Annotated in this window: 103 protein-coding genes and 1 tRNA gene (2 of these 104 running past the window's edge); 53 read left to right on the top strand and 51 right to left on the bottom strand. The window is 65.9% G+C overall.

The window, feature by feature from the left end; genetic code table 11:
- The 7 genes from AC1RQP_RS23100 to AC1RQP_RS23070 all read right to left on the bottom strand — a co-directional run.
- Positions 1-559, bottom strand: the 5' portion of a protein-coding gene (locus AC1RQP_RS23100; RefSeq protein WP_239621862.1) for a P-loop NTPase family protein. Its footprint begins 194 nt before the window's first position; only the first 559 of its 753 coding nucleotides appear in the window; the start codon lies at positions 557-559; the stop codon falls past the left edge of the window.
- A 196-nt stretch (positions 560-755) separates the two neighbouring features.
- Positions 756-1,961: a M48 family metallopeptidase gene (locus tag AC1RQP_RS23095; protein ID WP_492938626.1), complete on the bottom strand. Its 1,206-nt coding sequence runs from the start codon at positions 1,959-1,961 to the stop codon at positions 756-758.
- Positions 1,962-1,993: 32 nt separating this feature from the next.
- Positions 1,994-2,554, bottom strand: a complete 561-nt coding sequence (locus tag AC1RQP_RS23090; RefSeq protein WP_239621864.1) for a LemA family protein — start codon at positions 2,552-2,554, stop codon at positions 1,994-1,996.
- Between the two features lie 139 nt (positions 2,555-2,693).
- Positions 2,694-3,674, bottom strand: coding sequence for a small ribosomal subunit Rsm22 family protein (locus tag AC1RQP_RS23085; protein WP_239621865.1), 981 nt, complete (start codon positions 3,672-3,674; stop codon positions 2,694-2,696).
- A gap of 130 nt (positions 3,675-3,804) precedes the next feature.
- Positions 3,805-7,269, bottom strand: a complete 3,465-nt coding sequence (gene smc, locus AC1RQP_RS23080; RefSeq protein WP_492938625.1) for a chromosome segregation protein SMC — start codon at positions 7,267-7,269, stop codon at positions 3,805-3,807.
- Positions 7,270-7,486: 217 nt separating this feature from the next.
- Positions 7,487-8,158 carry a DsbA family protein gene (locus AC1RQP_RS23075; protein ID WP_239621867.1) on the bottom strand — a complete coding sequence of 224 codons (672 nt, stop codon included), beginning with the start codon at positions 8,156-8,158 and terminating at the stop codon, positions 7,487-7,489.
- Positions 8,159-8,285: 127 nt separating this feature from the next.
- The gene (locus AC1RQP_RS23070; protein WP_492938624.1) at positions 8,286-8,777 is read right to left on the bottom strand and encodes a DUF721 domain-containing protein; all 492 of its coding nucleotides are present in this window, start codon (positions 8,775-8,777) and stop codon (positions 8,286-8,288) included.
- Between the two features lie 158 nt (positions 8,778-8,935).
- On the opposite strand from AC1RQP_RS23070, the gene mutY reads away from it, so the two are divergent.
- Both mutY and AC1RQP_RS23060 read left to right on the top strand, forming a co-directional pair.
- Positions 8,936-10,057, top strand: a complete 1,122-nt coding sequence (gene mutY, locus AC1RQP_RS23065) for an A/G-specific adenine glycosylase (protein WP_492938623.1) — start codon at positions 8,936-8,938, stop codon at positions 10,055-10,057.
- A gap of 67 nt (positions 10,058-10,124) precedes the next feature.
- Entirely contained in the window at positions 10,125-10,547 is a 423-nt protein-coding gene (locus AC1RQP_RS23060; RefSeq protein ID WP_492938622.1) for a PaaI family thioesterase, read from the top strand.
- Positions 10,548-10,758: 211 nt separating this feature from the next.
- On the opposite strand, the gene AC1RQP_RS23055 is transcribed toward AC1RQP_RS23060, so the two are convergent.
- A complete protein-coding gene (locus tag AC1RQP_RS23055; RefSeq protein ID WP_492938621.1) occupies positions 10,759-12,036 on the bottom strand; it encodes a flavin-dependent oxidoreductase in 1,278 nt (425 codons plus the stop codon).
- Between the two features lie 128 nt (positions 12,037-12,164).
- Between AC1RQP_RS23055 and AC1RQP_RS23050 the strand changes: the two genes are divergently transcribed.
- Positions 12,165-12,785, top strand: coding sequence for a glutathione S-transferase family protein (locus AC1RQP_RS23050; RefSeq protein WP_239621872.1), 621 nt, complete (start codon positions 12,165-12,167; stop codon positions 12,783-12,785).
- Positions 12,786-12,993: 208 nt separating this feature from the next.
- On the opposite strand, the gene AC1RQP_RS23045 is transcribed toward AC1RQP_RS23050, so the two are convergent.
- Complete coding sequence (locus AC1RQP_RS23045; RefSeq protein ID WP_035695439.1) at positions 12,994-13,911, bottom strand: LysR family transcriptional regulator; 918 nt, start codon at positions 13,909-13,911, stop codon at positions 12,994-12,996.
- A gap of 91 nt (positions 13,912-14,002) precedes the next feature.
- On the opposite strand from AC1RQP_RS23045, the gene AC1RQP_RS23040 reads away from it, so the two are divergent.
- From AC1RQP_RS23040 to AC1RQP_RS23025, 4 genes are all read left to right on the top strand, one after another.
- Positions 14,003-14,446 (top strand): nuclear transport factor 2 family protein, encoded by a 444-nt coding sequence (locus AC1RQP_RS23040; RefSeq protein WP_197967995.1) that lies wholly within the window; start codon positions 14,003-14,005, stop codon positions 14,444-14,446.
- A 397-nt stretch (positions 14,447-14,843) separates the two neighbouring features.
- The gene (locus AC1RQP_RS23035; RefSeq protein WP_492938620.1) at positions 14,844-15,362 is read left to right on the top strand and encodes a biliverdin-producing heme oxygenase; all 519 of its coding nucleotides are present in this window, start codon (positions 14,844-14,846) and stop codon (positions 15,360-15,362) included.
- On the top strand, positions 15,359-17,905 hold the full coding sequence (locus AC1RQP_RS23030) for an HWE histidine kinase domain-containing protein (RefSeq protein WP_492938619.1): 2,547 nt from the start codon (positions 15,359-15,361) through the stop codon (positions 17,903-17,905). The genes AC1RQP_RS23035 and AC1RQP_RS23030 overlap by 4 nt, the downstream gene beginning before the upstream one ends.
- A 267-nt stretch (positions 17,906-18,172) precedes the next feature.
- Positions 18,173-20,182, top strand: a complete 2,010-nt coding sequence (locus AC1RQP_RS23025; RefSeq protein WP_492938618.1) for a HAMP domain-containing methyl-accepting chemotaxis protein — start codon at positions 18,173-18,175, stop codon at positions 20,180-20,182.
- A 54-nt stretch (positions 20,183-20,236) separates the two neighbouring features.
- Here the strand turns inward: AC1RQP_RS23025 and AC1RQP_RS23020 are convergent, their stop codons facing one another.
- The 3 genes from AC1RQP_RS23020 to AC1RQP_RS23010 form a co-directional block, all read right to left on the bottom strand.
- Entirely contained in the window at positions 20,237-20,917 is a 681-nt protein-coding gene (locus AC1RQP_RS23020) for a glutathione S-transferase family protein (protein WP_492938617.1), read from the bottom strand.
- A 126-nt stretch (positions 20,918-21,043) separates the two neighbouring features.
- Positions 21,044-21,370 carry a hypothetical protein gene (locus tag AC1RQP_RS23015; protein ID WP_239621879.1) on the bottom strand — a complete coding sequence of 109 codons (327 nt, stop codon included), beginning with the start codon at positions 21,368-21,370 and terminating at the stop codon, positions 21,044-21,046.
- A 168-nt stretch (positions 21,371-21,538) separates the two neighbouring features.
- Entirely contained in the window at positions 21,539-22,669 is a 1,131-nt protein-coding gene (locus tag AC1RQP_RS23010) for a site-specific DNA-methyltransferase (protein WP_492938616.1), read from the bottom strand.
- 418 nt (positions 22,670-23,087) lie between these two features.
- On the opposite strand from AC1RQP_RS23010, the gene ypfJ reads away from it, so the two are divergent.
- Together ypfJ and moaB are read left to right on the top strand one after the other, a co-directional pair.
- On the top strand, positions 23,088-24,029 hold the full coding sequence (ypfJ, locus tag AC1RQP_RS23005) for a KPN_02809 family neutral zinc metallopeptidase (RefSeq protein WP_239621881.1): 942 nt from the start codon (positions 23,088-23,090) through the stop codon (positions 24,027-24,029).
- Between the two features lie 157 nt (positions 24,030-24,186).
- A complete protein-coding gene (moaB, locus tag AC1RQP_RS23000) occupies positions 24,187-24,747 on the top strand; it encodes a molybdenum cofactor biosynthesis protein B (protein WP_492938615.1) in 561 nt (186 codons plus the stop codon).
- 242 nt (positions 24,748-24,989) lie between these two features.
- Here the strand turns inward: moaB and AC1RQP_RS22995 are convergent, their stop codons facing one another.
- Positions 24,990-25,949, bottom strand: coding sequence for a bifunctional helix-turn-helix transcriptional regulator/GNAT family N-acetyltransferase (locus tag AC1RQP_RS22995; protein WP_492938614.1), 960 nt, complete (start codon positions 25,947-25,949; stop codon positions 24,990-24,992).
- 64 nt (positions 25,950-26,013) lie between these two features.
- The gene (locus AC1RQP_RS22990; RefSeq protein ID WP_492938613.1) at positions 26,014-26,589 is read right to left on the bottom strand and encodes a glycosyltransferase family protein; all 576 of its coding nucleotides are present in this window, start codon (positions 26,587-26,589) and stop codon (positions 26,014-26,016) included.
- Between the two features lie 323 nt (positions 26,590-26,912).
- Between AC1RQP_RS22990 and AC1RQP_RS22985 the strand changes: the two genes are divergently transcribed.
- A complete protein-coding gene (locus AC1RQP_RS22985; RefSeq protein WP_492938612.1) occupies positions 26,913-27,752 on the top strand; it encodes an RMD1 family protein in 840 nt (279 codons plus the stop codon).
- 79 nt (positions 27,753-27,831) lie between these two features.
- Here AC1RQP_RS22985 and AC1RQP_RS22980 read toward each other — a convergent pair whose 3' ends face one another.
- The 4 genes from AC1RQP_RS22980 to AC1RQP_RS22965 form a co-directional block, all read right to left on the bottom strand.
- Entirely contained in the window at positions 27,832-29,439 is a 1,608-nt protein-coding gene (locus tag AC1RQP_RS22980) for a PEP/pyruvate-binding domain-containing protein (RefSeq protein WP_492938611.1), read from the bottom strand.
- 10 nt (positions 29,440-29,449) lie between these two features.
- Entirely contained in the window at positions 29,450-31,378 is a 1,929-nt protein-coding gene (locus AC1RQP_RS22975) for a hypothetical protein (RefSeq protein ID WP_492938610.1), read from the bottom strand.
- 83 nt (positions 31,379-31,461) lie between these two features.
- On the bottom strand, positions 31,462-32,652 hold the full coding sequence (locus AC1RQP_RS22970) for an acetate/propionate family kinase (protein ID WP_492938609.1): 1,191 nt from the start codon (positions 32,650-32,652) through the stop codon (positions 31,462-31,464).
- A gap of 2 nt (positions 32,653-32,654) precedes the next feature.
- A complete protein-coding gene (locus AC1RQP_RS22965) occupies positions 32,655-35,069 on the bottom strand; it encodes a phosphoketolase family protein (protein WP_492938608.1) in 2,415 nt (804 codons plus the stop codon).
- 208 nt (positions 35,070-35,277) lie between these two features.
- Here AC1RQP_RS22965 and AC1RQP_RS22960 point away from each other — a divergent pair, with 208 nt between their 5' ends.
- From AC1RQP_RS22960 to AC1RQP_RS22945, 4 genes are all read left to right on the top strand, one after another.
- Entirely contained in the window at positions 35,278-36,441 is a 1,164-nt protein-coding gene (locus AC1RQP_RS22960) for a PA0069 family radical SAM protein (protein ID WP_492938607.1), read from the top strand.
- Positions 36,442-36,464: 23 nt separating this feature from the next.
- The gene (locus AC1RQP_RS22955; RefSeq protein ID WP_492938606.1) at positions 36,465-36,920 is read left to right on the top strand and encodes a VOC family protein; all 456 of its coding nucleotides are present in this window, start codon (positions 36,465-36,467) and stop codon (positions 36,918-36,920) included.
- 72 nt (positions 36,921-36,992) lie between these two features.
- Complete coding sequence (rnhB, locus tag AC1RQP_RS22950) at positions 36,993-37,856, top strand: ribonuclease HII (protein WP_492938605.1); 864 nt, start codon at positions 36,993-36,995, stop codon at positions 37,854-37,856.
- A gap of 303 nt (positions 37,857-38,159) precedes the next feature.
- Positions 38,160-39,668, top strand: coding sequence for a glycosyltransferase family 39 protein (locus tag AC1RQP_RS22945; RefSeq protein ID WP_492938604.1), 1,509 nt, complete (start codon positions 38,160-38,162; stop codon positions 39,666-39,668).
- A gap of 143 nt (positions 39,669-39,811) precedes the next feature.
- Here the strand turns inward: AC1RQP_RS22945 and AC1RQP_RS22940 are convergent, their stop codons facing one another.
- The gene (locus AC1RQP_RS22940) at positions 39,812-40,615 is read right to left on the bottom strand and encodes a uracil-DNA glycosylase (protein ID WP_492938603.1); all 804 of its coding nucleotides are present in this window, start codon (positions 40,613-40,615) and stop codon (positions 39,812-39,814) included.
- Between the two features lie 135 nt (positions 40,616-40,750).
- Here AC1RQP_RS22940 and AC1RQP_RS22935 point away from each other — a divergent pair, with 135 nt between their 5' ends.
- From AC1RQP_RS22935 to AC1RQP_RS22925, 3 genes are all read left to right on the top strand, one after another.
- Positions 40,751-42,412, top strand: coding sequence for an electron transfer flavoprotein-ubiquinone oxidoreductase (locus AC1RQP_RS22935; RefSeq protein WP_492938602.1), 1,662 nt, complete (start codon positions 40,751-40,753; stop codon positions 42,410-42,412).
- Positions 42,413-42,701: 289 nt separating this feature from the next.
- Positions 42,702-44,498, top strand: a complete 1,797-nt coding sequence (locus tag AC1RQP_RS22930; RefSeq protein ID WP_492938601.1) for a tetratricopeptide repeat protein — start codon at positions 42,702-42,704, stop codon at positions 44,496-44,498.
- A gap of 25 nt (positions 44,499-44,523) precedes the next feature.
- Positions 44,524-45,408, top strand: coding sequence for a 4-(cytidine 5'-diphospho)-2-C-methyl-D-erythritol kinase (locus tag AC1RQP_RS22925; protein ID WP_492938600.1), 885 nt, complete (start codon positions 44,524-44,526; stop codon positions 45,406-45,408).
- A 14-nt stretch (positions 45,409-45,422) separates the two neighbouring features.
- Here the strand turns inward: AC1RQP_RS22925 and AC1RQP_RS22920 are convergent, their stop codons facing one another.
- The 5 genes from AC1RQP_RS22920 to AC1RQP_RS22900 form a co-directional block, all read right to left on the bottom strand.
- A complete protein-coding gene (locus tag AC1RQP_RS22920; protein ID WP_492938737.1) occupies positions 45,423-46,295 on the bottom strand; it encodes an alpha/beta fold hydrolase in 873 nt (290 codons plus the stop codon).
- A 7-nt stretch (positions 46,296-46,302) separates the two neighbouring features.
- Positions 46,303-46,935, bottom strand: a complete 633-nt coding sequence (locus AC1RQP_RS22915; protein WP_492938599.1) for a LysE family translocator — start codon at positions 46,933-46,935, stop codon at positions 46,303-46,305.
- 45 nt (positions 46,936-46,980) lie between these two features.
- Positions 46,981-48,243 carry a beta-ketoacyl-ACP synthase II gene (gene fabF, locus AC1RQP_RS22910; protein WP_492938598.1) on the bottom strand — a complete coding sequence of 421 codons (1,263 nt, stop codon included), beginning with the start codon at positions 48,241-48,243 and terminating at the stop codon, positions 46,981-46,983.
- A gap of 1 nt (position 48,244) precedes the next feature.
- Complete coding sequence (locus tag AC1RQP_RS22905; RefSeq protein ID WP_492938597.1) at positions 48,245-48,760, bottom strand: winged helix-turn-helix transcriptional regulator; 516 nt, start codon at positions 48,758-48,760, stop codon at positions 48,245-48,247.
- Between the two features lie 485 nt (positions 48,761-49,245).
- Entirely contained in the window at positions 49,246-50,253 is a 1,008-nt protein-coding gene (locus AC1RQP_RS22900) for a polyprenyl synthetase family protein (protein ID WP_131866317.1), read from the bottom strand.
- Between the two features lie 132 nt (positions 50,254-50,385).
- Here AC1RQP_RS22900 and AC1RQP_RS22895 point away from each other — a divergent pair, with 132 nt between their 5' ends.
- From AC1RQP_RS22895 to glyS, 6 genes are all read left to right on the top strand, one after another.
- Positions 50,386-50,613: a putative signal transducing protein gene (locus AC1RQP_RS22895; protein WP_028178667.1), complete on the top strand. Its 228-nt coding sequence runs from the start codon at positions 50,386-50,388 to the stop codon at positions 50,611-50,613.
- Entirely contained in the window at positions 50,606-51,370 is a 765-nt protein-coding gene (locus tag AC1RQP_RS22890) for a tRNA1(Val) (adenine(37)-N6)-methyltransferase (RefSeq protein ID WP_492938596.1), read from the top strand. Before AC1RQP_RS22895 ends, AC1RQP_RS22890 begins: the two co-directional genes overlap by 8 nt.
- A 214-nt stretch (positions 51,371-51,584) precedes the next feature.
- Positions 51,585-52,493: a S49 family peptidase gene (locus AC1RQP_RS22885; RefSeq protein WP_239621902.1), complete on the top strand. Its 909-nt coding sequence runs from the start codon at positions 51,585-51,587 to the stop codon at positions 52,491-52,493.
- 94 nt (positions 52,494-52,587) lie between these two features.
- Positions 52,588-52,779 (top strand): hypothetical protein, encoded by a 192-nt coding sequence (locus tag AC1RQP_RS22880; protein WP_074122886.1) that lies wholly within the window; start codon positions 52,588-52,590, stop codon positions 52,777-52,779.
- A gap of 198 nt (positions 52,780-52,977) precedes the next feature.
- Complete coding sequence (locus tag AC1RQP_RS22875) at positions 52,978-53,916, top strand: glycine--tRNA ligase subunit alpha (RefSeq protein WP_492938595.1); 939 nt, start codon at positions 52,978-52,980, stop codon at positions 53,914-53,916.
- On the top strand, positions 53,916-56,015 hold the full coding sequence (gene glyS, locus AC1RQP_RS22870) for a glycine--tRNA ligase subunit beta (RefSeq protein WP_492938594.1): 2,100 nt from the start codon (positions 53,916-53,918) through the stop codon (positions 56,013-56,015). Before AC1RQP_RS22875 ends, glyS begins: the two co-directional genes overlap by 1 nt.
- 298 nt (positions 56,016-56,313) lie before the next feature.
- On the opposite strand, the gene AC1RQP_RS22865 is transcribed toward glyS, so the two are convergent.
- A complete protein-coding gene (locus AC1RQP_RS22865) occupies positions 56,314-56,667 on the bottom strand; it encodes a DUF1236 domain-containing protein (RefSeq protein WP_492938593.1) in 354 nt (117 codons plus the stop codon).
- A 225-nt stretch (positions 56,668-56,892) separates the two neighbouring features.
- On the opposite strand from AC1RQP_RS22865, the gene AC1RQP_RS22860 reads away from it, so the two are divergent.
- The 3 genes from AC1RQP_RS22860 (at position 56,893) to AC1RQP_RS22850 (ending at position 62,136) form a co-directional block, all read left to right on the top strand.
- Positions 56,893-57,048, top strand: coding sequence for a DUF3096 domain-containing protein (locus AC1RQP_RS22860; protein ID WP_008562090.1), 156 nt, complete (start codon positions 56,893-56,895; stop codon positions 57,046-57,048).
- A gap of 95 nt (positions 57,049-57,143) precedes the next feature.
- The gene (gene ppdK / locus AC1RQP_RS22855; RefSeq protein ID WP_492938592.1) at positions 57,144-60,083 is read left to right on the top strand and encodes a pyruvate, phosphate dikinase; all 2,940 of its coding nucleotides are present in this window, start codon (positions 57,144-57,146) and stop codon (positions 60,081-60,083) included.
- Positions 60,084-60,681: 598 nt separating this feature from the next.
- Entirely contained in the window at positions 60,682-62,136 is a 1,455-nt protein-coding gene (locus AC1RQP_RS22850; protein WP_492938591.1) for a cell wall hydrolase, read from the top strand.
- A gap of 127 nt (positions 62,137-62,263) precedes the next feature.
- Here the strand turns inward: AC1RQP_RS22850 and nadC are convergent, their stop codons facing one another.
- The 3 genes from nadC to nadA are packed head-to-tail and all read right to left on the bottom strand — an operon-like array spanning position 62,264 to position 65,876.
- A complete protein-coding gene (gene nadC / locus AC1RQP_RS22845; protein WP_492938590.1) occupies positions 62,264-63,142 on the bottom strand; it encodes a carboxylating nicotinate-nucleotide diphosphorylase in 879 nt (292 codons plus the stop codon).
- Positions 63,143-63,152: 10 nt separating this feature from the next.
- Positions 63,153-64,760: an L-aspartate oxidase gene (locus AC1RQP_RS22840; RefSeq protein WP_492938589.1), complete on the bottom strand. Its 1,608-nt coding sequence runs from the start codon at positions 64,758-64,760 to the stop codon at positions 63,153-63,155.
- A 9-nt stretch (positions 64,761-64,769) separates the two neighbouring features.
- Positions 64,770-65,876, bottom strand: a complete 1,107-nt coding sequence (nadA, locus tag AC1RQP_RS22835; protein ID WP_492938588.1) for a quinolinate synthase NadA — start codon at positions 65,874-65,876, stop codon at positions 64,770-64,772.
- Between the two features lie 354 nt (positions 65,877-66,230).
- On the opposite strand from nadA, the gene AC1RQP_RS22830 reads away from it, so the two are divergent.
- The 6 genes from AC1RQP_RS22830 to AC1RQP_RS22805 all read left to right on the top strand — a co-directional run bounded on the left by AC1RQP_RS22830 (position 66,231) and on the right by AC1RQP_RS22805 (position 73,559).
- Positions 66,231-67,484, top strand: a complete 1,254-nt coding sequence (locus AC1RQP_RS22830) for an MFS transporter (RefSeq protein ID WP_194389171.1) — start codon at positions 66,231-66,233, stop codon at positions 67,482-67,484.
- A gap of 40 nt (positions 67,485-67,524) precedes the next feature.
- Positions 67,525-68,511: an acrylyl-CoA reductase (NADPH) gene (gene acuI / locus AC1RQP_RS22825; RefSeq protein WP_492938587.1), complete on the top strand. Its 987-nt coding sequence runs from the start codon at positions 67,525-67,527 to the stop codon at positions 68,509-68,511.
- Positions 68,512-68,626: 115 nt separating this feature from the next.
- Entirely contained in the window at positions 68,627-69,226 is a 600-nt protein-coding gene (locus AC1RQP_RS22820; protein ID WP_492938586.1) for a hypothetical protein, read from the top strand.
- Positions 69,227-69,387: 161 nt separating this feature from the next.
- Positions 69,388-69,633, top strand: coding sequence for a DUF6894 family protein (locus AC1RQP_RS22815; RefSeq protein ID WP_239621913.1), 246 nt, complete (start codon positions 69,388-69,390; stop codon positions 69,631-69,633).
- A 207-nt stretch (positions 69,634-69,840) separates the two neighbouring features.
- Positions 69,841-71,577, top strand: a complete 1,737-nt coding sequence (locus AC1RQP_RS22810; protein ID WP_492938585.1) for a methyl-accepting chemotaxis protein — start codon at positions 69,841-69,843, stop codon at positions 71,575-71,577.
- A 293-nt stretch (positions 71,578-71,870) separates the two neighbouring features.
- Positions 71,871-73,559, top strand: a complete 1,689-nt coding sequence (locus tag AC1RQP_RS22805; protein WP_492938584.1) for a methyl-accepting chemotaxis protein — start codon at positions 71,871-71,873, stop codon at positions 73,557-73,559.
- 3 nt (positions 73,560-73,562) lie between these two features.
- Here the strand turns inward: AC1RQP_RS22805 and AC1RQP_RS22800 are convergent, their stop codons facing one another.
- The 6 genes from AC1RQP_RS22800 to ygfZ all read right to left on the bottom strand — a co-directional run bounded on the left by AC1RQP_RS22800 (position 73,563) and on the right by ygfZ (position 80,296).
- Entirely contained in the window at positions 73,563-76,268 is a 2,706-nt protein-coding gene (locus AC1RQP_RS22800) for a DUF2339 domain-containing protein (protein WP_492938583.1), read from the bottom strand.
- 51 nt (positions 76,269-76,319) lie between these two features.
- A complete protein-coding gene (locus AC1RQP_RS22795) occupies positions 76,320-77,288 on the bottom strand; it encodes an NUDIX hydrolase (protein ID WP_194389164.1) in 969 nt (322 codons plus the stop codon).
- Positions 77,289-77,508: 220 nt separating this feature from the next.
- Entirely contained in the window at positions 77,509-78,015 is a 507-nt protein-coding gene (locus tag AC1RQP_RS22790; RefSeq protein ID WP_131866347.1) for a tyrosine phosphatase family protein, read from the bottom strand.
- A 165-nt stretch (positions 78,016-78,180) separates the two neighbouring features.
- On the bottom strand, positions 78,181-78,795 hold the full coding sequence (locus tag AC1RQP_RS22785) for a YfbR-like 5'-deoxynucleotidase (RefSeq protein ID WP_131866349.1): 615 nt from the start codon (positions 78,793-78,795) through the stop codon (positions 78,181-78,183).
- Entirely contained in the window at positions 78,792-79,418 is a 627-nt protein-coding gene (locus AC1RQP_RS22780; RefSeq protein ID WP_239621917.1) for a DNA-3-methyladenine glycosylase I, read from the bottom strand. Before AC1RQP_RS22780 ends, AC1RQP_RS22785 begins: the two co-directional genes overlap by 4 nt.
- Positions 79,415-80,296 carry a CAF17-like 4Fe-4S cluster assembly/insertion protein YgfZ gene (gene ygfZ / locus AC1RQP_RS22775; RefSeq protein WP_492938582.1) on the bottom strand — a complete coding sequence of 294 codons (882 nt, stop codon included), beginning with the start codon at positions 80,294-80,296 and terminating at the stop codon, positions 79,415-79,417. The genes AC1RQP_RS22780 and ygfZ overlap by 4 nt, the downstream gene beginning before the upstream one ends.
- 101 nt (positions 80,297-80,397) lie before the next feature.
- Here ygfZ and AC1RQP_RS22770 point away from each other — a divergent pair, with 101 nt between their 5' ends.
- Together AC1RQP_RS22770 and AC1RQP_RS22765 are read left to right on the top strand one after the other, a co-directional pair.
- Entirely contained in the window at positions 80,398-81,732 is a 1,335-nt protein-coding gene (locus AC1RQP_RS22770; protein WP_492938581.1) for a dihydroorotase, read from the top strand.
- 154 nt (positions 81,733-81,886) lie between these two features.
- Entirely contained in the window at positions 81,887-82,756 is an 870-nt protein-coding gene (locus AC1RQP_RS22765; RefSeq protein ID WP_492938580.1) for a sulfurtransferase, read from the top strand.
- 167 nt (positions 82,757-82,923) lie between these two features.
- Here the strand turns inward: AC1RQP_RS22765 and AC1RQP_RS22760 are convergent, their stop codons facing one another.
- From AC1RQP_RS22760 to AC1RQP_RS22745, 4 genes are all read right to left on the bottom strand, one after another.
- Positions 82,924-83,184: a hypothetical protein gene (locus AC1RQP_RS22760; protein ID WP_028176925.1), complete on the bottom strand. Its 261-nt coding sequence runs from the start codon at positions 83,182-83,184 to the stop codon at positions 82,924-82,926.
- 173 nt (positions 83,185-83,357) lie between these two features.
- Positions 83,358-83,735 (bottom strand): TIGR02301 family protein, encoded by a 378-nt coding sequence (locus tag AC1RQP_RS22755; protein ID WP_239621920.1) that lies wholly within the window; start codon positions 83,733-83,735, stop codon positions 83,358-83,360.
- Between the two features lie 48 nt (positions 83,736-83,783).
- Entirely contained in the window at positions 83,784-84,218 is a 435-nt protein-coding gene (locus tag AC1RQP_RS22750) for an NUDIX hydrolase (RefSeq protein ID WP_492938579.1), read from the bottom strand.
- 9 nt (positions 84,219-84,227) lie between these two features.
- Positions 84,228-84,737: a hypothetical protein gene (locus AC1RQP_RS22745; RefSeq protein ID WP_239621922.1), complete on the bottom strand. Its 510-nt coding sequence runs from the start codon at positions 84,735-84,737 to the stop codon at positions 84,228-84,230.
- Positions 84,738-84,800: 63 nt separating this feature from the next.
- On the opposite strand from AC1RQP_RS22745, the gene AC1RQP_RS22740 reads away from it, so the two are divergent.
- Positions 84,801-85,565: an SOS response-associated peptidase gene (locus tag AC1RQP_RS22740; RefSeq protein ID WP_492938578.1), complete on the top strand. Its 765-nt coding sequence runs from the start codon at positions 84,801-84,803 to the stop codon at positions 85,563-85,565.
- A gap of 25 nt (positions 85,566-85,590) precedes the next feature.
- Here the strand turns inward: AC1RQP_RS22740 and AC1RQP_RS22735 are convergent, their stop codons facing one another.
- From AC1RQP_RS22735 to AC1RQP_RS22710, 6 genes are all read right to left on the bottom strand, one after another.
- Positions 85,591-86,784 carry a CaiB/BaiF CoA transferase family protein gene (locus AC1RQP_RS22735; protein WP_492938577.1) on the bottom strand — a complete coding sequence of 398 codons (1,194 nt, stop codon included), beginning with the start codon at positions 86,782-86,784 and terminating at the stop codon, positions 85,591-85,593.
- Between the two features lie 37 nt (positions 86,785-86,821).
- A complete protein-coding gene (locus AC1RQP_RS22730; RefSeq protein ID WP_492938576.1) occupies positions 86,822-87,751 on the bottom strand; it encodes a glycine reductase in 930 nt (309 codons plus the stop codon).
- 297 nt (positions 87,752-88,048) lie between these two features.
- Positions 88,049-88,630, bottom strand: a complete 582-nt coding sequence (locus AC1RQP_RS22725) for a GDP-mannose pyrophosphatase (RefSeq protein WP_492938575.1) — start codon at positions 88,628-88,630, stop codon at positions 88,049-88,051.
- Positions 88,631-88,639: 9 nt separating this feature from the next.
- Entirely contained in the window at positions 88,640-89,089 is a 450-nt protein-coding gene (locus AC1RQP_RS22720) for a GNAT family acetyltransferase (RefSeq protein ID WP_492938736.1), read from the bottom strand.
- A 2-nt stretch (positions 89,090-89,091) separates the two neighbouring features.
- Positions 89,092-90,519 carry an FAD-binding oxidoreductase gene (locus tag AC1RQP_RS22715; protein ID WP_492938574.1) on the bottom strand — a complete coding sequence of 476 codons (1,428 nt, stop codon included), beginning with the start codon at positions 90,517-90,519 and terminating at the stop codon, positions 89,092-89,094.
- A gap of 23 nt (positions 90,520-90,542) precedes the next feature.
- Positions 90,543-91,532, bottom strand: coding sequence for an L-threonylcarbamoyladenylate synthase (locus AC1RQP_RS22710; protein WP_492938573.1), 990 nt, complete (start codon positions 91,530-91,532; stop codon positions 90,543-90,545).
- Positions 91,533-91,600: 68 nt separating this feature from the next.
- Here AC1RQP_RS22710 and AC1RQP_RS22705 point away from each other — a divergent pair.
- Both AC1RQP_RS22705 and AC1RQP_RS22700 read left to right on the top strand, forming a co-directional pair.
- Positions 91,601-91,677, top strand: a tRNA-Pro gene (locus AC1RQP_RS22705).
- 646 nt (positions 91,678-92,323) lie between these two features.
- Complete coding sequence (locus AC1RQP_RS22700) at positions 92,324-92,788, top strand: fasciclin domain-containing protein (protein WP_345946204.1); 465 nt, start codon at positions 92,324-92,326, stop codon at positions 92,786-92,788.
- Positions 92,789-92,884: 96 nt separating this feature from the next.
- Here AC1RQP_RS22700 and AC1RQP_RS22695 read toward each other — a convergent pair whose 3' ends face one another.
- The 3 genes from AC1RQP_RS22695 to AC1RQP_RS22685 all read right to left on the bottom strand — a co-directional run bounded on the left by AC1RQP_RS22695 (position 92,885) and on the right by AC1RQP_RS22685 (position 93,637).
- A complete protein-coding gene (locus AC1RQP_RS22695; RefSeq protein ID WP_492938572.1) occupies positions 92,885-93,211 on the bottom strand; it encodes a hypothetical protein in 327 nt (108 codons plus the stop codon).
- Positions 93,208-93,333 (bottom strand): hypothetical protein, encoded by a 126-nt coding sequence (locus AC1RQP_RS22690; protein ID WP_256456317.1) that lies wholly within the window; start codon positions 93,331-93,333, stop codon positions 93,208-93,210. Before AC1RQP_RS22690 ends, AC1RQP_RS22695 begins: the two co-directional genes overlap by 4 nt.
- A gap of 79 nt (positions 93,334-93,412) precedes the next feature.
- The gene (locus AC1RQP_RS22685; protein WP_492938571.1) at positions 93,413-93,637 is read right to left on the bottom strand and encodes a hypothetical protein; all 225 of its coding nucleotides are present in this window, start codon (positions 93,635-93,637) and stop codon (positions 93,413-93,415) included.
- A gap of 264 nt (positions 93,638-93,901) precedes the next feature.
- Here AC1RQP_RS22685 and AC1RQP_RS22680 point away from each other — a divergent pair, with 264 nt between their 5' ends.
- The 5 genes from AC1RQP_RS22680 to AC1RQP_RS22660 all read left to right on the top strand — a co-directional run bounded on the left by AC1RQP_RS22680 (position 93,902) and on the right by AC1RQP_RS22660 (position 98,802).
- Entirely contained in the window at positions 93,902-94,876 is a 975-nt protein-coding gene (locus AC1RQP_RS22680; protein WP_492938570.1) for an N-carbamoyl-D-amino-acid hydrolase, read from the top strand.
- Positions 94,877-96,012: 1,136 nt separating this feature from the next.
- A complete protein-coding gene (locus AC1RQP_RS22675; RefSeq protein ID WP_492938569.1) occupies positions 96,013-96,630 on the top strand; it encodes a TetR/AcrR family transcriptional regulator in 618 nt (205 codons plus the stop codon).
- A gap of 57 nt (positions 96,631-96,687) precedes the next feature.
- Positions 96,688-97,881, top strand: coding sequence for an MFS transporter (locus AC1RQP_RS22670; protein ID WP_239621934.1), 1,194 nt, complete (start codon positions 96,688-96,690; stop codon positions 97,879-97,881).
- A gap of 165 nt (positions 97,882-98,046) precedes the next feature.
- The gene (locus AC1RQP_RS22665) at positions 98,047-98,466 is read left to right on the top strand and encodes a DUF4118 domain-containing protein (RefSeq protein WP_492938568.1); all 420 of its coding nucleotides are present in this window, start codon (positions 98,047-98,049) and stop codon (positions 98,464-98,466) included.
- Between the two features lie 138 nt (positions 98,467-98,604).
- Positions 98,605-98,802 (top strand): hypothetical protein, encoded by a 198-nt coding sequence (locus tag AC1RQP_RS22660; RefSeq protein ID WP_239621936.1) that lies wholly within the window; start codon positions 98,605-98,607, stop codon positions 98,800-98,802.
- Between the two features lie 242 nt (positions 98,803-99,044).
- Here AC1RQP_RS22660 and AC1RQP_RS22655 read toward each other — a convergent pair whose 3' ends face one another.
- The gene (locus AC1RQP_RS22655; protein ID WP_492938567.1) at positions 99,045-100,022 is read right to left on the bottom strand and encodes a LysR family transcriptional regulator; all 978 of its coding nucleotides are present in this window, start codon (positions 100,020-100,022) and stop codon (positions 99,045-99,047) included.
- A 120-nt stretch (positions 100,023-100,142) separates the two neighbouring features.
- Between AC1RQP_RS22655 and AC1RQP_RS22650 the strand changes: the two genes are divergently transcribed.
- The 9 genes from AC1RQP_RS22650 (at position 100,143) to AC1RQP_RS22610 (ending at position 109,268) form a co-directional block, all read left to right on the top strand.
- A complete protein-coding gene (locus tag AC1RQP_RS22650) occupies positions 100,143-101,180 on the top strand; it encodes a class 1 fructose-bisphosphatase (protein ID WP_197968028.1) in 1,038 nt (345 codons plus the stop codon).
- A 12-nt stretch (positions 101,181-101,192) separates the two neighbouring features.
- On the top strand, positions 101,193-102,068 hold the full coding sequence (locus AC1RQP_RS22645; protein ID WP_492938566.1) for a phosphoribulokinase: 876 nt from the start codon (positions 101,193-101,195) through the stop codon (positions 102,066-102,068).
- A gap of 16 nt (positions 102,069-102,084) precedes the next feature.
- Positions 102,085-104,103 (top strand): transketolase, encoded by a 2,019-nt coding sequence (gene tkt / locus AC1RQP_RS22640; protein WP_492938565.1) that lies wholly within the window; start codon positions 102,085-102,087, stop codon positions 104,101-104,103.
- A gap of 12 nt (positions 104,104-104,115) precedes the next feature.
- Positions 104,116-105,201 carry a class II fructose-bisphosphate aldolase gene (gene fba / locus AC1RQP_RS22635; RefSeq protein WP_492938564.1) on the top strand — a complete coding sequence of 362 codons (1,086 nt, stop codon included), beginning with the start codon at positions 104,116-104,118 and terminating at the stop codon, positions 105,199-105,201.
- Positions 105,202-105,239: 38 nt separating this feature from the next.
- On the top strand, positions 105,240-106,700 hold the full coding sequence (locus AC1RQP_RS22630) for a form I ribulose bisphosphate carboxylase large subunit (RefSeq protein WP_126256725.1): 1,461 nt from the start codon (positions 105,240-105,242) through the stop codon (positions 106,698-106,700).
- Positions 106,701-106,711: 11 nt separating this feature from the next.
- Positions 106,712-107,119 carry a ribulose bisphosphate carboxylase small subunit gene (locus AC1RQP_RS22625; RefSeq protein ID WP_492938563.1) on the top strand — a complete coding sequence of 136 codons (408 nt, stop codon included), beginning with the start codon at positions 106,712-106,714 and terminating at the stop codon, positions 107,117-107,119.
- Positions 107,120-107,215: 96 nt separating this feature from the next.
- A complete protein-coding gene (cbbX, locus tag AC1RQP_RS22620) occupies positions 107,216-108,148 on the top strand; it encodes a CbbX protein (RefSeq protein ID WP_492938562.1) in 933 nt (310 codons plus the stop codon).
- Entirely contained in the window at positions 108,145-108,882 is a 738-nt protein-coding gene (rpe, locus tag AC1RQP_RS22615) for a ribulose-phosphate 3-epimerase (protein WP_492938561.1), read from the top strand. The genes cbbX and rpe overlap by 4 nt, the downstream gene beginning before the upstream one ends.
- A gap of 170 nt (positions 108,883-109,052) precedes the next feature.
- Positions 109,053-109,268 (top strand): hypothetical protein, encoded by a 216-nt coding sequence (locus AC1RQP_RS22610; protein ID WP_131866399.1) that lies wholly within the window; start codon positions 109,053-109,055, stop codon positions 109,266-109,268.
- Positions 109,269-109,288: 20 nt separating this feature from the next.
- Here AC1RQP_RS22610 and AC1RQP_RS22605 read toward each other — a convergent pair whose 3' ends face one another.
- Positions 109,289-110,125, bottom strand: coding sequence for a universal stress protein (locus AC1RQP_RS22605; RefSeq protein WP_492938560.1), 837 nt, complete (start codon positions 110,123-110,125; stop codon positions 109,289-109,291).
- A 206-nt stretch (positions 110,126-110,331) separates the two neighbouring features.
- Here AC1RQP_RS22605 and AC1RQP_RS22600 point away from each other — a divergent pair, with 206 nt between their 5' ends.
- Both AC1RQP_RS22600 and AC1RQP_RS22595 read left to right on the top strand, forming a co-directional pair.
- Complete coding sequence (locus AC1RQP_RS22600) at positions 110,332-111,879, top strand: Do family serine endopeptidase (protein WP_492938559.1); 1,548 nt, start codon at positions 110,332-110,334, stop codon at positions 111,877-111,879.
- A gap of 269 nt (positions 111,880-112,148) precedes the next feature.
- The gene (locus AC1RQP_RS22595) at positions 112,149-112,511 is read left to right on the top strand and encodes a hypothetical protein (RefSeq protein ID WP_492938735.1); all 363 of its coding nucleotides are present in this window, start codon (positions 112,149-112,151) and stop codon (positions 112,509-112,511) included.
- Between the two features lie 12 nt (positions 112,512-112,523).
- Here the strand turns inward: AC1RQP_RS22595 and AC1RQP_RS22590 are convergent, their stop codons facing one another.
- The gene (locus tag AC1RQP_RS22590) at positions 112,524-112,817 is read right to left on the bottom strand and encodes a DUF6496 domain-containing protein (RefSeq protein ID WP_028176955.1); all 294 of its coding nucleotides are present in this window, start codon (positions 112,815-112,817) and stop codon (positions 112,524-112,526) included.
- 84 nt (positions 112,818-112,901) lie between these two features.
- A protein-coding gene (locus AC1RQP_RS22585; protein ID WP_239621949.1) for a DUF3072 domain-containing protein crosses the window boundary here: on the bottom strand, positions 112,902-112,973 show its end. The gene runs 123 nt beyond the window's last position; the window shows 72 of its 195 coding nt (coding positions 124-195); its start codon lies beyond the right edge, outside the window; it ends in the stop codon at positions 112,902-112,904.

Genomic DNA, 112,973 nt, shown 5'->3' with positions numbered 1-112,973 from the left:
GCTCATAGGCCATTTCGTTGAGCTTGGGGATGGTCAGCTCGGTCGCGTCCTTGATGCGGTGGAAATAGGAATTGTAGGTCGCCTGGTCCCACTGGAAGAACTGGGTGTCGTTGATGAAGTTCTTCACCAGGAAATATTTCGCGCCGCTCATGAAGCCCGCGGTCTCGGCGATCTCCTCCAGCGAGGCGATCGAGGGGCCCAGGATGTGGAACACGGCAAAGGTGATCTGCCCGGCCTTGGCGGCATCGAGGAAGCCGATGTCGCGCAGCGAGGCGAGGGCGGGCGAGAGCAGGCCGGCGCGGACGTCGATCACGGTCACCGACGGGCTCACCGCATTGAGCGTGTCGAAGATCTTCATCTGGTCCGCCGTCGTCGTCATGTCGACGATCTCGGTGATATCAGGGTGGAAGCGCTTCAGGGTTCCGCGCGGGGACTCCGTGTCGAACGCCCGGGTCGGCACGTTGTTGGCTGAGAAATAATCGAGCAAGGTCCGCGACACCGTGGTCTTGCCGACCCCGCCCTTGTCCGCGCCCACCACAACCACTGCCGGCTTTGCCATTGCTGTCCCCTAACGCGCGCCCCCGATCGCGAGGTCGCAATCGGCCGGGCCCCAGATCGATGTCCCGAGTCTGCTGTTGGGCGCGAACATGGCAGAAACAAGGGAGAATTCAATTCCTTGGGCCGCAGTTGCGGCAATTCCAGTGGTTTTTCCGGATCACCCGGAAAACCGCCGCGTGTAGCGGTAAATCACGCGCTCAATGGCGGCCCCAAGGTCCGATCGCATTGCCCGCCGGAGCTCCTGAGGGGCCTGGGGCCGGCACGGGCGGCGGACCAGCCGGGTTGCTCGCGTCGTTCCACGGCCCATGCGGCAGCGGCGGCTGCGCATCCTGCGGGTTGGCTTGTGCCTCGGGTTGTTCCGTCTCGGGGTGATCCGTCTCTTCTGCGGGGTCTGGCAGCGGACCGGGGTCGTGGCCACCGGCGAACTTGACCAGCGCATCGACCCGGGACTGCACCGAGGGATGGGTCGCGAACAAATCGGCAAAGCCCTCGCGCGGATTGTCGACGCAGAGCTCCATCACCGCCGAGGTCGCGCCGGGCAGCTCGCCGCGGCCTTCGATCTTGCGCAACGCCGAGATCATCGCGTCAGGATCCTTCGTCAGCTCGACGGAGCCCGCGTCGGCGAGAAATTCGCGCGACCGCGACAGTGCGAGCTTCACCACCTGGGACAGCAGCCAGGCCACCACGATCAGCACGATCGCGATGATGATCACGATCACCGCGCCGCCGCCGGAGCTCTTGCTGTCGCTCGATGACGAGGACGACCGGGAGGAGGAGCCCGAGCCCCCGGAGCTCCAGTTGAAGTTCGTGAACAGGCGGAAGAACAACTCGCCGAAGAATCCGACCACGCCGGCAATGATGACGGCGACGACCATGAGCTGCACGTCGCCGTTCTTGATGTGGGTCAGCTCGTGGCCCAGCACCGCCTCGATCTCCTTGTCGTTCAGCGCGGCGAGAAGACCGGTGGTGACGGTGATGGAGTATTGCCGCGGATTGAGGCCGGTCGCGAACGCGTTCAGGGCTGGGCTCTCCATGATCTTCAGCTTCGGCATGGTGATGCCGCGCGAGATGCAGAGGTTTTCCAGCAGATTGTAGAGCCGCGGCTCCTCCTGCCGGGTCACGTCGTGGCCGCCGGTCACGGCATCGATCATCGACTGGTGGAAGAAATAGGCGATCACGGTCCAGAGCGCCGCCGCGATCGTCGCGAACGGTGCGGCCTTGAGCAGGTCGGTGAAGGCGCGGCTCAGATAGTAGGCGACCGTGCCATTGCCGTTGATGACGACCTCGGCGACCAGTGCGCCGGCATAGACCAGCACGTAGACCAGCATGAACAGGCCGGCGAGCAGCAGCATCGAACGAAACTTGTTCGAGGCGATGTGCGTGTAGAGACCATACGCGGCCATGACGCGATGTCCTGCTGGCCTATCGGCTCAGTTCAGAACTTCACCTGAGGTACGGTCTCGACCTCGGTACGGCTGGCGCCGAGATCGAAGAAGTCCTTCTTGGTGAAGCCGAACATGCCGGCGAACAGGGCGGCGGGCAGCTGCTGGATGCCGGTGTTGTATTCCTGGACCGCGCTGTTGAAGAAACGGCGGCTGGCCGCGATCTTGTTCTCGAGGTCGGAGAGCTCGCTGGCGAGCTGCTGGAAATTGGCGTTCGCCTTGAGGTCGGGATAGGCCTCCGACAGCGCGATCAGCCGGCCGAGCGCGCCGGACAGCTGGTTCTCGGCCGCGGACACCTGCGCCGGTCCCTGCGCCGACATCGCCGAATTGCGCGCCTTGATGACGTCATCGAGCGTGCCGCGCTCGTGCGAGGCGTAGCCCTTCACGGTCTCGACCAGGTTCGGGACCAGGTCGTGACGCTGCTTGAGCTGCACGTCGATATCGGCAAAGGCCTGGCCGACGCGCTGGCTCAGCGCCACCAGGCGGTTATAGGCGCTGAAGGCGAACAGCACGAGGACGACGATGACGCCGAGAACGATCCAGCCGGTCGACATGGAGAACTCCTGAAGAGGGAAGAAGACGAGCGCTTAGGGTAGACCAAATTGGCGCAGGATGAGAGCCCGACGCAGAGGGGAGGTTAGACTTGGTCGGATCGGGAGCCATCCGAGTTCAAGGTGAAAGCCCTTGACAGGGTTAACTTTCGGCAATGACGGCATCACCCCAGCGCCAGCGCCGGGCACGTGCATAGGCGGTCTTGTCGCGGCGGGGCACCTTCGCAAGTTCAACGCCGCCCTGGCTGCAGAGCTTTGCCGTGATCTCGGCCTTGCCGACATCCGGCGGGGCCAGCACGCGCGCCGCGCGCGTATTGGGCTGCGCGCGGGTCAAGGCGACGTAGATGAAGCGCTCGTCCTCGAACGGCACCTCGGCACCCTTGATCTGGCGGTGCGCCTGCGAGCGCGGCAGGCGCTGGCTGAAATGGCACCAATCGGGCGCAATGAGCGGGCACGACCTTTCGTGCGGGCAGGGCGCGGCGACGTAGGCGCCGGCCGCGATCAGCTGCTGGCGCAGTGCGAGAATGCGGGCGTAGCCGGCGGGCGTGCCGGGCTCGATCACGACCAGCGCGTGGCGCGCCTTGGCCCACATGGCCTCGGTGAGCGCGCGCTGCTCGGTCTCACCGAGTTCGCCGATGACGTAGCTGGCGATGACAAGATCGGCTTGCGAGACCTCTGCAAGGTTTCCGCCGGCATCGCCGGGCAAATAGCGGCACTCCGCCAATCGCGAGCTGCCGCGTGCCAGCTCGAGCGCGAGCCGGCTCAGCGTGGCATTGGCGTCGAGCAGCGTGAAATCCTGCAGCGACGGAAACGCCTCCGCGGCCGCCCAGCTCGCGGTGCCCGGGCCCGCGCCGACGTCGAGCAGCGTTTCCGGGGCGAAGTCGGGCGCGATCTCGGCGAGCGCATTCAGGCTCGCAGCCACCGCCGCATAGGTCGCCGGCATGCGCGCCAGCGCGTAGGCGAGGGCATCGGCCTCCGACTTGATCGCGCCGGAGCCGCCGCCGGCGCGATAGGTGGTCGAGATCTTCTGCGACCGCTGTGCCGCGTCGGTGCGGGAGAAGCCTTGCAGCTTGCCGTCGAGGGCGGCTTTGAGTTCAGCGGGGAGGGTGGGGGCGATCATCATCCGCGGTCATGCCCCGCGAAGGCGGGGCATCCAGTACTCCGAAACAGTGCCGTAAACCGAGATGTCACGGCGTACTGGATCATCCGCCTTCGCGGATGATGACGTCAATGGGTGGAGGACGAGAGCAGCCTCACGCCACATTCTGATCGAGAATGTCCACGGCCTCGGCGAGGCTGACCGACACCAGCTGCGAGACGCCGCGCTCGGCCATGGTGACGCCGAACAGGCGGTTCATCCGCGCCATCGTGATCGGGTTGTGCGTGATGATGATGAAGCGCGTGTCGGTCGAGCTGGTCATCTCGTGCAGCAGGTTGCAGTACCGTTCGACGTTGTGGTCGTCGAGCGGCGCGTCGACTTCGTCCAGCACGCAGATCGGCGAGGGGTTGGTGAGGAACACCGCGAAGATCAGCGCCATCGCGGTCAATGCCTGCTCGCCGCCCGAGAGCAGTGACAGCGTCTGCGGCTTCTTGCCCGGCGGCTTGGCGATGATTTCGAGACCGGCCTCCAGCGGGTCGTCGCTCTCGATCAGATGCAGCGCGGCCTCGCCGCCGCCGAACAGCTCGACGAACAGCCGCTTGAAGTGGTTGTTGACGACCTCGAACGAGGTCAGGAGCCGCTCGCGCGCCTCCTTGTTGAGGCTCTGGATGCCCTGGCGCAGCCGCTTGATGGCTTCGACGAGGTCGTCCCGCTCGGTGACGAGGCCGGTGTGCTGGGTTTCGACCTCGCGCAGCTCCTCCTCGGCGCGCAGGTTGACCGCGCCCAGCCGCTCGCGGTCACGCCGCATCTTTTCGAGGTCTTCCTCGATGTCGTGCAGCGGGGGCAGCTCGGCGCCTGGCTCGATCTCGGCAAGGCCGGCGACCGCCTGCGGCTCGACCTCGAGCATGTCGCGGATCTCGCGCTCGACATCCTCCAGCCGGCGCCGCGCACCCTCCATGCGCTCCTCGGCGCGGGCAGTGGCCTCGCGGGAGCTCGACAGTGCCTCGAGCGTCAGCTTGGCGACGCGATCGGTCTCTGCCATCGCGCTTTCGGCGGTAGCGAGCGCGTCGGCGGCCATGCGGCGGTCGTTCTCGGCGTACTCGATCTCGGTGATCAGCGCGCTGCGCTTCTCCGCGAACACGGCCGGCGCGTTTTCGAGCTCGCTGCGTTCGATCGTGAGCTCGGCGATGCGGGCCTGGATGGTGTCGATGTGGGAGGCCGCGCTCTCCTTGCGATTTTGCCACTCGGTGCGCTCGGCGAGGATCGCCTGCACGCGGCGGTCGGCGAGCTCGGCTTCGCGTGCCAGCGCCTGCGCCTCGGCGCGGACCTGGGCGGCCATGCGGCGATGGCCTTCGATGTCGCTGCGGACGGCGGCGAGACGCGTTTCGGTGTCCTCGCTCGACGGCAGCTCGGAGATGCCGGCTTCGGCGTATTCGTAGGCGGCCTCGGCTTCGGCGCGGTCGGCGGCGAGACGGCTGTGCGCTTCCGACAATGTCGCCTTGCGCGCGGCGTGGCGGCTGATCTCGCGCTCGGCGGTGGCATGGCGCTCGCGCGCGACATTGAGCTCGCGCTGCGCGGCGCGCCAGGCTTCGCGCGAAGCGCCTTCCGTGCTGGCCGCCATCTGCAGCTCGGACTCGGCGTTCTCCAGCGCCTGCCGCTTGATCTGGGCGTCGATGCGGGCCTGCTCCAGCTCGTTCTCGATATCGACGAGGCGGGCGCGCTCGGCAAGGCGGCGGGCGGCACCGGTCGGGGCGTGAGCCGCGGCGACAAAGCCGTCCCAGCGCCAGACGTCGCCCTCGGGCGAGACCAGCCGCTGGCCGGTCTTGAGCTGCGAGACCAGCTCCGCGCCGCGCTCGCGCGGCACCACGCCGATCTGCGCCAGGCGGCGCGCCAGCTCGGCCGGCGCCTGCACGTGATTGGCGAGCGGCACGACGCCTTCGGGCAGCGCCGGATCGCCTTCGGTGTGTCCGACATTGGTCCAGCGCATCGGCGCCGACGGGTCGATCGGCGCATCGAGATCGTCGCCGAGCGCGGCGCCGATCGCCTTTTCAAAGCCCTTGTCGACGTTGATGCCGTCGATGATCGGCGGCCATAGATTCTTGGTCTCGCCATTGACGATCTTGGAGATCGTGCGCGCCTCGGTCTCGAGCCGCTGCACGCGCTTGTCGGCCTCGACCAGCGGCGAGCGGGAGGATTCCAGCGTCTGGCGCGCAGCCACGTGCGCGGCCTCGCTCGCCTGGGCGGCGGCTTCCGAAGCGGCCAGCGTCTGCTCCGCGGTCTCGACCAGAGCGGTCAGCTCGTCGAGATCGCCGAAGCCGCCGGTCTCCTGCGCAAGCTTCTGCTCTTCGGCCGCCACATTCGCGATTTCCTGGTCGAGCCGGGCGAGCTTGTCGCGGTGCGTGCGGACGTTGGCCTCGAGCTGGTTGCGCTTGGCGGTGAGGTCGGCGAGCGCAGTGGTGAGCTCGGCGAATTTCTGCTCGGTTTCGGTCAGCACCGCCTCGGCTTCGGCGACGCGTTCGTCGACGCCGGAGCGCTTCTCGACGCGCGACTTGATCTCTTCCTTCAGCTCGGCGTCTTCTGCGTCGAGCCGCTGGAGGGCGACGTCGGCGTCCATGGTCTGCTGCTGGGCGCGGGAGATGTCGCCTTCGAACTGCGCGAGGCGCCGCTCGAGCTCGGCGACGCGCTCCTTGGCGCGCTCTTCCTCGCGGTCGAGCTGCTCGCGGGCATTGGTTAGGCGCTGGAGCCCGGCTGCGGCGCGTGCCTCGGCGTCGCGCAGCGCCGGCATTTCGGCGGCGCGGATCGCCTGGATGCGGGCGGCTTCGGCCTGGTGCTGGGTGCGCTCGGCCATCTCGCGCACCGCGAGATCGTGGGTCTGTCCGGACTCGTTGACGTCGGCATGCGCGCCGATCCAGCGCAGATGGTACAGCGTGGCTTCGGCCTTGCGGACCTTGGCGGCGACCTCGCGATAGCGCACCGCCTGGCGGGCCTGCTTCTTCAGGCCTTCCATCTGGCCGGAGAGCTGGCCGATCACGTCCTCGACGCGGGTGAGGTTGGTTTCGGCCGCCTTGAGCCGCAGCTCGGCCTCGTGACGGCGGGCGTGCAGGCCGGCGACGCCGGCGGCGTCTTCCAGCACGCGGCGGCGCTGTTCCGGCTTGGCCTGGATGATCTCGCCGATCTTGCCCTGGTGGACGAGCGCCGGCGAGCGCGCGCCGGTGGCGGCGTCCGCGAACAGGATCTGTACGTCGCGGGCGCGCACGTCGCGGCCGTTGATGCGGTAGACCGAGCCGGCCTCGCGCTCGATGCGGCGGGAGACTTCCAGAAGCTGGCTGTCGTTCATCGCCGCCGGCGCGGTACGATCGGCATTGTCGATCGTCATCGTCACTTCGGCGTGGTTGCGCGCGGGACGGTTGCCGGAGCCGGCGAAGATCACCGCGTCCATGTCGGCGGCGCGCAGCGATTTGTACGAGGTCTCGCCCATCGCCCAGCGCAGCGCTTCGACGAGATTCGACTTGCCGCAACCGTTGGGACCGACCACGCCGGTCAGGCCGGGCTCGATGACGAAGTCCGTGGGCTCAACGAAGGACTTGAAGCCGTGAAGGCGCAGGCGGGTGATTTTCATAAACACGCATCTCTGTTGGCAGGCGCGAATCTCCCTGCCGGGACAATACCATGGAAGGCAATGTCGCTGTCTGGGTGAGTCGCGCGAGGCGGCTCATGCGGCTGGACAATGGCCGCGGTGCGCCGCGAGGGCAACCAGCGAAAGCCGCTTTTCCCAAGGGATTTATGCCGGGAAGGATGCGGCTTGAGATGCGCGAATCAGGATTGTCGCGTGCGAATCAGCTCTTGAGCAGCGGATTGATCTTCTTGGCGAATTCCTCGAACGAGGCCTCGCCCTTGATCTTCTCGCCGTTGATGAAGAAGGTCGGCGTCGAATCGACCTTCAGCACGTCGCTGGCATATTTCTGGTCAGCGGCGATCTTGTCGAGCAGCGCCTGGTCCTTCAGGCAGGCCTCGACCTGCTGCTGGGTGAGACCGGCCTGCTTGCCGATCCGCGTCAAGGTCTCTGTGGTGTTCTTCAGCACCCAGTCGTTCTGCTGGCGGAACAGCATGTCGGTGACCGCGAAATATTTCTGCGCGTCGCCATTGGCGATGCAGCGCGACAGCATCGATCCGGCGGCGGCTTTGATGTCGAGCGGGAACTCGCGGAAGATGTAACGCACCTTGCCGGTGTCGATGTATTCCTTCTTGATCTTCGGGAACACCTGCTCGTTGAAGGCGGCGCAGTGCGGGCAGGTCATCGAGGCATATTCGGTGATGGTGACGGCGGCATCGTTCGGCCCGAGCGCCATGTCGGGCAGCGACACGGGCTTGGCGACATCGGCGGCGGACTGCGCCATGGCTTCAGGGATCATGGCCTCGGAGACGAACCGCAGCGGCGGGAGCCCGGTGAGCGCGGCAAGCCCGGTCAGCGACAGCATCGTGGTGAAGGCGCGGCGGGTGATGATCAAGGTCGGCTCCCGGGATTGGCAAGGTTCGTCCGAGGTTCCCGCCCGGACGGCCTGTCGCTAGCTTGAAACGTCGATTGAGGCAATGGCGAGCCGCACGGACGGGTCCAGTTTGGCGGCGGAATGAGGCTCAATTTCGCTTGATGGCGGCCCCGAGCCGGGCCAGTGCCGACTTGAGCTCGTCATCCTCAATGCCGCCCAGGCTCTCCGCCACCTTGGCGACGCTGTTGGGGTCCGGCGGGCCGGGCCGCACCCGGCGCTGGGCGCGCGACAGAGGAGCCTGGCGGAAGGCGAGCTTGCCGACCGCGTTCCAGCCGAAGAAGCGGTTGACCCGCTCCAAGATGACATCGGCGGAGTGCTGGATCTCCAGCGCCATCGGTCCCTCGACCCGCAGCACCAGGGTCGCCGGCTCCTGCGGCTGGCCCTCCACCGGGCGCGGCCATTGCATCTTGAGCGGCTCGGCATGGGCCGCGATCTCCGGCCCCGCGATCTGCGCCCACCGCGTCACCAGCTCGCGCGCGGCAAAACCCTGCTTGGCATAGGCCTCGGCAAACACGTCGTCGAGCAGGATGCCGAGCGGCTTGGCGCTGATGGGACCGGGCTTGGGAGGGAATTTGGACATGGGACCTTATAGCACTGTGCGCGACGCGTCAGGAACTGCCGCCGTCATGGCCGGGCTGTGCCGACCATCTGCGTCTTGCCGCGAATAAAGACGTGGATGCCCGCGACAAGCGCGGGCATGACGTGGAGAGATCGGCCCCACGTCGTTACAGTGCGAGTATGCCCCTCAAATCGGCCCGCAGGGCAAAATCGGAACCAGTTCAACCGGAACGTCTGGCTCGACCGCTGGCACTCCTCCAATGGTACGACCGCCACCGTCGCCGCCTGCCCTGGCGCGCGGCTCCCGGTGAGACATCGGACCCCTATCGCGTCTGGCTGTCCGAGATCATGCTCCAGCAGACCACGGTGAAGGCGGTCGGCCCCTATTTCGAAAAATTCGTCGCGCGCTGGCCGGATGTCACGGCGCTGGGGCGGGCTTCCCTGGACGACGTGCTGCGGATGTGGGCGGGGCTCGGCTATTACTCGCGCGCGCGAAACCTCCATGCTTGCGCGGTCGCGGTGATGCGCGAGCATGACGGCGTCTTTCCCGATACGGAGGAGGGCTTGCGCGCGCTGCCGGGGATCGGGCCCTACACGGCGGCGGCGATCGCCGCGATCGCCTTCGACCGCCGCACCATGCCGGTCGACGGCAATATCGAGCGGGTGGTGTCGCGCCTGTTCGCGGTCGAGGAGGAGCTGCCGCAGGCCAAGCCGCTGATCCAGCAACTGGCGGCGACGCTGCTGGCGGATTCTCGCGCCGGCGACGAGACGTCTCGCGCGGGGGACAGCGCGCAGGCGCTGATGGATCTCGGCGCCTCGATCTGCACGCCGAAGAAGCCGGCCTGTGCGCTGTGCCCGCTGAGCGAGGATTGCATCGCGCGTGCGCAGGGCACGCAGGAGACCTTTCCGCGCAAGGCGCCGAAGAAGAGCGGGACGCTGCGGCGGGGGGCGGCTTTCGTGGTCACGCGCGGCGACGAACTGCTGGTTCGCTCGAGGCCCGACAAGGGGCTGCTCGGCGGCATGACGGAGGTGCCGGGCTCGGACTGGCTCGCCGGCCAGGACGATGCGGCGGCGAAGCAGCAGGCGCCGGAGCTGAAGGGGCTGTCGCGCTGGCAGCGCAAGGTGGGCGTCGTCACCCACGTCTTCACGCATTTCCCGCTGGAGCTGGTGGTCTACACCGCGAAGGTGGAAGCCCGCACCCGCGCGCCCGAGGGCATGCGCTGGGTGCCGATCGCAACCCTGGCCGGCGAAGCGCTGCCCAACGTCATGCGCAAGGTCATCGCGCATGGATTGGGTTTCTAGGACCCCATCCTGCTGACAACAGGCTGTCAGCAGCCTTGCGGTACCAGCGGGCAACAGGAGATCTCGCATGGTCAAGACCGCGCTCGACAACTTCCGAAGGCCACCCTGCGCCGAGCTATTGGGCTGGCGCCTGCTCGATGCCCGCCCGCAGGAGGGCTGGATCAGGCTTGGTTTCGAGGGCAAGCCGGAGTTTTGCAACCCCGCGGGCTTCATCCAGGGCGGCATGCTCTCGGCCATGCTCGACGACACGATGGGCCCTGCGGTGCTGGTGATGAGCGAGGGCCGGCTCTACACCACCACCATCAGCATGACCGTGAACTTTCTGGCCCCAGCCAGGCCCGGGCCGATCATCGGCGAGGCGAGAGTGACGCAGCTCGGCAAGACGATAGCCTTCGTCGAAGCCAAGCTGATGGCAGAGGACGGCACCGTGCTGGCGACGGCCAGCGCGAGCGAGCGGCTGCTGGAGGCGGCGAGGGTGGTGGGGAAATAGTTTGGTGTTGCGCACTGCTCTTCCTTCTCCCCTTGTGGGAGAAGGTGGCGCGAAGCGCCGGATGAGGGGTTTCTCTCCGCGAGTCTAAACTGCGAGTTGGACTCGCGGAAAGATACCCCTCACCCGAGTGAGCCCCCGTCTACCGGCATCGCTGCCCTCTCCCGCAAGGGGCGAGGGCACATCAACGGGCATCTCGCCTCGTGCGAGAGCATCACGCCCTCGCGCGCGCACCCGCGCTCACGATCGGCGGCTTCGCATTCAGCGCGTCGACCTGAAATCCCGCGACGCGCTTGTAGTTCGCGGCGATGCCTTCCAGCTCCTGCTGGGACAAGACGTCGGTGACGACCTCAAAGCCGTCGGGCGCGCGCTCCTCGACGAGCTGCATCACCTGCTCGGGGCCGTTCTTGCGGTTGAGCAGGACGAGGTCGGTGGTCGCGGGCCTCCGCTCGGCCTCGTAGGCGAGCAGGGCGGCGCTCGTTGGCCCATGCGCGAGAATCTCGCGGGTGATGACGCGGGCATCGAGGATCGCCTGCGAGGCGCCGTTCGAGCCGATCGGATACATCGGATGCGCGGCATCGCCCATCAGCGTAACGCGGCCGAAGGTCCACTGCGACACCGGATCGCGGTCGACCAGCGGATATTCATAGGCATGCGGGCAGTTCTTGATCAGCCCGGGCACGTCGAGCCAGTCGAACTTCCAGTTTTCGAACCAGGGCAAAAACTCTTCCAGCCGCGCGGTGCGGTTATAGTCCTCGCGCCGCCACTGATAGGTCGGGGGCATGTGGCGCTCGGCGACCCAGTTGATCTGATGGTTGCCCGCCGCATCCGGCGCCTTGCTGATCGGATAGCAGACGAATTTCAGGATCTCATGCCCCGCCATGATCATGGTGCGGCCGCTGAGGAAGGCCTTCGCGGGCGTCACGCCGCGCCAGAGGATGCGGCCGTTCCAGATCGGGGGGCCTTCGCCCGGATAGAGCTTTTCGCGCACGGCGGAATGGATGCCGTCGGCGGCGATCAGAATCGCGCCATCGTAGGTCCCGGCGGCTTTGCCGGTCGCCTTGTCGATGAAATCGGCGCGCACGCCGTCCGCCGTCTCGGTCCAGCCGGTCAGATGGTGGCTGGTGAGGATGTTCTCGCGGCCGAGCCGCTCGATCGCGGCGTCGAGCAGGAGCTGCTGCAGCGTGCCGCGGTGGATCGAGAATTGCGGCCATTTGTACCCGGCCTCCAGTCCGCGGGGCTCGCTCCAGATCGGCTTACCGTGCTTGGAGAAATATGCGAGCTCGCGCGTCCGCACGCCGCTGGCGTCCAACTTGTCCATCAAGCCGAGCTCGATCAGCTCGCGTACCGCATGCGGCAGCACGTTGATGCCGACGCCGAGCGGCTTCAATTCCGCGACGCTCTCGAACACTTTTGCGGGAACGCCGATTCCGTGCAGGCTGAGCGCAAGCGTCAGCCCGCCGATGCCGCCACCGGCGATGAGTACCGTCATGAGAACCCCTCCCTATCGCAGGGCGTCTTGGCACAGCCGGATGGCGGTGGGCAACTGCGAATAGGATGTTGTGCTATGGACGTCGGGCCCGACAGTCGTTAATTTTCGGTTTTCTCATGAGGTCCGACATGCTCAAGCTCTACTACGCCACCGGCACCTGCGCGCTCGCCACCTACATCACCCTGGAAGAAGCCGGCGCCGACTACACGGCCGAGCGGCTGAGCTTCAAGGACAACCAGCAGAACAGCCCGGACTATCTCGCGATCAACCCGAAGGGCCGTGTGCCGGCGCTGGTCACCGACCGTGGCGTCCTGACCGAGACGCCGGCGATGCTGGCTTACATCGCGCAGACCTTCCCCAAGGCGAAGCTCGCACCGCTCGACGATCCCTTCGACTTCGCCGAGGTGCAGTCGTTCAACTCCTATCTCTGCTCGACCGTGCACATCAACCACGCTCACAAGATGCGCGGCGCGCGCTGGGCGACGCAGGAGAGCTCGTTCGCCGACATGAAGGCAATGGTCCCGAAGACCATGGCGGCCTGCTTCAAGCTCATCGAGCAGAAGATGTTTCGGGGACCCTGGGTCATGGGCGAGCAGTTCACGATCTGCGATCCCTATCTTTACACGCTCTCGACCTGGCTCGAAGGCGACAGCGTCGACATCAATGCGACGCCGAAGATCGCCGACCACTTCAAGCGCATGTCCGACCGCCCTGCGGTGAGCAAGGTGATGGCGGCGCAGAAGGCATAAGGCTCGGCGTCATATTCCGCCGTCGTCCCGGACAAGCGAGCGTCGCGAGCGCTGGTCCGGGATCCATACCGCGGAATCTGTCGATTGCGATCGGTTGAAGTCCCGAATGACCGGTCTTCGCCAAACATCTCTGTGTGGCTATCAGTCCCGGATCGGCGCGCGCTTTGACGCGCTTGTCCGGGACGACACCGTGTTTGGTGAGGGGCATCTAACCGGCGCGCCGCTTCTCCAGCTCCCGCCCGGTCTCCAGCATCAGCCTTCGCAGCCAGATCGAGCCGGGGTCCATCTGCGCGCGGGTCGGATGGAACATGAACTGCTCGTCGATCCCGGGGTCGAGCGGCGGCGTCACCGTGACGAGGCCGAGCTGCTTCGACAGCGCCGCGATCAGCCGGCGCGGCACGAAGGCGACGAGGTCGGTGCGGGCAGCGACGTGCAGCGCCTCGAGATAGCCTGACACCACCAGCGAGATATGCCGCTCGATGCCCTTGGCTCGCAGCCAGGGGTCGATCAGGTCCTCGGCACCGCCGCGGATGATCACGCCGACATGGCGCGCAGCCAGGAACGTCTCGCGCCGCTTCAGCTTCGCGCCTATCGGATGGCCGCGCCGCACCGCCAATGCGTCGCTGTCGGTATAGAGCAGCTGGCGGTGAAAACCCTTGAAGGCGTTTCCGATCGAGATCACGAGGTCGATGGTGCGGGCGAATTCGGCATGGAAGATCGCCGATCCCCGCCACGGCACGACGTCGATGCGGACGTTGGGCGCGGCCTGCGTCACCTTCTCCATGAAGCGCGGCATCAACAGCTCGACCGCGAGATCCGGCATCATCAGGCGGAATTGGCGCTCGCTGCGCGCGGCGTCGAAATCGTCGGGCACGAACAGCCCGCGCACCTGATCCAGCGCCTGCGCCAGCGGGGCGCGCAGCGCCAGGGCCCGTGGCGTCAGCTCCATCCGCGCGCCGGTGCGTACCAGCAGCGGATCGCCAAAAATGTCGCGCAGGCGCTGGAGCGCATGGCTCGCCGCCGGCTGCGACAGCCCGAGCCGCAGCGCGGCGCGGCTGACATTGGCCTCGCGCAGCAGCGCATCGAGCGCGGTCAGCAGATTGAGGTCAAGCGAATTCAAATTCATAAAGCGAATATATATCATATCGACTATCGATTTGAAGAATGCTGATCGGCCGGTGATGATCTTCGCGATGTCACACCACGGAGATGCCGCCATGAGCGCAGCCGCCAACAAGAAACTGATGCAGGATATCTTTGCCGCCGCCGCCAATCCCGATCCGGCCGTGCGCGACCGCGCCTTGTTCACCGCCAGTCTTGCCGACGACGCCAAATGGATCGTGACCGGGCAATATTCCTGGTCCCGCACCTTTTCAGGCAAGGAGGCGATCCTCAACGACCTGCACGGCTATGTGCGGACGCGCCTGCGCGACCGGACGCGGACAATCGCTCACCGCTTCATCGCCGACGGGGACATCGTCGTCGTGGAAGCCAAGGGCGACAACGTCACGCCCGAAGGCGTGCGCTACGACAACGACTATTGCCTGGTGTTTCGCCTCGCGGACGGCAAGATCAAGGAAATCCGCGAGTATTGCGACTCGATCCTGACCGAGAGGGCGCTCGGTCCGTTTCCACAAACGGTCGCGAGAGCCGCGGGCTAACGGTTTGAGCACCATCTGGTCTGCCGGCTGGCGCCCTTCGTTCCGGTCTGCGAGGGTCGTGTGGGTCTGGCGAAAGCTGGCGGAGATCATCCGGCTCCGGCGAGAGCGCACGCGGATACACGGCCAGCTTGCCGCCATGAGCGAGCGGGAACTTCTGGATTGCGGAATGACGCGGTCGGAGATTGCGTACGAGCTGAGAAAACCTGTCCGGCGGAAATAGAGCGGAGGCGCCTCTATTTCCTTCCGAGGCCGGCGGAACCTTCGGTTTTCGCCGGCGTTCCCCTCGCTCGGGAGCGATCGCGCCCCGGCAACCTGCATTTCCGGGAATTTCATGCTCGCTGGGGCTTCGCACGTTTCGACACAGGTGGGCTGCAGCTTCTCCGGACTCCGCGAACGATTGAGAGAAGCGACCTCGGCTGCGCACCGCGCGCTCGACACCCAGCTTTCCGCATTCGATCTCGGCGGGCTTGCCGGCTATCGCCGCTTTCTTCAGGCCAGCGCCGGAGCTCTTCTTCCGCTCGAAGCCGCGCTCGTCGAGGCCGGCGTGGAGCGCATGTTTCCGGACTGGTCCGAACGATCGCGCAGCGCTGCGATTGCGGTTGATCTCGGACGCCTCGGCACGAGCGCGGCGGCGACAGTGCCGGTGCCGCGGCTGACGCGCAGCGGGGTGCTGGGCACGATGTATGTGCTGGAGGGCTCGCGGCTCGGCGCGAAATTCCTGCTGAAGACGGTCACGGACGCGGGCGATTCGCGCATCAGTGAAGCCACCACCTATCTCCGCCATGGCGCGGGCAAGCGGCTCTGGCAGAGCTTTCTGATGAAGCTCGCAAGCGAAGAGCCGGGGGACGAGGACGAGATCATCGATTTCGCTCGCATTGCTTTCGACGCATTCGAGCGGGCGGCGGACCGGGCATGAACGAGGCGGTCAATCTCACCAATTGCGACCGCGAGCCGATTCACATTCCCGGCAGCGTGCAGCCGTTTGGCTTCCTGCTGGCTGTGCTGTCGGATTTCACGATCTGCATGGCATCGAACAACGTAGGGAGCTTCCTTGGAACGGATGTTGCCGACCTGCTCCAGCAGCCGCTGTCGAGCGTCGTCTCTGCGACGGCGGTCGAAACGATCCGCGGACGCGTTGATCATCTCGGTGGTCCGGACGCGACGGAACGCCTGTTCGGCGTGGAGCTGCAGCCAGGCAGGCCGCCCTTCGATCTCTCGATTCATCTTTCCGGCGTTTATCTGATCATCGAGGCGGAGCAGAGCGCGCACGAGCCCGGCGTCAATTCGGGCGAACTCGTGCGCTTGATGCTCGAGAGGATCCGCAAGACGCGCGGCATGGCCGATCTGGCGCGGGAGGCGGCGCGCCAGCTCAAGGTGCTGACCGGTTTCGACCGGGTCATGGTCTATCAGTTTCATCCGGACGGATCAGGCGAGGTGATCGCCGAGACCGTGGAGGCGGGGCTCGAAACCTTCCTCGGCCTGCGCTATCCGGCATCGGACATTCCAAGGCAGGCGCGGGCCCTCTACCAGCGCAACTGGCTGCGCATCATCGCCGACGTCAATGCCGGGCCGGCCGCGCTGGTGTCGACGGCTACGCACAACGCAGGACTGCTCGATCTTTCGATGAGCGTGCTGCGCTCGGTCTCGCCGATCCACATCGAATATCTGCGCAACATGGGCGTTGCCGCCTCCATGTCGGTGTCGATCCTGCGCGACGGCAAGCTGTGGGGTCTGTTTGCCTGCCATCACTATTCGCCGCGCTATATTTCGTTCGACAAGCGTACGGCCTCCGAACTGTTCGGGCAGATGTTTTCCTGGATCGTGGAGGGCCGCGAGCGCGAGGGCGACGTCGCCTATGAGGCCCGCGCTCATCAGGTCCAGGAGCGACTGATCGAGATCGCGGCTTCCCACGAGCACAGCCGCCGTGCGATCGTCGATTTCCTTGGTGACTACCGCAAGATGATCGAGTGCGACGGCGTCGCGGTCTGGTCCGACAACAAGATCGCGCTTGAGGGCGAGACGCCGACCGAAGACGAGGTGAAGGATCTCGTCGCCTTCATCAACCGGACTTCGCCGGGGCGGATTTTCGCGACCGCCGAGATCGCCAAGGTCTATGCCGCCGGCCAGGCCTTCCGTGACCGCGCGGCTGGCTTTCTCGCCATCCCGATCTCGCGCACCCCGCGCGACTGCCTGATCTTCTTCCGGCGCGAGGTGACGCGCTCGGTCAAGTGGGCGGTCGATCCCAACAAGGTCTACGACGAAGGTCCGCACGGGCCGCGCCTGACGCCGCGCAAGAGCTTCGAGCTCTGGCAGGAAACGGTGGCAGGACAGTCGAAGCCGTGGTCCGCGGCCGACATCCGCATCGCCGAGAGCCTGCGCGTCACGCTGCTCGAGGTGATCCTGCAACTGTCCGACCTCGCCGCGCGCGAGCGCCGCGGGGCGCAGGAGCGGCAGGAGTTAATGATCGCCGAGCTCAATCACCGCGTCCGCAACATCCTGAGCCTCGTGCGCGCCCTGGTGGCGCAGAGCAAGGACACCGCGACCAGCGTCGAGGAGTTCGCCGGCGTGCTCGGCGGCCGCATCCAGGCGCTGGCGCGCGCCCACGACCAGATCACAAACCTGAACTGGGCCCCGGTCGCGCTCCGCACCTTGGTCGAGTCCGAGGCCGGCGCCTATCTTGGTGCGCGCGCGGAACGGGTGAAGATGGGCGGTCCGGACGTCGCGCTCGATCCAAAGGCGTTCGCCACGCTGGCGCTCGTCGTGCATGAGATGATGACCAATTCCGCCAAATACGGCGCACTTGCTGATTCCACCGGCAGTGTCGAAGTGGTCTGGCGCCTTGATCCATCCTCCAGCCTCGTCATCGAATGGAAGGAGAGCGGCGGTCCGCCGGTGCAGCCGCCGTCGCGGCGCGGCTTTGGCACCACGATCATCGAGCGATCGGTGCCGTTCGACCTCAAGGGCGATGCCGAGATCCGCTTCGACCTGTTGGGCGTGCAGGCGAAGTTCGTGATTCCCCCCAACTTCGTCGAATTGGTACCGTCCATCGCAGGAGCCGCCATGCGCGTCGAGGAGCAGCAGTCCGCCCGACCCAGGATTTCCGACACGGCATTGATCGTCGAGGACAATCTGATCATCGCCATGGCGGCGGAGGTCATCCTGCTCGATCTCGGCGCCCGCCACGTCGACACCGCCGCGACCGTCGATCAGGCGCTGCGGTCGATCGAGCGCACCCGGCCGAGCTTTGCCCTGCTCGACCTCAACCTCGGCAGCGAGAGCAGCATCAAGGTGGCTCAGAAGCTCAAGGAGATCGGGGTGCCCTTCATCTTCGCGACCGGCTATGGCGAGCGCGCGCCGCTCCCGGAGCAACTGGCGTCGGCGCCGGTGGTCCAGAAACCTTACACTCTGGAAGTGGTCGAGAACGCGCTCGGCAAATTGCAGCAGGCGGGCGCCCGATAAGCATCCGTTACGGACTGCATGCGGAGTCCTGCATGCCCCGGCGGATTCGCATGCGGCTTTGCATAGCTGCCGATAAAATCAGCAGATTTGGCGCGGGCCCGAACCGGCGCGCGCGAACAATTGGAAGGTTCAATTAACAAGTGTCCCCCATTGTACCGCGGTGCAGCGTGGGTCGCCAGGGCGCGACGTGCGGCTGCCAGGGTGGCCGTGACGATCGCCGGAGTTGTTCGGCCCCTCGAATTCACATCATCTGGATGGACAGTGGGAATGCCGAAGTTTCGTTTGCGGATCAGGGGACGCCTGTACGCAGGTTTCATGGCCCTGGTGGCGGTCGGTCTCGTGATGGCCGTGGTTGCCGTCTGGAATTTGCGGGACGTGCAGGATCAGGTCGCAAGACAATCCGCGCTCTCGGACAGCACGGCGCGGGTGCTGGAGATGTCCACCCATCTTCAGGCGATCCAGCGCGCCAATCTGCGCTACGTCTACGATGCGAACGAGCCTGCGATGAAGGAGGCCCAGGAGCGGGAAACTGCCGCGATCACACTGTTGCAGGCCGAGGCGAAGCGCACGCTCTCGGAGGAGCGGAGAACGCTCTACAACGGCCTGATCGACGACATCGCCAAAATGCGACGCCTGCGTGACAATCTCGGGGACGCCGTCAACGAGGCCAGGACGGGCAAGGCGACGCTGCTGCCGAGCGGGGAGGATCTCGCCGTCAAGACGGGCAAGCTCGTCGACGTGGCGCGCGCCGCCGTCGACGAAGATACCGCGGCCCTCGTCGCCGATCTCGAATCGCGAATCCTGCTCGTGAGGATCGCAAACTGGCGTTTTCTGGCCCTTCGCGATACGCAGGGCCCTGCGACCTTCAGGGCGAGCGTCGACAGGGCAGCGCAACGGCTCGCGGCACTCGAAAAGAGCCCGCAGGCGGCGGAGTTGCGAGCCACGCTGGCGCCGGTGAAGACCGCGCTCGGAATCTACAAATCGGCGTTCGAGACCACCTCGGCAGCGATGCTTCAGGCGGACGAGATCTACCATAAGAACCTCGCGCCCCTCATCGTCGATAGCATCGGCAAGCTCAAGGCGGCGGAAACGACGCTGAAGCAGGACTACCAGGCATCGCGCGCCATCGCCGAAGCCGTGATCGCCGGAACGACGACCGTTCAGGAGATCGCCGGCGGCCTCGCCATTTTGTTCGGCGGCATCGTCGCCTTCCTGATCGCCCGCAGCATCGTCGGTCCCCTGACCTCGATGACAGGTGCGATGGGGCGGCTTGCCGGCGGCAATCTCGATGTCGAGATTCCCGGCCGCGGCAGGGCCGACGAGATCGGCGACATGGCCAAGGCGATCCAGGTGTTCAAGGACAACATGATCGAGACCGAGCGCATGCGCTCCGAGCAGGCCGAGCTCGAGGCGCGGCAGGCCGAGAACCGCAAGAAGGACATGGCCAGGCTTGCCGATCAGTTCGAGCAGGCGGTCGGTGAGATCGTCAACACGGTGTCGTCGGCCTCGGGCGAGCTCGAAGCCTCCGCAGGTACCTTGACCACGACCGCGGCGCGAGCCCAGGACCTGTCGACGGAGGTCGCCAGCGCCTCGCAGGAGGCCTCGGCCAATGTGCAGGCGGTCGCCTCGGCGACCGAGGAGCTCTCCTCCTCGGTATCCGAGATTGCCCGCCAGGTGCAGGAATCCGCCCGCATCGCCACCGAGGCCGTCGGTCAGGCGAGCCGTACCAACGAGCGCGTCGGCGCGCTCTCCAAGGCCGCCGCGCGGATCGGCGACGTGGTCGAGCTGATCAGCACCATCGCCGGCCAGACCAACCTGCTGGCACTGAACGCCACCATCGAGGCGGCGCGTGCGGGCGAAGCCGGCCGCGGCTTTGCGGTGGTCGCCTCCGAGGTCAAGGCGCTGGCCGAGCAGACTGCGAAGGCCACCGGCGAGATCGCCCAGCAGGTCTCCGGCATACAGGCCGCGACGGAGGAGTCGGTCGGCTCGATCAAGGAGATCAGCGGCACCATCGAGCGGCTGTCGGAAATTTCGTCGACGGTTGCCGCCGCCGTGGAGCAGCAGGGCGCTGCGACGCAGGAGATCTCCCGCAACGTCCAGCAGGCGGCCCACGGCACCCAGCTGGTGTCGTCCAACATCGGCGACGTGCAGCGCGGCGCCTCCGAGACCGGCTCGGCGTCCTCGCAGGTGCTTTCGGCGGCACGCTCGCTCTCGGCCGACAGCAACCGCCTCAAGCTCGAAGTGGCCAAGTTCCTGAGCTCGGTCCACGCCGCCTAAAATCTCAAACGCAAAAGGCCACGCGCATGCGCGTGGCCTCGAGGAGCGGCGCGATCAGGCTACCTTGGTCGTCATGTGCTTGAACATGTTGCTGCGCGCCTCGTCGTCCATCTCGGCCTTGAAGGTGAACTTGTCCTTCAGGGCGATGGCGCGCGCCGCCGCGGGCCGCGCCGAGATCTCGTCGACGAGCCGCTTCACGTTCGGGTATCGCGCGAAGGCGTCATCGCCGAGCTTGAACGGCACCATCCGCGCCCAGCCCCACAGTGCCATGTCGACGATCGAATAGCTGTCGCCGACCATGTAGCGGCGGCCTTCGAGGTGACCGTCGAGAATCCTGTAGTGGCGATCGGCCTCGTACTGGTAGCGATTATGGGCGTAGTCGTGGTTCTGGTCCTTCGGCGCGAAATGCTTGAAGTGGACGGCCTGACCCGAATACGGCCCGACGCCGGTCGCCACGAACATCAGCCAGGACAGCAATTCGGCGCGGTTCGAGGGCAGGAATTTGCCGGTCTTCTCGGCGAGATAGAGCAGGATGGCGTTCGAGTCGAACACGATCGTGCCGTTGTCGTCGATGGCCGGCACCTTGCCGTTCGGATTGATCTTCAGAAATTCGGACGCGAACTGCTCGCCCTTGCGGGTGTCGATCTTGACCGGCTCGAAGGCCAGTCCGGACTCCTCCAGAAACAGCGCAACCTTGGTCGGATTCGGCGATCCGTTGAAATAGAATCTGAGCATCGAGCATCTCCTCGGTGTCTGTTGCGCGGGCGAGCGCGGCGTGGTTAGGCGGACCTTGTCTTGCCTGAACCCGCTGCGGGAGAGCAACCGGCGAGTTTGCCGGGCGGTGTCTGCGCGGTGCGCAGGTCAAGCGGCGTAACAAAGGCCGATTGCCGCCGTAATGACCATGGCCGCGCCCACGGCCTCCAGCCGCAGCCCGAGTCGCGCGGCCAGATGCATGTCGGAGGCCCGAGCCGCGCGCTCCGGCCCGCGCGCGTAGCCGTGGACGATGACGTCGTGGTTGAAATTGTCGTGCGCCTCGTTGCTGCTGGCGAGCCCGACGCAAATCACGAGCATGCCGAACAGCGCGAGCCCGAAAAATCCCAACAGCGCGATCAGGAACATCGGAAACATGCCGACCAGGAAGATCGGCAGCAGCGGCACCAGCAGCAATGTCTCGGAATGTCGTCGCATGGAGCCCAACCGGTCAGGACGGGGCTGATCGCGGGAGTCTAGTCCTCGTGGAGGCGATGTTCAAGGCGCCGCTGGGTGGGCAAAGCGAAGCGTGCCCACGAAATCCGTGGCTCCGGGAGAGATGGTGGGCGCGGCGCTTTGCGCCTTTGCCCACGAGATCGGAAGTGGCTACTCCGCCGCCATGCCGGCGCGGATCTCGGCGCGCAGTTCGTCGATCAGCTTGAGACCCTTCTTGGTCTCGACATGCCAGAAGGTCCAGCCGTTGCAGGCCTGCGCGCCTTGCGCCACGGCGCCGATGCGGTGGATCGAGCCGACCTTGTCGCCCAGCATGATGGCGCCGTCGGCACGGACCAGCGCGCCCAGCTTCTTCTTGGCGTCGAACAGTTTCGTGCCGGGCATGATCATGCCGCGCTCGATCAGCTCGGAGAACGCCACCCGCGGCGCTTCGCGTGCGGTCATGAACGGGGCGAGGCTCTCTTCCGGCAGCGGCTCGACCGCGGCGATGCGCGCCTCGGCCGCCCTGGCGTAGGTCTTGTCGCGCTCGAAGCCGATATAGGAGCGGCCGAGGCGCTTGGCGACCGCGCCGGTGGTGCCGGTGCCGTTGAAGGGATCGATCACGAGGTCGCCGGGCTTGGATGACGACAGCAGCACGCGCGCGAGCAGGCCTTCCGGCTTCTGCGTCGGATGCACCTTCTTGCCGTCCGAGCCCTTGAGGCGCTCTTCGCCGGTGCAGAGCGGGATCAGCCAGTCGGACCGCGCCTGCACGTCTTCGTTGGCGGCCTTCAGCGCCTCGTAGTTGAACGTATAGCCCTTGGCCTTTTCGTCGCGCGCGGCCCAGATCATGGTCTCGTGCGCGTTGGTGAAGCGGCGGCCGCGGAAATTCGGCATTGGGTTCGACTTGCGCCAGACGATGTCGTTCAGGAGCCAGAAGCCGAGGTCCTGCATGATCGCGCCGACGCGGAAGATGTTGTGATAGGAGCCGATCACCCAGATCGTCGCCGATGGCTTCATCGCGCGGCGGGCGGCAAGCAGCCAGGCGCGGGTGAAATCGTCATAGGCGGCGAACGAATCGAACTTGTCCCAGTCGTCGTTGACGGCATCGACATGGGATTCGTCGGGGCGCTTGAGATCGCCCTTGAGCTGGAGGTTGTAGGGCGGATCGGCGAACACCAGGTCGACCGAACCAGCCTGAAGCTTCGACATTTCGGCGACGCAATCGCCGAGAATGATGCGATGCGAAGCGGACTCGAAATTTGTGCGGGGCGCCCTTGCAGACGCCCCGCGACGCGACTCTACCATGACTCAAGAACTCTGACTCAGGCGACGCTGTCGGCGACGCGGGACCAAACAACCGACTGGCCGTTACATTGAAGGGGCAAAGTAAAAAACGACTTAACCCGCCGCTTTCGTGAGCAGCCCTCGCCTTGCCGGTTGTGCGAACGTTGTTGTGCGCATACGCCGTGTTTTGCAGTGTATTTCGCGTTTGCTCGGCTCGCTGCAGCAATCATGGCCGCAAGAAGGCCGCAAATTTCTCTCGGAAAAAATTGCTCGACCCTCGGAAAAAATTGCTGGCATCGACATGCTGTCGCACTAGGCAATTTTTGCCGGCCACGATATTGATAAAAGCAACGGAAATTTTACGTGTGTGGCGCGTTGAGCTTCTCGCATACTTGTGCGCCGTCGAAACTGAATCAGGGACCCCCGAGGGAAAGCCGCCATGCGTTACGATGACTTCCGCCGCAGCGACGACATCGAGGATCGTCGCGACGAAGGTGGTGGCTTTGGCGGCGGCGGGGGAGGCGGGTTCGGCCTGCCGATCGGCGGCGGCGGGCTCGGCATCGGTACCATCATTATCCTCGGCCTGGTCGGCTACGCCTTTGGCATCGATCCACGCATCCTGATCGGCGGCGCCGAGATTCTGACCGGCGGCGGCCATGCGCCGACCTACCAGACCGATCGCCAGGCGTCCTCGGGCAAGCGCGGCGCGCCGACCGACGAGATGGGCAGCATGATCTCCGGCATTCTCGGCGAGATCGACGATCGCTGGAGCGAGATCTTCCAGGCCAGCGGCCAGTCCTACACGGGTCCGAAGATCGTGCTGTTCCGCAACGCCACCAACGGCGGGCGCTGCGGCATGGCGCAGTCGGCGATGGGGCCGTTCTATTGTCCGCCCGACCGGACCATCTTCCTCGACACCGCCTTCTTCCGCGAAGTCGAGACACGCTTTCGCGGCTGCGCCGGCAAGTCGGCGTGCAATTTCACGACGGCCTACATCATCGCGCATGAAGCCGGCCATCACATCCAGAACCTGCTCGGCATCATTCCGCGCGTAACGCGGCTCCAGCAGCAGGTCGGCTCGAAGGCCGAGGCGAATGCGCTCCAGGTGAAGGTGGAGTTGCAGGCCGACTGCCTGTCCGGCGTCTGGGTCAACCGCGAGGCGAAGAAGCGTCCGAACTTCCTGGAGCCCGGCGATATCGAGGCCGCGCTGACCACGGCGAGCGCGATCGGCGACGATACGCTGCAGCGCCAGTCGACGGGCCGCGTCGTGCCGGATTCCTTCACCCACGGCTCGGCGGCGCAACGCAAGCAATGGTTCATGACCGGCTACCAGCAGGGCACGGTCCAGGCCTGCAACACGTTCGGCGCGGGAGCGTTGTAGGGAAGGCTCGTGCCCCGGACGCAGCGCAGCGCTTTCTCAGCGGTGCGCTGCAGAGCCGGGGCCCACAATGCCGGTCTCACAAATCTCTCAAGTGGGTCCCGGCTCTGCGGCGCGGCGCTGATGCGCCGCACCTTGTCCGGGACACGAAAGACGCAACATGGCCATCGACGAAACCAAGCAGTTCATCCCGCTCAACATCGCGGTGCTCACCGTGTCCGACACGCGCGCGCTTGCGGATGACAAGTCCGGTCAGACATTGGTCGATCGCCTCACCGCGGCGGGTCATCATCTCGCCGCGCGCGAGATCGTCACCGACGATGTCGAGGCGATCCGCGCCGTCATCCGCCGCTGGATTGCAGATGGCGGCGTCGACGTCGTCATCACCACCGGCGGCACCGGCTTTACGGGACGCGACGTCACGCCGGAGGCGATCGAGCCGCTGTTCGAGAAGCGCATGGACGGTTTCTCGATCGCGTTCCACATGCTGAGCCATGCCAAGATCGGCGCATCGACGATCCAGAGCCGCGCCACCGCGGGCGTCGCTGGCGCGACCTACATCTTCTGTCTCCCTGGCTCGCCCGGCGCCTGCCGCGATGGCTGGGACGGCATCCTCGCAGCCCAGCTCGACTACCGCACGCGGCCCTGCAATTTCGTCGAGATCATGCCGCGATTGGACGAGCACCTGCGCCGGCCGAAGGCGCAAGGCGCGACGGTGTAGGCGGGTTGTGCGGATGATGTCCAGTTGATCGAGGCACGGACTTCTTCCCTTCTCCCCTTGTGGGAGAAGGTGGCGCGAAGCGCCGGATGAGGAGTGCTATCCACATGCACTGACGCTCGCGGAGGCATACCCCTCACCCAAGCGAATCCGTGTCAGCCAGCGGAGATGCCCTCTCCCGCAAGGGGAGAGGGCACATCAACGTGCATCTCGCCGCGACGTGCATTTCTCCCGCAGCGAGCTCGTTACAAATCCCGTTCCCAGGTCTCCCCAACAAGATCCTGCCCGAAGCTGCGATGCGGCTCGGTGGCGACGAGCCTGAAACCTGCACTTTGATAGATGCCGCGTGCGGCAACCAGGATGCTCTGCGTCCACAGCGTCATCTTGCTGTAGCCCCGCTCGCGCGCGCCCTGGATACATTGCTCGACCAGCGCGCGGCCGACGCCGAGGCCCCGCGCCTTCTTCTCCACCTGCAACAGGCGCAGCTTGGCGATCTCGCCCGTGGCCTTGACCAGGAAGACCGAGCCGACCGGCTCGCCGCCCAATTCCGCGATCCAGCAGTGCTCGCGCGCGGCGTCGTAGTTCCTGATGAACTGTGCGCAGATCTCGGCGACCAGTGCCTCGTAGCTGATGTCCCAGTTGTAGTCCGCGGCATAAGCGGCGCCCTGTCGGGAGACGACCCAGCCCATGTCGCCGACACGATGGCTGCGCAGCATGAAAGCCGCGGGCTGGCTTTGATGCGGCTCCAGCACCGCTTCAATGGTCGCCATGGCCTGGGTGAGCCGCGATGCATCGCTGGCCGAAAGTCGGGCCAGCATTGCGGCAACCTCGTTTTGCGAGCTCAGGTTCAGCTTGGCGAAAGCCTGGCGGCCCTTGGCGGTGAGGCTGAGCTGGTATTGCCTGCGATCTGCGGGCAGGGGCCTTCGCGTGATCAGCCCCTTTTCGTCGAAGCTCTGGATGATGCGGCTGAGATAGCCGGGGTCGAGACCAAGCTCGTTTCCGATCTCCTTCGCCGCCAGCTCGTCGCGATGTGAGAGCTCATAGAGCACCCGGGCCTCGCTGAGCGAAAACGGGCTCTTTCCAAGGTGCTGGTCGAGCACGCCAAGCTTGCGGGTATAGAAGCGGTTGAAGGCGCGGACCGCCGCGATCTGGTCGTCGGCGACCCATTCGGTCGCTGGGATTGATGGTGAAGATTGGGACGGCATGAGATCACCCTGATATTTGCCATTGTCAATTAATTATTTGACGTTGGCAAGTATCTGGGGCGGCTCAGGCGACCATGACGATCCGGCTGCGCAGCATGGTCCGGGAGGACCGGCCTAGCCGCCGGAGCAGCCGTGCCTCGGAATGGCGGGCCTGGGGCGGGTAGCCCCCGATCCGGTCGTAATGATCACGCGCGATCAACAGGCCCTGATCGCCGAGCGGACCGCCGAGCTTGCGTGCGACGGTCCAGACGATGTCGCGGAAGGTGGTATTTACGTAAGGCGAGCGTGCATAGCGGAACACGGCCGCGCGATCCCGGCCGCTACTTGCGACCGCCTGGATGAACTGGCTGGTTTCCTCGATCCAGCCGGTTTCCAGCACGGCGCCTGCGGGAAGGAACATCAGCCAGGGCGATCGGGCCTGGAGCGCGCCGGCGGCGAGCGCGGCGCCTTGCGAGTGTCCCTCGAACGCGATGAAGCGGCAGCCTGCGACGTCGGCAACGCGCTCGATGACGCCGTTGCGCGTGCGGTCGACCAGAAGGACTTCCCGGATGACGCCCGCGGCGGCGCCGGGGACCAGCGCGGCCAGGGTTGCGACCGCCGTCTGCTCGACACCTTCGGTCGGAATGATGACGCTCAGCATGATTGAGGCTTCAATGTCCGCACTTCGGGAGAAGCGTAGCGCTGCATGACGTTGTCATAAACCCGTAGCGTGGCCGAGTGCAACTTTCCGGCGGTGCCGCGGCATGCGATGGTAAACCGTCGCCAGTCATTGCAGCCAAAAGTGTCCTGCGCGGGCTGGTAATATTGCCGATTGTTTCGGCACAAGCCCGCCCGACAGTATTAACCCGGGGCTTCATGGCGGCATTGTCGCTGCGCCGGCACTCGCTCCCTCGCAGCTGAGGATGCAGCTTGCAGGAAAGGTCGAATGAAAATGTGTGATCTTACGCGCAGGAGAGGCCTGATATGAACGCCGATCAAATCGCCGTCGGCGCGGCGCCGCTCTCGCCGAAGCAGGCCGCGCCCACCTTGCGGATCCGGGCGCTGATGCTGGGCGACCGCATCAATGCTTCCAACCTGGAGATCGGAACCCTGGTGTCCTCGACGCCGGCCGCCTTCCGCGTCCATGCCGGCCTTGCCGTGATCTTTCGCTACGGCGTCGTCGTTCTCATCGGGCTGCTTCCGTCGGAGGAGAAGGTTCTCGTCGACAACCTGAAATCGCGGGTGACCGGAGAGTTCAGCCCCTACGAGGAGGAGATCGCGCAGGCGCAGCTCTGCCACGACGAAGCCGCAGAGGCGATCCAGCCGGGCGGGCCGATCTGCCTCGCCAAATTCTCCGACGACCGGCTGCTGCTGGTTGCGGATGCGCTCGCCAAGAGCACGTCGCTGGCGCGCGACGAGCGGCGCGTTGCCGCGGTCTTCGACGTGATCGAGCCGTTTGCACGGGAGCTCGCCGAACACGGCCGCACGCCGCAACGGCGCAAGGGCATCCTGCAATTGATCGGCAACGCACTGCTGGTGCAGCAGCGGGTCGCCGGCCGCGTCGCCATTGCCGAGAAGCCCGACGTGCTCTGGGAGAAGCCCGAGCTCGATCGTCTCTATTCGCGCCTGGAGGACGAGTACGAGCTGAAGGAGCGCCTCGACACGCTCGAGCGCAAGCTTGCCGCGGTGTCGGAGACCGCCAACGCGCTCACCGACATCATCGACACCCAGCGCTCGCTCCGCCTGGAGATTGCTGTCGTGGTGCTGATCCTGATCGAGGTCGCGATGGGTAGTTTTCAGCTCCTGACCGGCCGCGGTCACTAAAGCATGATCTGGAAAAGTGCGAAGCGATTTTCCGGAAAACCTAAAGCGCGACGGCGATTCATCCGAATCTCATCGCGCTTCAAGGCGCGGCGGCGTGCCTGCCATGTTGGCCGGATTGCGCCTGCCACGTGGCGATCTCGGCAAGCTCGGCTTCGGGCCGTGTCCGGATCGTCTCGCAGCGTCCGAGATAGAGCGCTCCGGCGTCGCCCTCGATCGTCATCCACTCGCCTTCGGCAAAGCTGACTTGGCCGAGCTGGGCCCGCTTCGCGACGGCATCGATCTTCAACTCGCGGCAGCCGACCACGCAGGGCTTACCCATTTGCCGCGCCACCAGGGCCGCATGCGAGGTGCGCGCACCGACCGATGTGACGATGCCGGCAGCCAGCGCGAAACCCGCGACGTCGGCGGTGCTGGTGTCGGGACGCAGCAGGATGACCGGCTCGCCCGCCGCCGCGAGGCGCTGGGCGCTTTCGGACGAGAACGCCGCGCGCCCGATCCCGATGCCGCCGGAGGCGCCGATGCCGGTCGTCGTGGGCTTGCCGGAGGCAACCAACCTGGTCTCGGTGAGCGAGGCGAGGTCGATCTCCGCGATCCGCTCCAAGGCCTCGTCCTGCGAGATCAGGCCTTCATGCACGAGGTCGATCGCGATTCTGGCGGCGGCCCGCGGCGTGCGCTTGGCGGTGCGGGTCTGGAGGATCCAGAGCTTGCCGTTCTCGACCGTGAACTCGACGTCCTGGACGTCTGCGAACGCGTGCTCGAGTCGCCTCAGGATATCGCCGAGTTCCGATTCGAGCTTCGGCAGCTCGCGGGCGATCGCCTCGGCCGTATCAGGTGTGCGTCTTCCGGAAACCACGTCTTCGCCCTGCGCATCGAGCACGAGGTCGATCATCGGACGCCGCGCGCCCGTGGACGGATCACGCGAGAATGCCACGCCCGCGCCGGAGGCAAGACCGCCATTGCCGAAGACCATCGCCTGCACGGTCACGGCGGTACCCTCGAGCGCTTCGAGGTGCTGGAGGCTTCGATACGTCAGTGCACGTTCGCTCATCCAGGAGCGATAAACCGCCTGGGCCGCCGCCTCCAGCTGCGCGAAGGCGTCCTCCAGCGGGGCATCGGCGCGATCCTCGACCAGCGCCTGCTCGCGGCTGGCGAGCCGCTCGAGCGCTTCGCTGTCGAGCTCACGGTCGCTGCCGACGTCTTCGGCTGCGACGAGTTCCGAGATGCAGGCGGCAAAGGCGGCCGGGTCGAGCTCGAGCACGGTCTCGCCAAAGCTCTCCAGGAAACGGCGGCGACAATCCCAGGCGAGCCGCGGACGACCGGTCGCGCGGATCAGGCCATGCACGGCGTCTAGCGTGCAGCCGACGTTGAGAACGGTGTCGAGCATGCCCGGCATCGATCGCGCCGCCCCCGAGCGCACCGACACCAGGAGCGGCTGCCGGCGGTCCCCGAAGCGCTTTCCGGTGGCGCTCTCCAGGAACGAGATTCCCTCCTTCAAGCCATCGCGCAGGTATCGCGTGGCGTGCGCATGGCCGGCGATGATGTCGGCGCAGAGCTTGACCGGGAGCACGAAGGCAGGCGGCACCGGCAGGCCCAGCGCCGCCATGCGGGCGAGATTGGCGGCCTTGGCGCCGATTTCCTCGGCAGGGCGCAATTCGGCGGATTCAGCGCCGATACGGACGATATGCATGGGTGCTTCCTCAAGCTGCGAGGTCGATCATGATGTGACGGCGGAGCAGATGGCCGAAGGCGGCGAAGCGGTCGGTGGCACGCTCGACGGCGCGGGCGAACTCGATCACCGACAGCGAGGTCGCGACGTCGAAGCCGCCGCGGAAGACCAGTGCAGTGATCGCGCGTTCGCGGCTGTCGGCGGCGTGCTCGGCGTCGATCAGGCGGGTCACGGCGGAGAGCGCGTCCTCGGAATCGGCGCGCCGTCCTTCCGGGACGTCGATCGCAGCCGCGACGCCGCTCGCTGCCACTTCGGTCGCGGTCTCGGCCACTGTGCAAAGCTCGACCAGCGACACCAGCAGGGATGGATCGGTCCTTTCCGGCATCAGTGCCGCGATGAATGCGGCCTGCTCCAGTTCGTCGACGGCTTCCTCGGCGCGATCGATCAATTGTCCGATCAGCGGGCGGGCATTGAGGCGGTCGACCTCGTTGCGGCTCTCGATCGCGATTCTGTCGGCCTTCTGCTCGATCGCGCCGCAGCGTTGCGTCAGCAGCTTGCCGTCGACGGGCTGGTTCGCGCGCAGCGCGGCAATATGGCGCGAGATCGCCGCGACGAGATCGTGGGCGAGGCCGATCTGGCGCAGCACGGCTGCCAGCAGCGTCCCGTCGACGCGATCGAGGTGCCGCATCAGGTCGGCTTCGATCTGGTCGCGCACCGTCCTGACCGAGCGGCCCGCAAGCAGTGCCTCGGTGGAGGCGCGCAGAGATGCCTTCAGAAAATCGATTGCAGCGTTGCGGCCGAGCGCCTGGTCGAGCCGCTCGCCGAAGCCGATCCGTGTGGGGGCGGCGTTCCGGACAGCGGAGCCCAGCAGATCGTTGCCGCCGAGCTCGAGGAAGCCGCGATGGCCGATCCGCTGACGCGCAGCCCATTCGAGGATGCGTGCCGCGTCATCCTTGGCGACCCAGGTCCTGAGCAGCTTGCGCGCCTTGTTCCAGTCGATCAGGAAAACCAGTGCGGCACCGAGCGCGGCGAGGAATTCGTTGCGATCGGCGGCGTGGTCGGCCTGGTGCTGCCCGGTGACGAGATAGAATGAATTGTCTTCGCCGAGGCCGGCCGCGGTGTGACGATCGAGGCCGCTCCAGGTCACCTCGAACGCGTCGAACAGCGAGATGAAGAACTTTGCCCGCGCCAGATGCACGTCGGTGTAGGTGACGGTGACCGCGTTCTTCTTCACCGCGATCACGACGACATGGGCGTCCGTGGTGCCGATGTCGTTCTGGATCAGCAGCCGGCCGCCGGCGCGCGTAGCCATGGTGTCGAGGCCTGGATGGTTGAACTTGAGACCCCGCGTCGCGTTCAGGCCCTTCATGAAGGCCGCGACGGCCGGCCGGTCCTCGCTGTGCAGGCCGAAGACATGGGCGCCGTCGAGCGCTTCTTCCGAGCAGCTCGCCGCAAGCCTGTTGAGCTGCTTGTGCAGGTCCATGACGAGGCGATGCAGGCTGTCGCTGCCTGCGTCAGCCACGCCGGTCAGGCGCGAGATGCGGGACATCTCGATCTCGCCGGTGGCATCGAGCAGGCCGGCTGTGCGGATCGCCTCGAGCCGCGCCTGCGCCCTTTCGCCTTCGCTCACCGCGCCGGCACCGACGGCGCGGATCATGGTCGCTGCATCGTCCGCAATCTCCTGCATCAGCTCCGCAAGTTCGGGGGCCGCGAGCCGGCCCTGTCCGATCAGACGGGCGCCGCCGATCAGCGCCGCGATCCCGGCGGGGGCGATGCCTGCAGTCTGACTTTCGACGGCGAGGTCATTCGCGGGCCGGTCAGGCTCCTGCGCATGCTGGGCCGCCGCCTGCAATGCGCTCATCCGCACCTTGATGCGGTCGTTGGCGGCGAGCCCTTCCGCCACCAGCGCGGGCAACAGGATGCTGCCTTGTCCGAGCTCTTCGATGATGTGGGTCTTCATGATCTGTCCGCAACCAGGATTGATGCGCTCTCTTTGCCGCGAAACCGCGGCGGCAGCATTGCGGCAGATCATTCATAAAATTGTCACGTGGCGTGGCGTCCACGGATCAGAGCCGCGCAATGGCGCGCGATCGTCATCTCTTCATTGGTCGGGATGACGAAGACATCGACGGTGCTGTCGCTGCCGTTGATGCGCCCGCGCACCGCGTCGTTGCTGGCGGCATCGATGCGCACGCCCATCCATGCGAGACGCTCGCCGATCGCGCCGCGGACCTCCTTGGCGTGCTCGCCGATGCCGCCGGTGAAGACCAGGCAGTCCAGGCCGCCGAGCGTGGTCGCCATCATCGCGACAGCCTGCGCCGCGCGGAAGCTGAAGAGATCGACCGCCTCTCGCGCCGCAACCTCGCCGCTCGCCAGCAGCGTGCGCATGTCCGCGGAGATGCCGGAGACGCCGAAGAGGCCTGACTCGTGATAGAGCAGCTGCTGGACCTCCTCGACCGACATGTTCTCGTGTTGCTGCAGATAGAGCAGCACGCCGGGATCGATCGTGCCGCAGCGTGTGCCCATCACGAGGCCGTCGAGCGGCGTCAGCCCCATCGTGGTGTCGATGCTGCGGCCATCGTGCAATGCGCAGAGGCTGGCGCCGTTGCCGAGATGCGCGATGATTGTCCGCCCGGCCGCAAGCTCCGGCGCGATCTCGGCCAGGCGTCCCGCGACATATTCGAACGAGAGGCCGTGGAAGCCGTAGCGCCTGACACCACGCGCCTCGAAGCGCCTGGGAATGGCGAAGCGGCTCGCCGGCGGCGCGAGGCCGTGGTGGAAGGCGGTGTCGAAGCACGCGATCTGCGTCAGCTCGGGCCGGATCGCCGCGAACGTGCGAACCGGCGCAAGGCAGCGCGGCTGGTGCAACGGCGCCAATGGCGTCAATGCCTCCAGCTTCGCGGTGATGTCGTCCGTCAGCGCGACCGGGCCGGAATAATCCGGCCCGCCGTGAACGATGCGGTGACCGACGGCGCGCAGGCTGCGTTCGCCGAACCGGTCCTCGATGAAGCCGAGCACGTCGGCGAACAGATGGCCGCCGGCGGCGTCCGGCGCGTCGCTTCGTGTCTCGAACAGGTCTTCGCCCGCGGTGCCCTTCACCACGAGCCGGGGTCTTGCCTCGTGCTCGTCGAGCAGGCCCTTGCAGAGCAGGGTGGGCTCAGCCGCCGAGATATCGAACAGGCCGAACTTGATGCTCGACGATCCCGAGTTGAGGACGAGGATCGTGTCCGGCATGGCTAGTCGCCGGCTTCGGCCGGCGTGTCGCCGCCGGCACTGTTCGGCCAGACCCAGTTGCGGATCTCAGGCATGTCCTCGCCATGCTCGCGGATATAGCGGGAGTGTTCGATCAGTTTGTCGCGGAACCGCTGCTTCACATGTGCGGCCTTGGTCGCCAGACCCGGTACGCGTTCGATTGCCTCGATCGCGAGATGATAGCGGTCGAGCCCGTTGAGCACGACCATGTCGAACGGCGTCGTCGTGGTGCCTTCCTCGGCAAAGCCGCGCACATGCATGCCGGCATGGTTGGTGCGGTTATAGGTCAGCCGGTGAATGAGATAGGGATAGCCGTGATAGGCGAAGATCACGGGCTTGTCCGACGTGAACAGCCCGTCGAAGTCGCGGCTGGAGAGGCCGTGCGGGTGCTGCGCCCTGGGTTGCAGCGTCATGAGGTCGACGACGTTGACGACGCGGATCTTCAAGTCGGGCAGCGCCTTGCGCAAGAGGTCGACGGCGGCGAGCGTTTCCAGCGTCGGCACGTCGCCGGCGCAGGCCATCACCACGTCGGGCTCGCCCTTTCCATCCTCCGTTCCGGCCCAGGTCCAGATGCCGATCCCGGCATCGCAATGCGTCGCCGCGTCCCGCATCGAGAGCCATTGCGGCGCCGGCTGCTTGCCGGCGACGATCACGTTGATGCGGTTGTAGGTGCGCAGGCAGTGATCGGCGATCCACAACAGCGTGTTGGCATCCGGCGGGAAATAGATGCGGACGATGTCCGCCTTCTTGTTGGCGACGAGATCGACGAATCCGGGGTCCTGATGGCTGAAGCCGTTATGGTCCTGGCGCCAGACATGCGAGGTCAGGAGATAGTTGAGCGAGGCGATCGGGCGCCGCCACGGCAGGTCGCGCGTGACCTTCAGCCATTTGGCATGCTGGTTGAACATGGAATCCACGATGTGGATGAAGGCCTCGTAGCAGGAGAAGAAGCCGTGCCGTCCCGTGAGCAGATAACCCTCGAGCCAGCCCTGGCAGAGATGTTCGCTCAACACCTCCATCACGCGGCCGTCCTGGGCGAGGTGCACGTCGTAGGATTCGATCGGCTCCATCCAGACGCGCTCGGTGGCCTCGAACACGGCATCTAGCCGGTTCGACGCGGTCTCGTCGGGCCCCATGATGCGGAAATTTCGCTGTTGTGCATTGAGGCGGATGACGTCGCGCAGGAATTTGCCGAGCTCGCGCGTCGCTTCGGCGATGGTGCCGCCCGGCTGCGGCACCTCGACTGCGAAGCTGCGGAAGTCGGGCAGCTTCAGCTCTTTCTTCAGGAGTCCGCCATTCGCGTGAGGATTGGCGCCCATGCGCCTGACACCTTCAGGTGCGAGCGCCTGAAGCTCGGGAGCGAGCGCGCCGTTCGCGTCGAACAGTTTTTCCGGCTCGTAGCTGCGCATCCAGTCTTCGAGCACTTTCAGGTGCGCCGGGTTTTCGCGGCAGCCGGCGACCGGCACTTGATGCGCGCGCCAAAAGCCCTCGACCTTCTTGCCGTCGACTTCCTTCGGGCCGGTCCAGCCCTTCGGGCTGCGCAGCACGATCATCGGCCAGCGCGGCCGCTCGACGCTTGTCCGCCCGTCGCGGGCGTGCAGCTGGATCGAGCGGATGCTGGCGAGTGCGACATCGAGCGCATCCGCCATGGCACGGTGCATCAATCTGGGATCATCGCCGGCGACGAACAGCGGCTCGTGGCCGAACCCACGGAAGAGATCGCGGATCTCGGCATCTCCCATCCGTCCGAGCACGGTGGGATTTGCGATCTTGTAGCCGTTGAGATGCAGGATCGGCAGCACGGCGCCGTCATGCGCCGGGTTCAGGAACTTGTTCGAGTGCCAGGACGCGGCGAGAGGGCCGGTCTCGGCCTCGCCGTCGCCGACCACGCAGGCGACGATCAAGTCAGGATTGTCGAATGCCGCGCCATAGGCGTGCACCAGCGCGTAGCCGAGCTCGCCGCCTTCGTGGATCGAGCCCGGCGTTTCCGGCGCCGCGTGGCTCGGAATGCCTCCGGGGAAGGAGAACTGCCTGAATAGCCTGCGCAATCCGTCCGCATCGCGCGCGATGTCAGGATAGATCTCGCTGTAGCTGCCTTCGAGATAGGTGTTGGCGACCATGCCGGGGCCGCCATGGCCGGGGCCGCAGACATAGATGATGCTGAGGTCCAGCGCGCGGATCACGCGATTGAGATGGGCATAGATGAAGTTCAGGCCGGGCGTGGTGCCCCAATGGCCGAGCAAACGCGGCTTGATATGCTCGGGCCGCAACGGCTCGCGCAGCAACGGATTGTCGAGCAGGTAGATTTGCCCGACCGAGAGGTAGTTGGCGGCGCGCCAATAGCGATCGAGCAGATCGAGGTCGCCGGTCGCGGCGGCCGTTTTTTGTTGAATTGTCATGTTCCTTCGGCTTTCACCCAGCGATGTCACCAACTTTGTTCCGGCACGATCGATCCCTGTGCGGGATCAAACGAGATCGCCGTGACGGGCGTATTGCGTGAGGTCAAAGCCGCGCGCCCGAAATTTGGGCGGCTACTTTGCATGGGGTTGTTTTCACGTTTTTTGTTTGTGTTCTTGATTTGTTCCGTGTGCGTGCTATCTTGATTGCATGAGTCCAGCATCCTCTCATGCTCTCAAGCACCCGCCGGTCACGGCGCCCTCCGAGCCGGCGGGTGCGCCTTCAGATTTCCCCGAGCTTGGCGTCGCCATCGATCGTGCGCGAAGGCGAGGGCGGGGCGCGCAATCCAATGCCAGCGGCCGCTACGAGGCCGAGGCGCGCGTCGCTTTCGATGACGGCTGGCAGAGCCTGGAAGAGCTGCCGCCGTTCAAGACCAGTATCGGTGTCGACACCTCGCGCAAGGTGATTACCCGCAACGATTCCCCAGACATCGGCTTCGACCGCTCGATCAATCCCTATCGCGGCTGCGAGCACGGCTGCGTCTACTGCTTCGCCCGACCGACGCATGCCTATCTCGGCCTCTCGCCGGGGCTGGATTTCGAGTCGAAGCTGTTCGTGAAGCCCGAGGCGCCGGCGCTGCTCGAGAAGGAGCTCGCCGCCCCCGGCTACGAACCCAGGATGATCGCGATCGGCACCAACACCGATCCCTACCAACCGATCGAGCGCGAGCGAAAGATCATGCGCGGAATCCTCGAGGTGCTGGAACGCGCCAGCCATCCGGTCGGCATCGTCACCAAATCGGCGCTGGTGGTGCGCGACATCGACATTCTGGCGCGGATGGCCAAGCGCAACCTCGCCAAGGTCGCGATTTCGGTCACCTCGCTCGATCCGAAGCTCGCGCGCACCATGGAGCCGCGCGCCGCGACGCCGCCGAAGCGGCTGGAGGCGCTGAAGCTGCTCTCGGAGGCCGGCATTCCGACCACGGTGATGGTCGCGCCCGTGATCCCCGCGCTGAACGATTCCGAGATCGAGCGCATCCTCGATGCCGCCGCCCATGCCGGCGTCAAGGAAGCCTCCTATGTGCTGCTGCGGCTGCCGTTGGAGGTTCGCGATCTCTTCCGCGAATGGCTGATGGCGAACTATCCGGACCGCTATCGCCACGTCTTCACCCTGATTCGCGACATGCGTGGCGGGCGCGACTACGATGCGAAATGGGGCGAGCGGATGAAGGGCACCGGCCCGATGGCCTGGACCATCGGCCGCCGCTTCGAGATCGCCTGCGACAGGCTCGGCCTCAACAAGCGGCGCTCCAAGCTGACCACGGATCACTTTGCGCGGCCGAAGCGGAACGGCGATCAGCTCAGCCTGTTCTGACGGGAAGGTGGAAGAGGCATGGCATGAGTCAGGAATTGGCGGCGCCGGTGCCGAGGCTCACCGTCGTCACGCTTGGCGTGAGCGACATCCGCGCCAGCATCGCCTTTTACGATGCACTCGGCTTCTCGCGCCGGCTGAAGGCAACCGGCGAGGCCGTCGCCTTCTACGATACCGGCGGTCCGGTGCTCGCCCTGTATCCGTGGGATCAGCTCGCGGCAGATGCGGTCTTGCAGGACGCGCCGAGGCCGTCGACTTTTCGCGGCATGACGCTCGCATGGAACTGCCGGACGCGTGAGGAGGTCGATGCGGTGCTGGCCTTCGCCATCGGGAAGGGAGCCAGCTCGCTGAAGGCGGCGCACGAGACCGACTACGGCGGCTATTCCGGCTATTTCACCGACCCCGACGGCCATCCTTGGGAGGTCGTGGTCGCGCCCGGTATCGATGTGGGCGAGGACCGACGGGTGCATCTGGCGGATTAGGACGGCCTGAATAGTGGGAATATCCTGGGTTCCCGGTTGCGCCGGCGAAGCCCCTTGCGCACGATCCCGACCATGATTCGGGACAAGTCCGCCAAGAACCCAGCCAAAGACGCGCCACAAAAGCAGGCTGCGAAGAGGGCTGCGTCGGCCAAGACGCCTGCGGCCAAAACATCTGCAGTCAAGGCTTCGAAGGTTCCTGCCGGCAAGAAAGGCATCATTGCCATTGCTCCCCCCAGCTTCCGCCGCGAGCGCGCGCTGATCAAGCGCGGCGTCTGGCCGGTTGCCGGCTGCGACGAGGCCGGCCGCGGCCCGCTGGCCGGTCCCGTGGTGGCGGCGGCTGTGATTCTCGATCCCGATCGCATCCCGCGCGGCATCGATGATTCGAAGCGGCTGACTGCGGAGGAGCGCGAGAAGCTGTTCGACAAGATCTGCGCGACAGCGCAGGTCTCGGTCGCCGTCGCCTCGCCCTCGCGGATCGACCGCGACAACATCCTGCGTGCCTCGCTGTGGGCGCTGAAGCGCGCCGTGGTGGCACTGCCCGAGACGCCCAGGCACGTCTTCGTCGACGGCCGCGACCGGCTCGACACCGAATGCGACTGCGAGGCCGTGATCGGCGGCGACGGTATCGTGCTGTCGATCGCTGCGGCATCCATCGTCGCCAAGGTGACGCGCGACCGGCTGATGTGCGCGCTGGCGCAGGATTGCCCCGGCTACGGTTTCGAGCAGCACAAGGGCTACGCCGTCCCCGAACATCTCGAGGCGCTCGACCGGCTGGGCCCGTCCATCCATCACCGCAGCTTCTTCGCCCCCGTCGTCGCCGCCCGCGCCAAGCACATGCCGTGGACGGTCGAGCCGGTGCAGGATCTGTTCGCGGTGAGAGAGGTCGAGGTGCAAGTGGACGCGGCCGTCGAGATCGACGTCTCGGCAAATCTCTAAATAGACCCCACAGCTCTACCATCCGTCATGGCCGGGCTTGACCCGGCCATCCACGCCTTACGCACCGTCCGAAGAACGTGGATGCCCGGGCCTTCGCCGCGCCGGAGCGGCTTCGGCCGCGCAGGCGGGACAAGCCCGGGCATGACGACCGATAGCGCAGGTGTGCACAGATGTGCTTGTGCCTCAGCCCGTAAGAGCGGGGAGAGGGAGCAAACCGTCGTTGCCACGACGCGCGGTGCCCCTTATCAAAGTATTCGTGAGCGAATAGGGCCGGCTGGACTGGCTGCATCATTCGGACGTTGCATGCGGTTTACCTCCCTGGTCATCGAGCTCATTCGCGCCCGGCCGCGGCTGATCGTGTGGATTGCCGTGCTGCTCCAGGCTTTGATGTGGCTGTTCGTGGCGCTGGTGTTCTACCGTAGCCCGCCCGGCACCCTCGCGACGCTGCTGGCTTTCGGACGCGAATACCAGGTCGGCACCGATCTCGGCCCGCCGCTGCCGGTCTGGCTCGCCGACATCGCCTATCGCGCCGCCGGCGGCCACATGCTGGGCGTCTATGTCCTCGCCCAGGTCTGCGAGATCGCGACCTTCATCGCGCTCTATCATCTCTCCCGTGCCGTGGTCGGCTCGCAGCAGGCGGTGCTCGCCGTGCTGCTGACGATGACAGTGCTGGCCTTCTCCTCGCCTGCGCTCGACTTCGGCCCCCTGGTGCTGGCGCGGCCGCTCTGGGCGCTCTTGCTGCTGCATTCCTGGCAGATCATCGGCCAGCGCCGCGGCAATGCCTGGTTCGCCTGGTCGATCGAAGCGGGCCTCTTGCTGCTGACGACACCGGCGGCGATCTTTCTCCTCCTGCTGGTCGTCGTCTTCGCGGTCTCGACCGCCGGCGGCCGGCGGACCCTGCGTGGGCTCGATCCGCTCTTTGCACTGATCGTCGTCGCCGTGCTGGCGTTGCCCTATGCGGTATGGCTGATGCGGGCCGAGACGTTGACGATGCCGGCCTTGCCGCAAGTCGCCGAGCTCAGCGCCCGCGCGCTGCATGCGGCCTGGCTGTTCGGCGGACTCGTGCTGGGGGCTGCCGCGATCCCGGCGCTGACCTTCCTCAACACCGGGTTGTTCGAGGGCAAGGGCGAGGAACCGCCGATCATCTACCGCCCGTCGGTCGAGCCGCTCGCGCGCAACTTCGTGTATTTCTTCGCGCTGGCTCCGCCGCTCGGCGCGGTGCTGATCTCCGGCCTGCTCGGGCTCGACTCCGTCATCGGCGGCGCCGGCGTCGTGCTGGTCATGCCCGGGCTTGCCGTGGTCGTTGCGGCCGGCGATCTCATCGCGATGCGCCGCACGCGGATGCTGCGCATGGTATGGGCTGCGGCCATCATCGCGCCCGCCGCCGGCGTGGTGCTCGCCGTCCTGTTCCTGCCCTGGACCGGCGCCAACGAAATTGCGACCTCGATGCCGGCGCGCTCAATCTCGGACTTCTTCGACGAGAGCTTTGCCCGTCGCACCAACCATCGCCTGCGTGCCGTCGCCGGCGAGACGCAACTCGCCAGCCTGATCGCGCTGCATTCCGGCCGGCCGCATCTGTTCATCGATGCCGATCCTGCGCGCACGCCGTGGATGAATCAGGCAAAATTCAGCGAGACCGGGGGCGTCGTGGTCTGGCGCGCGTCCGATACCGCCGGCACCCCGCCGCCGGACATCCTCAAGCGCTTCCCCGGCATCGTGCCGGAAGTCCCGCGCGCCTTCGAATGGCTGGTGACCGGCCGCCAGCAGCTGCTTCGCATCGGCTGGGCCATCGTGCGGCCGAAGGGGACGTGACTGTCGTGCCCCGGACGCAGCGCAGCACGAAGTGATGCGCTGCAGAGCCGGGGCCTATCTTGCCGTACGGTACGTGGTGCTCTTTGGGTCCCGACTCTGCGGAGCGTCACGACGTGCCGCACCGCGTCCGGGACACGAGAGCATCAACCCGCCAACACCTTTGCGATCGATCGCAGATCCTGCCAGGCCAATCGCTTGTAGGATGGTGAGCGCAGGAGATAGGCCGGGTGAAACGTCGGCAGCGCGCGGATGGTGCGCCCGCCGGTATCGTAATCGAACCAGCGGCCGCGGGTGCGCATGATGCCTTCGCGCGTTCCGAGCAGAGTCTGCGTCGAGGGATTGCCGAGCGTCACCAGCACGTCCGGGTTCACGAGCTCGATATGGCGCTGGATGAAGGGCAGGCAGATCTGCGTTTCCTGCGGCGTCGGCGTGCGGTTGCCGGGCGGTCGCCAGGGAATGACGTTCGCGATGTAGGCGGTGGTGCGGTTGAGCCCGATCGCGCCGATCATGAGGTCGAGCAGCTTGCCGCTGCGTCCGACGAAAGGCAGCCCCTCAATGTCCTCGTCGCGGCCCGGCGCTTCGCCGACGAACATGATGCGCGCCTGCGGATTGCCGTCGGCGAACACCAGCCGCGTTGCGGTGTGCTTCAGCGCGCAGCCTTCGAAGCCCTGCATCAGCTCGCGCAGTGCCTCCAGCGTCGGCGCTGTGCGCGCGGCCTCGCGTGCCGAGGCGATGGCGACGTCCGGTGCAGGCGCGGCCTCGCCGCGCATGACCGCGGGCGCGGCGACCGGCCGCGGTGCCTCGACCGGCGCCGTGCGCGGGCTGGGCGGCGGAGCATCGATTTCCGCCAGGCGATCTATCGGTTCCTCCGCAAGCGCGCAGTCGACACCGGCCTCCAGATAGAAGGCGAGCAGCTCTCGGACGGTGGGTGCGGGTTCGGGGATCATGGGAAAGTCTGACTTTTATATCACCTTGGACGGCCTTGCACCCCGACGAAACGCATTTCCATGGTTGTCCTACCCGGAAAAATCGGAAACAAGAGGGCGCAAACGACCGAGGACCGTCTCAAGGGCTGAGATCAGATGAGCACCGAAGAACTTCCCCCGCGCGAATCCATGGAATTCGACGTCGTCATCGTCGGCGCCGGCCCCTCCGGTCTGTCCGCTGCGATCCGGCTGAAGCAGCTCAACGCCGATCTCAACGTGGTCGTGGTGGAGAAGGGCTCCGAGGTCGGCGCGCATATTCTCTCGGGCGCGGTGATCGACCCGGCCGGGCTCGACAAGCTGATCCCGGACTGGCGCGAGGATGCCGACTGCCCGCTCAAGACTCAGGTCAAGGACGACCGCTTCTACTGGATGACGGCCGGCGGCGCGATCAAGCTGCCGAATTTTCTGATGCCGCCGCTGATGGACAATCATCACTGCTACATCGGCTCGCTCGGCAATGTCTGCCGCTGGCTGGCGCGCAAGGCCGAGGCGCTCGGCGTCGAGATCTACCCGGGCTTTGCGGCGGCCGAGGTGCTTTATGACGAGGACGGCAAGGTCAGGGGCATCGCCACCGGAGACATGGGCATCGGCCGCGACGGCAAGCCGAAGGACTCTTTTACCCGCGGCATGGAATTGCTCGGTAAGTACACCCTGTTCGCCGAAGGCGCCCGAGGCAGCCTGACCAAGCAGCTCATCGGCAAATTCGCCCTGGACGCCAAGAGCGAGCCGCCGAAGTTCGGCATCGGCCTCAAGGAAGTCTGGCAGATCGACCCCGCCAAGCACCAGAAGGGCCTGATCCAGCATTCGTTCGGCTGGCCGCTCGACATGAAGACCGGCGGTGGCTCGTTCCTCTATCATTATGACGACAATCTCGTCGCCGTCGGTTTCGTCGTCCATCTCAACTACGACGATCCCTACCTGTCCCCGTTCGACGAATTCCAGCGCTTCAAGACTCATCCCGCGGTCCGCGGCACCTTCGAGGGCGCCAAGCGGCTCGCTTACGGCGCGCGCGCGATCACCGAGGGCGGCTACCAGTCGGTGCCGAAGCTCAGCTTCCCCGGCGGCGCGCTGATCGGCTGCGCGGCCGGCTTCGTCAACGTGCCGCGCATCAAGGGCGTGCACAATGCGATGGGCACCGGCATGCTCGCCGCCGAGCACGTCGCAGCCGCAATTGCCGCCGATCGCGCCAATGACGAACTCGTCGAATACGAGAATGCCTGGCGCACGTCGTCCGTCGGCAAGGATTTGCTCCTGGTCCGCAACGTCAAGCCGCTGTGGTCGAAGTTCGGCACCGTGCTCGGCGTCGCGCTGGGCGGCTTCGACATGTGGTGCAACACGCTGTTCGGCGCCTCGCTGTTCGGCACCCAGTCGCACGCCAAACCTGATCGTGCCACGCTCGATCCTGCCAAGAGCCACGCCCCGAAGAACTACCCGAAGCCGGACGGCAAGATCTCCTTCGACAAGCTGTCCTCGGTGTTCCTGTCCAATACCAATCATGAGGAGGACCAGCCGGTCCATCTGAAGGTCACGGACATGAACCTCCAGAAGACCTCCGAACATGACGTCTTCGCCGGTCCTTCGAACCGCTATTGCCCGGCCGGCGTCTATGAATGGATCGAGGAGGGCTCTGGCCCGCGCTTCCAGATCAACGCCCAGAACTGCGTCCATTGCAAAACCTGCGATGTGAAGGACCCCAATGGCAACATCACCTGGGTTCCGCCCGAGGGCGGCGGCGGCCCGAACTACGAGGCGATGTAAGGGCAGGTTTGGTGATCTGGCGCACGTTCGCGTGAGGACCCGGCTGCGGCCACGCGCCGCGGTCACGATAAGGCCACAGTAGCGGCGTCTTGGGGCGCTCTTGGCGGATTCGCCTGGCCGATTTGGGGCATGCGGCGGGGAGAACGTCCGGCCCGAATCCTTGCGGCGAAGCGCCAAAAGCGGCATTGTCGGCCCGACGGTTCCGGGTCCCTATGCCACCGGCCGCGTTCGCATGCGATACGGCCCCCTGTTGCAAACCCAGGCACTACCAACTCAAGGCGAGCCCCTGATGTTATCAAATCGTTTCATCCGCCGGACTGCTGCCGCCATCGCCCTCATGGGCACCGCGATCGTGGCGGCCCCCGGTGCGGTCCTGGCGCAGACGCCGGACCACCCGGAGAACACGGCGGCGCAGTTTCCGACCCGAAACGATCTGAAATCGCTGACCGGTGCCGGCAGCTATCTCGCCGCCCGCCACGCCAGCGTCGAGCGTGACGCGGCCTCCGCCGCCGCATTCTACCGTTCGGCGCTCCGGACCGATCCCAAGAACAACGAGCTGCTCGACCGTGCCTTCATCTCGTCGGTCGCCGACGGCGACCTCGAGGAGGCGGTCAAGCTCGCCGAGCGGATCCTCACCATCGACAAGACCAACCGCGTCGCGCGTCTCGTCGTCGGCGTGCATGATCTCAAGCTGAAGAAATATGCGGCCGCGCAGACCAACATCAACCAGTCGATCCGCGGCCCGATCACCGATCTCGTCGCCACGCTGCTGTCGGGCTGGGCCGCATATGGTGCCGGCGATGCCAAGGGTGGCGTCGCCACCATCGACAAGCTGGCCGGCCCGGAATGGTATCCGCTGTTCAAGGATCTTCACGCCGGCATGATCCTGGAGCTCTCCGGCAGGGAGAAGGACGCCGGCACCCGCTTCGAGCGCGCCTACAAGCTCGACGATTCCATGCTGCGCGTGACCGAGGCCTATGCGCGCTGGCTCTCGCGCAACAAAGATTCCGCCGCCGCGACCACCGTCTACCAGGCCTTCGACAAGAAGCTCGCCCGCCATCCGCTGATCCAGGAGGGCCTGCGCGAGACCAAGGCCGGCAAGAAGATGCCGCCACTCGTCGATTCCGCGCAGGCCGGTGCCGCCGAAGCGCTCTACGGCATCGGCGCCACGCTGACCCGCCGCGGCGGCGAGGATCTGGCGCTGGTCTATCTCCAGCTCTCGCTCTACCTCCAGCCGACCCACCCGCTGGCGCTGCTGTCGCTCGCCGATCTCTATGAATCGGTGAAGCGGCCGAAGATGGCGATCAAGGTCTATGAGCGCGTGCCCGCGACCTCGCCGCTGAAGCGCAATGCGCAGATACAGCTCGCCATTGATCTCGACACCGCCGACCGCACCGACGAGGCGATCAAGATCCTCAAGGGCGTCACGTCAGAGGACCCCAAGGACCTCGAAGCCATCATGGCGCTCGGCAATATCGAGCGCGGTCGCAAGCGGTTCGGCGATTGCGGCGCGACCTATTCGCAAGGGATCGACGTGCTGCAGCCCGGCAACGACAAGGCCAACAGCGTCTGGTACTATTATCGCGGCATCTGCGAGGAGCGCTCCAAGCAGTGGGCCAAAGCCGAGGCCGACATGAAGAAGGCGCTGGAGCTTCAGCCCGACCAGCCGCACGTCCTCAACTATCTCGGCTATTCCTGGATCGACCAGGGCGTGAATCTCGACGAAGGCATGAAGATGATCAAGCGTGCCGTCGAGCAGCGTCCCGACGACGGCTACATCGTCGATTCCCTCGGCTGGGCCTATTACCGCATCGGCAACTACGAAGAGGCGGTGAAGAACCTCGAGCGCGCGATCGATCTCAAGCCCGAGGATCCCACCATCAACGACCATCTCGGCGACGCCTATTGGCGCGTCGGCCGCACGCTGGAGGCAAAATTCCAGTGGTCGCATGCCCGCGATCTCAAGCCCGAGCCGGAAGAACTTCCGAAGATCGAGGCCAAGATCGCCAATGGTCTCGCCGACGACAATTCGAACTCTTCCGCGGCTCAGGCCGAGAAGAAGAAGGACGACGGCAACGGCGGCTGAGGTTTTGTTTGGGGGCGTGTCGCCGATGTCGGCGTTGATTGAAGAGGGGCGGGCGAAGGTCAATTTGAGCCTTCGCGTCGTCGGCCGCCGTGCCGACGGCTATCATGATCTCGAAAGCGTGGTGGCATTCGCCGATTGCGCCGACCGGCTGACGCTGGAGCCGGGCAGCGAGCTGAAGCTCACCACCACCGGGCCGCTGGCGGAGGCCTGCGGCGAGACGTCCGACAATCTCGTGCTCAAGGCCGCCAAGCTTCTGGCCGAGGCGGTGCCCGGCCTGAAGCTGGGCGCGTTCGCGCTCGACAAGGTGCTTCCCGTTGCGGCGGGCATCGGCGGCGGTTCGGCCGATGCCGCGGCGGCGCTGCGGCTCCTGGCGTGTCTCAACGATTTGTCGCTCGATGATCCCCGCGTTCAGAAGGTCGCACTCGCGACCGGCGCCGACGTGCCGGTGTGCCTCATCTCGCGCGCCTGCGACATGACCGGCGTCGGCGAGCAGCTGTTGCCGCTCGCGCTGCCGAGCATGCCCTGCGTCATGGTCAATCCGCGCGTGCCGGTCGCGACCAAGGACGTGTTCCAGGCACTGGGGCTGCGCAACGGCGAGCTTCTGGTCGGCGTCACCGACGTCATCCGCGCTCCGGCCTGGCCCGGGGAGGGCGCCTCTATTTCCGATTGGGTCGAGGTTCTGGAAACCGTCGCCAACGACCTTGAAGCGCCTGCGCTGCGCATCGAGCCTGTCATCGGCGAGGTGCTGGAAGCCTTGCGCACCTCCGCCGGCGTCAAGCTCGCCCGCATGTCCGGCTCCGGCGCGACATGCTTTGCGATCTACGGCGCGCCGGCCGAAGCCCATGCCGCCGCCGAGAAGATCCGGCGCGACCACCACGGCTGGTGGGTGCATGCGGGGACGTTGAGCTAGGTACGGCAGTTGAGCTAGCCGTGGTCCTCAGCCAGCCCGAGAAACCTTCGGATCTCACCCAACACCTGCTGCGGCTTGTCGTGCTGCAGCCAATGTCCTGCGCCCGCGATGGCCTCGATGCGCGCCTGCGGGAAGTACCGTTCCAGGCCTGCGGCCCTGGCGCCGGCGAGAAAGCTTTCACCGGCATTGAGCAGCAGCGTCGGACAAATGATGCGCGACCACAGCTCGATGTGATCGTCGGGCCAGAGCCGGTGCGGCGCAGCGGCGCGCTGGTAGGGATCGAATTTCCAGCTGTAGGTGCCGTCCTCGTTCTGCCGCGCGCCATGCGTGGCGAGATGCAGGGCGAGGTCGCGGGACAGCCGTTTGTTGTGAAGCATCATCTGCGCGGCGGCCTCCTCGAGGGTGGCATAGCGGCGCGGCGTGCGGTCGTGCAGCTTGTCGAGCTGGCCGACCCATTTGCCGATGCGCTCATGCGCCGGCGGTTTTGGCGTATCCGGCAACATGGTCACGCCGTCGAGGATCACGAGCTTCGAGACCTGCTCGGGGAATGAGCCCGAAAAGATCAGGCTCACCATGCCGCCCATCGAATGGCCGATGAGAGTGACCTGAGGCGCTGCGATATTGCGGACGAGCTGGGAGAGATCGTAGACATATTCCGTCAGCGCGTAGCTGCCGCCTCGGGTCCAGTCGGAATCGCCGTGGCCGCGCAGGTCGGGCGCGAGCACGTGAAAATGCGGCTGCAACGACCGGGCAATGTGATCCCAGCTGCGGCAATGATCGCGGCCGCCATGGACCAGGATGAGTGGTGGCGCGCTCTCATTGCCCCAGTCGGCGTAATGCAGCCGCAGGCCGTGCGATTCATGGAAGCGGCTTTGCGGGGCGAGCATCGTGGCGCTATCCATTCACCGGCCGCCGCGCCAGCGCGAGCGAGAGGCCGAGGCTGGCGATGAAGACGCCGGAGCCCTGCGTGAGACGTCGCATCAGCTGCCGCCGTCCGATCAGCTGCGTGCGTGTCGCGGATGCCATCAGCACCACCACGACATCGGCGAGCGTGTTCAGCGTCACCGAGATCGCACCCAACACAATGAATTGCAGCGTCGGGCTCGATCCCGAGGGATCGAGGAATTGCGGAATGAAGGCAAGGAAGAACGCCGCGGTCTTTGGGTTCAGGGCCTCGACCAGCACGCCATCGCGGAATGCGCGCTTGTCGCCGATTGGCTCGCTTTCAAGCGACAGCGCGCGGCCGGCGCTGCGAAACGTCTTGATCCCGAGCCAGACCAAATAGAGCGCGCCGATGAATTTCACGACGGCAAACAGTTCCGCGCTGGCCAGGATGATCGCGGAGATGCCGAGGCTGCCCGCGACGACATGAACGAGCCCGCCGAGCGCCGTGCCTGCGGTCGATGCCAGGCCACTGGCGCGTCCCTCCGACAGGGTTCGTGCCGCGACGTAGAAAATGCCGGGGCCCGGAACGGCGGCAATGAGACAAGCTGCGGCCAGGAACAGCCAGAAATTCGTTTCGGTCATCCTGTTTTCGTAGCGGAGCGAGCGGCGATTGCAAGGCCTCTTCGCTCAGCCCATCCGGCGGAAGATCACGCTGGCATTGATTCCGCCGAAGCCGAACCCGTTGGAGATGGCGCTCTGCATCGGCATCGCTCTCGCTACGCCGGCAACGATGTCGATGCCTTCGGCGCCGGGATCCGGATTTTCGAGATTGAGCGTCGGCGGCGCGATCTGGTCGCGCAAAGCCAGCACGGTGAAGATCGCCTCCAGCCCGCCGGCGGCGCCGAGCAGGTGCCCGGTGGCCGATTTGGTCGCGCTCACGGCAATGCCGCGGTTACGGCCGAACAGCGCGGCGATCGCGCCGAGCTCGCTCTCGTCGCCGGCCGGCGTCGACGTCGCATGCGCGTTCAGGTGCTGCAGATCCGCAGGCTCGAGCTTCGCTTGCAGAAGCGCGATCTCCATGGCGCGGCGGGCGCCGTCGCCATCGGGCGGACCCGAGGTCACGTGGTAGGCGTCCGCGGTCGTGCCGTAGCCGACGATCTCCGCGATCGGCGTCGCGCCGCGCGCCAGTGCATGCTCCAGCGCCTCGATCACCAGGATGCCGGCGCCTTCGCCCATCACGAAGCCGTCGCGGTCGCGATCGAACGGGCGCGAGGCGCGCGCGGGCTCGTCGTTGAAGCCGCTCGACAGCGCGCGGGCCGCGGCAAAGCCGCCGAGGCTGACGATGTCGATGCAGGCCTCCGCGCCGCCGCAGATCGCGACATCGGCCTCGCCGGCGCGGATCATGCGGGCGGCATCGCCGATCGCCTGCACGCCGGCGGCACAGGCCGTGACCGGCGTGCCCAGCGCGCCCTTGTAGCCGTATTTGATCGAGACCTGGCCGGCGGCGAGATTGGCGAGGAACGAAGGGACCGTGAATGGCGAGAGCCGGCGCGCACCGCGCTTCTCGGTGATGCGCACCGCCTCCGCCATCGCCGGAAAGCCGCCGATGCCGGAGGCGATGATCGTCGCGGTGCGCTCCAGCGCGCTTGCGTCCTGCGACATCCATTTGGCCTGTGCGACCGCTTCTGCGGCGGCGAGCAGCGCGAACAGGATGAAGCGGTCCATCTTGCGCTGGTCTTTTGGCGCGGCGGCCTGCGCGGGATCGAAGCCGCCATCGGCATCATCGGCGTTGTCGGGCACGAGACCGGCGATGCGCGCCGGCAGTGCCTGCGCCCAATCGGGCAGAGGGCGAAGCCCGCTTTGGCCGGCGAGCAGCCGCCGCCATGACAATTCGACCCCACAGCCGAGCGGCGACACCGCGCCCATGCCGGTCACGACGATACGACGCATGTCAGTCTCCAGCCGGCGCAACGGCCGGGTTCATGGCCTTGAGCGAAGCGAGCCGCGCGCGCATTCCGCGGCTGGCGCGGGGCCCCGCGATGACGACCGCATTGGCGAGCGTGATCGGACGCATGTGGGCGGCATCGACCACGATCGGATCGAGCGGGCGAACGTCGCTCCGGTTCGCCAGCAGGATGGATTCGCCCTTCGGCGCGAGATGCTTGTTACCCCAGGCGAGCAGCGCGACGATGACCGGAAAGAAATCCCGCGCCTTGTCCGTCAGCACGTATTCGTAGCGCGGCGGACGTTCGTTGTAGCGGCGCCGGGCGAACATGCCGCTCGCGGTGAGATGGGCGAGACGCCGCGACAGGATGTTCGGCGCGATTCCGAGGCTTTGCGCGAATTCGTCGAACTTCGTCGCGCCCTGAAACGCATCGCGCAGGATCAGGATGCTCCACCATTCGCCGACGGTCTCCACGGCGCGGCCGACGGGGCATTCCTGGATGGAGGGAGATTTTGGCTGCATATGCAGGAGACTAGGGTAGTAACTTTCAAAATGCAAGTAACAGGTGGGCCGCGATGTATAGGATGAAGACGGCCGCGAGACCGCGACGCTATCGCACAGGTCGAACTCGACTTTGCGAACGATGGCGGTGCGCCACCCTCACCGTCATTGCGAGCGCAGCGAAGCAATCCAGATTCCGTCCGCGGAGACAGTCTGGATTGCTTCGCTGCGCTCGCAATGACGATGGTGCGTGCTGGGATGAAGCTTGATTGCTACAACGACGGAGGTGCACTCCCTCTCGCGCTTGCGGGAGAGGGCTGGGGAGAGGGTCTATCCCAGATGGGACAATCCCAAGAGGAGAAAGCCCTCTCCCGGCGCACGGGACGAAGCTTCGCTTCGCCCGGACGCGCCGACCTCTCCCCCAAGCGGGAGAGGTGACGGCCCGCGGCGATCGATTCAACCTAAAGCCATTCCGCTTCAGTGGATGCGGAAAGAGCGTCAGTGGCTCAATGCGACCTTGCCAAACAGAACGCCACGACCTGCTCCAGCGCGCTCTTCATCGGCGAGGGCGGGAATAGCGCGAGCGCGTCGACGGCCATGGCGCCGTAGTGCTGGGCGCGGCTCAGCGTATCCTCGAGCGCGCGGTGCTTGTTCATCAGGCCGATGGCGTGGTCGAGATCGCCGTCGCCGATCTCGCCGCGCTCCAGCGCGCGAATCCAGAACGCGCGCTCGGTGTCGTTGCCGCGGCGGAAGGCCAGCACGACCGGCAGCGTGATCTTGCCCTCGCGGAAATCGTCGCCGGTGTTCTTGCCGAGCTTGGCGCTCTTGCCGCCATAGTCGAGCACGTCGTCGACGAGCTGGAAGGCGATGCCGAGATTCATGCCGACCGAGCGGCAGGCGGTCTGCTCCGCCTTCGGCCGGTTGGCGATGACGGGGCCGACCTCGCAGGCGGCGGCGAACAATTCGGCGGTCTTGCCGCGGATCACGGCGAGATATTCGTCCTCGGTGGTCGCGGTGTTCTTGGCGGCGGCCAGCTGCATCACCTCGCCCTCGGCGATGGTGGCGGCGGCCGCGGAGAGGATGTCGAGCGCGCGGAGCGATCCGACCTCGACCATCATGCGGAAGGCCTGGCCGAGCAGGAAGTCGCCGACCAGCACGCTCGCCTCGTTGCCCCAGAGCATGCGCGCCGACAACTTGCCGCGGCGCATCTCGCTCTCGTCGACGACGTCGTCGTGGAGCAGGGTGGCGGTATGCATGAACTCGACCGAGGCCGCGAGCTTGATATGGCCGTCGCCGGTATAGCCGGCCAAGTTGGCCATGGCGAGCGTCAGCATCGGGCGCAGGCGTTTGCCCCCGGAGGAGATCAGGTGATTGGCGACCTCGGGGATCATGGTCACCTCGGAACCGGTCCGCGACAGAATCGTGGCGTTGACGCGCTCCATGTCAGGGGCGACAAGGGCAACCAGCTCTTCGATCGACGCGCCGGGAGTTTCGAAAGGTACGATGACGGCCACGCCGGTCTCCAATATTTGCCCCGGAAGGGCTATTCTGATGGAAAGACAATAGAAACTGGCGGCGGACGCGGCAAGACCTCGGAACCATTGACATTTGCCGCATGCCCCCCTTTCAGGCAGGAGATCTGCGTTTTGCGCGAACTGGTTCGGACCAATGACATGGTGCTGGTGTCGGCGATCGGCGCGCTGCTCGACGGTGCCAACATCCATCATCTGGTGCTGGACCAGAACATGAGCATCATCGAGGGCTCGCTCGGCATATTACCGCGGCGGATCCTGGTCCATGAGGACGATGTCCAGGAGGCCAGGGCTCTCCTCACCGAAGCCGGCCTCAGCCACGAACTGCGCGGCGATGATTGAGGCCGCAGATATTACCGAGGACGCCTTTCTCGGCGGGCAATTGCGGTTGAAGCAGAAGCGATCCGGCCATCGCGCCGGGCATGACGCCATCCTGCTTGCAGCGGCGACCGACGCCCTGGCGGGGGACCGCGTCGTCGATTTCGGCGCCGGTGTCGGTACGGCCGGTCTGGCGCTGGCCCGCCGCGTCGCGGGCATCAGGCTCAGCCTGGTCGAGATCGATCCCGAGCTGGCCGAGCTCGCGCGCGGCAACGCGGCAGCGAATGCGATTGCCGCCGAAACGATCGTGCTCGACGTCACGGGCGAGCCGCAGGCCTTTGCGTCAAACGGGCTGTCGCCCGACAGCGTCGACGTGGTGTTGATGAATCCGCCCTTCAACGATCCGACCCGGCATCGCGTCTCGCCGGACCGGGCGCGTCACACCGCGCATGTGGCGACGGAAGAGACGCTGCATGCGTGGTTGCATGCAGCGCGCCGTATCCTCCGATCCAATGGCGTGCTGACCCTGATCTGGCGTGCAGATGGAATCGCCGATGTCCTGGCAGCGCTGTCACGCGGTTTCGGCAGTCTCTCGATCCTGCCGGTTCACGGCGAGGCCGGGCGGCCCGCGATCCGCGTGCTGGTGCGTGCGGTGAAAGGCGGCCGGGCCCCGACGCGATTGCTGCCGGGCCTCATGCTCAACGACGAGTCACGCTTGTCCAAAAGCGAGGTGACGGAGATTCTGGAAGGGAGAGCGGCCTTGCCGCTGCTGGAACCGTGAGGGCTTACCGGGGAAGCGATTCCGGCTGCTGCTCTTGCGGGGACGTGAGGCGGATCGCCATGAACAGGGCGCCGACCAGCAGCATCAGCAGATAGATTTTCATGGTGTTCTCCGCTGGCTCATTGCAGCCTCCCAACGGGAAATCTGCAAAACACGTTCCGGGCACTTCCAATGACAGTCGCGTGATAAGAAATGGTTAATCAGAGGTAACGGCATGGCCGAACAATTGAACGATCGTGAGAGTTCCGGCCTGGCCGACAAGCTCATGCAATATCTGCCGGCACGCTTTCGACCGGGTACCCCGGTCGTGCCGGTGGTGCGGCTGTCGGGGGTGATCGGTGCGGTGACGCCGCTGCGCCCCGGGCTGACGCTTGCCGGCATCGCGCGGGTGCTCGAGCGCGCGTTTTCGTATCGGCACGCCAAGGCCGTGGCGCTGGTGATCAATTCTCCCGGCGGCTCGCCGGTGCAGTCGCGTCAGATCTACTTGCGCATCAAGCAGCTCGCGGCGGAGAAGAAGCTGCCGGTGCTCGTGTTCGTCGAGGACGTCGCGGCATCCGGTGGCTACATGATCGCCTGCGCCGGCGACGAGATCATCTGCGATCCGTCCTCGATCCTCGGCTCGATCGGCGTGGTCGGCGGCAGTTTTGGTTTCCAGGAGGCGATCAGGCGGCTCGGCATCGAGCGGCGCCTCTATACGGCCGGCGAGCACAAGGCGATGCTCGACCCGTTCCTTCCCGAAAACCCCGATGACGTCGCCAAGCTGAAGGCGATCCAGCGCGAGATCCACCGGATCTTCATCTCGCTGGTCAAGGACAGCCGCGGCGCGCGGCTGAAGGGAGCGGACGAGACCCTGTTCACGGGCGAATACTGGGCTGGCGACAGTGCCATCGCGCTGGGGCTCGCCGACGGCATCGGCGATCTCCGCTCAACTCTTCGTGCCCGCTATGGCGAGAAGGTTCTCACCCCCGTGATCGCGCAGCCGACCGGGCTGCTCTCCGGTCTTTTGGGGCGGAAATCGCCCGGCGCGGGGCAGCTTTCAGCCCTGGAATCAATGGCCGGCTTGCCGGACGAGCTGATCTCGGCGGTCGAGACACGGGCGATCTGGGCGAAATTCGGGTTCTAGGCAGCGCCATTTGGCCCGGGCCGCGCCAATTGCGGCGCTGGCCCATCTGCGCAACAATGCAGGTGGGGGCTGAGCACTAGACGAGGATCGACCGATGCCGCCGTTCGTCGCTTTCGCGGGCGTCCTGGGCGGGCTTGCCGTGGTCCGCTGGGCCTACAAGACCGCTGTCCGGATCAACCAGGAGCTGGAGGAGATGCGCCTGTCGCGCGTCGCCGAAACCGCCCGCATGGGGGATATCCAGACGCTGAAGCGTGACCCCGTGACCGGAGCTTATCGTCCGGGTTAGCTGCCACAGTCGTCATGCCCGGGCTTGTCCCGGGCATCCACGTTCTTCGTGCGGTTACACAAGGCGTGGATGGCCGGGACAAGCCCGGCCATGACGGAGAACAGCGCCGCTTTCCGGCCCCCTTCGCCTTGATTCCCATCCCCGCCGTCGATACGGTCCCGCGCGATTCAAAACCCCCCGCGAGAGCCCGATCTGACGATGGACGCCTCATTGCCCGCCCATATGCGCCCGGAACGCTCGTTCCAGGGCTTCATCCTCGCGCTCCAGCGGTTCTGGGCCGAGCAGGGCTGCGTGATCCTGCAGCCCTACGACATGGAGATGGGCGCGGGCACCTTCCATCCGGCGACCACCCTGCGCGCGCTCGGGCCAAAGCCCTGGAATGCGGCCTATGTGCAGCCCTCGCGCCGGCCCAAGGACGGCCGTTACGGCGAGAACCCGAACCGGCTGCAGCACTACTACCAGTTCCAGGTGATCATGAAGCCGTCGCCGCCGAATCTTCAGGATCTGTACCTGAAGTCGCTCGCCGCGATCGGCATCGATTCCGCCGTGCACGACATCCGCTTCGTCGAGGACGATTGGGAGAGCCCGACGCTGGGCGCCTGGGGTTTGGGCTGGGAGTGCTGGTGCGACGGCATGGAGGTCAGTCAGTTCACTTATTTCCAGCAGGTCGCAGGCTTCGAATGCGCGCCGGTCGCAGGTGAGCTCACCTATGGCCTCGAGCGCCTCGCGATGTATGTGCAGGGCGTCGACCGCGTCTACGACCTCAACTTCAACGGCCGCGAGGGTAACGCCAAGGTCACCTATGGCGATGTCTTCCTGCAGGCGGAGCAGGAATATTCGCGGCACAATTTCGAACATGCCGACACCGCGATGCTGTTCGAGCAGTTCAAGATGGCGGAAGCGGCCTGCCGGAAATATCTCGACGCCGGCTGGCGCGAAGGCGGCAATCGGAAGCAGCATCTGATGGCGCTACCGGCCTACGACCAGTGCATCAAGGCGAGCCATGTCTTCAATCTGCTCGATGCGCGCGGCGTGATCTCCGTGACGGAGCGGCAGAGCTACATTCTTCGCGTGCGTGAGCTGGCCAAGGCCTGCGGCGAGGCCTGGATCCACACTGAAGCGGGCGGAGCGGCCTGATGCCCGATCTTTTGCTTGAACTGTTCTCGGAAGAGATTCCCGCGCGCATGCAGGCCAAGGCGGCTGACGATCTGCGCCGCATGGTCACCGACAAGCTCGTCGCCGAAGGTCTCGTCTACGAGGGCGCGAAAGCCTTCGCGACGCCGCGCCGCCTCGCGCTCACCGTGCACGGCATCCCGGCGCGCCAGCCCGACCTCAAGACCGAACGCCGCGGCCCCAAAATCGGCGCGCCCGATGCGGCCGTGCAGGGCTTCCTGAAAGCGACCGGTTTGAAGTCGCTGGACGAGGCCAAGGTCCAGCGCGACCCCAAGGGCGATTTCTACATCGGCTTGATCGAGAAGCCCGGTCGCGACGCGATCGACGTGCTCGCGGACATCCTGCCCGTGATCATCCGCACCTTCCCCTGGCCGAAATCGATGCGCTGGGGCGCGCGTTCCGGAAAACCCGGCTCGCTCAACTGGGTGCGTCCGCTGCACGCGATCACCGCGACGTTCGGGCTCGAGACCGAAGAGCCGGATGTCGTGAAATTCTCGGTGGACGGCATCGAGGCCGGCCAGACCACTTACGGCCATCGCTTCCTTGCGCCCGCGGCTATTTCCGTGCGCCGCTTCGAGGACTACGAAGCAAAATTGCTCGACGCCAAGGTCGTGCTCGACCCCGAGCGCCGCAAGGATGCGATCCTCACCGACGCCAAGCAGTTGGCCTTCGCGCAGGGCTTCGAGCTGGTCGAGGACCAGAACCTGCTCGACGAGGTTGCCGGCCTCGTCGAATGGCCGGTCGTGCTGATGGGCTCGTTCGAGCCGGAGTTCCTGGCGACGCCGGCCGAGGTGATCCGCGCCACCATCCGCAACAACCAGAAGTGCTTCGTGGTGCGCGCCCCCAAGACGGGCAAGCTCGCGAACAAGTTCATCCTGGTCGCCAACATCGAGGCCACCGACGGTGGTGCGACCATCATCGCCGGCAACGAGCGCGTCATCCGCGCGCGGCTGTCGGATGCGAAGTTCTTCTACGAAACGGACCTGAAGACCAAGCTCGAGGACCGGCTGCCGAAGTTCGAGCAGATCGTGTTCCACGAGAAGCTCGGCACCCAGGCCGAGCGCATCAAGCGCATCGAGCGCCTTGCCGCGGAGATCGCGCCGCTGGTCGGCGCCGACGTCGCCAAGACGACGCGTGCAGCGCATCTGGCCAAGGCGGATCTGCTGACCGAAGTCGTCGGTGAATTCCCGGAGGTGCAGGGCCTGATGGGCAAGTACTACGCTCTGGCCCAGGGCGAGGACGCTTCCGTCGCCGCCGCCTGCGAGGAGCATTACAAGCCGCAGGGCCCGGCCGATCGTGTGCCGACCGATCCGGTGAGCGTGGCCGTCGCACTTGCCGACAAGATCGATACGCTGGTTGGGTTTTGGGCGATCGACGAAAAGCCGACCGGCAGCAAGGACCCGTATGCGCTGCGTCGCGCGGCGCTGGGTGTGATCCGGCTGATCGCGGAGAATGCGCTGCGTCTGTCGTTGATGAAGGTGGCGGCGTCGGCGCTCGCCGGCCTATCGTTGAAGCCCGCCGATGCGCAGAAGCTTCCGAGCGAGCTGCTCGCCTTCTTTGCCGACCGCCTCAAGGTCCAGCTCCGCGAGCAGGGCGCGCGGCATGATCTTGTCGACGCCGTGTTCGCGCTCGGTGGCCAGGACGACCTGCTGATGATCGTCCGCCGCGTCGAGGCGCTCGGCAAATTCCTCGAGTCCGACGACGGCAAGAACCTGCTCGCCGGCACCAAGCGTGCCAGCAACATCCTCTCGATCGAGGAGAAGAAGGACAAGCGCAGCTTCGACGGTGCGCCGGACGCCGCGCTCTACAGCCTCGACGAGGAGAAGGCGCTGGCGAAAGCGATCGGCGAGGTGAAGGCGGAAGCAAGCGCCGCCGTCGCCAGGGAGGACTTCGCTGCCGCCATGAGTGCGATGGCGAAACTTCGTCCGCCGGTCGATGCGTTCTTCGACAAGGTTCGCGTCAATGACGACGATGCGAAGGTGCGCGAGAACCGCCTGAGGCTGCTCAACGAGATCCGCAGCGCCACGCGGGCGGTGGCGGATTTCTCGAAGATCCAGGATTGAGGCGCGGATATTGCGGCTCTCGTGCCCCGGACGCAGCGCAGTGCGCCGCGTCTTGGCGGCGTGATGCGGCTGCAGAGCCGGGGCCGATGCCGGTCGAGCGCGCGGAGATTCTGGGTCCCGGCTCTGCGTCGCAACGCTTGCGCGTTGCGCCTTGTCCGGGACACAGGAGTGACAGAGCGCGTAAAAAAGTGCCCCACCCGGCGGGGGGAAGGACCGGGCGGGGCCTGATGTCCGCTTCAAACTGCTCGCGCCAGCCTGATATGGCGCGCCGGACATCTAGTCGATTTCTGTTAGCCGATCAGTCCAGCACCTCGACGATGCGGCGCGAGCGCGGCTCGACCAGAACGGTCTCGCCGTTCACGACGGTGTAGCGATAGGTGGTGGCGCCGAAACGTTGCGGCACGTCATAATAAGTGACGCCGCTTTCGGGTAAGGTGGTGCCGACCACCACGCGATCCGTAATCCGGAAGGGCGGCACACGTTGCTCGACGACATATTCGCGGAAGGCCGGCCGCTGGTCGGCCGCTATGGTCGGGGCGCTGTCGACCACGGCGGGCGCGCGTCCGACGGTGACACCGCTTTGCGCCAGCGCCGCAAGGGGCGAGCCGGTCGCGGCCGCGAGCGCTGCAAGAGCAAGAATCCTGTTCCGCATGGACAACTCCTTCGACGTGTTTTTCCGGACGCGCCAGTGGCGCGACCGGTTGCCAATGCGTGCCTCATGGCAATGTTCCGGGAAAAGGCCTGCCGCATTCGCGGCAATTTCGGGCAGTTTTCGCGAAGGACGGAACTCGCAGCGCGTCCTGCGCATCTCTACTCCCGGAACCGGGCCGGCTATGATCCGCGCGCGATTCGCCTCACCTCCACAGAAAGATAGTTCATGCACATCACCGTCGCCCACATTTCGCCGATCCTGTCGTTGATTGCGGGCGTGCTCATCCTGATCATGCCGCGACTCCTCAACCTCATCGTCGCGATCTTCCTCATCGTCAACGGCGCGATCGGGCTCGGGCTCCTGAAGTGGCTCCGCTTCTAGGCGTCACTTTTCGGAACTGTCCGACTTGCGCGGGCCCGCCCAAAATGGTGTAAGGCCCGCGATTTCCCATTCCTCTCGCAGGTTGTGTGCAAGCTATGGCCAAAGCCGCCTCGAAGCCTAAGAAAATGCCAGCGAAATCAAAGTCCTCTGCCGTCGCGAAGGCCGCGCCGCCGGCCCGCAAGACGCTGGCCAAAAGCGCGCCGAAGCCGGTCGCCAAATCCGCTGCCAAGCCCGCTGCAAAGCCCGCAGCCAAGCCGGCGGCCAAGGCCGTGACCAAGGCGGCTCTGCCGAAGGTCGCCGCGAAGCCCGCACCGAAGAAGGCTGCGCCCGCCAAGGCGGCGCCAGCCGCGGCCAAGGCCGGCAAATGGGTGTTCACATTCGGTGACGGCAAGGCCGAGGGCCGCTCGGAGATGCGCGACCTGCTCGGCGGCAAGGGCGCCAACCTCGCCGAAATGGCCAATCTCGGCCTGCCGGTGCCTCCCGGCTTCACCATCCCGACCTCGGTCTGCACCTATTTCTACGCACACGACAAGACCTACCCGAAGGAGTTGCAGTCGCAGGTTGAGAAGGCGCTCGACTATGTCGGCAAGTTGACCGGCAAGATCTTCGGCGACGCCAAGAACCCGCTGCTCGTCTCCGTGCGCTCCGGCGCGCGCGCCTCGATGCCGGGCATGATGGACACCGTGCTCAATCTCGGCCTCAACGACCAGACCGTGGAAGCGCTGGCCGAATTGTCGGGTGACCGCCGCTTCGCCTTTGACAGCTATCGCCGCTTCATCACCATGTATTCCGACGTGGTGCTCGGCTTCGAGCATCATCACTTCGAGGAAATCCTCGACACCTTCAAGGACACGCAGGGCTACACGCTCGACACCGACCTGTCCGCCGACGACTGGGTCGAACTGGTCGGCAAGTACAAGGACGCGGTCGCGCGCGAGACCGGCAAGGACTTCCCGCAGGATCCGCACGACCAGCTCTGGGGCGCGATCGGCGCGGTGTTTTCCTCCTGGATGAACGCGCGCGCGGTGACCTACCGCAAGCTGCACGACATTCCGGAATCCTGGGGCACCGCGGTCAACGTGCAGGCCATGGTGTTCGGCAACATGGGCGAGACCTCGGCGACCGGCGTTGCCTTCACCCGCAACCCCTCGACCGGCGAGAGCAAGCTCTACGGCGAGTTCCTGATCAACGCGCAGGGCGAGGACGTGGTGGCGGGCATCCGCACGCCGCAGGACATCACCGAGGAGGCGCGGAAGGAGTCGGGCTCCGACAAGGCATCGATGGAATCGGCGATGCCGGAGGCCTTCAAGGAACTGACGCGGATCTACACGCTGCTCGAGAAGCACTACCGCGACATGCAGGACATGGAGTTCACGGTCGAGCAGGGCAAGCTCTGGATGCTCCAGACCCGCGGCGGCAAGCGCACCGCGAAAGCGGCGCTGCGCATCGCAGTCGAGCTCGCCAATGAAGGCCTGATCTCGAAGAAGGAAGCGGTGATGCGGATCGATCCGGCCTCGCTCGATCAGCTCTTGCACCCGGCCATCGATCCCGACGCCAAGCGCGACGTGATCGCGACCGGCCTGCCGGCCTCGCCCGGCGCGGCCTCCGGCGAGATCGTGTTCTCCTCGGATGAAGCGGCCAAGCTTCAGGCCGACGGACGCAAGGTGATTCTGGTTCGCATCGAGACCAGCCCGGAAGACATCCATGGCATGCACGCCGCCGAAGGCATTTTGACCACCCGCGGCGGCATGACCTCGCATGCGGCGGTCGTCGCGCGCGGCATGGGCAAGCCCTGCGTCTCCGGCTGCGGCACCATCCGTGTCGACTACGGCCGCGGCACCATGAGCATCGGCTCGCGTACCTTCAAGACGGGTGACGTCATCACCATCGACGGCTCGCTCGGCCAGGTGCTCGCCGGCCGCATGCCGATGATCGAGCCGGAGCTGTCCGGCGAGTTCGGAACGTTGATGACCTGGGCCGACCAGGTCCGCAAGATCGGCGTCCGCGTCAACGGCGACACGCCGGACGACGCCCGCACCGCGATCAAGTTCGGCGCCGAAGGCATCGGTCTCTGCCGCACCGAGCACATGTTCTTCGAGGAGACGCGCATCCGCACGGTGCGCGAGATGATCCTCTCCGAGGATGAGCAGTCGCGTCGCGCCGCGCTCGCGAAACTGCTGCCGATGCAGCGCGCCGACTTCGTCGAGCTGTTCGAGATCATGAAGGGCCTGCCCGTCACGATCCGCCTGCTCGATCCGCCGCTGCACGAGTTCCTGCCGCACACCCACGCCGAGGTCGAGGAAGTGGCGCGCGCCATGAATACCGATCCGCGGCGCCTGGCCGACCGCGCGCGCGAGTTGTCGGAGTTCAACCCGATGCTCGGCTTCCGCGGCTGCCGCATCGCGATCGCCTATCCCGAGATCGCCGAGATGCAGGCGCGTGCGATCTTCGAGGCCGCGGTCGAGGCCGAAAAGCGCACCGGCAAGGCCGTCGGCCTCGAGGTGATGGTGCCGCTGATCGCGACCAAGATGGAGCTCGACCTCGTCAAGGCGCGCATCGACGCCACCGCACAGGCCGTGATGCGCGACAACAACACCAAGCTCGCCTATCAGGTCGGCACCATGATCGAGTTGCCGCGCGCCTGCCTGCTTGCGGCCGAGATCGCCGAGAGCGCCGAATTCTTCTCGTTCGGCACCAACGATCTCACCCAGACCACCTACGGCATCAGCCGCGACGATGCGGCGAGCTTTCTCGGGACCTACGTGTCCAAGGGCATCCTCCCGATCGATCCCTTCATCTCCCTGGATCAGGAAGGCGTCGGCGAACTCGTCAAGATCGGCGTCGCGCGCGGCCGCAAGACGCGCCCGAAGCTCAAGGTCGGCATCTGTGGCGAGCACGGCGGCGATCCCGCCTCCGTCGCCTTCTGTCACCACATCGGTCTCAACTACGTCTCCTGCTCGCCCTACCGCGTGCCGATCGCCCGCCTCGCAGCGGCGCAAGCGGCGCTCGGCAAGGCCGTCGCCAGCCAGGCATAAGCAGAACTAAAATGCCGGAAAGAGAGAGGCGGGGCCAAGACCCCGCCTCTTTCATTTTTGACGCCGTTCTCGCCACGCCGTCATTGCGAGCGCAGCGAAGCAATCCAGAGTCTTTCAGCGGAGGGATTCTGGATTGCTTCGCTGCGCTCGCAATGACGAGTTCGTGGGACGTGTTCGCCACACACTCCGCTGTCATCGCCCGGCTTGACCGGGCGATCCTGTACTCCGAGACAGCAGTGGTTGAATCGAAACGCCACGGCGTACTGGATGCCCCGCCTTCGCGGGCATGACAGCTGTGGCGTGGAGGCGCTGTGTGCAAATGCTAGCACCGGGAACTCATCACGCGTCCCGTAATGATACGCATGCGCAAGAGTTCCTTCACCATGCGCGTTGACCGGACGTTTACCGCTTCGCGTGAGGCCGCATTTACCAATGCGCGACATCGCCACGTGAAAACCCCTCTGTTCGCTTGAGTGTGCCGTATGCGCCACGCGGATTAACGCCCCGGCAACCTAAATTAGATACTTACGATAAAGATCGAATTGCACGGATGTACTGAGTTCGATCAGACGAGCGTAAGCGTAGCGTGAGCGTATCGATGTCAGTGTTGCGTAACCATCCGAAGGGCGCGCGGTTCGCGTCCTTCGGCATCGGTCTCTGCATCTTCGCATTGATGCCGAGAGAGACCGGCTATCAGGACATTGCCTCCCTGCTGGCGCGCCAGCCCGGCGTCGCCGAGCGTTGGCAGAAGCAGGTGTTTTCCGCTGCGTCCTCGATCCAGCTTGCGACCTACAGCTTCTCGCGGCCCATCGGCACCTCCGCTCCGCAGAGCGCGATGGTTCGGCTCGCGAGCCTCGACGGCCGCGACGTCACCGGCGCGATCAGCCGCAATCCTGCGCTTCAGGCGCCGCCGCGCTACCAGGCCTCCGACTTTCCCAAAGTCGATCGCTCCCTGAAGGGTGATCGCCTCGCAACCGTCGCGCCGACGCAGGCTCCCGAGACGGTCGCACCTGCTGCGGCGCCGGCCGAGGAAGATCCCGCGACGTCGAACCGCTCGGTGTTCGGCGCCAAGACCGCCGAGTTGCCGCAGGCGATGTCGCCGGAATCCGCAGCCGTGCTCGATCCCGAGCTCCAGGAGGCGTTGCGCGCGCCGCCGCTGCCGCAATACTCCAATCCGCCGCAGGCCAGCGACGCTGCGCGCGCGCTCGCGACCGCGCCGCTGGAGGCGTTGAAGCGGGCTCCCGCCGCGCCGGCACCGGCGCGCGAGCCCTTCGCCGTCAAGACCTCGAGCCTGTTCTTCGGCAGCTCATCGCTCGGCGGCAATCTCGAGCCCATCGAGAGCTGGCAGCCGGGCGCCGAGCCGCTGATCGTGATGCCCGATCCCGACATGAAGGTGACGGCTTCGCTGTCGCCGCCATCGGCGGAGATTGCCAAGGAGATCGAAGGCGGCGAGAGCGTTGCGCCGAAGGGCGAGGTCAACGCCGACAACCAGCGCGCCAGATCGCCGGCGGAGCGGCTCGCACTCGACGACAAGTCGCGCGCGAAATCGGAGAAATGCCTCGCCGAAGCCGTCTATTTCGAATCCCGCGGCGAGGCCGTGCGCGGCCAGATGGCGGTGGCGCAGGTGGTGATGAACCGCGTGTTCTCCGGCAAATATCCCGAAACCGTGTGCGGCGTGGTCTACCAGAACAAGTACCGTCATTTCGCCTGCCAGTTCACCTTCGCCTGCGACAACAATCCGGACGTGATCCGCGAGCCCGAAATGTGGGAGCGCGCCAAGAAGATCTCCAAGGCGATGCTCGACGGCCAGATCTGGCTGCCCGAGGTCGGCAAGTCCACGCACTACCACGCCTATTGGGTCCGCCCGTCCTGGGTCGCCGAGATGAAGAAGCTGTACAAGACCGGCGTGCACACCTTCTATCGGCCGCGCAACTGGGGCGACGGCAGCGAGGAGCCGAGCTGGGGCACCCCGGCCCAGACCGCCGCGCTGTCCGCCGAACTCGCGCAGGAGGCCAAGAGCTCGGCCGAGATGGGCGCGAGCGAGCGCAGGTAGCCGTTCAAAAAAGAGGTCGTCATGCCCGGGCTTTGTCCCGGGCATCCACGTTCTCCGTGCTGTGTGGCAAGGCGTGGATGGCCGGGACAAGCCCGGTCATGACGTTGTGGAGGCGTTAGAGTGCCAATCACGCCTCGATATCCAGCGCACAATCGAAGTTCGGCGCCGAATGCGTCAGCGCGCCCGCCGACGCATAATCGACACCGGTCGCCGCAATCGCGGCGATCGAATCCAGCGTGACGCCGCCGGACGCCTCCAGCTCGAGGCGGCCTTCGTTGATCCGCACCGCCTCGCGCAGCATCGCAAGGTCCATGTTGTCGAGCAGCACCGCGTCGGCCATCCCGCTGTCGAGCACCTCGCGCAGTTGCGCCAGCGTATCGACCTCGATCTCGATCTTGACGAGATGGCCCGCGTGGGCACGGGCGCGCTCCAGCACCGGACGGATGCCGCCGGCGACCGCAATGTGGTTGTCCTTGATCAGGATGGCGTCGTCGAGCCCGAAGCGATGGTTGAAGCCGCCGCCGCAGCGCACCGCGTATTTCTCAAGTGCGCGCAATCCAGGCGTGGTTTTTCGGGTGCAGCAGATGCGCATCTTCGTGCCTTCGGAGCGCGCGACATAGTCCGCCGTCAGCGTGGCTATGCCCGACAAGCGGCCGACGAAGTTCAGCGCGGTTCGTTCGGCCGTGAGAATGGCGCGCGCGGGGCCCGAGATCGTCAGCACATGCTGGCCGCGGGCAACCCGCGCGGCGTCGCGCACATGTGCACGCAACTCGATGTCGGGTGACAGCTTCTGCAGGGTCGCGAGCGCCAACGGCAATCCGGCGATCACGCCGGACTGGCGCGCGACGAGGATCGCCTGCGCCCTCGTCGCTTCCGGGATCGTCGCAAGCGAGGTGATGTCGCCGGCGCGGCCGAGGTCCTCGTCGAGCGCGCGCTGCACGGCCTCGTCGATCGCGAGCGGAGAGAGAAAGGCGTCGGGATAGAGCAGTGAGGTCGGGGTAATCATGGGGCCTCCTTCAGGCGATCATGGATTGCGCGATGCGTGGCAGCGGACGCTCGTTCAGGCTCTCCGCGACCTCGCGCATCGCGACGAGCGTCGTCATCGTTCTCCGAGCCGGTCGGGGAGCGTCAGCGGGATGATCGGAACGAAAATGCGCACCGCGGCTCTCGCGCCGCGTCCAGGCCGCAGCGGCGACGAGCAGGGCCGAAGTCGCCATGTTGCGAAGGGCGATGTCTCCGGCCTCGCGTTCGAGCATGGCGAAGTGGCGCACGGCTTCCGCAAGCCTGTCACCGTCGCGGATCACGCCGACATGCGCGCTCATCATCGCGCGCAACCGCTTCACCGCTACCGCATCCGGCGTGCCGGCACGCGGCATCACCAACGCGTCGGGAAGGCGGCCGGGCGAGGGTCCAAGGCGGCCGGCGATGTCGTCGGCAATGCGTGCGGCATAGACGACGGCCTCCAGCAGCGAGTTGGAGGCGAGCCGGTTGGCGCCATGCGCACCGGTCGAGGACACTTCGCCGCCGGCCCAGAGCCCGTCGATCGAGCTGCGGCCGCGCATGTCCACCGCGATGCCGCCCATGTGGTAGTGTGCGGCCGGCGCAATCGGAATCGGCTGCGCCGCGGGATCGATGCCGGCGGCAATGCAGCTCGCATGCACGGTCGGAAATTTCTCGGCGAAGTGCGATCCCAGCGCCTGCCGCGCATCGAGGAAGGCGCCGCGCCCGGCCGCGATCTCGGTGAACACGCCGCGGGCCACGATGTCGCGTGGTGCGAGCTCGGCGAGCGGGTGGCGTGCCCTCATGAATCGCTCGCCGTTGCCGTTGATCAGCGTTGCGCCTTCGCCACGCAAGGCTTCGGTGGCGAGCGGCGCCGGGTCGCGGCCGACCATGATGGCGGTGGGGTGGAACTGCACGAATTCGGGATCGGCAATCACGGCGCCGGCGCGGGCTGCGATGGCAAGGCCGGAGCCGCTGGCCTCGAGCGGATTGGTGGTGACGCCATAGAGATGGCCGATTCCGCCGGTCGCAAGCACGATCGCGCGTGAAGCGAGCACGGCCGGCCGTGCAGCGGGATTGCCGGCCTCGCGCAATTGAAGGCCGGTGATGGTGCCGTCCTGGGTCAACAGGGCTTCGGCGACAAAGCCTTCGATCAGGCGGATCGAGGGCGTGCGCCGCACGGCTTCGCTCAGCGCCGCGATGATCGCGGCGCCAGCACCATCGCCGCGCACATGCACGATGCGCCGCGCGGAATGCGCAGCTTCCCGTCCGACGGCAAGCCTGCCTTCGAGATCGCGATCGAACGGCACCCCGTAGGCGAGAAGGTCATCGATGCGCGGCGCCGCCTCGCGCGCGATCCCGAGTGCGACGGCTTCATCGACAAGGCCGCCGCCGACCGCGACGGTATCGGCGGCATGTGCCTCCGGCGTGTCGCCTTCGGCCACCGCCGCGGCGATGCCGCCTTGCGCCCATGCAGACGACGCGCCCTGTCCGAGCGGTGCCGCCGAGATCAGCGTCACCGGTCGCGGCGCAAGCTTCAGCGCGCAGAACAGTCCGGCAAGGCCGCCGCCGACGATGACGACGTCGTCGGTGCTGCGGGTGAGGTCGTGGACCTTGTGTTGCATGCTGTGCTCTCAGTTCTTCAGATTGATCATGCGCTCGACCGAGCGCCGCGCGCGTTCGGCAAGCGCGGGATCGATCGTCACCTCCTCGCGAAGCGTCAGCAGGCTCTCCAGGATGTTGGCGAGCGTGATGCGCTTCATGTGCGGGCAGAGATTGCAGGGCCGCAGCATCTCCACTTCGGGAAGCTCGGCCCGCACATTGTCGGCCATCGAGCATTCGGTGATCATGACGAGGCGCCGCGGCCGCTTCGCGCGCACCCAGTTGATCATGTGCGCGGTCGAACCGGTGAAATCCGCTTCCGCCAGCACGTCCGGCGGGCACTCCGGATGCGCGATGATCTGGACGGACGGATCGGCCTCGCGAAAGGTCCGCAGCTCCTCGCCCGTGAAGCGCTCATGCACCTCGCAGGCGCCTTTCCAGGCGATGATCTTCACGTCGGTCTTCGAAGCCACATAGGTAGCGAGGTATCGGTCGGGCAGGAAGATCACGCTTCGAGCGCCCAGACTCTCGACCACCTGCACCGCGTTCGAAGACGTGCAGCAGATATCGACCTCCGCCTTCACCTCTGCCGAGGTGTTGACGTAAGCAACGACGGGCACGCCCGGAAATCTCTCCCGGAGCAGCCGCACATCCGCGCCGGTGATGCTGGCAGCAAGCGAGCAGCCCGCGCGCGAATCCGGGATCAAAACGGTCTTGTCCGGATTGAGCAGCTTCGAGGTCTCCGCCATGAAGTGCACGCCGCACTGGACGATGATGCCTGCTTTCACCTTGGTGGCTTCGACCGCGAGCTGGAGCGAGTCGCCGCCGATATCGGCCACGCAATGGAAGATCTCCGGGGCCTGGTAGTTGTGGGCGAGGATCACCGCGCCCCGCGCGCGCTTCAGCTCGTTGATCGCGTTGATGGTCGGTGCCATCAGCGGCCATTCGATCGGCGGGATCACGTGCTTCACGCGCTCGTAGAGCGGGGCGGTGGCGCGTTGGACCCCTGGCGTCCATTCCAGTGACGGCATTGGCCACGTCGGTCCCGCGGGCACCGGCGCGGCGCGGGGAGGGGTGATGAGGTGGCCCTGCGGCCGGTTGGCAAAATCGTCGGGGCCGTAAATTCCAGTGATCGGCATTGAAGCCTCCCAGGCATGGTTATTATGCTCAAATTGAGAATATATGGGGCCTGAGAAATCCGGCCGAGAGGCCGGTCAGAGCAGGTTGCCCTAAATATGCTCAATCTGAGTAAATCAAAGATAGCATGCTCCGATACGGGCCGCTAGGCCCTGCCGCACACATTCCCGTCAGTTCGCGGCTGCGGCGTGGGGCGAGTCAGCATTGAAACGCAATGCTCCCGCGGCAGCTCCTCGTGGAATGCAATCGTCTTTGGCTTGGCAATCTTTTTGACTTGGGATCTTCATGCAGATGCATTAAACGGGCTCTCCCGCGGCTGCTGATCGCGGATTCGCCAACGACAGACGAGGAAGACCATGTCGACACAGATCGGCGAACTCGCTCCGGCCTCACGTTCCTCCAACTGGCGCACCCCGGCCGTCATCATTCTCTGCGGTTGTGCGATCGGCATGCTCGGCTTCGGTCCGCGCTCGGCGCTCGGTTTCTTCGTGCAGCCGATGAGTCACGAATTCAGCTGGGGCCGCGACGTGTTTGGCCTCGCGATTGCCGTGCAGAATCTGTTGTGGGGGCTGGGCCAGCCGCTCGCCGGCGCGGTCGCGGATCGCTTCGGCCTGTTCCGGGTGATGTGCGTCGGCGCCCTGCTCTATGCCGGCGGCCTGATCTTGATGCGCTACTCCTCGACGCCGCTCTCGCTCGACATCGGCGCCGGCGTCATGATCGGCTTTGGTCTTGCCGGCTGCTCGTTCAATCTGGTGCTGTCGGCGTTCAGCAAGCTGTTGCCGGCCGAGAAGCGCGGCCTTGCGCTCGGTGCCGGCACGGCGGCGGGGTCGTTCGGGCAGTTCCTGTTCGCACCGATTGGCGTCGCGTTGATCGATAATTTCGGCTGGCAGCAGGCGCTCTCCGTGTTCGGCTTCCTGATGCTGCTGATCATCCCGCTGTCGCTGGCGCTGTCGACGCCGCCTGTCGCAAGCACGGCCAACACGGCGCCTGCGGATGAGCAGACCTTCACCAGGGCGCTTGCGGAGGCCTTCGGCCACCGCTCCTACGTGCTCCTGGTGCTCGGCTTCTTCACCTGCGGCTTCCAGCTCGCCTTCATCACCGTGCATCTGCCGGCCTTTCTGGTCGATAGCGGCATCTCGACGCAAACCGGTGGCTGGGTGATCGCGGCGATCGGCCTTTTCAACATCATCGGTTCGCTCAGCGTCGGCTATCTCCAGAACTATCTGCCCAAGCGCTACATCCTCTCGACCATCTACTTCACCCGTGCGCTTGCGACCCTCGCCTTCATCGCGTTCCCGATCACGCCGTTCTCGGCGATCGCGTTTGGCGCGATCTCCGGCCTGACCTGGCTGTCGACGGTGCCGCCCACCTCGGCACTGGTCGCGCTGATGTTCGGCACGCGCTGGCTCGCGACGCTCTACGGCTTCGCCTTCGTCAGCCATCAGGTCGGCGGCTTCCTCGGTGTCTGGCTAGGGGGCATCGTATTCGAGCGGTTCGGTTCCTACACGCCGATCTGGTGGCTCTCGATCCTGTTCGGCGTGCTTTCCGCGCTGATCAATCTTCCGATTGTGGAGAAACCTGTCGAGCGGGCGGTTGCACAGCCTGCCTGATCGGCTAAACAATCCCTGAAACAAGTCAGGGAGTGAAGTCGTGGCCACATTCAAGGCGATCCGGATCGACAAGGCGGACAAGGGCACCACCGCCCAGCTCACGCAGTTCGACGAAGCTGAACTGATGGACGGTGACGTTACCGTCCGTGTGGAGTGGTCGACGCTGAACTACAAGGACGGCCTTGCGCTCATAGGCAAGGCGCCGGTGGTGCGCCGCTTCCCGATGATCGCCGGCATCGACTTCGCCGGCACCGTCGAAGCCTCCTCGCATCCCCAGTGGAAGGCGGGCGACAAGGTGGTCTGCACCGGATGGGGCATGGGCGAGACCCACCTCGGCGCCTATGCCGAGAAGGCGCGGGTGAAGGGCGACTGGCTGGTCCCCTTGCCGCATGGCCTGTCGGCGCGCGACGCCATGGCGATCGGCACCGCCGGCTTCACTGCGATGCTCGCTGTGCTGGCGCTCGAGAAGCACGGTCTCTCGCCGAAGAGCGGCCCGGTGGTGGTGACGGGGGCGGCCGGCGGAGTCGGTTCGGTTGCGATCGCCGTGCTCTCGAAGCTCGGCTACCACGTCATCGCCTCAACCGGCCGGGCCTCCGAGGCCGACTATCTGAAACATCTGGGAGCAGCCGAAGTCATCGACCGCAACGAATTGTCGGCACCGGCAAAACCCCTCGCCAAGGAGCGCTGGGCTGGCGGCGTCGACAGCGTCGGCTCGACCACCCTCGCCAACCTGCTCTCGATGACGAAGTACGGCGGAGCGATTGCAGCTTGCGGCCTGGCGGCGGGCATGGATCTGCCGTCCTCGGTCGCGCCGTTTATTTTGCGCGGAGTGTGCCTTCTCGGCATCGATTCCGTGATGTGCCCGATTGAGCCGAGGAAGGCAGCCTGGCAACGCCTCGCGTCCGATCTGGATCGGGAAAAACTATCTGAAATCACTAAGGAAATTTCGCTCGATGAGATTTCGGAGTGGGGCGCGAAAATCCTTGCCGGCCAAGTCCGGGGCCGCATCGTGGTTAAAATTGGCTAACGGCGTTTAGACTTTACCAACCAAGCTGCTCCAATGTTGCCTTGGTTCGTATGGTAAGCAGCGGGTAAAGAGATAGAGGCATCGCCCGCTGCGGGGGTTGGGTTCGGAGTTGAGCATGCTTGCGCGTATTGTGTTGGGGGCTGTCACGGCGGCAGCAGCGTTTGCGCCCGCCATTGCTGGAAGCATGAACGCCGACGAGGCGCGCCGCTTCGTAGCCGGCAAGGTGTTCGCCTTCACCTGCTTCGACGGCACCCGCGGCGCAGGCCGCATCCTCGACGATCTCGGCGCCGCCGGTGCGGTGCAGTTCTCGGGAGCAGGCCCGGTCAAGCATCTCCGACTTCCCGGCAATACGCTCCAGATCCGCGGCCAGAACGTCTGCGCCTCGATCAAGGGCATTCCGTTCGAGCCCTGTTTCAACCTGGAAAAGACCGACGATCGCAGCTTCCGCGGTTCGGTGTCGGGCATGGGCTTCGCCTATTGCGACTTCCGTCACCAGGGCGGCAACCAAATGCTGATGGCCCGCGCTGCAGCGCGCCCGCGCTCGCTGCACAAGCCGGAGCACACCGGTTCGGTTGCCGTCTCGAACACCGAGGTCGCCGCGCGCGTCGAGACCCCGCGTGTCGAGAGCAACCGGCTCGAGCCGGCGAAGGCGGAAATCAAGTCGGAGCCCGCGAAGGCCGAAGCCCCGCTGGAGCTGCGCCGCTCGACCCAGTGAGACGGTCGCGCGCCATCGGCTTGCACGCTTTCTCGTTGAAGACGTCTATCGAACATGAAGACGCGGCGCCGTAATCATACGGACGACGGCTTTCATGCGTTGGTAGCTGTTCGCGCCCCAGTTTGCGTGCGGCCGGGGGCGGCCCGATCAAGGGTCCAACGATGTCGCTATACTTCTTCCGCATCAGCACCGGTCGCTATTCCGGCGCCGCCGACCAGCCGTACGAGTTCGAGGATCGTGCAGCCGCCTGGACCGAAATGACTGAAGTCTGCGCCAATCTGCTCGGCAGCATCGCACGCGGCCTGAAGCCGAACGCCGAGTGGTGCATGGAGCTGCTCGACGAGAGCAAGAAGCCGGTCTTTCGAATCAGTCTGGTCGGAGAAACTGTCGGATGCAAAGCGTCATAGCTCCGATCTCAAGCTGCAATTTACAACTATGACGAGATCATTTCCCCTCGGCTTCAATCATTTGGCGAAGAAAGTGAGTATTTCTGCGAGGGATTCCGTTAACCAAATCGGAACGTGAGGCGCTCAATTTTTGTGCAACGGCGCAGTCAATGCCCGGGGCGGCCGACAATGACTCGGTTGCGCATTTCCTTCGGGGGAAACATGCCCATGTTGAGCCTTGTTCAGAATCTGAAGATCGGGACCAAGCTGGCGATTGCGTCTGCACTAGGGGTCCTCCTGGTTGGCGCCATGATCGCAAGTCAGATGCTCGGCAATGCGAGCATCCGGGAGAGCAGCCAGAGCGCGCTTGCGCAGCAGCAGATCGCGCGCGACGCAGTTAAGGCCGAGGTGGCGGTTCGCGGCATGCAGCTCGCCGTACGCGACCTTCGTCTCGCCAATAGCTCGGCCGACATTCAAAAGGCCACCCAGAGCCTGGGCGACCAGCAGAAATCGGCGAACCTGCTGGTCGATGAGATGCTGAAGCTTTCTCAAGAGGCCGAGAATCGCGCTCGCATGGAGAAACTGAGATCGCTGGCCGCGAACTACGCAAAGGCGGCGCAGCAGATCGCGGGCGTGCGCGGCGAAGCCTTGGCCGCCAGCGGTGCAGACGGGCCGGCGCGTGCTGCGAAGCTCAATGAAGACGTCGTTCGCATCGCACGCGAGGTTACCCTGCCGATCGCCGGCGAGCTCGATGTGCTGATCGGTCAGATTGCCGACTACGCGAGACACAAATCCGACGAGAAAAATGCCGCGGCCGCCGTGCAAATGAAATCGAGCGAGCAACTCGCGATGCTGGTCGGTACACTTGCCATGCTCGTCCTCGTCGGCTCCTGGCTGATGTCGTTCGTGACCATCGCGCGGCCGATCCGCGCGCTCACGGTTGCCATGGACAAGCTCGCCGGCGGCGATCTCTCAGTGGTGCTGCCCGGTCTCGGCCGCAAGGATGAGGTCGGCGGCGTCGCTGCGGCCGTCGAAAAGTTCAAGATCGTGTCGGAACAGAAGGCGCGGGAGGAGGCCGAAGCCAAGATCAGGCAGGACCAGATTGCGGCCGCGCAGCGCAAGGCCGAGATGCACAAGCTCGCGGACAGCTTCGAGGCCGCGATCGGTGAGATCGTCGATACCGTCTCCTCGGCCTCGACCGAACTGGAAGCTTCCGCGTCGACGCTGACGTCGACTGCGGCGCGTGGACAGGAGCTCACCACCATGGTTGCTGCCGCCTCCGAGGAAGCCTCCACCAATGTGCAGTCGGTGGCGTCGGCGACCGAAGAGCTGTCGTCGTCGATCACCGAGATCAGCCGGCAGGTGCAGGAATCGGCTCGCGTCGCGAGCGATGCGGTGAACCAGGCCCGCACCACCACCGATCGCGTCGGCGAACTTTCCGCTGCCGCGGCGCGGATCGGCGACGTGGTCGAACTGATCAACACCATCGCCGGCCAGACCAATCTCCTGGCGCTCAATGCAACCATCGAGGCCGCGCGCGCCGGCGAGGCGGGCCGCGGCTTTGCCGTCGTCGCCTCCGAGGTCAAGGCGCTTGCCGAGCAGACCGCGAAGGCGACCGGCGAGATCGGCCAGCAGATCGCCAGCATCCAGACCGCCACCGAGCATTCGGTCGGCGCGATCAAGGACATCAGCCATACCATCGAGAGGCTGTCGGAGATCTCCTCGACCATCGCAGCCGCGGTCGAAGAGCAGGGCGCCGCAACGCAGGAGATTTCCCGCAACGTGCAGCAGGCGGCGGCGGGCACCCATCAGGTGTCGTCCAACATCATCAATGTGCAGCACGGTGCGAGCGAGACCGGCTCGGCGTCTTCGCAGGTGTTGGCGGCGGCGCAATCGCTGTCCGGTGACAGCAACCGGCTGAAGCTGGAGGTCGGAAAGTTCCTGGGTACCGTGCGCGCGGCCTGACGCTCGCGGTCCGCCTCGGAGGAATCCGCCGGCCTTTTCGAATGATGCCGCGCATCAAGCCGCATCCGCATTGCTCCATGCGGCTGCAACAGACGGGTTGCAGTGAACGGCGATCACGGGCGCGAACCGTAGTTCTACGTAGGTTCCTGTTAACGCCTGTTTGCGATTATGGGCGCAATCTCTCGGGACAAGAACCAGCCAGCATTGTTGAACTGACTTCCGCCCTGTCGTCCGTCGCGACGACTGCGGCGCAGGTGATTCGCGCGTTGCTGGCTACTGTCGGGATTGTCGTGATGTCGAAATTGTCGATCGTATTCAAGCTGCTGACCGTGCTGTCGGTCCTCGTGCTCTCGCTTGCCGGCGTCGGCGTGATGGCGATCGGCACGATGCAGAACATCAACGCCCATACGGTCGAGATCGCGGAAAGCTGGCTGCCGAGCGTGCGTGCGCTCGGCTCGATGCGCGCCGACATCAACGAGCTGCGCGTCGTCCTGCGACTCCACCTGATGCAGGAGAGCATCGAAGGCAAGGACGCCGCCGAGAAACGCATGGCTCCGCTACGCGAGCGCATCGAGAAGACGCGCAAGGTCTATGAAGGCCTGATCACCTTGCCGCAGGAACGCGCGATCTATGAGCAGTGGACCAAGGCCTGGGCCGAATACCTGAACGGCGTTCAGGAGACGATGGCGCTGTCGCGCAAGAGCACCGGCCGCTTCCCGACAGATGCCAACGAGCTGTTGCAGACCAAGGTTGCGAAGATGGCTCAGGCGGCCGATCCCCTGCTCCTGAAGAGCATCGAGCTCAACAACAGCGGCGCCGAGGCTGAAACCAAGGAGGCGGCCGACAGCTACGCCACGATCTTCCGCGTGCTCGTCGGCATCATCGTTGCAGCCGTCGCGATCGCGATCGCTGCCGCCTACTATCTCGTGCGCGACGTGTCTCGTGGCATCGCCTCGATCATCCGTCCGATGCAGTCGCTCGGCGAAGGCGACCTCTCGGCCGAGGTGCCGCATCGCGGCGAGAAGACGGAGATCGGCTCGATGGCGGATGCGCTCCAGATCTTCAAGGAGGCGTTGATCGCCAAGAAGGCCGCCGACGAGGCGGCGGCGCGCGACGCCGAGGCCAAGATCGAGCGTGGCCGCCGCGTCGATGCCATCACCCGCAATTTCGAGGTCATGATCGGCGAGGTCGTCGAGACCGTGTCATCGGCCTCGACCGAGCTCGAGGCCTCCGCGGCCACGCTGAGCGGCACGGCGCAGCGCGGCCAGGAGCTCGCGACCGTCGTTGCGGCCGCCTCGGAGGAAGCTTCCACCAATGTCCAGGCGGTGGCGTCCGCTTCCGAGGAGCTGTCGTCCTCCATCACCGAGATCAGCCGCCGCGTGCAGGATTCGGCGCGGATGGCTGCGGAAGCCGTCGAGCAGGCGGCGCGGACCAACGAACGCGTCAACGCGCTGTCGCAGGCGGCCTCCCGCATCGGCGACGTTGTCGAGCTCATCAACACCATCGCGGGCCAGACCAACCTCCTCGCGCTGAACGCGACCATCGAAGCGGCGCGCGCCGGCGAGGCCGGCCGCGGCTTTGCCGTCGTCGCTTCCGAGGTCAAGGCACTCGCCGAGCAGACCGCGAAGGCGACCGGTGAAATCGGCGCGCAGGTTTCGGGCATCCAGGCCGCGACGCAGGAATCCGTCAACGCCATCCAGGAGATCGGCGGCACCATCGAGCGGCTGTCGGAGGTGTCCTCGGCCATCGCTGCTGCCGTCGAGGAGCAAGGCGCGGCCACGCAGGAGATTTCGCGCAACGTTCATCAGGCCGCGCTCGGCACCCAGCAGGTCTCCTCCAACGTCACGGACGTGCAGCGCGGTGCGATCGAGACCGGCTCGGCCTCGGGCGAAGTGCTGTCGGCGGCGAAGTCGCTGGCGACCGACAGCACCCGCCTGAAGGTCGAAGTCGCGCAGTTCCTGGTATCGGTCCGCGCGGCCTGATCCTCAACTGCCCGTCTGCGGCGCGGCCGGCGGCGGTGTAACCTGCCGCCGGAACAGGATGCGTTGGTACAGCCAGCCGATCGCGACCAGCACCACGCCGAGGCACATGAACGAGAGCGCGCGGTAGACGCCCGTCAGCGTCGACATGTCGATGACGAAGGCCTTGAGGATCGTCAGCGCGATGACGGCGGCAGACGCCAGCCGTGCCCGTTCCGAATTGACGAGGATGCCGACGCCGAGCAGCACCACGCCGAAAGCGAGCCAGCCGATCGAATAGGTGTATTGCTCGGCGCCCGTGGTCGGTCCTGTGGACAGGATCGGCCCGTGATAGAAGCGGCGGATCTCCAGCGTGACATAAGCGAGCGCGAACACGAGCGCGCCGCCCGCAATCGTATTGGCGTAGACCTTGCCACGCTCGCCGACCACCGCATAGGACAGCAGCAGCATCAGCACGGCCGGCAGCGCGTAGCCCAGCAGCAGCAGGTTGAAGACGGCGCCGCCGACGTCGGTGTGCCACAGCAGCGGATTCTCCAGGATCAACAGACCGAACACGCTGACGAGTCCGGCAATCGCGGTCAGCACCACCGCGCCGACATTGTGCACGATGCTGCGGCTGCGCAGCCGCAACCGCTCCAGCCCGATCGCCATCGCCAGCGTGATACAGGCCTGCAGCGCGAATTCGAGCAGCGAGGGGGCCGCGGTCATGCGGCCGCCGGTCGCAAAGTGCCGGATCTCCATGAAGGCGAGCAGCGCAGTGAACAGGATCGCGGCGGCCTCGACCATGCGCAGTGGCGCATCGTCGGCGCGGCGGCGCAGGAAGACGCTCGCGGCCCAGAACGAAAGGGCCGGCAGGCCGTAGCCCCACAGCAGCCAGTTCAGAATCGGCGTGGTGCCGACGGCGTCGCCGACGATGCGAGGATCGTAGGCGATGCGCGCGGTGACGAGCGCCGCGAAGATCGCGGCAAGCGAGCGCAGGAACGGAATCGGCCGCTGCATCGAGATCCAGGCCGTGCCGAGCGACATCAGCGCCAGCGCGATCGTCAGCCAGCCCTTCTCCAGCGCGAAGGTCAACGCCAGCGCGAGTGCGCCGAGCGTGCCGGTCGCGAACAGGGCCGTGGAGATCGCGACGCTCGGCCGGGTCTCGCGGCGTGTGAGCGCCTCGGTTGCAGCGCCGAAGGCGGCGGCGAGCAGCACCGCCAGGATCGCGAACGGGATCGAGCGGTCGAGATGAGCGATACGCGCGTAGAGCGCGACCAGGATCGCGATCGGCGTCGCGACGCCGGCCGCCGACCACACCACCGGAATGATCGCCGAATTCGACCGGCCTTGTGCCAGGAAACCGGCGATGCCGAAGCCGGCGGCGAAGATCGCGGCCGTGACCAGGTGCAGCGTCACCGCGCCGTCGGTCGCTGTCGGTCCGATGCCGGGCATGGGGCCGCCCGGCAACACCAGCATATCGGGATTGGCACGCACCGCCCATTCGGCGAAGACGATGAAGACGGTCGCCGCGGCCGCACCCAGGGCGCCCGTGGCCGCCGGCGCACGCCAGGCGACGAACAGCGTTCCCGCGACCAGTAGCGTGAAGGCGATCAACGCCAGGTCGGCGTGCGCGCTCGACAGCACGATCAGCATCGCGCCGAACAGATAGGCGCCGAGCGCGCTCGACGAGACCGGCTCGATCTCGCCGTCCTCGATGCCGGGTCCGAACATGAAGCCGCAGACGACGAGCAGCGCGGCCAGCACGAAGCCGGCGATGACATGGAAGGCGTGCGGCGCGACCTGCAGTTCGGCGGCGTCGAGACCCGGGAAGATCCAGAGCACGGCGAACACGATTGTCGTGACTGCAAGCCAGCGCCAAAGCCGGATGCGGGCGAGACCAAAGCTCGCGGCGGTGACGATCGCAAGATAGATGTAAAGCGCCCAATAGTCCGGCTTGCCGCTGGAGACGAGGATCGGTGTCACGAAGGCGCCGACCACGCCGAGGCCGGCGAGCGCCGGGCCGTGCAACAGCGCGGCGGCAAGCGTGCCGAGCGCGACGAGGCCGAGCAGCACGAAGGCGGTTGCGGGCACGAGGAAGCCGTAGAGCGCGTAAGCGGCATAGATGGTGGCGAACGCCACCGCCGTGCCGGCCGCGGTGAGGATCGCGGGGATGTTGGCGATCGGCAGCGCCTGGATGCTCGATATGGCCTCCTTGCGCCGCGTCCATTCGCCGGCGCCGAGCAGCGCGACGGCGAACAATCCGCCGAGGAACACGCGCACGCCGGGGCCGAGGAGGCCGGCCTCGATCGAATAGCGCACCATGAAGAAGCCGCCGAGCGCGAGCGCGAGCCCGCCGATCCACACCACCCAGCGGGTGCCGAGCCGCTCCTCGAAACCGGGCGCCGGCGCGAGCAGCGGCGGTGGTGCGCCGGCTTCAAGGCCGGCTTCGAGTGGGGGCGGCGAAACATCTGCGGCGGCCGGCGGAGGCGGCGCAGGCTCGGGCTCGGGCGCAAGCGGCGGCGGCTCTGCCGGCGCTGTTGCGGGCGCCTCAGTCTCTACCGGCGCGGGCATCAACGGCGGCGGCTGCACCTGCCGCTGCGCGTACAACATCTCTTCGAGCGAGCTCAGCCGGCGGCGCAGCTCGGCGGCCTGGCTGGACGCCTTGATCGCGATCAGGAAGGCGATGATCGCAATGATCAGCGCAAAGACGTCGAACGGGCCGTCGAACATGAAGCCTCCAGGCAACCGGCGGGCAGGGGCCGGTACCCCAAATATCAGGATCTAGCGCCGGGAGCGCACGCGCAAGCCCGGCGCGGGCCGCTCCTGGAGCACGTCGCGGCGGAAGCGATAGAGCGCCGCCGGCCGTCCGCCCGTCTGTGTCGACATGACGCCGGTCGGTTCGACCAGGGCTTCCATTTCGACCAGGCGACGGAAATTCTGCTTGTGCAGATGCCGGCCGGAGATCGCCTCCACCGTGTGCTGCAGTTCGGTAAGTGTGAATTCAGCTGGCAAAAGTTCAAAGACGACAGGGCGATACTTCAGCTTTGCGCGCAGCCGCGCGATGGCCGTGGCGAGAATCCGGCGGTGGTCGAACCGCATCGAGGTCCCGAGCGGGGGAAGCGTCTTGCGCGCCAATGCCGCGGGGCGGCCATCGCGCCGCGCCTCCTCGATCAGCCCGGCCTCGTACAGCAGCTCGTAGCGGTCGAGCACGCGTTCCTCATCCCAGGGCGCGCCGTCGAGCCCGAAATAGAACCGCACGCGATCCTTCCGCGGCAGCGCGCGCGTCGTCTCCGGCGTCTCCTCCTCGGCCCACTTCGTCAGCGCCGGGATGATGTCGCGGGCGATGATCCCCGGCGGCTCCTCGCGCCAGTCTTCCCAGGGGAAGAAGCGATACCATGGCGCGAAGCTCGCCGCGTTTGCGGCGAGCTCGCCGTCCACAGGGCGCGTCAGTGCGAGATAGCCGATCGACACCATATGCGCGCCGGTGTCGCCGGCCTCGGCATGGCGGCCGCGATCGCCGAAGGTGTAGAGCTGCTCGACATAGCCGAGCCGCAGGCCCGCCTGCTGCTCGACCCAGGCGCGCAGGCCGATCTCGAAGGTGCGATGGCTCACCGCGTCGAACGGGCCGAACGGCAGGCCGGCAAGCCCGTCGGCACCTGGCGCGGTCAGGATCAGCGGCTCGTGGTTCTCGATCGCAACGATTGCGGCGGTGAGGCCAATCTCGATCGGCGTCAGCTGCGTGTCGCTCATGCGGCCGGGATCGCAGGTGCTGTGAAAACGGCTTGTTGGTTGATTGAGTCGGTCTCTCCGCGGGGGCGCTGCAACCTCTCCCGCCTGCGGGAGAGGTCGGCGCGTAGCGCCGGGAGAGGGTTGCCTCCACGCCGGGAGTGTCCCGATGAGGACGCACCCTCTCCCCAACCCTCTCCCGCAAGCGGGAGAGGGGGCTCACCTGCGTTGTGGCGCGTAATTCTCATTCGAGCTCGATCACGAAGGGGCGGCCTTCCACCATCATCGCGCCCGGGCCCATCTCGTCGAGCGCGCGCAGCATGCGGCCGTTGCGCCCGAGTGCGCGGTCGGCGAGGCCGACGATGCGCCGGTTCGGCGAGGCGATCGGCGAGGCCGCGCGGATCTTCCGCGCGATCTCGATTTCGTCGCGATTCGGATTGAGCGCGCATACCGCTGCAAACGCGCTGGCGGTGGAGCGGCTGATGCCGGCATAGCAATGCACCACCAGCGGTGCACCGCGATCCCAGCCGCGCACGAAGTTCAGCACCTGCTCGATATGCGCCTCCGATGGTGCGACGAAACCGTCCATCTCCTCGGTGATGTCATCCATCGACACCTTGAGATGGTTGGCTGGCAGCACCGACACCGGACGTGCCACCTGCTCGACATTGGCCATCACCGTCAGCACATGGCTGGCGCCGGTGATGCGGACAGTTTCGGGAAGCGCGGCGAGGGAACAGACGTGGATCATGGGAGACCTTTTTGGCGCCGATTATAGCCAGCCATTGTAGTGTGGGCAAAGCGACATGTCCGCCGTAGCTCGAAGAGCGAAGGCGGAAGCGTGCGCGCCGCTTCCGTCGCAAAAGCGAAAGGATGGCGGGCACGGCGCAGCTCGCCTTTGCCCACCCTGCAGCACCTACGCAAACACGGCGCCAAACCGCTCCAGGAACTGCTTCTCGGCCCGTGCCGCCGTCCAGGGCGTCATGTAGTCGCGCCGGACGCTGTCGGACAGGCCGGGATCCTTGCCGAACAGGCGCCTGGCCTCGCTCTCGCTGAAGCCGGCGAGCTCGGTTGCCTCGAGGTAGGCTGCGCCGCGATCGGCGGCCTTGATGGCTTGCGTGATCTCGTCGGGCAGCACCGGCGGCAGGCCGAAGCGGATATGGATGGCGCCGAGGAGGCGCTTCTCGACCGCCTTGTAATGGCCGTCGAGCACGGCCTTGAACGGCGAGATCATGTCGCCGATCACATATTCCGGCGCATCGTGCAGCAGGGCTGCCAGCCGCATGCGCTGGTCGGCCCGCGGCATCTCGTGCCGCAGCACGGTTTCTACCAGCAGCGTATGCTGCGCGACCGAGAAGATATGCGCGCCGATGGTCTGCCCATTCCAGCGCGCGACGCGGGCAAGGCCGTGCGCGATGTCGGCGATCTCGATGTCGAGCGGGGAGGGATCGAGCAGATCGAGCCGCCGGCCCGACAGCATGCGCTGCCAGGCGCGGGACTGCGCATCGCGCGCGGTCTTCTTCGCCGTCATCTGGCCTTGAGGCGCGGCTTGCGCTGCGTCTTGCCGCAGGCGGCGTGACAGTGGCAGTCGACGAGATGATCGTTGACCATGCCGGTCGCCTGCATGAAGGCATAGACGATGGTCGGGCCGACGAACTTGAAGCCGCGCGAGGACAGCTCCTTGGAGATCTGCACCGACAGCGGCGTCGAGGCGGGCACGCTCGCGGTGGTCTTGAACTGGTTGACCAGCGGCCTTCCGTCCATGAAGTCCCACAGCAGCTTCGAGAAGCCCGGGCCTTTCTCCATGATGTCGAGATAGGATTTCGCGCTCAGGATCGCGCCATCGATCTTGGCCTTGTTGCGCACGATGCCGGCATCGTTCATCAGCGCATGGACCTTCTTCGCGTTGTAGCGCGCGATCTTCTCCGGCTGGAAATCGTCGAAGGCTTTGCGGAAATTGTCGCGCTTGCGCAGGATCGTGATCCAGGACAGGCCGGCCTGGAAGCCGTCGAGCATCAGCTTCTCGTACAGTGCGCGGTCGTCATATTCCGGCACGCCCCATTCGGTGTCGTGATAGGCGACGTAAAGCGGATCTTCGCCAGGCCAGGGACACCGTTTCAGGCCGTCGGGATGCAGGCGGGCGGCACGGCTCATGCGATGGGCTGCTTGGCTGGAATTCGAACGACGTCTGGTTCAGCGAGCGTCAGCGGCAGCCCACCGGCGGTGAGCGGCTGGCCCGCGTCGAGCGCTTCGGCAACGCGGTCGATGCGCACGAGGGCAATGCCCTTGCCGCCGGCGGTCGAGCCGATGGTCCCGACCGGCTTGTCGCCGGCAAGAATGGTCGTGCCCGGCTCGGGTGACGCACCGTCGAGCAGCACCTTCACGCTGCGCGTGCGTGCAGTGCCGCGATGCTGCATGCGCGAGACGACCTCCTGGCCGACGTAGCAGCCCTTGTCGAAATCGACGCCGGCGAGACGGTCCATGTTGGTCTCGTGTGGGAACGCATCGCTGTACATGAAATCGAGCCCGCCGCGGGGCACGCCGAGCGCGATGCGGTGCGCCTCGTATTCGGCCGCATCGACCAGCTGGGCACCGATCAGGTCGGACAGCTTCTGCTTGAGATTTTCCGGGATCAGGATGCGGTAGCCGAGCCCGTCGTTCCGCGGGTCGACGAAGGCGAGGTCCGGCTGGGCCGCGGGCTGGCCGTCCCAGGCCGCAAGCACGCCGAGATCGTCGGAAAGGTTGTCCACCGTGACCTTGGCCCGCAGCTTGTAGAATTTCAGCTTGGTGGCGAGGCTATCTGCCAGCGGTTTCGGGCAGTCGATCAGGAACCCGCCGCCGTGACCCGCGGGCACCTCCGTGATCAGGAAATCCACGATGATCTTGCCCTGTGGCGTCAGCAGCGCGCCGAATCGCCCCAGGCCCGGTTTCAGCCTGTCGACGTCGGTCGTGACCAGGCCGTTGAGGAAGTTGCGCGCATCCTCGCCCGCGACCTTGAGCACGCTCCGGTCGGGAAGAAACGCCGATTTCATGCGAAAATCTCTTGCGACATGTTGCTCCGGAACGTAAGCCCGCAACGCATAAACGACAAGACCTCGAGCCCTGCGCTTGGGGACGAGAGAGGCCTTCAGCCATGAGCCAGCGTTTCGATGTGATCCTCAAGGGCGGCACCGTGGTCAACCAGGACGGCGAGGCTGTTCGCGACATCGGCATCACGGGCGGCCGCATCGCCGAGCTGGGGCCGCTGTCGCAAGGCAGCGCCGCGGAGGTGATCGACTGCAAGGGCCTGCACATCCTGCCCGGCGTGATGGACACGCAGGTGCATTTCCGCGAGCCCGGGCTGGAGCACAAGGAAGACCTCGAGACCGGCTCGCGCAGCGCCGTGATGGGCGGAGTCACCGCCGTGTTCGAAATGCCGAACACGGCGCCGCTGACGGTGACGGAGGCCGAATTCACCGACAAGGTGAAGCGGGCCAATCACCGCATGCATTGCGATTTCGCCTTCTTCATCGGCGGCACCCGCGAGAACGTGCAGGACCTGCCGGTGCTCGAGCGCGCACCCGGCTGCGCTGGCGTCAAGGTGTTCATCGGCTCCTCGACCGGTGCGCTGCTGGTGGAGGACGACGAAAGCCTGCGCCGCATCTTCCAGGTGATCCGCCGTCGTGCGGCCTTTCACGCCGAGGACGAGTATCGGCTCAACGAGCGCAAACCGCAGCGCATCGAGGGCGATGCGCGTTCGCATCCGGTCTGGCGCGACGAGACCGCGGCGCTGATGGCGACGCAGCGACTGGTCAAGCTCGCGCACGAGACGGGCAAGCGCATTCACGTGCTGCACATCTCGACCAAGGAAGAGATCGAGTTCCTGCGCGACCACAAGGATGTCGCCTCCTGCGAAGCGACGCCGCATCACCTCACGCTGGTCGCGCCCGAATGCTACGAGCGGCTGGGCACGCTCGCGCAGATGAACCCGCCGGTGCGCGGGGCCGGTCATCGCGCCGGCATCTGGCGCGGCATCGAGCAGGGCATCATCGACGTGCTCGGCTCCGACCACGCCCCGCATACGCTCGAGGAGAAGTCGAAGACCTATCCGGCCTCGCCCTCCGGCATGACCGGCGTGCAGACGCTGGTGCCGATCATGCTCGACCACGTCAACGCGGGCCGGCTCTCTCTGGCGCGCTTCGTCGACCTCACCAGCGCCGGTCCCGCGCGCCTTTACAACATCGCGTGCAAGGGGCGAATCGCCGCCGGCTACGATGCCGATTTCACCATCGTCGATTTGAAGCGCAGCGAGACCATCACCAACAAATGGGTCGCGTCCAAGGCCGGCTGGACGCCTTATGACGGTGTCCGCGTCACCGGCTGGCCCGTCGGCACCTTCATCCGCGGCCGCCGCGTGATGTGGCAGGGCGAGCTCGTGACGGCCTCGCAGGGCGAGCCGGTGCGGTTTCTGGAGACGCTGAAGGCGTAGGAGCTGTGCGGGGAGCGAATTGCTTCCCCACCCGTCATTGCGAGCGCAGCGAAACAATCCGGAATCTCCCCGCGACGGCAGTCTGGAATCTTCGCCGCGCTCGCAATGACGAGGGCAGAGGTTTACACTTGCCCTCGAACGGGAGTGCATTCCGATGTCCCAGCCATCCCCCCTCATCACCACCCAACAACTCGCCGCCATACTCGCCGATCCCAACCTCCGCCTCTACGATTGCACGACCTACAATGAGCCTGTCCCACCCGGCAGCGACGTGCCTTATCGCGCGGTGCCAGGCGACAAGTCCTTTGCAGCCGGCCACATCCCCGGCGCCGATTTCCTCGACCTGCAAGGCGAATTCTCCGACACCTCGTCGCAACAGTTCTTCATGATGCCTGGTGTGGCCCAGTTGGAGGCCGCCTTCGGCCGCCACGGCGCCGACGCATCCAAGACCATCGTGCTCTACAGCATCGGCACGATGATGTGGTCGACGCGGTTCTGGTGGATGCTGCGCTCGCTCGGGGTCGATGCGCTTGTGCTCGACGGCGGTTTCGACAAGTGGAAGGAGGAGGGGCGGCCGATCGAGACAGGCGCACCGAAGGGATATCCGGCGACGACCTTCAAGGCGACGCCGCGCACGGGCTGCTTCGTCGACAAGGCCACGGTGATGTCGCGGATCGGCGATCCCTCGACCGTGATCGTCAATGCTCTCGGACCGCAGTTTCATTCCGGCCTCGAACCGAGCCGCTATGGCCGGCCCGGCCGCGTTCCCGGCAGCGTCAACGTATCGGCGGCAACCCTCCTCAATCCCGACAGGACCCTGACGACGCTCGCAGACGCAGAAGCGAAATTCGCCGCCCAAGGCGTCACGCGAGACAAGGATGTCATCCTGTATTGCGGCGGCGGCATCTCGGCGACAATCGATCTGCTCATGCTGGCGCAGCTCGGCTACGACAAGCTGACGCTCTACGATGCCTCCATGGGCGAGTGGGCGAGGGATCCGTCGCTGCCGATTGAGACGGATTGAACGCAATCCCGATACTTCCGGGAATATCTCCCGGCCAGTGTGAGATTAATGCTTGTCGGGAGCAAGCAGCTTCCGTGCGATAAAGACGGCAGACTTCGCGATGCTTTCGCAGAGTCATTCATCCGTCGACTGGCCCCGCCCGCGTGGCGGGGTCATTTTCGACAGGCTTACTGCCTGGAGATGCCGACCGAGAATTCGCCGTTGCGAATGCGGCCGGGAAAGCCCTCGACGAACTTCGCCACCGCGTCCTCGCCATAGGTGCCGACCAGCTCGGCCAGTGCCGCGAACAGGCTCGCCTGCGCCAGGCAATCGCCGTCGACGCCGTCATGGCGCGCCTCGGCCCAGGCCTCGTTGAGATAGCTGAGGGCAGCCTGTTTCTGCTCGTGATCGGGCAGCGGCGCGCGGGCGTAGGAAATCGGCTGGCTCATGAAACTCGGTCAGGGCTGGGGCGCGATCCACGGCGATGCGCTGTACGAGAGGTGTAGCACGGTCGTTAATGACCGCTAGGCCACATCTTTAAGAACGGTTAACGGCTGTGCACAAACTCGATGACAGGGGTCCCGCAAGGCGTTTTCTCGCGTCCCGGAATGACGAAGAGGGGTCAGTTCGCGTAGCGTGCCGTCAGGTCGCGCGAGATCTTCGAGCCTTCCTCGATGTAGCGGCGGATCGCCACCGTCGCGGCCGGCGTGCAGCTCCGATAGGTCTGCTGAAAGCCGTTATAGCCGCGGTTGAAACCGGCGATCATGCGGGTGCGGCGCTCCCCTGAGGGGGTTTCGGCATCGATCAGCGCCTGCATCTCGTTGCGCCACTTGTTGCCCTCGTTGGATCCGCAGATGCCGCGCAGATAGTGCAGGCCGCCGAGGATCTCGGCCAGCCGCTGCAATTCGCCGTCAAACGGCGCCGCCACGTCCTGGGCCCGGGCGGACCCGGCGGCGCAGGCGAGAATCAGGGCGAAAATGGCCAAAAATCGCGTGGACATCGGCGGGCTGTATGCCCCGTCGAGCCCAGGGAAGCAAGGCGGAGCCGCCTATGCCTGGATCAGCCGGGCGGCGGACTGGATGACCTCCTCCAGCCCGCCGGTCAGCTTGAGGTCGCCGAGGCTCGCCAGGGCGTCCGGCGCGATCCAGCGGTATTCGTCGAGCTCATCGTTCAAGGCCGGTTCCCCGGCCGCCCAGCGGGCGGCAAAGGACATGATCAGGTAATGGCCGGCGCCGGCCGCGGCCGGCAGCACCTCGCGCCAGCCGGCGAGGCCAATGATCTCGATACGAAGGCCGGTCTCTTCGTCAACCTCGCGGCTCAGGGCCTGATGCAGCGATTCGCCGAATTCGACCCGGCCGCCGGGAAGCGAATAGAACCCCTTGGCAGGCGAACGGGCGCGCCGGACCAGCAGCACCTTGCCGTCGCGGAAGATGGCTGCGCTGACGGCGAGCTGGGGGTGGGTGGGCTGGACGACCGCGGCCAATCTCGTCACCTATCCGGCCGAGTTCGCCATGATGGTGTCGACGTCGGCTTCCGCGCCGCCATTGATGATGCCGCCGCAAGCCGCGATCAGCGGCTTGACCCAGAGGGTGGCCTGCTCGGCGAGGCGGACGCGGGTGGTGTCCTTCTCGACTTCGCGCATGGCCGAGCCGACTGCGGTCAGGATCGATGTCATGGTGTCCGTGATGTGGTCGAACTGGGCACGCACGTTGGGATCGGCCTTCTCATAGGCCTCGATGGCCAAATCCCGCGCCTTGAAATTCGACGCTGTGAAATGCTCGGCATAGGACAGCGGCGTCCAGGTCAGGAAGTCGTCGGCGCATTCCGGCATGTCCGGGACCATTTCGAGCAGCATCACGGCTTCATTGAAATGGTTGAGATAGTCGGTGGCAAGCCCGGTCCGCGGGTTGATATTGGCCACGCGCAGGCGCTCGGCCCAGGCCTCGGCCTCGGGGCCCGTCTGTACATGCGTCCGCGCGGGTCGGGAGGCCGTTGAGCTCATCTGCCGCAGTGTTAGCATTCGGGGTTAAAAGGACCTGAACGGACCTTATATAGACGCCCAGGCATGTGTGGACGCTTCGTCATAACTTCGGCCCCCGCGGCTTTGCGGCAACTGTTCGGCTATGTCGAGCAGCCGAATTTCCCGCCCCGGTACAATGTCGCCCCGACACAACCGATTCCGGTCGTGTTGGTCGAGAACGGCGCGCGGCATTTCCGGCTGATGCGTTGGGGCCTGTTGCCGGGCTGGGTCAAGGATCCCCGCGGATTTACGCTCCTGATCAACGCCCGCGCCGAGACGGTGCTGGAGAAGCCTGCCTTCAAGAAGGCGATTCGCCGCCGGCGCGGCCTGATTCCGGCCGATGGCTATTACGAGTGGAAGACGGAAGGCGGCCGTAAGCAACCGTTCTTCATCCACCGCGCCGACGGCGAGCCGCTCGGCTTTGCCGCGGTGTTCGAGACCTGGGTCGGGCCGAACGGAGAGGAGCTCGACACGGTCGCGATCGTCACCGCGGCGGCGGGCGAGGACCTCGCCGCGCTGCATGACCGCGTGCCCGTCACCATCAGCCCGCGCGACTTCGAGCGCTGGCTCGACATCAGCGGCGACGAGGTCGACGCGATCCTGCCGCTGATGAAGGCTCCGCGCATCGGCGAATTCGCCTGGCACCCCGTTTCCACCCGCGTCAACCGCGTCGCCAATGACGACGAGCAACTGCTCTTGCCGATCAGCGTGGAGGAGATGGAAGCGGAGGCAGAGGCGGTGAAGCCGAAAAAGGCTGGGCGGAAGGTTGCTGCTGCGTCGTCGGATGACGGGCAGGGCTCGTTGTTCTAGCTGCGGCAGCGGAGTGTGTGACGGCCTACACGACCTCTCTTGCCCGCAACTCCGCGATCTCCCCCGCATCAAACCCCAGCTCGCCGAGCACCGCATCCGTATCCGCGCCCAGCTCCGGCGCCATCCGGTCCAGCCTGCCGCCGCCATGCGCGAGCTTGAACCCACTGCCGGCGAAACGAAGGCGGCCATAGGGCGTGTCGAGTTCCTGGATCGCTCCGCGCGCCTTCACTTGCGGATGGTCGATCACCTCCTCGACCTTCCAGATGCTGGCGCAGGGCGCACCGGCATCTTCCAGAATCGTCTCCCATTCGCGCGCCGGCCTTGCCGCGAGCGCCTCCTCGATGATGGCGCGGAGCGCGGGCTCGTTCTCGTTGCGCGAAAACCAGTCGGCGAAGCGCGGGTCGCTCAGCGTGTCCTCGCGGCCGAGCGCGCTCATCAGCGCGCGGTACTGCTTCTCGTTGTTGACGGCGAGCAGGATGTGGCCGTCGCCGCACTTGAACAGATTGGCCGTAGTCCTGCGGCTCACCGCCTGGTTGCCCGAAAGTGTCTGGCGATGGCCGGCAACCGACCAGTCCGCGACCTGGCCCGACAGAAATGCCAGTGTCGCCTCCAGCATCGAGACGTCGATGAGCTGGCCCGTGCCGGTGCGGTCGCGCTGGTACAGCGCGCTCGAGACACCGAATGCCGCCGTCGCGCCCGACAGCACGTCGCAGACGGCAAAGCCGGCACGCGTCGGCCCCGTTTCGGGGTGGCCGGTGATGGCCATGATGCCCGACAGCGCCTGCATCTTGCCGTCGTAGCCGGGCCGCAGGCGGTCCGGGCCGGTCTGGCCGAAGCCGGAGACCGCGCAATAGATCAGTCTTGGGTTGATCGCGGACAGTGCCTCGTAGCCGATGCCGAGCTTGTCCATCACGCCCGGGCGAAAATTCTCCATGACGACGTCGACCTGGCTCGCGAGCTTCCTCACGATCGCGATCGCGTCAGGCTTTTGCAAATTGAGCGTCAGGCTGCGCTTGTTGCCGTTGACGGCCTGGAACGCCGGTGCCAGCCCGCGCTCGGCCCATTCGCGGGAAAGCGGCGTGCGGCGCATGTCCTCGCCCTCGCGCCGCTCGACCTTGATGACGTCCGCGCCCAGAAGCGCGAGCTGGTAGCTTGCATAGGGGCCGGCCAGCACTTGCGTGAAGTCCAGGATCTTCACGCCCTCGAACGGTCGCGTCACCTCGCTCTCCCCTCTTTGTTGTCGTTGTCGGAGGACGTCAGGCGGCGCGGTTGCCGCGCGCGATCTCCTTCTGCTTGTCGAATTCGGCGCGGCGCCGCGCCAGCTCTTCAGGGCTCAGCTGTGCGACGTTGTTGTAGTCGAGCTTCCAGGAGGCATCCTCGCTCCAGCGCAGCGGCGACTGCATCGTGGTCTGCGGACCGCTTGCAGTCTCCAGCAGCTTGAGCGCCAGCTCCAGCGTCTGCGCCTGCGAGGCGATGTCATGCGGCTTGCCGGCGGAATTGCCGAGCGGGAAGTCGCTGAACAAAAAGCGCGGCACGGCCGCGTGCTCGATGATGTCCTTGGCGCAGCCCATGATCACGGTCGCAATGCCGTTCCGCTCCAGATGCCGCGCCACCAGCGCCGTGGTCTGATGACAGACCGGGCAGTTCGGCACCAGCACGGCGACGTCGACCGCATCAGTGAGGCAGCGCGAGAGAATTTCCGGCGCGTCGGTGTCGAGCGTGACGCGATGGCTGCGGTTGGTCGGCGCGCCGAAGAAGCGCGGAGCGACTTCGCCGATCCGTCCTGCGGCGCTTGCCTTCAAGAGCTGCGGCAGTGGAAACCAGGTGCCGCTGTCGGTGGCGCTGGTGTGCTTGCGGTCGTAGCCGATGTGCGAGATGCGCAGATCGTGCTGCTTCGACGTGTCGCCGTCATAGACCTGGTAGAATTTCGCGCTGCCGTTATACGCCGCGCCAGGCCCCTGGTCGCCCTTGGCCGGATCGTATGGCGCAGCCGTGGTGATGATGGTGACGCGCGATTGCGCCAGCGGCTTCTTAAGCGGCTGGAACGGCGCCGCGGTGTGATGCGCCCAACGATACGGCGTGGTGTAGCCGATCGCCGCGTAATAGTCCCGCGTCCGCTGCATATAGGGGACGGGGGAGTCGTAGTCGGGCGCAAAGCCGAATTCGTCGTCGCGCGGAGCGGACATGGGCGCGTCTCCTGGTTCTTGGTTGGGGCCAGACTAGAGATAGTTTCGGGGTTGCTCAACGGGGGGCGGGGCGACGCAGGACAGAATTGCAAATCAAGCTGGGGCCAGTGCTGCGCTTTCCCTCTCCCCTTGTGGGAGAGGGTGGCTCGCCGCGTGAGCGGCGAGACGGGTGAGGGGTCTGGCTCCGCGAGTCCAAGTCTCAGAGAGCTCGTGGACAGATACCCCTCATCCGGCGCTTCGCGCCACCTTCTCCCACAAGGGGAGAAGGGTCTGCACCGTACGCGCGGACAGATGCACCTACCTGAACAGATGCAGCGCCGCGTATTGCAGCAGCATGATCGCCTTGGCGTCGATGATGCGGCCGTCGGCGATCATCGCAAGCGCCTCGTCGATGCCGAGCTCCAGCACCTCGATGTCCTCGCCCTCGTGCTCGAGGCCGCCGCCGTCGCTGACCCGCATCGAAGGCTCGTACTCGGCGACGAAGAAATGCAGCTTCTCGGTGATGGCGCCGGGGCTCATGAATGCCTCGAACACCTTGTGCACGTCGTGCAGGCGATAGCCGGTTTCCTCCTCGGCCTCGGCGCGGATGCGCTGCTCGGGCTCGGCATTGTCCAAGACGCCGGCGGCCGCCTCGATCAGGAGGTCGTCGTAGCCGCGGATGAAGGCCGGCAGGCGGAATTGCTTCACCAGGATCACCGTCCGCCGCGCGCGATTATACGGCAGCACGGCGGCGGCGTTGTCGCGCTCATAGGTCTCGCGGTGCTGCGTCTGCCACTCGCCATTGGCGCGCCGGTATTCGAGGGTCGTGTTCTTCAGCGGCGTCCAATTGTCCGAGAGCACGCGGACGTCCTTGATGCGGACACGATCGGAAATGGTCATGGCTCGATCTCAGTTGCTTGGCGTGGTCGCGCGGCCGTCGAGCCACTTCTGGAACATCACGGAGGTGGATAGCTCGAAGCCCAGCGAGTCATAGAACGCATTGGCCTGCGCATTCTCGCGGCGGACCAGGAGCTGCAGTTTTGGAATTCCGGCCGCGCGCAGCCAGTCCTCGGCCGCCGCCATGATGACGCGGCCATGGCCGCGCTTCCGGCCGTCGGGATCGACCGCAACGTAGTACACCCAGCCGCGATGGCCGTCATGGCCGACCATCACGGTGGCGATGATCGCGCCGTTGTCGCGGCCGATCAGCACGGTGGAATTGTCGCGCCGCCGCGCCAGCGCGATGTCGGCATGCGGATCGTTCCAGGGCCGCGTCAGACCGCAGCGCTGCCACAGCGCGACGACTTTCTCGACGTCGGCATCCGCGATCGCGCTGATCGCGAGCGGAGCAGGGGGCACGCTCACAGCACCTTCCCCGGATTCATGATGCCGAGCGGATCGAGCATCGCCTTGATGGAGCGCATCAGCTCGATCGCGGTCTTGTCCTTCACCTCCGGCAGCTCGTCGCGCTTGAGCACGCCGATGCCATGCTCGGCCGAGATCGAGCCGCCCATGCGCAGCACGATCTCGAACACCACGGCGTTCACATCGTGCCAGCGCGCCAGGAAATCCGCCGTATCGGCGCCGATCGGCTGGCTGACATTGTAGTGCAGATTGCCGTCGCCGAGATGGCCGAACGGCACCGGCCGCGCCCCCGGGATCAGCTTCACCACGGCGGCGTCGGCCTCGGCGATGAAGGCGGGCACCGCCGCGACGGGCACGGAGATGTCGTGCTTGATCGAGCCGCCCTCCGGCTTCTGCGCCGCGGACATCTCGTCGCGCAGCTTCCAGAACGCACCGCGCTGGGTGAGGTTGGCGGCGATCACGGCGTCGTCGACGATCTCATCCTCCATGGCCCGGGTCAGGATCGTCTCCAGCGGCGTGCGGGCATCCTCGCCCGGCGAGGACAATTCCATCAGCACGTACCAGGGATGCTTCGCTTGAAGCGGATCGCGCACGTCGATGCCGTGCCGCACCGAGAAATCCACCGCCATCTCCGACAGCAGCTCGAAGCTCGTCAGCGTATTGGCGGCCTCGCCCTGCGCGATCGTGAGCAGCTTGAGCGCCGCCGCCGGCGATTTCAGCCCGACGAAGGCGGTCTCGACCGCCCGCGGCTTCGGAAACAGCCTCAAGGTCGCCGCCGTGATGATGCCGAGCGTGCCTTCGGCGCCGATGAAGAGGTTGTGCAGATTGTAGCCGGTGTTGTCCTTTTTCAGCTTCGACAGCAGATTGAGCACGCGCCCGTCGGCGAGCACCACCTCGAGGCCCAGCGCCATCTCGCGCGCGACGCCATAGGCGAGCGCCGCGGTGCCGCCGGCATTGGTCGAGAGATTGCCGCCGATGGTGCAGCTTCCCTCCGCGCCGAGCGAGAGCGGAAACAGCCGGTCCACCTCCGCCGCCTTTGCTTGCGCGATCTGCAGCACCACGCCGGCCTCGCAGGTCATGGTGTTGGAGGCGGTGTCGACCTCGCGGATCTTGTCCAGCCGTCGCAGCGACACCACCACTTCGCCATTGTGCGGCGTCTGTCCGCCGACCAGCCCGGTGTTGCCGCCCTGCGGCACCAGCGCGATTCCGTGAGCGGAGGCGAGCTTGCAGATGTCCGAGACTTCCGCGGTCGAGCCCGGGCGCAGCACCAGCGGCGAGCGGCCGTGGAACAGGTTGCGCTCCTCGGTGACGTAAGGCTCGATGTCGGTCGCATCGGTGATGGCGTGGCGGTCGCCGACGATCTTGCGGAATTGGGCGATCAGCTCGGGCGCAAGCGGCGGGGTGGCGGATTTATCGACGTTCATTCTCGTGTCTCTTCTCAAGCTTCTTATCGGGCAACCGCAGCCCGGCGCAGCCGGTCATTGATCGCTTCGCCAAGTCCTTCTTCGGGAATCGCCATCACCGCGATCGCGCGTGGCGCCCGGGCATCGAGGCTGCGAAGATAGCCGAACAGATTGGCGGCGGCTTCATCGAGATCGCCTGTGGGCGACAGATTCATGACGGCCGCAGCAGCATCGACGCCCGGCAGCCGCGCGGGGCCGAACGCCAGCAGCGCTTCGCCCGGCGCGACGTCGCGCGCATTGAGCCGCACATTGGCGCGCGGCGCATAATGCGAGGCCAGCATGCCCGGGGCCAGCGGCTGGCTGTCGCTGAGCTCGGCCTCCACGGGCGGCCGCGCCAGCGGCGTGCCCAGCACCGCCTCGATCCGCTCGCGTGACAGTCCGCCGGGGCGGAGCAGCATCGGCGCCTCGAAGCAGCCGACGATGGTCGATTCGACCCCGACCGTAACAGGCCCGCCGTCGACGATCAGGTCGATCCGCCCCGCAAGGTCGCTCTCGACATGGGCGGCCAGCGTCGGCGAGACGTGGCCGGAGATGTTGGCGGACGGCGCCACCACGGCGCCGCCGAACGCGCGGAGGATCGCCTGCGCCACCTTGTGGGCGGGGATGCGGATCGCGACGGTATCGAGGCCCGCGGTGGCGAGATCCGCCACCGGGCAGCCTTCGGTCTTCGGCACCACCAGCGTCAGCGGCCCCGGCCAGAACGCTTCCGCGAGCTTCAACGCGCGCGCATCGAACCGTCCGATCCGCCGCGCGGCCGCGATATCAGCGACATGCGCGATCAGCGGATTGAACGCCGGCCGCCCCTTGGCGGCATAGAGATGGGCGATTGCCGTGGCGTTGGCGGCGTCGGCGCCGAGCCCGTAGACCGTCTCGGTCGGAAACGCGACCAGGCCGCCGGCGGCCAAGGCCCTGGCGGCGGCTTCCGCGCCGGCCTCGCCGGCCGGTAAAATCAGCGTTTCAAGACCCGTTTTCACAGGGATAAAATTCCTCGGCTCGGCCGCTTGCAGTGCGTCAAACCCGACGCTATAAGCCGCCTTCTTGTCGGAGTGTGGCTCAGCCCGGTAGAGCACTGCGTTCGGGACGCAGGGGTCGCAGGTTCGAATCCTGCCACTCCGACCATTCTTCCAAAAGTCGACGTTTTCCAGAGACTTGGCGGACCGGCCGCCAGCACCTCGTGGGAGCCTTTTAGCAACGATTTTCGGGGCGGGTCCACGGCCGATTTGGCGGGGCAGGGGCGCTTGCCGCGGCGGCATGGCTTGGCGCGTCAGAGCTCTCCCGTACGAACTGACCCACGGCATATGGTCGGCGCTGGAACATGAGAACGGGCCGGTAGACGAAATGCCAGCGTGAAATTCGTCTCGGACGAAAAGCTGCAAGCAGAAGCGACCTCCGCGATTGACACGTCTTGCTTCACCAGGAGCTGGCACGCGTGTTCGAGGCGCCTGATGAGCTGAGTCCTTCCTCCGCAGACCAGAAGTCAGAAATTCGTGCGGCACGGTGAAGGGCGAGCGCGGCACCAGGACGCGGGAGGGCTCGATGCAGCGGGTCGTCCGAGCGCTTTGCAACGTTTCGACGTGACCCAGCGGACTTTTGATAAGGCCAGTGATCCAACCGTCGCGAGGCTTCGTTTCGTACGGGTCGATCGCAACTGATCGCACGATGGATGCGCCATGTCGGGTGCAGCCATCGCGTCGACATGGATTGAATCACATTTTTGGAGAACCTGATGATGCCTGCAATTCGTTCGTTCGTGGCCGGAGCGGCCATGGTCGCTGCACTGCTTGGTCCATCCGTGGCGCGCGCTGCCGACATCGTGGACACCGCGGTTTCCGCGGGTTCGTTCACCACGCTGGTGACGGCCGTGAAAGCCGCCGGTCTGGTGAAGACGCTCAAGAGCAAGGGCCCGTTCACGGTGTTCGCGCCCAACGATGCAGCCTTCGCCAAGCTGCCGCCCGGAACGGTCGAATCGCTGTTGAAGAACAAGGCAAAGCTCGCGGCGGTTCTGAAGTATCACGTCATTCCGGGCCGCGTGAAGGCTGCCGACGTCGCCGGCAAATCGCTGAAAGTGGCAACCGTCGGAGGCCAGTCCCTCAATGTCGACGGAAGCCTCGGTGTCCGCGTCAACGACGCGCACGTCATCCAGCCGGATATCGAGGCCTCGAACGGCGTCATCCACGTCATCGACACGGTGCTGCTGCCCCCGGCCCGTGCAAAGAACATGCACCACTGATACGGCAACCAATGAGTACCCGGCCGTTGCGACGGCCGGGTGTTTTTCGGGATGGATCGGCTGCGCTGAGAGAGTTTCGCTGTCGCTCGAAGAGGACTACCTCCGCGCCACCAGCATCCCCACCAGAAACGCCACTATCAGCGACGGCAGCGGGGCCTCGCGCACCATGCCGCGAACGATGTCTTGCCAGTGCTGCTCGGGGACCAGTCTCGGCGATCGCACCTTGGGCGCCGGTTCGATGCCCCAGCTTGATGCGAGCTCGGCGATCTCGCTTTGCGCGAGGCGCACGCCGTCGCGGACGCGGAAGACCGCGGCTTCGTATCGTTCGCGCGGTGCGAGCAGCATCAGCGTCTCGACGGCCGTGCGCAGCGTCATCTCGCCGTAGCCTTGCAGCCGCACCGACTCCTCGGGGTCCGATGTCATGCCAAATCCCTCGCAGCGCGAAATGCCGCGACGGTGAAGGCCGTCGCCGCGCACAGGACCTGCATGAATACCGTGCCGGCCACGGCGCGCGCGGGATCGGCTCGCGTCAGGTGCCTGGTCATGATCTTGCTCCATGCTCTGCATGGAAATGGCGGCGGCGGAACTTGGTTCCCTGCGCGCGATGCGAATCGCGGGCGTCCGCTACTTCCGCAACAGCTCGCTCAGGGCCGCCGTCGCCTCGGCGCAGCGGATGTCGTCGATCTCGCGCGACAGGCTGAGCGCGATCACTCTCAGCTCTTCCAGCGTCCCGCTATCCGGCTGCTGGTTTTCGAGCTGGCCGAGACGCTTGTTCAGATCGTCCAGTCTCGATTGAAGCTGCCCGATGCTGGCCGCCCCATTCACTTTCCAAACGCGTTGTGCACGCATCGTCGTTCCCCTGATAGTCTCACGGCCTTGTGAGAGCGGTTCGTGGCCGGAATGGGAGTTTGTTTTGTCCGGCTTCAGATCGCGGGGAACCGTTGCAGATCGGCAACGAAATTCCCTGAGTTTCGGCGCGCACTCGCCTGGCGCCGCAAGATGATACCCGCAGGCACGGAATTTGATTGTGCCATCAGGATGATGGGCCGAGGCGGCCTATGCGTGCGGCGCAGGCTCAAGCCCGCCGCACCCGGAAAAACGAAGGAATGACGCGTGGCGAGATTTGTGACGATTGCAGCCGGCCAGCTCGGCCCGATCGCGAGGAGCGAGACCAGGACCGCGGTGATGGCGCGGCTGATGGCCTTGATGCGCCAGGCTCGGGCTTGCGGCTGCGATCTGATCGTCTACCCCGAGCTGGCGCTGACCACGTTCTTTCCACGCTGGTATTTTGAGGATCAGGCCGAGATCGACAGTTTCTTCGAGCGCGAGATGCCGGGCCCCGAAACGCAGGCGCTGTTCGATCTGGCGCGCGAGCTCGGGATCGGCTTTTGCCTCGGCTATGCCGAGCTGACGGTCGAGGCCGGAATTGTCAGGCGCTACAACACCTCCATTCTCGTCGACAAGAGCGGCGCGATCGTCCTGAAGTATCGCAAGGTCCATCTGCCGGGCCATGCCGAGCACGAGCCGTGGCGCGAGTTTCAGCATCTGGAGAAGCGCTACTTCGAGCCGGGCAGCGGCTTCGGCGTGACGGATGCCTTCGGCGGCGTGATGGGCATGGCGATCTGCAACGATCGCCGCTGGAGCGAGACCTATCGGGTCATGGGCCTGCAGGGCGTCGAGATGGTGCTGATCGGCTACAACACGCCGGTGCACAATCCGCCCGCGCCTGAGCATGACGATCTCTCGCTGTTCCACAATCATCTGGTGATGCAGGCCGGCGCCTATCAGAACGGCACCTTCGTGGTCGGCGTCGCCAAGGCCGGCATCGAGGAGGGCGTCGACCACATCGGCGGCAGCTGCATCATTGCGCCCTCCGGCGAGATCATGGCGGCCTGCACCACCAAGGGTGACGAGATCGCGCTGGCGCTCTGCGATCTCGATCTCTGCAACTCCTACAAGCGCACCACTTTCAATTTCGATGTCCACCGCCAGCCGCGGGCCTACGGGCTGATCGTGGAACGGAAGGGCGTGACGACGATGGCGGATGGGACGCCGGTGCCGCGCAAGGGGAAGATCGCCTCTTCGTAGCCCGGGTGAGCGCAGCGATACCCGGGACCGTGCTTGTGAAATCCCGGATGTCGCTCCGCTCACCGGGCTACGGCACCTTGCTGTGTCGCCCCTTGTCAATCCACCATCGCGAAAATATTCCACTTTACCGAAATTCGGATTTATCGTATGTGTCGCCCATCCCGGCTCATCCTTGAGGGGCGATCATGTGGTCGTCATTGTCGCGAGCCGGGCTTGCGGTGGACGCGGCAGCGTCGTGCACGAGAGGTGAAGGGCAGGGCGGATTGCTCTCCGTGAGCCCGAAGCTGCGTGCGGACGAGCGGCGCTGCTAGGCTTCGTCTCGCCTGTAAGTTTCCGGCTCCGTCGACAGGGCCGGGAAAACTGCGGCGAAATGGCGGGCCGTGCGTACGGCAAAACCGTGTGGTCCTGGCCGTCGTTGCTACGGTCAAGCCCCTGCGAATGCGGCAGTCGCGTCAACCGGCGCGGCGCCGGCGACTTTCGCAGGAGTGAGGGAGGCCAGAGGGAACTCGGCTCCCGGGAGAGCACGGCATAAGCCGTCCGACCACTGCGCAGGGAAGGCCGAGTGATTGGCTACACCTGTATGCTGCTGTGCGGTTGTTCCTGCGTGTGCATTTCGCGCAGCGGACCGCGGGTGCCGGCCGGGCACCCGGCCTTCCCTGTGCCCTCTTGGTTTCATGAGGGTGAGCGACGAAGCAAAGCTCGGGCGAAGAGCGTCGCGAGAACGGGAAAACGTGTCTGCAAGCGAGATGTAGTGGAAGAGCGTGCTGTTGCGTCGTACTCCGTCATTGCGAGCGGAGCGAAGCAATCCAGAATCTCTCCTCGGAGAGACTCTGGATTGCTTCGTCGCAAGGGCTCCTCGCAATGACGCGGAGGAGAGAGCGTGCGCCATACTCCACTCTCGTGCCCCGGACGCAGCGCAGCGTCCCTTCGACGGTGCGCTGCAGAGCCGGGGCCCATATCGTTGTTGTCGTACCGTGTGGCTCTGGGTCCCGGCGCTGCGCCGCAACGCTGTCGCGTTGCAGCTTGTCCGGGACACGAGTGAGAGCGGCTTCGTCATAACCTTCCGAATCCTCCTCCTCGACCCGCTCACAACCACGTGTCTTTATTCGGAAACAATCATTCCCTATTATGCCGCAATGCAAAAGACTGCCCGCCGATCTCAGTCTGCCCGTCGTCCCGGCCGCCCTCGGGAGTTCGACATGGATACCGCGCTCGACCGCGCCGTGCGCGTGTTTCGCGAGCGGGGCTACCATGCCACCTCGATCGGCGACCTCACCGCGGCGATGCGGCTCGCCACCGGAAGCGTGTACAAGGCATTTCGCGACAAGCATGCGGTGTTCCTCGCCGCCTTCGAGCGCTACACGGCACTGCGCCAGGAGCAGACCCGCAGCGCGGCGGCGCGGGGCGCAAACGGCCGCGAGCAGATCCGCAACGTGCTGCTGTCCTATGTCGAGCACTCCCGGGGAGTCGAAGGACGGCGCGGCTGCCTCGTGGTCGGCAGCGCGGTCGAACTGTCCGTGCACGACGCGATGGTCGCGGCCCGCGTCAGCGCGCAGCTTGCGACCAACGAAAACTTCATCGCCGGCCTCATCCGCGCGGGGCAGGCCGACGGCTCGATCCCCCGCCATGTCGCAGCCGACGACACCGCACGGCTGATGCTCTGCATCACGCAGGGGATGCGCGTCGTCGGCAAGGCGCGCCTGCCGCTCGACGGGGAGCGCCTCGTCGGCGTCGCGATGAAGCTGCTCGCCTGAATTTTTTGTCAGAATAGGGAATGATCATTCCCTATACCTTATCTGGAGTCTATGCGAATGACGATGAATGCCACGATCGAGACCGCGCCCGGGCCGGATGCGGTGTCGCAGCGCCTGACCTTCGTGCTCGCCGCGGCCTGTGGCATGGTCGCCGCCAACATCTACTATGCGCAGCCGCTGATCGCCCCGATCAGCGCCGCGCTCGGCCTGTCGCATGCCGCGGCGGGACTGATCGTCACCATGACGCAGATCGGCTACGGCACCGGGCTGCTGCTGATCGTGCCGCTCGGCGATCTCGTCGAGAACCGCGCCCTGATCTGCTCGGTGATCACGCTTGGTGCGGCCGCGCTGCTCGCCGCCGCGTTCGCCACCCATGCGCTGCCGTTCCTGATCGCCGCGCTGTTCATCGGCCTCGGCTCGGTGGCCGTGCAGATCATCATTCCCTACGCGGCGCACCTGGCGCCAGCAGCCATCCGCGGCCGCGTCGTCGGCAACGTCTCGACCGGCCTGATGCTCGGCATCATGCTGGCGCGTCCGGTGTCGAGCTTCGTCACCGCGGCCCTGTCGTGGCACGCGGTGTTCTTCTGCTCCGCAGCGCTGATGATCGTGCTCGCGGTCGCGCTCTGGATGACGCTGCCGAAGCGCAAGCCGGTGACGCGGATGCACTACGGCGAATTGCTGCTGTCGATGCCGCATCTGGTGCGGGCCACGCCGCTGCTGCGGCGCCGCGCGCTCTATCAGGCGAGCCTGTTCGGCGCCTTCACCCTGTTCTGGACGGTGGCGCCGCTCCAACTCGCCGGCGAGTTCGGCTTCTCCCAGCGCGGCATCGCGCTGTTTGCGCTGGCCGGTGTCGCCGGCGTGTTCGCCGCACCGATCGCCGGACGCCTCGCCGACCACGGCCATAGCCGCATCGCGACGCTGGTCGCGATGCTGCTCGCGGCCGGCGGCTTCCTCGTGACCTATGTCGGCGCGCCCGGCTCGATGCTGAACCTTTCCTGTCTGGTGGTGGCCGCGATCGCCATCGATATCGGTGTCCAGGGCAACGTCGTGCTCGGCTTCCGCGCCATCTTCGCGCTCGGGCACGAGCACCGCAGCCGCCTCAACGGCCTCTACATGGCGACGTTCTTCGCAGCCGGCGCGGCCGGCTCCGCGGTCGGAGCCTTCGCCTTCGCGCAAGGCGGCTGGGCACTCGCATCGGCCATTGGCCTTGCCCTGCCCGTCGCCGGCCTGCTCTATGCGGCCACCGAGTAGTTGCTGGGCGCGCTCGGACGATGTGCGCGTTAACCAGCCTCGGACAAGAATCCGTCCGGCGCCTGATGAAGCGTGCGGCGCTCCAATTTCCATCTCGCGGCCTGCCGGCGGTTGGAGTATTTTTGCCGCAAACGCACCAAGTTAATGGGCGGCAGGGAGAGGCGGATGAGGCGTGCGGGGCTGTTTGGCGTACCGCGGGTACGGCCATGGTCGTGGCAGGCGTTTCTGCTCGGGCTGGCCGTCGTCACCATGTCGGCCGTGCTTCAGGGCATCTGCGTCGCGCTCGGCGCGCAGCTCTATTTCGCAGCGTTCCTGCCCAGCCTGTTCGTGCTGGCGCTGGCGGCGGGCGCACCGGCGGCGGCATTCGCCGCGCTGCTTACGATTCCGCTGGTGTGGTGGGCGTTCATACCGCCCTTCTTCCAGTTCACCACGCTGACCAGCGCGAACGCCGATTCCATCAACCTGTTCTGCCTCCTGGCCGTGCTGCTGATCGGCCTTGCCGATCTCTGCCGCGAGACGATGACGATCGTCAGTCGCAGCGGGCTGAAGCCTTCGGGCGAGAGCGCGGCAACGAATCCGCAATAAATCGGCCGGGCAGGACCGTGCGCGTTGCGGACGTGCAACAGTCCGGCAACCATCCGCGAACTTGCCGCGCGCCGCTAACTTTTCGAAAAAGATTTGGCCGCAGTTTCTCCCGCGGGAATGACGAGGGAGTTTTCGGACATGAACGGTCACGCCATCTTGGAGAACGTGCGCCGCTATCGCGGCATCGCATCGCTCTATCGCCAGACCGCCGCATTCCGCCCGGGCCAGAGCTGGTCGCTGCTGGAGCAGGCGAGGGATTGGGAAGCGCGGGCGCTGTCGGAGCTGGAGGCCTATTTCGCGGCGCGCACGGACTGCACCGCCCCGCTCGCGGCCTGATCGCCAGCCATCGGCGTGGCCGGCAACCGGCTTGCCGAAGGTGCGATCGCCCACGGGACAATTACGGAGTTGTCTCCGCATCCTTGTGTGCTAGCAACGAGCCGATCGAGATCTCCTTCACGTCGGCCCGGGCAAGCGATGACCACCTTCAACCGCATCTTCACGACCGAGCGTCTGCTCCAGATCATCGTGGTGCTGGCGGCGACCGTCGCCATGAAGCTGATGAGCTGAGCGCCGGCCGGCTATCGCCCGCCGAGTTCGGGCACGTCGGGCAGATAATTCGATCCTTCCGAGCCCAGAAAATCGAACATCGCCTGCGCGGGCGGCAGCAGCACCTTGTCGCTGCGGCGGATCACGTACCATTGCCGGACGATCGGCAGGCCGGCGACGTCGAGCACGACGAGCCGGCCCTCGGCGAGCTCATGCGCTACGGTGTGGGCCGAGATGAAGGCGACGCCGAGCCCGGCGATGACCGCCTGCTTGATGGTCTCGTTGCTGCTCATCTCCATGCCGATGACCGGCTCGAGATCCGACTTCTGGAACAGGCCCTCCATCAGCGTCCGCGTCCCCGAGCCGGGCTCACGGGTGAGGAAGGTCTCGTGCACGAGGTCGGTGAGGTTGAGGCCGGAATCCTTCTCCAGCCAGTGGCCCTTGCGCGCGACGATGATGTGCGGATTGCGCCCGAGCTGGCGGACGTCGACGGTGACGTCGGCCGGTGGCCGACCCATCACCGCGAAGTCGAGGTCGTAGCCGTGCATGGCCTCGCGGATCTCCTCGCGATTGCCGATGGTCAGCTTGATCTCGATCTTGGGGTAGCGCTTGGAGAACGCCGCGATCGCATGCGGCACGAAGTATTTCGCGGTCGAGACCGCACCGAGCTTCACCGTGCCGCCGGTCCGCCCCGCGAGCAGGTCGAGCGCGCCCTGGCAATCCGTGATGGCGGCCTCGACCCGCTCGGCCAGCGCCAGCACCTCCTTGCCCGCTTCCGTCAGGAGCATGCCGTCGCCGGTCCGCTGCACCAGCGGCAGGCCGGCCAGGTCCTGCAGTTGCCGGAGCTGCTGGGTCACGGCCGGCTGGGTCAGCCCGAGATGGCTGGATGCCGCCGTCACGCTGCCCTTGGCCGAGAGCGCCGCGAGCGAGCGCAGCTGCCGGATCGTCAGATGCCGGAGCTGGGCCGCCGCATGGCCGGGGCCATTATAAGAAAATTCTTTGAGGCTCATTATGAATAGAAATTTTCCTTATTAAGCCGGCCCTGTCAATCTCCTGATGCCGGGACTGATCGCACCGACCTCCAGCGGGGAGGAAACTGGATGCGGCGCCGACAGAGGGGATGGACGCAGATGACCGGGCAACTCAGGCTGGACGACCACCTTCAACGGTATTCCGAGACCGCACCCCACGCGCTGGCGGTGGCGGGCGCGGTGGATGCCATCGCGGCAGCGGCGATCGAGATCGCCGATCTCATCGCATCCGGCGATCTCGCCGACGCCTCGGGCCTGACCACGGGCCGCAACAGCGATGGCGATCTCCAGCGCGATCTCGACGTCCAGGCCGATGCGATCCTGCGCCGCTGCCTCAGCCGGCTGCCGATCGCGGCGCTGGCGTCGGAGGAGATGCGCGAGGCCCAGATCGTCGACCGTCAGGGGCGCATCTGCATCGCGATCGATCCCCTCGACGGCTCCTCCAACATCGACATCAACATGACCGTCGGCACGATCTTCTCGATCCTGCCGGCGCCCGATGATCTCTCGCTCGCCTTCCATCAGCGCGGCTCGGCGCAACTCGCTGCCGGCTTCGTCACTTACGGTCCGCAGACCTCGCTGGTGCTGACGCTCGGCGACGGCGTCGACATCTTCACGCTCGACCGCAAATCCGGCTGCTTCCGCCTCGCGCGCAGCGTGGTGCAGATCCCGGAGGCCTGCGAGGAGTTCGCGATCAACGCGTCGAATCGCCGGCACTGGGATCCGCCGGTGCGCGCCTTCGTCGACGAGTGCCTCGCCGGCGTCGACGGGCCGGCCAACCACGATTTCAACATGCGCTGGATTGGCTCGCTGGTCGCGGAAGCCTATCGCATCCTCACCCGCGGCGGCGTGTTCCTGTATCCTTCCGATGCGCGCCCCGGCTATGGCGACGGCCGCCTGCGCCTCACCTACGAGGCGCATCCGATGGCCATGATCATCGAGCAGGCCGGCGGCTCGGCCTCGACCGGGCGCGAGCGAATCCTCGAACTGTCTGCGCAGAGCCTGCACCAGCGCGTCCCGCTGATCATGGGCTCGAGCAACGAGGTCCGGCGGGTCGAGGAGCTGCATTGCGATCCGCTGCTGGTTGCCAGCGTCTCCGCGCCGCTGTTCGCGCGCCGCGGCTTCTTCCGGCTCTGAGCGAGGCGCGCCATGTCCAGGAAGCATCCGATCATCTCCATCACCGGCTCCTCCGGCGCCGGCACCACCTCGGTCAAGAAGACCTTCGAGCAGATCTTCTTCCGCGAGAAGGTCAACGCCGCCTATATCGAGGGCGACGCCTTCCATCGCTACGACCGCGCCGAGATGCGCGCGCAGATGGCCAAGGAGGCCGAGCGCGGCAACAAGCATTTCAGCCATTTCAGCCCCGAGACCAATTTGTTCGAGGAGCTGGAGCGAGCGTTCCGCGATTACGGCGAGACCGGCACGGCGGTGACGCGGCACTACGTCCACGACGCCGAGGAATCCGCGCTGCACGGCGCTGCGCCCGGCACCTTCACCGAATGGAAGGGGCTGCCGGAGAATTCGGACCTGCTGTTCTACGAGGGCCTGCACGGCGCCGTCGTCACCGACAAGGTGAATGTCGCGCGCTATGCGGATCTGAAGATCGGCGTCGTGCCCGTCATCAATCTCGAATGGATCCAGAAGCTGCACCGCGACCGCAGCGCGCGGGGCTATTCCACCGAGGCCGTCACCGACACCATCCTGCGGCGGATGCCGGACTACATCCACTACATCTGCCCGCAATTCACCGAGACCGACATCAACTTCCAGCGCGTGCCGACGGTGGACACCTCCAACCCGTTCGTCGCGCGCTGGATTCCGACGCCGGACGAATCGATGGTCGTGATCCGCTTCAAGAACCCGCGCGGCATCGACTTCCCCTATCTGCTCTCGATGCTGCCGCAAAGCTGGATGTCCCGCGCGAACTCGATCGTGTGTCCGGGCGCGAAGCTCGACCTCGCGATGCAGCTGATCCTGACGCCGCTGATCATGCAGCTGATCGAGCGCAAGCGAAACCTGAAGTGAACGAGGAGAGAATCCGATGAACATCTCCGTCCACGCCGAAGCCGACCTCACGGCGGTCACGCACCACGATCTCGCCAACGCTGTCCGCTTCCTCGCGGTGGACGCAATCGAGACCTCGCAGTCCGGCCATCCCGGGCTGCCCATGGGCATGGCCGATGTCGCGACCGTGCTGTTCTCGCGCTTTCTGAAATTCGACTCGGCGCATCCGAACTGGCCCGACCGCGACCGCTTCGTGCTCTCGGCGGGCCACGGTTCGATGCTGCTTTATGCGCTGCTGCATCTGACCGGCGGCGACGTCAGCCTCGACGACATCAAGGCCTTCAGGCAATGGGGCTCGAAGACGCCGGGTCATCCGGAATACGGTCATACGCCTGGTGTCGAGACCACGACGGGGCCGCTGGGGCAGGGCATCGCGACCGCGGTCGGCATGGCGCTCGCCGAGCGGATGGCCAATGCACGGCATGGCGACGGCCTTGTCGACCACTTCACCTACGTCGTCGCGGGCGACGGCTGCCTGATGGAAGGCATCAGCCAGGAGGCGATCTCGCTTGCCGGCCATCTCGGGCTCGGCCGACTGATCGTCCTGTTCGACGACAACGGCATCTCCATCGACGGCCCGACCTCGCTGGCCACCTCCGACGACCAACTCGCGCGCTTTGCCGCCTCCGGCTGGTCGGTGCGCCGCATCGACGGCCACGATCCCGAAGCCATTGCACAGGCGATTGCGGAAGAGCGTGAAACGACGAAGCCCTCGCTGATCGCCTGCCGCACCATCATCGGTTATGGCGCGCCGGAACGGCAGGGCACCGAGAAGGCGCATGGCGCGCCGCTCGGCACCGACCAGACGGCAGCGGCGCGGCGGACGCTTGGCTGGGACTATCAGCCCTTCGTCGTGCCGATCCCGATTCAGAAGGCCTGGCGGATGATCGGGCAGCGCGGACAGGTCGACCGTCTCGCCTGGCTCGATCGCTATGAAAGCGCAACGCCCGAGCAGCGCGATCTGTTCGTCGAGGGCAAGGCCGTGGCTCTGCCCGCCGTCTATGCGCTGGCTGCAGCGAAATTGCGTGAACGCTTCGCATCCGAGCGTCCGAAGCTCGCGACACGGCAGGCCTCGCAACAGGTGCTCGACGGTATCGCCGGGACCATCCCCGGTCTGGTCGGCGGCTCCGCGGACCTCACTCATTCGAACCTGACGCATGCCAAGGCGCAGGCTCCGGTCAAGCGCGGTGCGTTCACCGGCGACTACATCCATTACGGCATTCGCGAGCACGGCATGGCGGCTGCGATGAACGGCCTCGCGCTGCATGGCGGCTTCATCCCGTATGGCGGCACGTTCCTCGCGTTCTCCGACTACAGCCGGCCGGCGATCCGGCTTGCGGCCCTGATGCGGCTGCGCGTGATCCATGTGATGACGCACGACTCCATCGGACTAGGAGAGGATGGCCCGACGCACCAGCCGGTCGAGCATCTCGCGGCGTTGCGCGTCATTCCCAACCTGCTCGTGTTCCGGCCGGCTGATGCCGTGGAAACGTTGGAGGCCTGGGACTGTGCGCTTACGGCGGAGCATCGTCCGTCCGTGCTGTGCCTGTCGCGGCAGGCCTTGCCGACCTTCCGCAGCGATGCTCGCGGCAAGAACCGCGTCGCGCGCGGTGCCTACCTCGTTGTCTCCCCGGACGGCGGCCGCGACGTGACATTGATGGCAACCGGCTCGGAAGTCTCGATCGCCTTGGAAGCCGCCCGCCTGCTCGCGACCGAGCACATCCGAGCGGCCGTCGTCTCCGCACCCTGCTTCGCGCTGTTCGAGGAGGAGCCGGAAGACTACCGCGCCTCCGTGCTCGGCACCGCGCCGCGCGTCGGCATCGAGGCGGCGGTGCTGGGCGACTGGCCACGCTGGATCGGTGCCGACGGCGAGTTCGTCGGCATGCGCGGCTTCGGTGCCTCGGCGCCCGCGCCGGTGCTGTACCGCGAGTTCGGCATCACGCCGCAAAGCATTGCAGAAGCCGCCCGCCGGGCGATCGCCCGCAAGAGTCGATAAGGAGGATCAATCGTGGCTCGTATCACCCTTCGCCAACTGCTCGATCACGCGGCCAGCCACGGCTACGCGGTGCCGGCATTCAACATCAACAATATGGAGCAGGGCATCGCGATCATGCAGGCGGCGGCCGAGGTCGACGCGCCGGTGATCATCCAGGCCTCGCGCGGCGCGCGCAGCTATGCCGGCGATCTCATGCTCTCGCACATGATCGACGCACTGGAGCGGACCTATCCGGACATCCCGCTCTGCATGCACCAGGACCACGGCAATGACGAGGCGACCTGCGCCTCGGCCATCGCCCACGGCTTCACATCGGTGATGATGGACGGCTCGCTCAAGGCCGACGCAAAGACGGCGGCCGACTATGACTACAATGTCGCGATCACCCGGCGCGTCGTCGATCTCGCCCATTGGGTCGGCGCTTCCGTCGAAGGCGAGCTCGGCGTGCTCGGCTCGCTGGAGCACGGCGGCGGCGAGCAGGAAGACGGCCACGGTGTCGAGGGCAAGGTCAGCCACGATCAGCTCTTGACGGATCCCGACCAGGCCGTCGATTTCGTCCGCGCAACGAAGGTCGACGCCCTGGCGATCGCGATGGGCACTTCCCACGGCGCCTACAAGTTCAGCCGCAAGCCCGATGGTGACATCCTGGCGATGCGCGTGGTCGAGGAGATCCATCGTCGGCTGCCGAACACCCATCTGGTCATGCACGGCTCTTCCTCGGTGCCGCAGTCGCTCCAGGACATGTTCAACCAGTTCGGCGGCGAGATGCCGCAGACCTGGGGCGTGCCGGTGGACGAGATCGTCCGCGGCATCAAGAGCGGCGTGCGCAAGGTCAATATCGACACCGACTGTCGGCTGGCTATGACTGCGGTGTTTCGCAAGGTGGCGGCGCAAAGCCGCAGTGAGTTCGACCCGCGCAAGTTCCTCAAACCGGCGATGGATGCGATGCGCGAGCTTTGCCGCGAGCGCTTCGAGCAGTTCGGCACCGCGGGCCATGCGAGCAGGATCAAGGCGGTCCCGATGAGCGAGATGGCGCGGCGCTACCGCGCCAGCGAGCTCGATCCGCGCGTCGACGCCCGCGAGTTCGTGGCGGCCTAGTCAATCGGAAAGAGCAGAGAAAAGAGCAGGAGAGAGACATGAACGCACATGCAGGCACGGTCCGCGGCAAAGAGCGCTATCGCTCCGGCGTGATGGAATACAAGCGCATGGGCTATTGGGAGCCCGACTACACGCCAAAGGACACGGATGTCATCGCGCTGTTTCGCGTCACGCCCCAGGAGGGCGTCGATCCGATCGAGGCCTCTGCTGCGGTGGCCGGCGAATCCTCGACCGCCACCTGGACCGTGGTGTGGACCGATCGCCTCACCGCTGCGGAGAAATATCGCGCCAAGTGCTATCGCGTCGATCCGGTCCCGGGCTCGCCCGGCTCGTATTTCGCCTATATCGCCTATGACCTCGACCTGTTCGAGCCGGGTTCGATCGCGAACCTCTCGGCCTCGATCATCGGCAATGTGTTCGGCTTCAAGCCGCTGAAGGCGCTGCGCCTGGAGGACATGCGCTTCCCCGTCGCCTATGTGAAGACGTTCCAGGGGCCGGCGACCGGCATCGTGGTCGAGCGCGAGCGGCTCGACAAGTTCGGCCGGCCGCTGCTGGGCGCAACGGTGAAGCCCAAGCTCGGTCTATCCGGGCGCAATTACGGCCGCGTGGTCTATGAGGCGCTGAAGGGCGGGCTCGATTTCACCAAGGACGACGAGAACATCAACTCGCAGCCCTTCATGCATTGGCGCGATCGTTTCCTCTATTGCATGGAAGCCGTGAACCGCGCGCAGGCCGCCTCCGGCGAAGTGAAGGGCACGTACCTGAACATCACCGCGGGCACGATGGAGGACATGTACGAGCGCGCTGAGTTCGCCAAGGAGCTCGGCTCCTGCATCGTCATGATCGACCTCGTGATCGGTTACACCGCGATCCAGTCGATGGCCAAATGGGCGCGGCGCAACGACATGATCCTGCATCTGCACCGCGCCGGGCATTCGACCTATACGCGGCAGAAGAGCCATGGCGTGTCGTTCCGTGTCATCGCCAAGTGGATGCGGCTTGCCGGCGTCGACCACATCCATGCCGGCACGGTGGTCGGCAAGCTCGAAGGCGACCCCAATACCACGCGCGGCTATTACGACGTCTGCCGCGAGGACTTCAATCCGGCCAAGCTCGAGCACGGCCTGTTCTTCGACCAGTCCTGGGCGAGCCTCAACAAGATGATGCCGGTTGCTTCCGGCGGCATCCATGCCGGCCAGATGCATCAGCTGCTCGATCTCCTGGGTGAAGACGTGGTGCTGCAATTCGGCGGCGGCACCATCGGCCATCCCATGGGCATTGCCGCCGGCGCGATCGCCAACCGCGTGGCGCTGGAAGCCATGATCCTCGCTCGCAACGAGGGCCGCGACTACGTCCACGAGGGCCCGGAGATCCTGGCCAGGGCGGCCGAGACCTGCACGCCGCTAAAGGCGGCGCTCGAAGTCTGGAAGGACGTGACCTTCAATTATCAATCCACCGACACGCCGGACTTCGTGCCGACCGCGCTCGAAACCGTTTGAGGAGATTTGACATGAAGCTGACTCAAGGCTGCTTCTCGTTCCTGCCCGATCTCACTGACGATCAGATCACCAAGCAGGTGCAATATTGTCTGACCAAGGGTTGGGCGGTGAATATCGAGTTCACCGACGATCCGCATCCCCGCAACACCTATTGGGAGATGTGGGGGCTGCCGATGTTCGATCTCCAGGACGCCGCCGGCGTGATGATGGAGCTCGCCGAATGCCGCAGGGTGTACGGCGACCGCTACATCCGCATCAGCGGCTTCGATTCCAGCCATGGCTGGGAATCGGTGCGGATCTCCTTCCTCGTCAACCGGCCGCCGCAAGAGGCGGAGTTCGAGCTGGTGCGGCAGGAAGTCGGCGGCCGCGCGATCCGTTACACCACGATGCGCAAGCCGGCCGCCCACGCCGCTCAATAGCCATTCTCCTCCGCGCGGAGCTCTCCCTGCTCCGCATCCTTGGCGGACCACTGCTTCGCCGCTCCCGGCGGCGAAGCTCTTTTCTTCGAGGTGCCGATGCTCGATGTTCCCCATGCAACGACGACCGAACAGAACGAGACTCGTTTTGATCTTCGCAAGGAGGCCGAAGCGGCCGGGATCACCGATACGCTGCAACAGCTCGATCAGGAGCTGATCGGGCTCAAGCCGGTGAAGGACCGCGTGCGCCAGATCGCCTCGCTGCTGCTGGTCGAACGCATCCGGCAGCGGGCGGGACTGGCCTCCGCGCCGCCGACGCTGCACATGTCCTTCACGGGCAATCCCGGCACCGGCAAGACGACCGTGGCGCTACGCATGGCCAAGATCCTGCACGGCCTCGGCTTCGTGCGGCGCGGGCAGGTGATCTCCGTGACGCGCGACGACCTCGTCGGCCAGTATATCGGCCACACCGCGCCGAAGACCAAGGAGATCCTGAAGAAGGCGATGGGCGGCGTGTTGTTCATCGATGAGGCCTATTACCTGCATCGTCCCGACAACGAGCGCGACTATGGCCAGGAATCGATCGAGATCCTGCTCCAGGTGATGGAGAACCAGCGCGAAGACCTCGTCGTGATCCTTGCCGGTTATGGCGAGCGGATGACGAGCTTCTTCGCCTCCAATCCCGGCTTCCGCTCGCGCATCGCGCACCACATCGAATTTCCTGACTATGCGGAAGCCGAGCTGCTCGTGATCGCCGAGCTGATGCTGAAGGAGCGCGGCTATCGCTTCTCGGCGGCCGCGCGCGAGGCTTTCGAGAAGTATATCGAATTTCGCCGGACCCAGCCGTTTTTCTCCAACGCCCGTTCGATCCGCAACGCCGTCGACCGCATTCGTCTGCGGCAGGCCGATCGCCTGGTGTCCGATCTCGACCGCATGCTCGATGTCGCCGACCTCGAAACCATTGATCCCGCGGACGTCCTTGCGAGCCGCGTCTTCAGCGGCGGCGCCGACGCGCGGAGTGCAAAGCCATGAGCGGAGAAATCCTCATCGCCCCTTCGATCCTGGCCGCGGATTTCGCTCGTCTCGGCGAGGAGGTCGCGGCGATCGATGCGGCCGGGGCAGACTGGATCCATTGCGACGTCATGGACGGGCATTTCGTGCCGAACATCAGCTTCGGTGCTGACGTCATCAAGGCGATCCGGCCGTTGACGAACAAGGTCTTCGACGTGCATCTGATGATCGCGCCGACCGATCCCTATCTCGAGGCGTTCGCGAAAGCCGGAGCGGACCTCATCACGGTGCACGCCGAAGCCGGCCCGCATCTCGACCGCTCGCTCCAGGCGATCCGCTCGCTCGGCAGGAAGGCTGGCGTCAGCCTTTGTCCGTCGACGCCGGAGGCGACGATCGAATATGTGCTCGACCGTATAGATCTCGTGCTGGTGATGACGGTCAATCCAGGCTTTGGTGGCCAATCATTCATCGGGTCGCAGATCGAGAAGATCAGGCGGATTAGGGCCATGATCGGCGAGCGGCCGATCCGTCTTGAAGTCGATGGTGGCGTCACGCGCGACAATGCCGCTGCCGTGACTGCAGCGGGCGCCGACACGCTGGTCGCGGGTTCCGCCGTGTTTCGTGGCAGGGGCGCGGCCGAATATGCCGCCAATATCGCGGCCATTCGCGCCGCCGCCGAGGCCGGCCGAGTTCCGCACCTGCAAAACAGTTCTGCGCAGCGGATGCGCGCAAGCGATGGAGGCCGTAGCCGGTAGTCTAGAGAAGGCCGAGCGCTCCTGGGCGCAATTTGGAACTTTGACCCGCCTACGCATTTCCCAAGAACGAGCCGAGATCAGGCGAGGGGGCGCAGCAAATCTTTTGCACAATCGCCATCGGCCTGACGTAAACTAAGGCAATAACCTCGGCAGATGCGAGGGAGGGTCTCATGGAGAACGTACGTCGCTACCGGGCGCTGGCGTCCCTCTGTCGTCAGCAGGCGGCCTACCGGCCGCTCCAGACCTGGGAACTCCTCGGCCAAGCCGAACATTTCGAACACCTCGCCGAAGTCGAACTCAAGGCGCATTTCGACGCGTGCAATGTGCAACGCGACGGGGACAACACTGCTGCGCCCCCGCCATGGCAGGCTCCCGTCGCGGCGTAATGGCCCCAAGCCGGCTCGACTCAATGCGACATCAGCGTCGGCACTGTCATGGCTTCCAGCATGGCGCGGGTGACGCCCCCGAGAACGCGCTCCTGCAACCGCGAATGGCCGTAGCCGCCCATTACCAGGAGATCGAGGCTCTCGTCGGCCGCGAGCGACAGGACGGTCGGCTGAATGTCGGCGCGTGCCGCCGACAGGCTGACCGTGCGGGTCGGCAGTCCGCGCCGGCCGAGATGTTTTGCCAGACTGCTCGCTGAAGCCTCGCCGGAGACGGCGTCGGCCTCGTTGATGGTGATGATCACGATCTCTGCGGCGCGCGCCAGGAACGTCGCTGCGTCGCGCACGGCACGGGCAGCGAGGCGGCTGCCGTCCCAGCAGATGCCGATCCGGTTCGCCTTGAAGGCTCCACGGAAGGTGTAGGGCAGGAACAGCACCGGGCCGCCCGCCTGAAACAGGATCTCGCCTGGCACGTCGTTGTCAAACGCGCCTTGCGTCGGATCCGGCTGGAGCACGATGTTGAGATCGTGCAGGCGCGCCATCTCGCCGAGCGAGACGGCTGCATCCGCCGGGATCGCGCCGAGCGCGTGGCAGGCGTAGGAGATGCCGGCGTTCGCCGCTTCGCTCCTGAACACCGCGAGCGCGGCCTCGGCCCGCTCCACGGCCCGCTCGCGCTCCAGTTCGAACACGGCCGCCACCGCCGCGCCGCCCTCCATCACGTAAGCTGCACTGGTTGCGACATGGCCGACCGCGACCGCGTCGAGATGGGCGTTGAGATACGACGCGAGCGAGATCGAGCCCTCGATCGCGGGCCGCATGGGACGTTCGGTGGGAATGTGGACGAGAATGTCTTTGTACATGGCGCGCCTCCGGTGGACCTCATGAGCGCAGTTTTTCACTGCGCGAAGCGCCCGTGTTGAGCTGCATCAAATGGGCGGCGGCGATCTGCCTGCTGCGCCCGCTCTCCCGTTGTTTGCCGAGATTTAATCGGATGGACGGGACGCCGTAAGGTGGCAGCGACCATGTTGAGGGCAAGGCGACATCAGCTCAACATGGATATTTCGACATGAACGATCGCGTCAATTCCGACACCACCACGTCCCGCAAGATCTTGAGGCCGCGCCGGCTCGTGCTGCTCGGCACCGTGGCCGCGCTGGGCGTGGCCGCCCTGTCAATGGCGCCAGGCTCTGCGCCGTTCGGTACGAACTCCTTCATTACGCCGGCTCAGGCTGCGGAAGCCGCCGCGACGCCGCCGGGCTTCGGCGATCTGGTCAGCAAGGTCAAACCCGCGGTGATCTCGGTGCGGGTGAAGATCGACCAGAACAACGACAAGACCGCGATGCTGCAGCAGAACCGGATGGATTCGGACGAGAATACGCCGTTCGACCAGTTCTCGCGACAGTTCGGCTTCCGCTCCCCGGGCGGCATGAACGGCATGCCGCGCCAGCGCCATCAGATGATCACGGGCGAAGGCTCCGGCTTCTTCATTTCCGCCGACGGTTATGCCGTGACCAACAACCACGTCGTCGACCACGCCGAGTCCGTCCAGGTGACGATGGATGACGGCACGACCTACACTGCGAAAGTCGTCGGCACCGATCCGAAGACCGATCTCGCGCTGATCAAGGTCGATGGCAAGAAGGACTTTCCGTTCGTCAAATTCTCCGACCAGAAGCCGCGCATCGGCGACTGGGTGGTCGCGGTCGGCAATCCCTTCGGTCTTGGCGGCACTGTGACGGCCGGCATCGTCTCGGCCAGCGGCCGGGATATCGGCAATGGTCCCTATGACGATTTCATCCAGATCGATGCGCCCATCAACAAGGGCAATTCCGGCGGCCCGGCCTTCGACATGAACGGCAACGTGATCGGCGTGAACACTGCGATCTTCTCGCCCTCGGGCGGCTCGGTCGGCATCGGCTTCGACATTCCGGCCTCGACCGCCAAGCTCGTCGTCGCGCAATTGAAGGACAAGGGTGTGGTCACCCGAGGCTGGCTCGGCGTGCAGGTGCAGCCCGTGACATCGGATATTGCCGACAGCCTCGGCCTCAAGGAGGCGCGCGGGGCGATCGTCGACAATCCGCAGGATGGCAGCCCGGCGGCGAAGGCCGGCATCGAGGCGGGGGACGTCATCACCGCCGTCAACGGCACCACGATCAAGGACTCCCGCGACCTCGCCCGCACCATCGCCACCTTGGCGCCGGGCACGTCCGTGAAGCTCGACGTCTTCCGCAAGGGCGACAGCAAAACGGTGACCCTGGCGCTCGGCGAGCTGCCGAACGAGCGGCAAGCCAAAGGAAATGGCAATGCCGACGAGGGCAGAGGGCAGCCGAATGCCGGCACGCCGCGCCTCGGCCTCAGCTTGGCGCCGGCAGGTGACGTCCAGGGTGCGGGCCAGAAGGGCGTCGTCGTCACCGAGGTCGATCCGCAAGGGCCGGCGGCACAGCGCGGCATTCAGACCGGCGACGTCATCCTCAATGTCGGCGGCAAGGCCGTTGCCAATGTCGGCGACGTCCGTTCGGAACTGGCGCAGGCCAAATCGTCGGGCAAGCGCAGCGTGCTGTTGCAGGTCAGAAGCGCGGAGGCGACGAGATTCGTCGCAGTTCCGCTCGCGTAGAGACGCGCGCATCGAGCGACGCAGATCAAAAAAGGCGGCCCTCGGGCCGCCTTTCCCGTTCAGCCTCGAAATTCCCGTTGGGTTGTTGATAACATTCTCGTTAACCACAGGAATGGTGACGCAGTTCGTCCGAAAAAGCCGTGTTCGCTCATCACAGTTCCAGCACCGCTGCGGCAAGGGAGTCGCAAAGGTGGGTTGCAGTCGTGGAACTTCGAGCCTGCCGCTGCTTTGTGGAACTTGCCGGCGGTTCGCATTTGATCGGTGCCGACATGGTTCGATTGAAGCTCTCGCGGAGGAGTACACTGCTCGTAGCGTCATTTGTGCTCTGGGGCGGAAACGCGCTCGGGCGTGACGACGGCCGCTACGCGAACTCCCCCCTGAAACCATGGTTCGACAGTCTGCGCAGCCAGCTCGGCCCGTGCTGCTCGGATGCGGATGGATTTGCCGTCGCCGATCCCGACTGGGAGTCGCACAACGGGCGTTACCGCGTGCGTCTGGATGGGCAGTGGATAGATGTGCCGGACGAAGCCGTCATCACCGAGCCAAACCGGGCCGGCCGCACCATGGTGTGGCCGGTGAAGACGGCGTTCGGGATTTCGATCCGCTGCTTCATGCCGGGCAGCATGATCTGAGAGAGGTCAGCGTCAGCGTTTGCTGGATTTGCGCTTCGACGACTTCTTTGACGACTTGCTTGACTTAGACGATTTTCTCGACGTCTTCTTGGCACTCTTCCGCTTCGATGCCTTCTTCGGGACCTTCTTGCCCTTCTTGCGCGCCTTCGACAGTCCGATCGCGATTGCCTGCTTGCGGCTCTTCACGCGGCCGCCGCGTCCCCCGCGCCCGCTCTTCGCGGTACCCTTTTTGTAGCGCCGCATCTCGCTTTCGACATCGCTGCCGGAGCTGCGTGAGTAGCGACGTTTCTTTGCCTTGCGTGCCATCCATGCTCTCCCTTGGCGAGGAGAACCGTTCGGCTCCGCCATGGTTCCGGCAGCGCGTACACAACGTGCAGGTGCGCGGCGCAGCTAGAAGGAGTTCGCCAGTTCGATCTCCGCCTCCAGCGCCTGGATGCGCCGTGCAGCCTCACCGAAGGACAG

Source organism: Bradyrhizobium sp. GW821-FHT13H06 (assembly GCF_058803975.1).
Note: the sequence above shows the minus strand (reverse complement) of the source record. Positions and strands in the feature narration are given on the sequence as shown.

Bases quoted from the DNA above. Each gene is read 5' to 3' on its own strand.
- AC1RQP_RS23095 (WP_492938626.1), bottom strand. From the start codon at position 1,961: ATGGCCGCGTATGGTCTCTACACGCACATCGCCTCGAACAAGTTTCGT.
- AC1RQP_RS23030 (WP_492938619.1), top strand. From the start codon at position 15,359: ATGAACGAGGCGGTCAATCTCACCAATTGCGACCGCGAGCCGATTCAC.
- AC1RQP_RS22965 (WP_492938608.1), bottom strand. From the start codon at position 35,069: ATGACAATTCAACAAAAAACGGCCGCCGCGACCGGCGACCTCGATCTG.
- cbbX (WP_492938562.1), top strand. From the start codon at position 107,216: ATGCTCGATGTTCCCCATGCAACGACGACCGAACAGAACGAGACTCGT.
- AC1RQP_RS23025 (WP_492938618.1), top strand. From the start codon at position 18,173: ATGCCGAAGTTTCGTTTGCGGATCAGGGGACGCCTGTACGCAGGTTTC.
- AC1RQP_RS22980 (WP_492938611.1), bottom strand. From the start codon at position 29,439: ATGCATATCGTCCGTATCGGCGCTGAATCCGCCGAATTGCGCCCTGCC.
- AC1RQP_RS22755 (WP_239621920.1), bottom strand. From the start codon at position 83,735: ATGTCCACGCGATTTTTGGCCATTTTCGCCCTGATTCTCGCCTGCGCC.
- AC1RQP_RS22805 (WP_492938584.1), top strand. From the start codon at position 71,871: ATGTCGAAATTGTCGATCGTATTCAAGCTGCTGACCGTGCTGTCGGTC.
- AC1RQP_RS22885 (WP_239621902.1), top strand. From the start codon at position 51,585: ATGGCCGAACAATTGAACGATCGTGAGAGTTCCGGCCTGGCCGACAAG.
- AC1RQP_RS22990 (WP_492938613.1), bottom strand. From the start codon at position 26,589: ATGCTGAGCGTCATCATTCCGACCGAAGGTGTCGAGCAGACGGCGGTC.
- AC1RQP_RS23050 (WP_239621872.1), top strand. From the start codon at position 12,165: ATGCTCAAGCTCTACTACGCCACCGGCACCTGCGCGCTCGCCACCTAC.
- AC1RQP_RS22795 (WP_194389164.1), bottom strand. From the start codon at position 77,288: ATGAGCGACACGCAGCTGACGCCGATCGAGATTGGCCTCACCGCCGCA.
- AC1RQP_RS22830 (WP_194389171.1), top strand. From the start codon at position 66,231: ATGTCGACACAGATCGGCGAACTCGCTCCGGCCTCACGTTCCTCCAAC.
- moaB (WP_492938615.1), top strand. From the start codon at position 24,187: ATGGCCATCGACGAAACCAAGCAGTTCATCCCGCTCAACATCGCGGTG.
- rnhB (WP_492938605.1), top strand. From the start codon at position 36,993: ATGATTCGGGACAAGTCCGCCAAGAACCCAGCCAAAGACGCGCCACAA.
- AC1RQP_RS22865 (WP_492938593.1), bottom strand. From the start codon at position 56,667: ATGCGGAACAGGATTCTTGCTCTTGCAGCGCTCGCGGCCGCGACCGGC.
- AC1RQP_RS22985 (WP_492938612.1), top strand. From the start codon at position 26,913: ATGAACGCCGATCAAATCGCCGTCGGCGCGGCGCCGCTCTCGCCGAAG.
- AC1RQP_RS22665 (WP_492938568.1), top strand. From the start codon at position 98,047: ATGAGGCGTGCGGGGCTGTTTGGCGTACCGCGGGTACGGCCATGGTCG.
- AC1RQP_RS22925 (WP_492938600.1), top strand. From the start codon at position 44,524: ATGTCGGCGTTGATTGAAGAGGGGCGGGCGAAGGTCAATTTGAGCCTT.
- AC1RQP_RS22660 (WP_239621936.1), top strand. From the start codon at position 98,605: ATGAACGGTCACGCCATCTTGGAGAACGTGCGCCGCTATCGCGGCATC.
- AC1RQP_RS22595 (WP_492938735.1), top strand. From the start codon at position 112,149: ATGGTTCGATTGAAGCTCTCGCGGAGGAGTACACTGCTCGTAGCGTCA.
- AC1RQP_RS22790 (WP_131866347.1), bottom strand. From the start codon at position 78,015: ATGATCCACGTCTGTTCCCTCGCCGCGCTTCCCGAAACTGTCCGCATC.
- AC1RQP_RS22725 (WP_492938575.1), bottom strand. From the start codon at position 88,630: ATGACCATTTCCGATCGTGTCCGCATCAAGGACGTCCGCGTGCTCTCG.
- fabF (WP_492938598.1), bottom strand. From the start codon at position 48,243: ATGCGTCGTATCGTCGTGACCGGCATGGGCGCGGTGTCGCCGCTCGGC.
- AC1RQP_RS22800 (WP_492938583.1), bottom strand. From the start codon at position 76,268: ATGTTCGACGGCCCGTTCGACGTCTTTGCGCTGATCATTGCGATCATC.
- AC1RQP_RS22810 (WP_492938585.1), top strand. From the start codon at position 69,841: ATGTTGAGCCTTGTTCAGAATCTGAAGATCGGGACCAAGCTGGCGATT.
- AC1RQP_RS22670 (WP_239621934.1), top strand. From the start codon at position 96,688: ATGACGATGAATGCCACGATCGAGACCGCGCCCGGGCCGGATGCGGTG.
- AC1RQP_RS22610 (WP_131866399.1), top strand. From the start codon at position 109,053: ATGGAGAACGTACGTCGCTACCGGGCGCTGGCGTCCCTCTGTCGTCAG.
- AC1RQP_RS22955 (WP_492938606.1), top strand. From the start codon at position 36,465: ATGAGTCAGGAATTGGCGGCGCCGGTGCCGAGGCTCACCGTCGTCACG.
- AC1RQP_RS23085 (WP_239621865.1), bottom strand. From the start codon at position 3,674: ATGATGATCGCCCCCACCCTCCCCGCTGAACTCAAAGCCGCCCTCGAC.
- AC1RQP_RS23060 (WP_492938622.1), top strand. From the start codon at position 10,125: ATGGTCAAGACCGCGCTCGACAACTTCCGAAGGCCACCCTGCGCCGAG.
- AC1RQP_RS22935 (WP_492938602.1), top strand. From the start codon at position 40,751: ATGAGCACCGAAGAACTTCCCCCGCGCGAATCCATGGAATTCGACGTC.
- AC1RQP_RS22770 (WP_492938581.1), top strand. From the start codon at position 80,398: ATGAGCCAGCGTTTCGATGTGATCCTCAAGGGCGGCACCGTGGTCAAC.
- AC1RQP_RS22600 (WP_492938559.1), top strand. From the start codon at position 110,332: ATGAACGATCGCGTCAATTCCGACACCACCACGTCCCGCAAGATCTTG.
- AC1RQP_RS22760 (WP_028176925.1), bottom strand. From the start codon at position 83,184: ATGAGCCAGCCGATTTCCTACGCCCGCGCGCCGCTGCCCGATCACGAG.
- AC1RQP_RS22625 (WP_492938563.1), top strand. From the start codon at position 106,712: ATGAAGCTGACTCAAGGCTGCTTCTCGTTCCTGCCCGATCTCACTGAC.
- AC1RQP_RS22630 (WP_126256725.1), top strand. From the start codon at position 105,240: ATGAACGCACATGCAGGCACGGTCCGCGGCAAAGAGCGCTATCGCTCC.
- AC1RQP_RS22765 (WP_492938580.1), top strand. From the start codon at position 81,887: ATGTCCCAGCCATCCCCCCTCATCACCACCCAACAACTCGCCGCCATA.
- AC1RQP_RS23020 (WP_492938617.1), bottom strand. From the start codon at position 20,917: ATGCTCAGATTCTATTTCAACGGATCGCCGAATCCGACCAAGGTTGCG.
- AC1RQP_RS22715 (WP_492938574.1), bottom strand. From the start codon at position 90,519: ATGAACGTCGATAAATCCGCCACCCCGCCGCTTGCGCCCGAGCTGATC.
- AC1RQP_RS23045 (WP_035695439.1), bottom strand. From the start codon at position 13,911: ATGAATTTGAATTCGCTTGACCTCAATCTGCTGACCGCGCTCGATGCG.
- ypfJ (WP_239621881.1), top strand. From the start codon at position 23,088: ATGCGTTACGATGACTTCCGCCGCAGCGACGACATCGAGGATCGTCGC.
- AC1RQP_RS22700 (WP_345946204.1), top strand. From the start codon at position 92,324: ATGGTCGCTGCACTGCTTGGTCCATCCGTGGCGCGCGCTGCCGACATC.
- AC1RQP_RS22690 (WP_256456317.1), bottom strand. From the start codon at position 93,333: ATGACCAGGCACCTGACGCGAGCCGATCCCGCGCGCGCCGTGGCCGGC.
- AC1RQP_RS23010 (WP_492938616.1), bottom strand. From the start codon at position 22,669: ATGGTAGAGTCGCGTCGCGGGGCGTCTGCAAGGGCGCCCCGCACAAAT.
- nadA (WP_492938588.1), bottom strand. From the start codon at position 65,876: ATGCCGATCACTGGAATTTACGGCCCCGACGATTTTGCCAACCGGCCG.
- AC1RQP_RS22785 (WP_131866349.1), bottom strand. From the start codon at position 78,795: ATGACGGCGAAGAAGACCGCGCGCGATGCGCAGTCCCGCGCCTGGCAG.
- AC1RQP_RS22905 (WP_492938597.1), bottom strand. From the start codon at position 48,760: ATGCAGCCAAAATCTCCCTCCATCCAGGAATGCCCCGTCGGCCGCGCC.
- AC1RQP_RS22915 (WP_492938599.1), bottom strand. From the start codon at position 46,935: ATGACCGAAACGAATTTCTGGCTGTTCCTGGCCGCAGCTTGTCTCATT.
- AC1RQP_RS23070 (WP_492938624.1), bottom strand. From the start codon at position 8,777: ATGTCCAAATTCCCTCCCAAGCCCGGTCCCATCAGCGCCAAGCCGCTC.
- AC1RQP_RS22850 (WP_492938591.1), top strand. From the start codon at position 60,682: ATGTCAGTGTTGCGTAACCATCCGAAGGGCGCGCGGTTCGCGTCCTTC.
- AC1RQP_RS22655 (WP_492938567.1), bottom strand. From the start codon at position 100,022: ATGAGCCTCAAAGAATTTTCTTATAATGGCCCCGGCCATGCGGCGGCC.
- nadC (WP_492938590.1), bottom strand. From the start codon at position 63,142: ATGATTACCCCGACCTCACTGCTCTATCCCGACGCCTTTCTCTCTCCG.
- AC1RQP_RS22745 (WP_239621922.1), bottom strand. From the start codon at position 84,737: ATGAGCTCAACGGCCTCCCGACCCGCGCGGACGCATGTACAGACGGGC.
- AC1RQP_RS22645 (WP_492938566.1), top strand. From the start codon at position 101,193: ATGTCCAGGAAGCATCCGATCATCTCCATCACCGGCTCCTCCGGCGCC.
- AC1RQP_RS22995 (WP_492938614.1), bottom strand. From the start codon at position 25,949: ATGCCGTCCCAATCTTCACCATCAATCCCAGCGACCGAATGGGTCGCC.
- AC1RQP_RS22840 (WP_492938589.1), bottom strand. From the start codon at position 64,760: ATGCAACACAAGGTCCACGACCTCACCCGCAGCACCGACGACGTCGTC.
- AC1RQP_RS22675 (WP_492938569.1), top strand. From the start codon at position 96,013: ATGCAAAAGACTGCCCGCCGATCTCAGTCTGCCCGTCGTCCCGGCCGC.
- ppdK (WP_492938592.1), top strand. From the start codon at position 57,144: ATGGCCAAAGCCGCCTCGAAGCCTAAGAAAATGCCAGCGAAATCAAAG.
- mutY (WP_492938623.1), top strand. From the start codon at position 8,936: ATGCCCCTCAAATCGGCCCGCAGGGCAAAATCGGAACCAGTTCAACCG.
- AC1RQP_RS23055 (WP_492938621.1), bottom strand. From the start codon at position 12,036: ATGACGGTACTCATCGCCGGTGGCGGCATCGGCGGGCTGACGCTTGCG.
- AC1RQP_RS22890 (WP_492938596.1), top strand. From the start codon at position 50,606: ATGATTGAGGCCGCAGATATTACCGAGGACGCCTTTCTCGGCGGGCAA.
- smc (WP_492938625.1), bottom strand. From the start codon at position 7,269: ATGAAAATCACCCGCCTGCGCCTTCACGGCTTCAAGTCCTTCGTTGAG.
- AC1RQP_RS22590 (WP_028176955.1), bottom strand. From the start codon at position 112,817: ATGGCACGCAAGGCAAAGAAACGTCGCTACTCACGCAGCTCCGGCAGC.
- AC1RQP_RS22605 (WP_492938560.1), bottom strand. From the start codon at position 110,125: ATGTACAAAGACATTCTCGTCCACATTCCCACCGAACGTCCCATGCGG.
- AC1RQP_RS22815 (WP_239621913.1), top strand. From the start codon at position 69,388: ATGTCGCTATACTTCTTCCGCATCAGCACCGGTCGCTATTCCGGCGCC.
- AC1RQP_RS22940 (WP_492938603.1), bottom strand. From the start codon at position 40,615: ATGATCCCCGAACCCGCACCCACCGTCCGAGAGCTGCTCGCCTTCTAT.
- AC1RQP_RS23015 (WP_239621879.1), bottom strand. From the start codon at position 21,370: ATGCGACGACATTCCGAGACATTGCTGCTGGTGCCGCTGCTGCCGATC.
- glyS (WP_492938594.1), top strand. From the start codon at position 53,916: ATGCCCGATCTTTTGCTTGAACTGTTCTCGGAAGAGATTCCCGCGCGC.
- AC1RQP_RS22920 (WP_492938737.1), bottom strand. From the start codon at position 46,295: ATGCTCGCCCCGCAAAGCCGCTTCCATGAATCGCACGGCCTGCGGCTG.
- AC1RQP_RS22740 (WP_492938578.1), top strand. From the start codon at position 84,801: ATGTGTGGACGCTTCGTCATAACTTCGGCCCCCGCGGCTTTGCGGCAA.
- AC1RQP_RS22880 (WP_074122886.1), top strand. From the start codon at position 52,588: ATGCCGCCGTTCGTCGCTTTCGCGGGCGTCCTGGGCGGGCTTGCCGTG.
- AC1RQP_RS22695 (WP_492938572.1), bottom strand. From the start codon at position 93,211: ATGACATCGGACCCCGAGGAGTCGGTGCGGCTGCAAGGCTACGGCGAG.
- AC1RQP_RS22650 (WP_197968028.1), top strand. From the start codon at position 100,143: ATGACCGGGCAACTCAGGCTGGACGACCACCTTCAACGGTATTCCGAG.
- AC1RQP_RS22685 (WP_492938571.1), bottom strand. From the start codon at position 93,637: ATGCGTGCACAACGCGTTTGGAAAGTGAATGGGGCGGCCAGCATCGGG.
- AC1RQP_RS22860 (WP_008562090.1), top strand. From the start codon at position 56,893: ATGCACATCACCGTCGCCCACATTTCGCCGATCCTGTCGTTGATTGCG.
- tkt (WP_492938565.1), top strand. From the start codon at position 102,085: ATGAACATCTCCGTCCACGCCGAAGCCGACCTCACGGCGGTCACGCAC.
- AC1RQP_RS22975 (WP_492938610.1), bottom strand. From the start codon at position 31,378: ATGAAGACCCACATCATCGAAGAGCTCGGACAAGGCAGCATCCTGTTG.
- AC1RQP_RS23040 (WP_197967995.1), top strand. From the start codon at position 14,003: ATGAGCGCAGCCGCCAACAAGAAACTGATGCAGGATATCTTTGCCGCC.
- AC1RQP_RS22780 (WP_239621917.1), bottom strand. From the start codon at position 79,418: ATGAGCCGTGCCGCCCGCCTGCATCCCGACGGCCTGAAACGGTGTCCC.
- AC1RQP_RS22875 (WP_492938595.1), top strand. From the start codon at position 52,978: ATGGACGCCTCATTGCCCGCCCATATGCGCCCGGAACGCTCGTTCCAG.
- rpe (WP_492938561.1), top strand. From the start codon at position 108,145: ATGAGCGGAGAAATCCTCATCGCCCCTTCGATCCTGGCCGCGGATTTC.
- AC1RQP_RS22730 (WP_492938576.1), bottom strand. From the start codon at position 87,751: ATGTCCGCTCCGCGCGACGACGAATTCGGCTTTGCGCCCGACTACGAC.
- ygfZ (WP_492938582.1), bottom strand. From the start codon at position 80,296: ATGAAATCGGCGTTTCTTCCCGACCGGAGCGTGCTCAAGGTCGCGGGC.
- AC1RQP_RS22945 (WP_492938604.1), top strand. From the start codon at position 38,160: ATGCGGTTTACCTCCCTGGTCATCGAGCTCATTCGCGCCCGGCCGCGG.
- AC1RQP_RS22970 (WP_492938609.1), bottom strand. From the start codon at position 32,652: ATGCCGGACACGATCCTCGTCCTCAACTCGGGATCGTCGAGCATCAAG.
- AC1RQP_RS22820 (WP_492938586.1), top strand. From the start codon at position 68,627: ATGCTTGCGCGTATTGTGTTGGGGGCTGTCACGGCGGCAGCAGCGTTT.
- AC1RQP_RS22960 (WP_492938607.1), top strand. From the start codon at position 35,278: ATGAGTCCAGCATCCTCTCATGCTCTCAAGCACCCGCCGGTCACGGCG.
- AC1RQP_RS22930 (WP_492938601.1), top strand. From the start codon at position 42,702: ATGTTATCAAATCGTTTCATCCGCCGGACTGCTGCCGCCATCGCCCTC.
- AC1RQP_RS23090 (WP_239621864.1), bottom strand. From the start codon at position 2,554: ATGTCGACCGGCTGGATCGTTCTCGGCGTCATCGTCGTCCTCGTGCTG.